General features: G+C 62.2%; 102 protein-coding genes and 12 pseudogenes. 67 read left to right on the forward strand and 47 right to left on the reverse strand.

The features are described 5' to 3' along the window. A partial coding sequence (locus NLM33_RS49465; RefSeq protein WP_256570639.1) for a helix-turn-helix domain-containing protein occupies positions 1 to 305 on the reverse strand: 305 nt, incomplete at its 3' end. A gap of 201 nt (positions 306 to 506) precedes the next feature. Between NLM33_RS49465 and NLM33_RS48370 the strand changes: the two genes are divergently transcribed. Both NLM33_RS48370 and NLM33_RS48375 read left to right on the forward strand, forming a co-directional pair. Continuing rightward, positions 507 to 959 (forward strand): acyl-homoserine-lactone synthase, encoded by a 453-nt coding sequence (locus NLM33_RS48370; protein ID WP_254106578.1) that lies wholly within the window; start codon positions 507 to 509, stop codon positions 957 to 959. A gap of 33 nt (positions 960 to 992) precedes the next feature. Next, positions 993 to 1238 carry a hypothetical protein gene (locus NLM33_RS48375; protein ID WP_254106579.1) on the forward strand — a complete coding sequence of 82 codons (246 nt, stop codon included), beginning with the start codon at positions 993 to 995 and terminating at the stop codon, positions 1236 to 1238. Between the two features lie 323 nt (positions 1239 to 1561). Here the strand turns inward: NLM33_RS48375 and NLM33_RS48380 are convergent, their stop codons facing one another. From NLM33_RS48380 to NLM33_RS48400, 5 genes are read right to left on the reverse strand one after another with little or no spacing between them, the layout of a single operon-like run. Further along, complete coding sequence (locus NLM33_RS48380) at positions 1562 to 1840, reverse strand: hypothetical protein (RefSeq protein ID WP_254106580.1); 279 nt, start codon at positions 1838 to 1840, stop codon at positions 1562 to 1564. Then, on the reverse strand, positions 1833 to 2387 hold the full coding sequence (locus NLM33_RS48385) for a hypothetical protein (RefSeq protein WP_254106581.1): 555 nt from the start codon (positions 2385 to 2387) through the stop codon (positions 1833 to 1835). Before NLM33_RS48385 ends, NLM33_RS48380 begins: the two co-directional genes overlap by 8 nt. After that, entirely contained in the window at positions 2384 to 2983 is a 600-nt protein-coding gene (locus tag NLM33_RS48390; RefSeq protein WP_254106582.1) for a thermonuclease family protein, read from the reverse strand. Before NLM33_RS48390 ends, NLM33_RS48385 begins: the two co-directional genes overlap by 4 nt. Beyond that, positions 2967 to 3305, reverse strand: a complete 339-nt coding sequence (locus NLM33_RS48395; protein ID WP_254106583.1) for a single-stranded DNA-binding protein — start codon at positions 3303 to 3305, stop codon at positions 2967 to 2969. The genes NLM33_RS48390 and NLM33_RS48395 overlap by 17 nt, the downstream gene beginning before the upstream one ends. A gap of 36 nt (positions 3306 to 3341) precedes the next feature. Further along, the gene (locus tag NLM33_RS48400; RefSeq protein ID WP_254106584.1) at positions 3342 to 3926 is read right to left on the reverse strand and encodes a thermonuclease family protein; all 585 of its coding nucleotides are present in this window, start codon (positions 3924 to 3926) and stop codon (positions 3342 to 3344) included. 472 nt (positions 3927 to 4398) lie between these two features. Here NLM33_RS48400 and NLM33_RS48405 point away from each other — a divergent pair, with 472 nt between their 5' ends. The 14 genes and pseudogenes from NLM33_RS48405 to NLM33_RS48470 form a co-directional block, all read left to right on the forward strand. Then, positions 4399 to 5130, forward strand: coding sequence for a lytic transglycosylase domain-containing protein (locus NLM33_RS48405; RefSeq protein ID WP_254106585.1), 732 nt, complete (start codon positions 4399 to 4401; stop codon positions 5128 to 5130). Positions 5131 to 5156: 26 nt separating this feature from the next. Then, positions 5157 to 5462, forward strand: coding sequence for a TrbC/VirB2 family protein (locus NLM33_RS48410; protein ID WP_256570637.1), 306 nt, complete (start codon positions 5157 to 5159; stop codon positions 5460 to 5462). Beyond that, entirely contained in the window at positions 5459 to 5755 is a 297-nt protein-coding gene (locus NLM33_RS48415) for a type IV secretion system protein VirB3 (RefSeq protein WP_254106586.1), read from the forward strand. Before NLM33_RS48410 ends, NLM33_RS48415 begins: the two co-directional genes overlap by 4 nt. Before the next feature lie 9 nt (positions 5756 to 5764). Next, positions 5765 to 8176 carry a VirB4 family type IV secretion system protein gene (locus NLM33_RS48420; RefSeq protein ID WP_254106587.1) on the forward strand — a complete coding sequence of 804 codons (2412 nt, stop codon included), beginning with the start codon at positions 5765 to 5767 and terminating at the stop codon, positions 8174 to 8176. Next, a complete protein-coding gene (locus tag NLM33_RS48425) occupies positions 8173 to 8967 on the forward strand; it encodes a hypothetical protein (protein ID WP_254106588.1) in 795 nt (264 codons plus the stop codon). The genes NLM33_RS48420 and NLM33_RS48425 overlap by 4 nt, the downstream gene beginning before the upstream one ends. Before the next feature lie 36 nt (positions 8968 to 9003). Continuing rightward, complete coding sequence (locus tag NLM33_RS48430; protein ID WP_371930208.1) at positions 9004 to 9699, forward strand: type IV secretion system protein; 696 nt, start codon at positions 9004 to 9006, stop codon at positions 9697 to 9699. Then, complete coding sequence (locus tag NLM33_RS48435; protein ID WP_254106590.1) at positions 9696 to 9935, forward strand: hypothetical protein; 240 nt, start codon at positions 9696 to 9698, stop codon at positions 9933 to 9935. Before NLM33_RS48430 ends, NLM33_RS48435 begins: the two co-directional genes overlap by 4 nt. A gap of 203 nt (positions 9936 to 10138) precedes the next feature. Next, positions 10139 to 11257 (forward strand): type IV secretion system protein, encoded by a 1119-nt coding sequence (locus NLM33_RS48440; protein ID WP_254106591.1) that lies wholly within the window; start codon positions 10139 to 10141, stop codon positions 11255 to 11257. 3 nt (positions 11258 to 11260) lie between these two features. Next, positions 11261 to 11977: a virB8 family protein gene (locus NLM33_RS48445; protein ID WP_254106592.1), complete on the forward strand. Its 717-nt coding sequence runs from the start codon at positions 11261 to 11263 to the stop codon at positions 11975 to 11977. Beyond that, entirely contained in the window at positions 11977 to 12798 is an 822-nt protein-coding gene (virB9, locus tag NLM33_RS48450) for a P-type conjugative transfer protein VirB9 (protein ID WP_254106593.1), read from the forward strand. The genes NLM33_RS48445 and virB9 overlap by 1 nt, the downstream gene beginning before the upstream one ends. 6 nt (positions 12799 to 12804) lie before the next feature. Then, positions 12805 to 14154: a type IV secretion system protein VirB10 gene (gene virB10 / locus NLM33_RS48455; RefSeq protein ID WP_254106594.1), complete on the forward strand. Its 1350-nt coding sequence runs from the start codon at positions 12805 to 12807 to the stop codon at positions 14152 to 14154. Beyond that, complete coding sequence (gene virB11, locus NLM33_RS48460; protein ID WP_254106595.1) at positions 14114 to 15163, forward strand: P-type DNA transfer ATPase VirB11; 1050 nt, start codon at positions 14114 to 14116, stop codon at positions 15161 to 15163. Before virB10 ends, virB11 begins: the two co-directional genes overlap by 41 nt. After that, on the forward strand, positions 15141 to 17306 hold the full coding sequence (locus tag NLM33_RS48465; RefSeq protein WP_254106596.1) for a type IV secretory system conjugative DNA transfer family protein: 2166 nt from the start codon (positions 15141 to 15143) through the stop codon (positions 17304 to 17306). Before virB11 ends, NLM33_RS48465 begins: the two co-directional genes overlap by 23 nt. Positions 17307 to 17423: 117 nt before the next feature. After that, positions 17424 to 18352: pseudogene (locus tag NLM33_RS48470) on the forward strand (IS701 family transposase); the annotation flags it as partial. A gap of 276 nt (positions 18353 to 18628) precedes the next feature. On the opposite strand, the gene NLM33_RS48475 reads toward NLM33_RS48470, so the two are convergent. The 3 genes from NLM33_RS48475 to NLM33_RS48485 are packed head-to-tail and all read right to left on the reverse strand — an operon-like array spanning position 18629 to position 20604. After that, positions 18629 to 19018 (reverse strand): DUF3363 domain-containing protein, encoded by a 390-nt coding sequence (locus tag NLM33_RS48475; protein ID WP_254106597.1) that lies wholly within the window; start codon positions 19016 to 19018, stop codon positions 18629 to 18631. Then, positions 19019 to 19942 (reverse strand): nucleotidyl transferase AbiEii/AbiGii toxin family protein, encoded by a 924-nt coding sequence (locus NLM33_RS48480; protein ID WP_254106598.1) that lies wholly within the window; start codon positions 19940 to 19942, stop codon positions 19019 to 19021. Beyond that, positions 19939 to 20604 (reverse strand): type IV toxin-antitoxin system AbiEi family antitoxin domain-containing protein, encoded by a 666-nt coding sequence (locus NLM33_RS48485; protein WP_254106599.1) that lies wholly within the window; start codon positions 20602 to 20604, stop codon positions 19939 to 19941. Before NLM33_RS48485 ends, NLM33_RS48480 begins: the two co-directional genes overlap by 4 nt. A gap of 38 nt (positions 20605 to 20642) precedes the next feature. On the opposite strand from NLM33_RS48485, the gene NLM33_RS48490 reads away from it, so the two are divergent. Together NLM33_RS48490 and NLM33_RS48495 are read left to right on the forward strand one after the other, a co-directional pair. Then, on the forward strand, positions 20643 to 24713 hold the full coding sequence (locus NLM33_RS48490; protein WP_254106600.1) for a helix-turn-helix transcriptional regulator: 4071 nt from the start codon (positions 20643 to 20645) through the stop codon (positions 24711 to 24713). A gap of 139 nt (positions 24714 to 24852) precedes the next feature. Beyond that, a pseudogene (locus NLM33_RS48495) lies at positions 24853 to 25485 on the forward strand (IS630 family transposase); the annotation flags it as partial. Between the two features lie 393 nt (positions 25486 to 25878). Here NLM33_RS48495 and NLM33_RS50175 read toward each other — a convergent pair. After that, entirely contained in the window at positions 25879 to 26196 is a 318-nt protein-coding gene (locus tag NLM33_RS50175; protein ID WP_371930209.1) for a site-specific integrase, read from the reverse strand. 23 nt (positions 26197 to 26219) lie between these two features. Between NLM33_RS50175 and NLM33_RS48505 the strand changes: the two are divergent. The 3 genes and pseudogenes from NLM33_RS48505 to NLM33_RS48515 form a co-directional block, all read left to right on the forward strand. Then, positions 26220 to 26378: pseudogene (locus NLM33_RS48505) on the forward strand (IS3 family transposase); the annotation flags it as partial. A 137-nt stretch (positions 26379 to 26515) separates the two neighbouring features. After that, positions 26516 to 26869, forward strand: a complete 354-nt coding sequence (locus tag NLM33_RS48510; RefSeq protein WP_254106601.1) for a hypothetical protein — start codon at positions 26516 to 26518, stop codon at positions 26867 to 26869. Continuing rightward, positions 26862 to 27590 (forward strand): LuxR family transcriptional regulator, encoded by a 729-nt coding sequence (locus NLM33_RS48515; RefSeq protein ID WP_254106602.1) that lies wholly within the window; start codon positions 26862 to 26864, stop codon positions 27588 to 27590. Before NLM33_RS48510 ends, NLM33_RS48515 begins: the two co-directional genes overlap by 8 nt. A 32-nt stretch (positions 27591 to 27622) precedes the next feature. Here the strand turns inward: NLM33_RS48515 and NLM33_RS48520 are convergent, their stop codons facing one another. Together NLM33_RS48520 and NLM33_RS48525 are read right to left on the reverse strand one after the other, a co-directional pair. Continuing rightward, a complete protein-coding gene (locus tag NLM33_RS48520) occupies positions 27623 to 29911 on the reverse strand; it encodes a relaxase/mobilization nuclease domain-containing protein (protein ID WP_254106603.1) in 2289 nt (762 codons plus the stop codon). After that, on the reverse strand, positions 29908 to 30318 hold the full coding sequence (locus NLM33_RS48525) for a hypothetical protein (protein WP_254106604.1): 411 nt from the start codon (positions 30316 to 30318) through the stop codon (positions 29908 to 29910). The genes NLM33_RS48520 and NLM33_RS48525 overlap by 4 nt, the downstream gene beginning before the upstream one ends. Positions 30319 to 30912: 594 nt before the next feature. On the opposite strand from NLM33_RS48525, the gene NLM33_RS48530 reads away from it, so the two are divergent. The 5 genes from NLM33_RS48530 (at position 30913) to NLM33_RS48555 (ending at position 38295) form a co-directional block, all read left to right on the forward strand. Beyond that, positions 30913 to 31614 (forward strand): ParA family protein, encoded by a 702-nt coding sequence (locus NLM33_RS48530; RefSeq protein ID WP_254106605.1) that lies wholly within the window; start codon positions 30913 to 30915, stop codon positions 31612 to 31614. Continuing rightward, entirely contained in the window at positions 31611 to 32018 is a 408-nt protein-coding gene (locus NLM33_RS48535; protein ID WP_254106606.1) for a hypothetical protein, read from the forward strand. The genes NLM33_RS48530 and NLM33_RS48535 overlap by 4 nt, the downstream gene beginning before the upstream one ends. 298 nt (positions 32019 to 32316) lie before the next feature. After that, on the forward strand, positions 32317 to 32688 hold the full coding sequence (locus NLM33_RS48540; RefSeq protein WP_254106607.1) for a helix-turn-helix domain-containing protein: 372 nt from the start codon (positions 32317 to 32319) through the stop codon (positions 32686 to 32688). Positions 32689 to 33059: 371 nt separating this feature from the next. Next, positions 33060 to 35495 (forward strand): type IA DNA topoisomerase, encoded by a 2436-nt coding sequence (locus tag NLM33_RS48545; RefSeq protein WP_254106608.1) that lies wholly within the window; start codon positions 33060 to 33062, stop codon positions 35493 to 35495. An 829-nt stretch (positions 35496 to 36324) separates the two neighbouring features. After that, positions 36325 to 38295, forward strand: a complete 1971-nt coding sequence (locus tag NLM33_RS48555; RefSeq protein WP_254106609.1) for a methyl-accepting chemotaxis protein — start codon at positions 36325 to 36327, stop codon at positions 38293 to 38295. A gap of 173 nt (positions 38296 to 38468) precedes the next feature. Here the strand turns inward: NLM33_RS48555 and NLM33_RS48560 are convergent, their stop codons facing one another. Further along, complete coding sequence (locus tag NLM33_RS48560) at positions 38469 to 39812, reverse strand: IS1380 family transposase (RefSeq protein ID WP_254106610.1); 1344 nt, start codon at positions 39810 to 39812, stop codon at positions 38469 to 38471. A gap of 416 nt (positions 39813 to 40228) precedes the next feature. Here NLM33_RS48560 and NLM33_RS48565 point away from each other — a divergent pair, with 416 nt between their 5' ends. From NLM33_RS48565 to NLM33_RS50180, 8 genes are all read left to right on the forward strand, one after another. Beyond that, complete coding sequence (locus tag NLM33_RS48565) at positions 40229 to 41071, forward strand: IS5 family transposase (protein WP_254099474.1); 843 nt, start codon at positions 40229 to 40231, stop codon at positions 41069 to 41071. A gap of 73 nt (positions 41072 to 41144) precedes the next feature. Further along, positions 41145 to 42188: a hypothetical protein gene (locus NLM33_RS48570; protein ID WP_254106611.1), complete on the forward strand. Its 1044-nt coding sequence runs from the start codon at positions 41145 to 41147 to the stop codon at positions 42186 to 42188. Between the two features lie 58 nt (positions 42189 to 42246). Then, on the forward strand, positions 42247 to 43515 hold the full coding sequence (locus tag NLM33_RS48575) for an IS256 family transposase (protein WP_254094380.1): 1269 nt from the start codon (positions 42247 to 42249) through the stop codon (positions 43513 to 43515). Between the two features lie 88 nt (positions 43516 to 43603). Beyond that, positions 43604 to 44242: a hypothetical protein gene (locus NLM33_RS48580; RefSeq protein WP_254106612.1), complete on the forward strand. Its 639-nt coding sequence runs from the start codon at positions 43604 to 43606 to the stop codon at positions 44240 to 44242. Between the two features lie 21 nt (positions 44243 to 44263). Then, on the forward strand, positions 44264 to 44962 hold the full coding sequence (locus NLM33_RS48585; RefSeq protein ID WP_254106613.1) for a DCL family protein: 699 nt from the start codon (positions 44264 to 44266) through the stop codon (positions 44960 to 44962). Between the two features lie 206 nt (positions 44963 to 45168). After that, positions 45169 to 45789, forward strand: a complete 621-nt coding sequence (locus NLM33_RS48590) for a type IV toxin-antitoxin system AbiEi family antitoxin domain-containing protein (protein ID WP_254106614.1) — start codon at positions 45169 to 45171, stop codon at positions 45787 to 45789. Beyond that, complete coding sequence (locus NLM33_RS48595) at positions 45779 to 46708, forward strand: nucleotidyl transferase AbiEii/AbiGii toxin family protein (RefSeq protein WP_254106615.1); 930 nt, start codon at positions 45779 to 45781, stop codon at positions 46706 to 46708. The genes NLM33_RS48590 and NLM33_RS48595 overlap by 11 nt, the downstream gene beginning before the upstream one ends. Positions 46709 to 46953: 245 nt before the next feature. Then, positions 46954 to 47379, forward strand: coding sequence for an exonuclease SbcCD subunit D (locus NLM33_RS50180; protein WP_371930203.1), 426 nt, complete (start codon positions 46954 to 46956; stop codon positions 47377 to 47379). Here the strand turns inward: NLM33_RS50180 and NLM33_RS48605 are convergent. The 4 genes and pseudogenes from NLM33_RS48605 to NLM33_RS48620 all read right to left on the reverse strand — a co-directional run bounded on the left by NLM33_RS48605 (position 47321) and on the right by NLM33_RS48620 (position 54573). Then, the gene (locus NLM33_RS48605) at positions 47321 to 47983 is read right to left on the reverse strand and encodes a DUF6361 family protein (RefSeq protein WP_254106616.1); all 663 of its coding nucleotides are present in this window, start codon (positions 47981 to 47983) and stop codon (positions 47321 to 47323) included. The genes NLM33_RS50180 and NLM33_RS48605 overlap by 59 nt on opposite strands. Before the next feature lie 133 nt (positions 47984 to 48116). Next, positions 48117 to 48491: pseudogene (locus NLM33_RS48610) on the reverse strand (DUF6361 family protein); the annotation flags it as partial. A gap of 14 nt (positions 48492 to 48505) precedes the next feature. After that, a complete protein-coding gene (locus tag NLM33_RS48615) occupies positions 48506 to 51913 on the reverse strand; it encodes an exodeoxyribonuclease V subunit beta (protein WP_254106617.1) in 3408 nt (1135 codons plus the stop codon). Beyond that, positions 51913 to 54573 (reverse strand): PD-(D/E)XK nuclease family protein, encoded by a 2661-nt coding sequence (locus tag NLM33_RS48620; protein WP_254106746.1) that lies wholly within the window; start codon positions 54571 to 54573, stop codon positions 51913 to 51915. The genes NLM33_RS48615 and NLM33_RS48620 overlap by 1 nt, the downstream gene beginning before the upstream one ends. Positions 54574 to 54746: 173 nt before the next feature. Between NLM33_RS48620 and NLM33_RS48625 the strand changes: the two genes are divergently transcribed. Both NLM33_RS48625 and NLM33_RS48630 read left to right on the forward strand, forming a co-directional pair. Continuing rightward, the gene (locus tag NLM33_RS48625; protein WP_254106618.1) at positions 54747 to 55628 is read left to right on the forward strand and encodes a WYL domain-containing protein; all 882 of its coding nucleotides are present in this window, start codon (positions 54747 to 54749) and stop codon (positions 55626 to 55628) included. A gap of 137 nt (positions 55629 to 55765) precedes the next feature. Next, complete coding sequence (locus NLM33_RS48630; protein WP_254106619.1) at positions 55766 to 56182, forward strand: hypothetical protein; 417 nt, start codon at positions 55766 to 55768, stop codon at positions 56180 to 56182. Positions 56183 to 56361: 179 nt separating this feature from the next. On the opposite strand, the pseudogene NLM33_RS48635 reads toward NLM33_RS48630, so the two are convergent. After that, positions 56362 to 57464: pseudogene (locus tag NLM33_RS48635) on the reverse strand (transposase). Between the two features lie 270 nt (positions 57465 to 57734). Here NLM33_RS48635 and NLM33_RS48640 point away from each other — a divergent pair. Beyond that, a complete protein-coding gene (locus NLM33_RS48640; RefSeq protein ID WP_254106620.1) occupies positions 57735 to 58532 on the forward strand; it encodes a type IV toxin-antitoxin system AbiEi family antitoxin in 798 nt (265 codons plus the stop codon). Positions 58533 to 58541: 9 nt separating this feature from the next. Here NLM33_RS48640 and NLM33_RS48645 read toward each other — a convergent pair whose 3' ends face one another. The 3 genes from NLM33_RS48645 to NLM33_RS48655 form a co-directional block, all read right to left on the reverse strand. After that, positions 58542 to 59384: an IS5 family transposase gene (locus NLM33_RS48645; protein ID WP_254099474.1), complete on the reverse strand. Its 843-nt coding sequence runs from the start codon at positions 59382 to 59384 to the stop codon at positions 58542 to 58544. Between the two features lie 61 nt (positions 59385 to 59445). After that, complete coding sequence (locus NLM33_RS48650) at positions 59446 to 60195, reverse strand: AAA family ATPase (RefSeq protein ID WP_254106621.1); 750 nt, start codon at positions 60193 to 60195, stop codon at positions 59446 to 59448. After that, positions 60188 to 60415, reverse strand: a complete 228-nt coding sequence (locus NLM33_RS48655) for a hypothetical protein (RefSeq protein WP_254106622.1) — start codon at positions 60413 to 60415, stop codon at positions 60188 to 60190. Before NLM33_RS48655 ends, NLM33_RS48650 begins: the two co-directional genes overlap by 8 nt. 577 nt (positions 60416 to 60992) lie before the next feature. On the opposite strand from NLM33_RS48655, the gene NLM33_RS48660 reads away from it, so the two are divergent. Beyond that, the gene (locus NLM33_RS48660; protein WP_254106623.1) at positions 60993 to 64562 is read left to right on the forward strand and encodes an AAA domain-containing protein; all 3570 of its coding nucleotides are present in this window, start codon (positions 60993 to 60995) and stop codon (positions 64560 to 64562) included. Next, positions 64559 to 66298, forward strand: a complete 1740-nt coding sequence (locus NLM33_RS48665) for a phospholipase D-like domain-containing protein (RefSeq protein ID WP_254106624.1) — start codon at positions 64559 to 64561, stop codon at positions 66296 to 66298. Before NLM33_RS48660 ends, NLM33_RS48665 begins: the two co-directional genes overlap by 4 nt. 105 nt (positions 66299 to 66403) lie before the next feature. Here the strand turns inward: NLM33_RS48665 and NLM33_RS48670 are convergent, their stop codons facing one another. From NLM33_RS48670 to NLM33_RS50185, 3 genes are read right to left on the reverse strand one after another with little or no spacing between them, the layout of a single operon-like run. Then, entirely contained in the window at positions 66404 to 66703 is a 300-nt protein-coding gene (locus NLM33_RS48670; RefSeq protein WP_254106625.1) for a hypothetical protein, read from the reverse strand. Between the two features lie 16 nt (positions 66704 to 66719). Continuing rightward, on the reverse strand, positions 66720 to 67478 hold the full coding sequence (locus NLM33_RS48675) for a relaxase/mobilization nuclease domain-containing protein (RefSeq protein WP_254106626.1): 759 nt from the start codon (positions 67476 to 67478) through the stop codon (positions 66720 to 66722). Beyond that, positions 67475 to 67993, reverse strand: coding sequence for a MobC family plasmid mobilization relaxosome protein (locus NLM33_RS50185; RefSeq protein WP_371930204.1), 519 nt, complete (start codon positions 67991 to 67993; stop codon positions 67475 to 67477). The genes NLM33_RS48675 and NLM33_RS50185 overlap by 4 nt, the downstream gene beginning before the upstream one ends. A 153-nt stretch (positions 67994 to 68146) precedes the next feature. On the opposite strand from NLM33_RS50185, the gene NLM33_RS48685 reads away from it, so the two are divergent. Continuing rightward, positions 68147 to 68335: a hypothetical protein gene (locus NLM33_RS48685; protein ID WP_254106628.1), complete on the forward strand. Its 189-nt coding sequence runs from the start codon at positions 68147 to 68149 to the stop codon at positions 68333 to 68335. Between the two features lie 83 nt (positions 68336 to 68418). Here NLM33_RS48685 and NLM33_RS48690 read toward each other — a convergent pair whose 3' ends face one another. The 9 genes from NLM33_RS48690 to NLM33_RS48730 form a co-directional block, all read right to left on the reverse strand. Next, the gene (locus NLM33_RS48690; RefSeq protein WP_254106629.1) at positions 68419 to 69399 is read right to left on the reverse strand and encodes a ParB/RepB/Spo0J family partition protein; all 981 of its coding nucleotides are present in this window, start codon (positions 69397 to 69399) and stop codon (positions 68419 to 68421) included. Further along, the gene (locus NLM33_RS48695; protein ID WP_254106630.1) at positions 69389 to 70150 is read right to left on the reverse strand and encodes a ParA family protein; all 762 of its coding nucleotides are present in this window, start codon (positions 70148 to 70150) and stop codon (positions 69389 to 69391) included. The genes NLM33_RS48690 and NLM33_RS48695 overlap by 11 nt, the downstream gene beginning before the upstream one ends. Before the next feature lie 691 nt (positions 70151 to 70841). Beyond that, a complete protein-coding gene (gene repC / locus NLM33_RS48700; RefSeq protein WP_254106631.1) occupies positions 70842 to 72074 on the reverse strand; it encodes a plasmid replication protein RepC in 1233 nt (410 codons plus the stop codon). 194 nt (positions 72075 to 72268) lie between these two features. Beyond that, positions 72269 to 73255, reverse strand: coding sequence for a plasmid partitioning protein RepB (gene repB / locus NLM33_RS48705; protein ID WP_254106632.1), 987 nt, complete (start codon positions 73253 to 73255; stop codon positions 72269 to 72271). Beyond that, positions 73252 to 74475, reverse strand: coding sequence for a plasmid partitioning protein RepA (gene repA, locus NLM33_RS48710; protein ID WP_254106633.1), 1224 nt, complete (start codon positions 74473 to 74475; stop codon positions 73252 to 73254). Before repA ends, repB begins: the two co-directional genes overlap by 4 nt. A 270-nt stretch (positions 74476 to 74745) precedes the next feature. Continuing rightward, positions 74746 to 74898, reverse strand: a complete 153-nt coding sequence (locus tag NLM33_RS50190; RefSeq protein ID WP_371930205.1) for a hypothetical protein — start codon at positions 74896 to 74898, stop codon at positions 74746 to 74748. Positions 74899 to 75280: 382 nt separating this feature from the next. Next, positions 75281 to 76375, reverse strand: coding sequence for a site-specific integrase (locus NLM33_RS48720; protein WP_254106634.1), 1095 nt, complete (start codon positions 76373 to 76375; stop codon positions 75281 to 75283). Beyond that, positions 76372 to 76779, reverse strand: coding sequence for a type II toxin-antitoxin system VapC family toxin (locus NLM33_RS48725; protein WP_254106532.1), 408 nt, complete (start codon positions 76777 to 76779; stop codon positions 76372 to 76374). The genes NLM33_RS48720 and NLM33_RS48725 overlap by 4 nt, the downstream gene beginning before the upstream one ends. Continuing rightward, entirely contained in the window at positions 76779 to 77033 is a 255-nt protein-coding gene (locus NLM33_RS48730; RefSeq protein WP_254106533.1) for a type II toxin-antitoxin system Phd/YefM family antitoxin, read from the reverse strand. The genes NLM33_RS48725 and NLM33_RS48730 overlap by 1 nt, the downstream gene beginning before the upstream one ends. A gap of 298 nt (positions 77034 to 77331) precedes the next feature. On the opposite strand from NLM33_RS48730, the gene NLM33_RS48735 reads away from it, so the two are divergent. From NLM33_RS48735 to NLM33_RS48765, 8 genes are all read left to right on the forward strand, one after another. Then, positions 77332 to 77610, forward strand: a complete 279-nt coding sequence (locus NLM33_RS48735; RefSeq protein WP_254106534.1) for a DUF1778 domain-containing protein — start codon at positions 77332 to 77334, stop codon at positions 77608 to 77610. Continuing rightward, positions 77607 to 78134, forward strand: coding sequence for a GNAT family N-acetyltransferase (locus NLM33_RS48740; protein WP_254106536.1), 528 nt, complete (start codon positions 77607 to 77609; stop codon positions 78132 to 78134). The genes NLM33_RS48735 and NLM33_RS48740 overlap by 4 nt, the downstream gene beginning before the upstream one ends. Positions 78135 to 78391: 257 nt before the next feature. Then, on the forward strand, positions 78392 to 80047 hold the full coding sequence (locus NLM33_RS48745; RefSeq protein WP_254106538.1) for a Mu transposase C-terminal domain-containing protein: 1656 nt from the start codon (positions 78392 to 78394) through the stop codon (positions 80045 to 80047). Continuing rightward, positions 80044 to 80979: a TniB family NTP-binding protein gene (locus NLM33_RS48750; RefSeq protein WP_254106543.1), complete on the forward strand. Its 936-nt coding sequence runs from the start codon at positions 80044 to 80046 to the stop codon at positions 80977 to 80979. The genes NLM33_RS48745 and NLM33_RS48750 overlap by 4 nt, the downstream gene beginning before the upstream one ends. Further along, a complete protein-coding gene (locus NLM33_RS50195) occupies positions 80979 to 82124 on the forward strand; it encodes a TniQ family protein (RefSeq protein ID WP_371930201.1) in 1146 nt (381 codons plus the stop codon). The genes NLM33_RS48750 and NLM33_RS50195 overlap by 1 nt, the downstream gene beginning before the upstream one ends. Before the next feature lie 275 nt (positions 82125 to 82399). Continuing rightward, positions 82400 to 83341: a DUF1403 family protein gene (locus NLM33_RS48755; RefSeq protein ID WP_254106748.1), complete on the forward strand. Its 942-nt coding sequence runs from the start codon at positions 82400 to 82402 to the stop codon at positions 83339 to 83341. A 1-nt stretch (position 83342) separates the two neighbouring features. Next, the gene (locus NLM33_RS48760; RefSeq protein ID WP_254106635.1) at positions 83343 to 84044 is read left to right on the forward strand and encodes an SMC-Scp complex subunit ScpB; all 702 of its coding nucleotides are present in this window, start codon (positions 83343 to 83345) and stop codon (positions 84042 to 84044) included. A 148-nt stretch (positions 84045 to 84192) separates the two neighbouring features. Beyond that, the gene (locus tag NLM33_RS48765) at positions 84193 to 84600 is read left to right on the forward strand and encodes a hypothetical protein (RefSeq protein ID WP_254106636.1); all 408 of its coding nucleotides are present in this window, start codon (positions 84193 to 84195) and stop codon (positions 84598 to 84600) included. Positions 84601 to 85062: 462 nt separating this feature from the next. Here NLM33_RS48765 and NLM33_RS48770 read toward each other — a convergent pair. After that, a pseudogene (locus NLM33_RS48770) lies at positions 85063 to 85309 on the reverse strand (transposase); the annotation flags it as partial. Between the two features lie 828 nt (positions 85310 to 86137). Here NLM33_RS48770 and NLM33_RS48775 point away from each other — a divergent pair. Together NLM33_RS48775 and NLM33_RS48780 are read left to right on the forward strand one after the other, a co-directional pair. Then, complete coding sequence (locus NLM33_RS48775; RefSeq protein ID WP_254106637.1) at positions 86138 to 87091, forward strand: class I SAM-dependent methyltransferase; 954 nt, start codon at positions 86138 to 86140, stop codon at positions 87089 to 87091. A 170-nt stretch (positions 87092 to 87261) separates the two neighbouring features. Further along, positions 87262 to 87501 carry an ATP-binding cassette domain-containing protein gene (locus NLM33_RS48780; protein WP_254106638.1) on the forward strand — a complete coding sequence of 80 codons (240 nt, stop codon included), beginning with the start codon at positions 87262 to 87264 and terminating at the stop codon, positions 87499 to 87501. A gap of 100 nt (positions 87502 to 87601) precedes the next feature. On the opposite strand, the gene NLM33_RS48785 is transcribed toward NLM33_RS48780, so the two are convergent. The 5 genes from NLM33_RS48785 to NLM33_RS48805 are packed head-to-tail and all read right to left on the reverse strand — an operon-like array spanning position 87602 to position 91573. Next, a complete protein-coding gene (locus NLM33_RS48785) occupies positions 87602 to 88225 on the reverse strand; it encodes a group II intron maturase-specific domain-containing protein (RefSeq protein ID WP_254106639.1) in 624 nt (207 codons plus the stop codon). 44 nt (positions 88226 to 88269) lie between these two features. Beyond that, the gene (locus NLM33_RS48790) at positions 88270 to 89838 is read right to left on the reverse strand and encodes an IS66 family transposase (protein ID WP_254106368.1); all 1569 of its coding nucleotides are present in this window, start codon (positions 89836 to 89838) and stop codon (positions 88270 to 88272) included. Between the two features lie 53 nt (positions 89839 to 89891). Beyond that, positions 89892 to 90245, reverse strand: coding sequence for an IS66 family insertion sequence element accessory protein TnpB (gene tnpB, locus NLM33_RS48795; protein ID WP_254106366.1), 354 nt, complete (start codon positions 90243 to 90245; stop codon positions 89892 to 89894). Beyond that, positions 90226 to 90699: a transposase gene (locus NLM33_RS48800; RefSeq protein WP_254106365.1), complete on the reverse strand. Its 474-nt coding sequence runs from the start codon at positions 90697 to 90699 to the stop codon at positions 90226 to 90228. The genes tnpB and NLM33_RS48800 overlap by 20 nt, the downstream gene beginning before the upstream one ends. Before the next feature lie 31 nt (positions 90700 to 90730). After that, positions 90731 to 91573, reverse strand: coding sequence for a reverse transcriptase domain-containing protein (locus NLM33_RS48805; protein ID WP_371930206.1), 843 nt, complete (start codon positions 91571 to 91573; stop codon positions 90731 to 90733). A gap of 575 nt (positions 91574 to 92148) precedes the next feature. Here NLM33_RS48805 and NLM33_RS48810 point away from each other — a divergent pair. The 8 genes and pseudogenes from NLM33_RS48810 to NLM33_RS48840 all read left to right on the forward strand — a co-directional run bounded on the left by NLM33_RS48810 (position 92149) and on the right by NLM33_RS48840 (position 98505). Continuing rightward, positions 92149 to 93009 (forward strand): tyrosine-type recombinase/integrase, encoded by an 861-nt coding sequence (locus NLM33_RS48810; protein ID WP_254106640.1) that lies wholly within the window; start codon positions 92149 to 92151, stop codon positions 93007 to 93009. Between the two features lie 20 nt (positions 93010 to 93029). Then, positions 93030 to 93248 (forward strand): annotated as a pseudogene (locus NLM33_RS48815) (transposase zinc-binding domain-containing protein); the annotation flags it as partial. 146 nt (positions 93249 to 93394) lie between these two features. Then, positions 93395 to 94630 carry a tyrosine-type recombinase/integrase gene (locus tag NLM33_RS48820; protein ID WP_254106641.1) on the forward strand — a complete coding sequence of 412 codons (1236 nt, stop codon included), beginning with the start codon at positions 93395 to 93397 and terminating at the stop codon, positions 94628 to 94630. Further along, entirely contained in the window at positions 94630 to 95535 is a 906-nt protein-coding gene (locus NLM33_RS48825; protein WP_254106642.1) for a tyrosine-type recombinase/integrase, read from the forward strand. The genes NLM33_RS48820 and NLM33_RS48825 overlap by 1 nt, the downstream gene beginning before the upstream one ends. Next, positions 95532 to 96521: a tyrosine-type recombinase/integrase gene (locus NLM33_RS48830; protein WP_254106643.1), complete on the forward strand. Its 990-nt coding sequence runs from the start codon at positions 95532 to 95534 to the stop codon at positions 96519 to 96521. Before NLM33_RS48825 ends, NLM33_RS48830 begins: the two co-directional genes overlap by 4 nt. Positions 96522 to 96625: 104 nt before the next feature. Continuing rightward, positions 96626 to 96742: pseudogene (locus NLM33_RS50200) on the forward strand (transposase zinc-binding domain-containing protein); the annotation flags it as partial. An 18-nt stretch (positions 96743 to 96760) separates the two neighbouring features. Further along, positions 96761 to 97138 (forward strand): annotated as a pseudogene (locus tag NLM33_RS48835) (transposase); the annotation flags it as partial. Positions 97139 to 97557: 419 nt separating this feature from the next. Further along, positions 97558 to 98505: pseudogene (locus NLM33_RS48840) on the forward strand (IS630 family transposase). Positions 98506 to 98839: 334 nt separating this feature from the next. Here NLM33_RS48840 and NLM33_RS48845 read toward each other — a convergent pair. Continuing rightward, positions 98840 to 99013, reverse strand: coding sequence for a hypothetical protein (locus NLM33_RS48845; protein WP_254106644.1), 174 nt, complete (start codon positions 99011 to 99013; stop codon positions 98840 to 98842). Between the two features lie 388 nt (positions 99014 to 99401). Between NLM33_RS48845 and NLM33_RS48850 the strand changes: the two genes are divergently transcribed. Beyond that, the gene (locus tag NLM33_RS48850) at positions 99402 to 100865 is read left to right on the forward strand and encodes a DUF4041 domain-containing protein (RefSeq protein ID WP_254106645.1); all 1464 of its coding nucleotides are present in this window, start codon (positions 99402 to 99404) and stop codon (positions 100863 to 100865) included. A gap of 282 nt (positions 100866 to 101147) precedes the next feature. On the opposite strand, the gene NLM33_RS48855 is transcribed toward NLM33_RS48850, so the two are convergent. Next, entirely contained in the window at positions 101148 to 101471 is a 324-nt protein-coding gene (locus NLM33_RS48855; RefSeq protein WP_256570640.1) for a DUF1842 domain-containing protein, read from the reverse strand. Positions 101472 to 101653: 182 nt separating this feature from the next. Here NLM33_RS48855 and NLM33_RS48860 point away from each other — a divergent pair, with 182 nt between their 5' ends. Further along, the gene (locus NLM33_RS48860; RefSeq protein WP_254106646.1) at positions 101654 to 101860 is read left to right on the forward strand and encodes a cold-shock protein; all 207 of its coding nucleotides are present in this window, start codon (positions 101654 to 101656) and stop codon (positions 101858 to 101860) included. Positions 101861 to 102710: 850 nt separating this feature from the next. Further along, positions 102711 to 102860 (forward strand): annotated as a pseudogene (locus NLM33_RS48865) (hypothetical protein); the annotation flags it as partial. Positions 102861 to 103620: 760 nt separating this feature from the next. Here the strand turns inward: NLM33_RS48865 and NLM33_RS48870 are convergent. Further along, positions 103621 to 104076: a hypothetical protein gene (locus NLM33_RS48870; RefSeq protein ID WP_254106647.1), complete on the reverse strand. Its 456-nt coding sequence runs from the start codon at positions 104074 to 104076 to the stop codon at positions 103621 to 103623. 60 nt (positions 104077 to 104136) lie between these two features. Here NLM33_RS48870 and NLM33_RS48875 point away from each other — a divergent pair, with 60 nt between their 5' ends. From NLM33_RS48875 to NLM33_RS48900, 6 genes are all read left to right on the forward strand, one after another. After that, positions 104137 to 104310: a hypothetical protein gene (locus NLM33_RS48875; protein ID WP_254106648.1), complete on the forward strand. Its 174-nt coding sequence runs from the start codon at positions 104137 to 104139 to the stop codon at positions 104308 to 104310. Beyond that, on the forward strand, positions 104307 to 104675 hold the full coding sequence (locus NLM33_RS48880; protein WP_254106649.1) for a hypothetical protein: 369 nt from the start codon (positions 104307 to 104309) through the stop codon (positions 104673 to 104675). Before NLM33_RS48875 ends, NLM33_RS48880 begins: the two co-directional genes overlap by 4 nt. A gap of 259 nt (positions 104676 to 104934) precedes the next feature. Continuing rightward, positions 104935 to 105411 (forward strand): hypothetical protein, encoded by a 477-nt coding sequence (locus tag NLM33_RS48885; protein WP_254106650.1) that lies wholly within the window; start codon positions 104935 to 104937, stop codon positions 105409 to 105411. Between the two features lie 577 nt (positions 105412 to 105988). Beyond that, the gene (locus NLM33_RS48890; RefSeq protein ID WP_254106651.1) at positions 105989 to 106372 is read left to right on the forward strand and encodes a DUF6788 family protein; all 384 of its coding nucleotides are present in this window, start codon (positions 105989 to 105991) and stop codon (positions 106370 to 106372) included. Between the two features lie 211 nt (positions 106373 to 106583). Further along, positions 106584 to 107189, forward strand: coding sequence for a recombinase family protein (locus NLM33_RS48895; protein ID WP_254106652.1), 606 nt, complete (start codon positions 106584 to 106586; stop codon positions 107187 to 107189). A gap of 15 nt (positions 107190 to 107204) precedes the next feature. Then, entirely contained in the window at positions 107205 to 110174 is a 2970-nt protein-coding gene (locus NLM33_RS48900) for a Tn3 family transposase (RefSeq protein WP_254106653.1), read from the forward strand. Positions 110175 to 110182: 8 nt separating this feature from the next. Here NLM33_RS48900 and NLM33_RS48905 read toward each other — a convergent pair whose 3' ends face one another. The 5 genes and pseudogenes from NLM33_RS48905 to NLM33_RS48925 all read right to left on the reverse strand — a co-directional run bounded on the left by NLM33_RS48905 (position 110183) and on the right by NLM33_RS48925 (position 114126). Then, entirely contained in the window at positions 110183 to 111025 is an 843-nt protein-coding gene (locus tag NLM33_RS48905; protein WP_254099474.1) for an IS5 family transposase, read from the reverse strand. A 172-nt stretch (positions 111026 to 111197) separates the two neighbouring features. Then, positions 111198 to 111796: pseudogene (locus NLM33_RS48910) on the reverse strand (SOS response-associated peptidase family protein). Further along, positions 111789 to 112139, reverse strand: coding sequence for a hypothetical protein (locus NLM33_RS48915; RefSeq protein WP_254106654.1), 351 nt, complete (start codon positions 112137 to 112139; stop codon positions 111789 to 111791). The pseudogene NLM33_RS48910 and the gene NLM33_RS48915 overlap by 8 nt, the downstream one beginning before the upstream one ends. Further along, positions 112136 to 113265, reverse strand: a protein-coding gene (locus tag NLM33_RS48920; RefSeq protein WP_254095161.1) for an IS3 family transposase whose coding sequence is annotated in 2 segments (ribosomal slippage) — positions 112136 to 113013 and positions 113013 to 113265 — 1131 coding nt in all. Because the reading frame shifts where the segments join, the coding sequence is not laid out codon by codon here. The genes NLM33_RS48915 and NLM33_RS48920 overlap by 4 nt, the downstream gene beginning before the upstream one ends. A gap of 87 nt (positions 113266 to 113352) precedes the next feature. Then, positions 113353 to 114126: a hypothetical protein gene (locus NLM33_RS48925; RefSeq protein WP_254106655.1), complete on the reverse strand. Its 774-nt coding sequence runs from the start codon at positions 114124 to 114126 to the stop codon at positions 113353 to 113355. Positions 114127 to 115061: the final 935 nt, after the last annotated feature.

The raw sequence follows: 115061 nt of genomic DNA on the forward strand, positions 1-115061 counted from the left end.
TCCTGGCGTACGTCTGGTCGCGTGAGGTCAGATTGTTTGATGATCCATGTCGAGCCCTTGCATAAGTGCTGCGCAGGCAATCGTCCCTCAGTGATCATGCGACGTATGGTTGATGGACTGACGTCGAGCATCTCCGCTGCTTGGATTAACGAGAGTTCACCTCGCTCCTGGCGTTCCCCCTCACGATAACGAGCGATCTCGCAGGCTCTGTGCAACGAACATACGCTGGTTCTCGTCCAGGATGCCCCGTGTGGGGTTGTTTTTCCGGAGCGATTAAGCAAGGCGGCGATCGAGTTGTCAGGCATTCGACGCGCGAGCAAGCGCACAAGATCCACTACTTCGGTGTCGGTCGTCCAACGCGTCACGCCGACACGGTTCTTCTTGAGCCCTGCGCCGATTCACACGCAGAACACTGACCAGCGCGGCAATGGTCATTTGTTTCCATAGGCAAGCCGCGCGATTTCCCCGAATTCCTCCGCACCATTTCGCAACCGCAGGAGACCGACATGCTCATTGTCGTCGACAAGGAGAATTTCGATCAGCACCGCGATCTGCCGGATCGCGCCTTTCGCTCGCGCCACGACGTATTTGTCGAAGAGAAGGGCCGGGAGGACTTTCGCCGAGCAGACATGCGCGAGCGCGATCAGTTCGATGATGATGAAGATGCTGTCCACCTCATCCTGCTGCGCGACGACCAGATTATCGGCTACTACCAGCGCCTGCTTCCGACGACGCGCCCGCATCTCCTCAGCAGCGACCTCTGCCATACCATACCGCCGCGCGGCTCGCGCGTCGCCGAATGGACACGGTTCTGCGTCGCGCTGGGTTTTCGCGAGACTCGGCCGATCGTCGCGCTCCGAATGTCCTTCAACCACGAGACGCTCGCCGCCATCCACGAAGTGCGCGGATCGGCTGACCCGGTCCTGAATCTCCCGTCCGCACTCTCGTCGGCCACTTGACTGGGGTTGAGACAAAAGGAAAGGAGCATCCCAATGATTAGGAAGGCCGATACGAAGCGACTGGCGGGCGAGTTGCACTCGCGCTACGAACCGATGCGGGCCGTGGTATTGATGAGCCGCCTTTTGCAAAAGGCGCTGTTTGCCGGGCGCTCCGACGAGGTGATCTTCTGGGCGCTGGTCCACGCGCATTACCGCGGCGGCGATCTCAGCGACGCGTCCCACCGCCATCTCGCGGCGTTCTCGGATTATATTCTGCCAGATCCGTCGGAATTTCACTGAACCCGCCTCGACGTCCTGGGCAGCGTCGGGATGCGCGGGATTTGGCGAGTGCTTCATGGTCGAACGAGCGGAATGTCTTGCGAGCAACCGTCAATCGCTTGATGGTCAATGACCAGCCCAGTCCTGACTGGTCTCGATCCGACGTCGTACGCAGCATAGGCGACCGCCCGGTTCGGATCGATGGGTTCGCCCGCCGCCGGCGCGGCGAGGTCGAGAAAGCAGGCGCGACCGCCGTCGAGCGTGCGGACCTGCACGCCTTCGTAGATCGCGAAGCGGAGCGGGCACGATTTTACCGTCGCGCGGGCAGCGGCACGGACTTCCTTCTACGTACACGCGAGCGCCGTATCGAGAACGCTGAGGACGACGGATTTTTTCGGGCTCCAGATCACGAAATGCGCCTCGATCGCGTCGCGCCAGACGTCGGCGTAGGTGGCCGTTGCTGGCGTAGTACGTTGCAGATCGGCGTATGAGAGCGGCCGCCAGGCGCCAGGATTGGGAGTCGGCGTTTGCGCGCCCGTCGGCGATCCTTGCGCGAGGAGAAAGACGGCCGCGCAAAGCGCGCCGCCGTGCCGCTTGGCGGAGGCGCCGGGCGCTTCACTCATAGCGATTTCGCCCCGGAACCCAGCGCCACGGACCATTGGGCGAGGCCTCGCGGTCACGCCAGGGAACCAAGGACAGCGGCGGATCGACAGGCTGCATGCGCCAGAGCGATCGCGAGTAGTAGAAATTCACCGTTCGACGCCCGCTCTGCCGGCCGGTCTCGTCAAGAAAGTCGGTCGCGCAATGGACGACGGGGCCAGGTAAACGGGCGACCCGCGCCGTCTGGGGATCGAGCGCGCCCGGTTTGCAGCCGAAAAGCCGAACTGATGATGGCGCGTCTTCGGGGCGACGGTCGGCTAGGAGCCGCCGATAGGCGTCATTGGCCTGGGCCTGCGTCGGATAGGCGACGCGTTCGGTGAGTATCGGCGCGAAGGTGTCGCGATTCGGCGCATATTCGAGCCGTCCAGGCTCGACGCGCCGCGGGCGGTAGAGCGCGTCTTTCGCCGGAGCGGAAACCGGATCGGGGGACGGCGGCGGAGCCGCCGTGGCCACGCAACCGCTCAAGGCGAGCGTAGAAGCAAGCACGAGGCTAAAGACGGGACGGCTCATGGCGTCGCCTCCGCGCAAGACACATTGGAAGTACGGGCGGCGACCCTGGCGCGGTACTCCCACGGCATCTCAAAGCTTGAGGCCCAGAGGCCGTGATAGGCCTTGCGCGCCTCAAGTTCGGCGGCGACATAGGCGCGGATGGTGGGATTCCCGTCAGTTGGCGGCGGCGTGACGGCGACGCCCTCCCGGATCATGTCGGCGCCGAGATCGGCGTGATCCGCCGAGGCGCAGCGCGCGAGGCGCTCGCCATTTTCTTCATGCAACGTATTGCAGGCAACCCATTTGTTGAGCGTCGCCGAAACGAGCCAGGCAACGGCGATTGCGCCGCAAGGCCAGGGCTGCCGACCGAGGCGAGCGATCTGGCCGGACGCGCAGGTCTCAACCCCGTAGAGGCGATAGATCGTTCCCGTCTCAATGTCGCGAAACCGCGCGCGGTCGAGAACTTCGACACGCATTGGCGCAGACTGCGGCGCGCCGCGCGGCGAATAATGGCCGACTTTCGAGGTGACATCGGCTCCTTGAGCCAATGCGGCAAGCGGCGCGATCGAGGCCACGACAACTACGCCGGCGCCCAGCGCCTTACAGGCTCGCGTCATTCTTCGCCCCTAGATCGAGTTTATGAAACACATTGGCGACAATGTCCGTCGTGTAGACGGTTTCGCCGTCGCGCTTGTAGGAGCCCTCAGCGATCCGGCACTCGGCGTAGACCGCGTCGCCTTTTCCGATATGAGCGAGCACCCATTCCGCGACTTTTTCGTTGAGCAGGGTGACAGTCACCCAGTCGGTTTCTTCGCGCCGCTCGCCTTTTCCATCGGTCCAGGCTCGATCGGTGGCGACGCTGAGTTTCGCGGTCTTGCCGAAGGCTTTTGGCGCCTGGCCGACGCGGCCGCGCAGGATGAAGAGGTTGGTCGTTCTCACGTTATGGTCTCCATGGTTACAATCAGAATTGGCGTCTCATCGAGGGCACTCGCCAGTCGCGGCCGCGGCGCTTACTCCGGCGCGCAGTGCGCCAAAGATGATGGCGTTCGGCTCGGGCAGGTCCGAAAAAGCCCAAAGGCCGGCGCGGCTCTTTTCGGCGACCTGTTGCGCAACGAGATATGGCGGGTGGACCGGCCTGCAGTCGGGGGTGAGCGCGGCGAACGCGTAGCCCATCGCGATCAGCGCCGTGCCGAGATCGACGCGCGCGCTTATCCCGGTGCCGTTCGGTCGCTGCGCCATGCAGAACACGAAGACCGTGCGCGCCTGGGGCGTTTTCGCCGCCTCGTAGCATTGCGGGCGAAGATCGCGCGTCAACGCGATCAGCATGGCGAGCGACGCCTCGCCGCAGTCGCGCTTCACGCCACGGGCGTTGATGAAACTCGTGCCCCGGATGCAGGACTGGACGCCATAGAGGCGGTAGGTGACGCCGTTATCAATCCAGGAATCGCCAGTGAGATAGACGGCGCTCGCCGGGACCGGAAACCATGGCGACGCCTGATCGGCACAGACAGGCGACGAAACCGCCAGAAACGCGGTCGCTAATGCGAGGGCCTTGCTCATCGTGAATAGCCCCGCAACGAAAAATAGAACCGCTGCGCGCCGTTCGCGGTCGACAGGTCGACGTAATTCGGCTCCGACCACAATGGCCGCGGTATCGTCGAAGCGCCCGCCGAACACGACGCGCTGAGACCGGAGCCTGGACAATCGCGTTGCGCGGAGGCGTCGAGGCAAAGGCCGCCATTCGCGGAAGCGACGAAGCCGGCCGAATCGCCGCCTTTCACTTCCACCGGAATCATTCCAGCGGGGCAGGGGGAGTATGGCTCGTAGCCCAAACCGCTCGCGCTTCCCTCGGCGCATATCGGCCAGGCTGCGCCGAACGGCGCGCTCGCCAGAACCAGCGCGACCAGGCCGCGTGCAACAGGCTTCATTAGCATTTTGGTCGAACCTCTGTGGACATTTCGTTCGAAGCGGGTTGCATGTTAACTAACATTCAATATATTGTCTATTGTACACACCGAGATTAGGGGACTACATGAGGTTGGGCGCGGTTGTTATCGCGGGAACATTGCTGACGGGCTGGGCGGCGGCCGGTGCTCAGACTCTCGCACCCGTGGACGCGCGCCCGAAATTCGCGGCGGTCGACGCCGCTGGTCGCACCATGCCAAGCGCTGCTCCCGCGACGGAGCGAATCAAACATCCCGACGCCGGTGCGTGCGGCGCAGCGGACGCGCTGACGGTAGAAGCGGCCCGGGCCCTCGTCCAGCGCGTTGCGACGGAAGAACATTTCTATCCGGAATTCGTGCTGTCGGTCGCCAAGATCGAGAGCCGCTACGATTCCAAAGCGCTGTCCGACAAGAACGCCTTCGGCTTGATGCAATTGACCGCCGAGACCGCCGCCCGTTTCAATGTTGATCGCTGCAACCCCGAACCAAACGTGCGCGGCGGCGTCCGTTATTTGCGCTTTCTGCACGAACGCTACCGGAATCCGCTGTTCATCCTCGCCGCTTACAACGCCGGCGAAGACGCCGTCCTGAAGAGCCGTGGTGTGCCGCCATTCCCCGAGACCGTTCGCTTCGTCGCCGACGTCCTTAACGATTTCTACAGCTGGCCGGATTCTGCGCCGAGGGCGAGGCTCGCGACGAAGAGTCTCGTCGCGCCTGTCATTATCGAACCCAACGGCGACTCTGCGCCCGCGCAAATGGCGGCGGGCGACAAGCCCGCGCGCGAAAACTGGGGCGGCGCTTTCGTCCTGCACGTCCAGTAAACCAATCCAAACAACAGGAGATTGAAATGCTCGCCTTGCCGAAACGCGCGCCTCTTGCCGCCGGACTCGCGCTGCTGTCGATGATCGGAGACGCCGCGGCGCAAACGAACGGTACGCTGCAGCCGGTGCAGTCGACGTTGACCCAGCTCGTCTCGGCGCTGACCGGACCGATCTCAACGGCCCTGGCGACGCTCGCCGTCATCGCCTGCGGCTTCTTCGCCTGGTCGGGGCGGCTCACCTGGGGCATCGCCGGCAGCGTCATTTTCGGCATTGTTCTTGTCTTCGGCTCCGCCCAGATCGTACAGTTCTTCCAGTCGGCGGTCGGGCAATGAATGCGTCCGATCTCGAGGAGCCGCTGATCACCCCGCTCGTCAAGGCTTTGACCCGCGCCCCGACGCTGATGGGCGTGCCTTATCTCTATTTCATGTTCAACGGGGTGGTCTCCTCCGTCTGCTTTCTCGTCTCCCACAACCTCCTGATGCTGCTGGTCGCGGTTCCGCTCCATCTTTTCGGCTATGTGATGACGCTGAAGGACGACCGGATTTTCGAAATCCTGTTCGTCCGCTCGACCCAATGTCCTCCCCGTTCGCGCGCGCTCTGGGCCGCCGACAGCTATTGCGCCTGAAGCGGGCCGATGGTCGCGAAGTCTCTCTTCAACGAGCTGAGTTTTGGCGCTCTCGCGCGAGGCGAGCGCCCGGTCGCGTCGCATATCCCCTATACGCGCCATGTCGACGACCATATCGTCAAGACCGGCGACGGCCTGGTCATGACCTTCCTCAAGCTCGAAGGGTATTCCTTCGAGACCGCTGATATGAGCGAGGTCAATTCGCGGCTGCTCGCCCGCAATGACATCGTCCGCACGCTCGCCAATTCCCGCTTCGCCCTCGTCAGCCACATCATCCGGCGCGAGGTGCAGCCGCGCATCGACTCGACCTTCGACAATGCGCTCTGTCGAAAGATAGACGAGCGCTACGACGCGGCGCTGTCGAAACGGCGGATGTTCGTCAACGATATTTACCTCACCATAGTCCGCCGCCCCTTGCAGGGCCAGGCGGGAACCTTCGACACCCTGCTGACCGCGCTCCTCGGCCGCCAGGACGCGGCCGGCGATTCGGTCGCCAAACAGACCGCGCTCAACGAGCTCAGGGACGCCGTCACCGCCGTTCGGGAAAATCTCGCCGCCTATGGCGCGCGCCAGCTCGGCGTCGTGCGCCGCGACGGCGTCTGGTTCTCCGAGCCTTTGGAATTCCTGGTCCAGCTCGTCAACGGGGGCCTGCCGCGGCCGATGCACCTGCCGCGCATGGCGCTTTGCGACGCCCTATCGATGAAGCGCCTCTTCTTCGGCAAGAACGCGATCGAAATCCGCGGCGCGGGCGAATCTGACTCGCGGTTCGGCGCGATCATTTCGATCCGCGAATATCCGGCCCAGACTGGGCCCGGCTCCTTCGACAATTTGCTGCGTGTCCCGCACGAATTCATCGCGACGCAGAGTTTTGCGATCATCGACCGGCCGGAGGCGGCGAAACAGATCGACCGCGTCGCGCGCCAGGTCGACATGTCGGACGAGGCTGGCTCGATCGTCGCCGAACATCTGGACGAGGCCCGCGACGAACTCCTCGCCTCCGAAGCCATCTATGGCGAGCATCATATGACGGTGCTGTGCCTTGGCCAGACCATGACCGAGGTCGGCGCGGCCGTCACCGCCGTCGGCGCGGCGCTGACCGACCGCTCGGTGATCTGGACGCGCGAGGATTTGAACTGCGAACCGGCCTTCTGGGCGCAACTGCCCGGCAATTTCGCCTACATCGCGCGAAAATCGGTGATCTCGTCGAAGAATTTCGCCGGCTTCGTCTCGCTGCACAATTATCCGAGCGGGAGGCCGGACGGCAATCATTGGGGGCCGGCGATCTCGATCTTCGAAACGACGTCGCAGACCGCCTATTACTACAACCATCACATCCGCGATCTCGGTAATTTCACCGTGGTCGGCCCATCTGGCTCCGGCAAGACCGTGTTCCTATCCTTCATCTCGGCCCAATCGCAACGGGTGACGCCGCGGCCAAAACTTCTGTTCGTCGACAAGGACCGCGGCGCCGAAATCTTCATTCGCGCCATCGGCGGGCAATACGAAGTTCTGACGCCGGGCGAGCCGACCGGCTTCAACCCCTTGTCGCTGCCGGACACGGCGCCGAATCGCGAATTCTTGTTCCACCTCTTCGGCTTCATGCTGCGGCCGGCAAACGGCGGCGAGCTCACGGCGAGCGAAGAACAGGTAATCCGCAACGCGATCGGCGCGGCGCTCGGCGGCGGCCCCGAGGGGCGCACGCTTCAAGCGTTCTCGACCCTGCTGCGCGGGCGCATCCGCGCAGGCGAAGGCGATCTTCTCGCCCGGCTCGAGAGCTGGATGCGCCACGATCAGCGCGGCTGGCTGTTCAACAACGAGCAGGACCAGTTCTCGCTGAAAAACGTTTTCGGCTTTGACATGACCCGCGTCCTCGACGATCCGACGATCAGGACCGCGGCGCTGATGTATATTTTCCATCGCACGGAAGAACTCCTCACAGGCGAGCCGGTGATGATCTTCCTCGACGAGGGCTGGCTGCTTCTCGACGACCCGGTCTTCGCCCTGTTCATCAAGGACAAGCTCAAGACCATCCGCAAACAGAACGGGATCATCGGCTTCGGCACGCAATCGGCCGCCGACATCGTGCGCTCGAGCTCGGCCAACACGTTGATCGAGCAAACCGCGACCAATGTGTTCTTTCCCAATCCCAAAGCCGACGACGAGAGCTACCGCAAGGCGTTCCGGCTGTCGGAGCGGGAGGTCGCCTGGATAAGGAGCACAGCCCCGGAAAGCCGATCATTTCTGATCAAGCATGGCCGCGACAGCGTGGTCGCCAGGCTCAATCTTTCCGGCATGCCCGACCTTATCAAGGTTCTGTCTGGCCGCACCGAGACGGTCGCGGAGCTCGAACAATTGCGTAGCTGCGTCGGCGACGACCCGAACGTCTGGCTGCCGATTTTCATGGGGGGCGGCGAGCCATGAGAGCCCTGCTTGGTCCCACCCTTTTCGTCACGCTCTGCAGCGCCCTGTCGCCGGCGCGCGCCGACATTCCGACGATCGACGCGGCGCAACTGACGCAGCATTCCGAAACGGCGAGCGTGAAGGTCAAACTCGTGCCGCTCAGCAATCAGCGGCAGGACGCCGAGCGCGGCGTCCATTGCGCGGTCACCACCGGCAAGAAAGCCAATGTCGCCGATCCGACCGTGCAGCCGCAGGCGGGCGCGGGCGCCAAGGCGATCCAACCTTATGTGCCCGACATGCCGGCCGCGCCGGAAGCCGGCGCGCAGGACGCTAGGCTCAATAGTCAGACCTTGTTCAAATCGACAAGCGACGTCGTCGCCGGCATCAATGCCAGCCGTTCGACGCTTCAAGCAGCGCAAGCGGCGTTTCAGGCGGTGGGAGCGCAAGTGGGGTCGGCCCCGACCGTCATGGGCGCCTACGACATGAACAGCGCGACACAGCTTCAGAACAATCTCGCCTGGAACGGCGCGATCGGTTCGGCGAATTTTTGGGTCACGGCGCTCAACGCGTGCGAACTGGCGCTCGTGAGCGATCAAAGCCGCGCCGCGATCGCCATGCGCGCGACGCCACCACAGGTCTCGACCGGCAGCGCGCCGCTCTGCCCGGTCGGAATGATCGGATCCAGGACGCCCGCCGATCCCGCCTGCGTCGCCGTCCGCATCTTCGGCGGCAATGGCGACATCCTGCTCTTTCTCGCCGGCGTCCAGGACGCGGCGAGGGCGGCGGCCACCGCCCAATCCGGCGCACGCTAAGAGGTCCTCATGCCGATCATTCGACCATTCGCCGCGATGCTGGCGCTCGCCTGCAGCGCCTTCGCGTTCGAGGCAAAGGCGCAAGTCCCGGTGATCGACAGCCCCAATCTCACCAAGGCGCAGGAGATCGCGACCAGCACCCAGCAGATTCTGACCGCCGATCAGCAGATCCTCCAATACACTCAGAAGACGCTGCAGGCGGTCACCGGCGACCGGGCGTCGGTCGCTCAGGGTAGCCTCGCCCAGATGGCGCTCGGCGGAGGTTTTTCCATGGCGCAGGCGCCTTCGCTCGGCTCGGTGATCTCCGGCGGAACCCTGTCGTTTGCCGGCATGGGCGCAAATTCGCAGAACATCGTCTCGACGCTGATCAACGGGTTGCAGCTCGTCCAGACCATCACCGGCCTGAGCCAGGGCGGGCAGACCCACCCGGTCGACGCGGCGTACAAGAATTCGGTCAATGTGGCGGCGACCCTTTCGGGGCTGATCAATTCGACCCAAGGGGCGGTGCAGAGCCGCTCCGCCGCCTTCACTCAAGGCGGCCAGCAGATCGGCCAAGCGCCGGACCTCAAGGGCAGCATCGACCAGAACACGCAGGTCCAGATCCAGACCGGCCAGACCATCAACGAATTGAACGGCGTCGTGAACAATGCCGCCGCCGCCGCCAACCAGGCCAATCTCGACCGCATCGCGGCGGAATCGGCCGCCGCCCGCGCGATGAAATTCACCCAATGAGCCATTCAGCCGAAAACGACGACCGCGCCATGAAGATTGAAATAAAACTTTTGCGACGAACTATCATTGCCGCAGCCGCAGCCCTCAGCGCGCTGTTCGGCGCGCTTGCGCTTGCCGAAAATCCGCATTCGTGGTGGCAGCAGATGGGCTCTTCGACGGCCCCGGCCAAAGAGGATGCCGCCAAAGCCGCAACACGGGCGATGACCTTCACCCAACGGCCGGAGGTGGCGAAATGAGGACCCGCCCGGCGCTCGCCGCAACCCTTCTCGCCGCCCTGGCCTTGTCAGGCTGCGCCTACCGGCCGCTTAAGGCGCCGTGTTCGCCTGACGAAGGCGGGGCGCCGTTAGCCTATGCCTATCCGCCGCCTGCGCTTCCCCTTCCGGAGCCGCTACAAGCGATCGATTCCTGCGGCCCGATGCGGCCGATCGGAGCGGAGTAAATGGCGACGTTTAACATCACTTCGCTCCTCTCGTCCGTCGACCAGATCGGTCAGAACTATGTCTCGACGGCCTATCAGGCGCTCGCCAACGCCGCGACCTCCGGCGGCGGGACCGGCGTTGCCGGCCTGCTGCTCACGCTCTACGTGATCTTCTGGGGCGTCGGCGTCTGGCACGGCACGGCGACCGGCGGGCCCGCCGACCACGCCTTCCGGCTGCTGCGCGCTTTTCTCATTTACGCCATGGCGACGAAATGGAGCGACTTCCAGGCACTTGTCTACAATTTCATGAACCAGGGCCCCTCGGCGATCGGCAACGCGCTGCTAAACGCCGTGACTTCGGCCAACGGCACTGGGACCTCGGCGAATCTCAATTCCGTCAACGGCGTGCAGAGCGCGCTGCAGAACATCTGGGACACCACAAACAGCGCAACCGAGGCCTTCCTGCAGAACGCCGGCATCACCAATTGGGGCCCCTATATTTTCGCCGCGGTCTTCTATCTCGTCATGGCGCTGCTGATCGGCTTCGCTTTGTTCCTGATCGTTCTCTCAAAACTGTTCATGTGGCTGCTGCTGGCGCTCGCGCCGGTATTCATCCTGCTGTTGCTCTTCGGGGTGACGAGCCGGTTTTTCGCCAGCTGGCTCGGCGCGCTCGTGCAGTATTTCTTCGTCCAGGTGCTGGTCTACGCCTTCCTCGCCTTCTATGTCTCGCTGATCCAGCAGTCGATCGACGCCTTGAACGGCGTCGCGAGCAGCAAATCCGCGACCTGGGCGACGATCGGGCCGGTCGTCCTGCTCGCGATCATCGGAGTCCTGCTGCTCGCCCAGATCAACCATGTCGCCGCCTCGATCGCCGGCGGCGTGCCGATCCACAGCCCGCGCATCGGAGCGTTTCTCGCGACCGTCAGCGGCTACCGGCTCGGCATGACCGCGAACCGCGCCCGCCTCGCCTTCCGCAATCCGCTGAACCCCGCCTCGGTCTCCCACCGCGAGGAATTGGCCGCGCGGCAGCGGGCGCGGGTCGGATCGCGGGCGGCGTCCTGGGCGCAGACGCCGGAATTCCGGCGTCTCGCCGAGCAGATCAAGCATCCGGGCGTTCCCCCGGCGCAGAACGGGGGCTAAGGCATGAACTACAATGTGAAATTGGCCCCGGAAACGATAGACCCGCGTTATTACGTCGAGGGCGCGACCTGGGAGCACGACATCGCGCGCCGCAACCGCAACGCGCGCGCGCTCGCCTGGACGGTCGCTGCGGTCATGACGTTCGTCGCGCTCGGACTGCTCGCAATTCTGGCGCTGCTCGTACCGCTCAAGACCTATGAGCCTTACATGGTCGTCGTCGACAAGACGACGGGCTTCGTCGAGGTCAAGCGGCCGATGGCCGAAGGCCCGCTGACCCAGGACGAGGCGGTCACGACCTTCAATGTCGTGCGCTATGTCAAGGCGCGCGAGACCTATGATCCGAAGGCGCTCAAAGATAATTTCGACCTGGCGCAGCTGCTCGCGGCCAAAGAGGCGGCGCGCGATCTCACCGAGATCTATTCGCCGGCCAATCCGCAGAACCCAGTCAAAATCTATGGAACCAACACCGAGGTCGCCGTAGCGATTAAATCGGTGACCTTCCCCAACAGCCGGACGGCGCTGGTGCGCTTCTCGACCGACGAGAAGACGCCGACCAACGCCATTGCTCGGAACTGGGTCGCGCTGGTGCGGTTCCGCTACACCTCGGCGCCGATGCGCAACGAGTACCGTTTCGATAACCCGCTCGGCTTCCAGGTGCTCGAATATCGCCGAGATCAGGAAACCGCCCCCTCGCCGGGCGCGATCGGAGCACAGAAATAATGACCTTGTTCGTTTCGCGCGGCGGTCGCATCGCTTCCGTCGCCGCCCTGGCGCTCGCCGTCACGATCCCCGCCGCCCGCGCCGAGGCGATCCCGGCGCCCGGACGCACCGATCCGCGCATCCGCAATGTCGTCTACAACCGCGACAATGTCACCGCGATCGACGCGACCTACGGCACGTCGACGATGATCGAGCTGCAGCCCGACGAGAAGATCGAGACTTTGGCGCTCGGAGATTCGCTCGCCTGGAAGGTCGAGCCTAATCACAAGGGCAACATCATTTTCGTCAAGCCGGTCGACAAGAACGCCCAGTCGAATCTCAACGTCGTCACCGACCGACGAGTCTATAGCTTCATCCTGCGTTCGAACACCCAACCGCCGACGAGCCAGCTTTACGAAGTGCGCTTCCGCTTTCCGGACGACGACGCCGACGCGCGTCTTCTTGCCGCGGCCAAAGAGCGCGCGGCCTATCCGAGTCTGAAGGCGCTCAATATCGCCAACGCCAACAGCGACTATGGCTACAAGGGCTCATCCGCCAACAGGCCGGTTGCGGTGTTCGATGACGGAACGAAAACCTGGTTCCGTTTCGAGGGCGAGACGCCGGCGATCTATATCGTCGACGCCGAGCGCAATGAGAGCCTGATCAATTTCCGCACCGAGGGCCCCTATGTCGTCGTCGACAAGGTAAGCCCGCAATGGACCTTGCGCAACGGGCCGGAATCGACCTGCGTTTTCAACAGGCGGCTGACCAACCTGCATGAGCCGAATGGGCTCGAGCCCTATGCGCCACAGCGCGTGGGCGCCGTGAGAACGGGAGGCTGACGCGCCATGCCGACCCCGCAAGACTATCGCGCGCTCGAACTCGAGGCGGCGGCCGCCACCGCCGTCGCCCGCGGCTCAACCGCCTTCGGCAATCTGATGAAATTCGGCGTGCCGCTCGGTGCGCTCGCGGTCGCCGGCTGGATGATCCACGGCTCGCTTCAGCGCCCGCGCGCGACCATGACCGCGCCGGATAAGGAAGAGTTCACCACCACCCAGTTTCCGGCGCCCTCTCTGCAGGCGGCGAGGCTTGAGGCCGGCCCGCCGACGATTCAGCTTCCGCAGGCACCGGCCGTCCCAGCGGATCCCGCTCTCCCGCCGCCGCCCGCCGCGCCCCCGATGGCGCTGCCAGCGCCGCCGCCACCCGAGCCGCCTTTGGCGCTTGTCGCGCCGAACGACGACGAGGCGCGCCGCCTCGCCGAGCTCGAGCGCTTGCGGCTCGAGGAAGAACGCCGCAAATGGGAGCGTTTGCGCAGCTCCCAGGTGATTTCTGACAACGCCGTCCCTAACAGCGACGGGGCGCTGGCCGCAGACGCCGGACGCGGCGCGGGCCCTGACGACGATCCGAACCGTCGCTTCCTCGCTTCGGTCGGCGGCGCCGGCGTCGAGGTCGCGCGCGCAATCCAAAACCGCCGGATTGACGCCCTCGTCGCGCAGGGGACGATAATTCGCGGCGTGCTGGAGACTGCGGTGCAAAGCGATCTGCCGGGCATGCTACGTGCGGTCGTGACCGAGAACGTCTGGTCGTTCGACGGACGCCGCATTCTCATTCCGGCCGGCAGCCGTCTCGTCGGCGAATACAAGTCGGGCATCGCTCAAGGGCAAACCCGCGTCTTTGTCGTCTGGACGAGGATGCTGCGCTCCGACGGCGTGTCGGTGCAGCTCGGCTCGAACGGCGCCGACGATCTCGGCCGCACCGGCAACGCTGGCTTTGTCGATGATCATTACCTCGAGCGCTTCGGCTCGGCGATCATGCTGTCGATCGTTGGCGGCGTCTCGCAATTCCTGAGCGGCTACGGACAGACTTTCGCCAATGGTGGGACGACGATCACCACGACCGATCCGGCGACCGGGCTCGTCACGACGACGCAAACCGGGGTCCAGAACGGCCTGAACCTGAAGGCGCGCGAGATCGCCGCCCAGAACGTCTCGCAGACCCTGACCTATATGGCCCAGGACGCGCTCAAGAACTCGATCAACATTCCGCCGACCATCTATCTCGACCAAGGCACGCACATCGTCGTGTTCGTGCGGCGGGACCTCGATTTTTCTTCCTTTTATCCCGATCCGGTGAAGGAGGCTCTCCGAGAGATCAAACGTGAACGCTCAAGCAGCAAACCCGACCGTCTTTCTCGATAGGGCGCTCGAGCCGCTGCGGCCCTGGCTCGAGGACAATCAGGTCGTCGAGATTTGCGCCAATGGCCCCGGCGAGGTCTGGATCGAGCGGTTCGGGCGATCGGCGATGGAGCGCTATGCGGTTCCGGAATTGACGGAAGCGGCGATCCGGCATGTGACCGAGCGAATCGCCGGCCATTCCGGCCAAAGCGTCAACGAGGAGCATCCGCTGCTCTCGGCGGCGCTGCCAAGCGGCGAGCGCTTTCAGGGCGTGCTGCCGCCGGCGACGACCGGCGGCGCCTTCGCCATCCGCAAGCAGGTGATCAAGGAGATGGGCCTCGACGATTACCGAAAACTCGGCTCCTTCGATCATGTCACGGCGGTGACGGAAGGCGCGCTCTCGGAAATCGACCGGCGGCTTTGCGAAAATCTCGACGCCGGCCGCATCGAGGACTTCATTCGCCTCGCCGTCGTCAATCGCTATTCGATCCTACTCTCGGGTGGCACTTCGTCGGGCAAGACCACTTTTCTGAACGCGATCCTGAAGGAAGTGCCGAGCGACGAGCGCATCATCACCATCGAAGACACGCGCGAGGTCAAGCCGGTACAGCAGAACTATCTGCCGCTCGTCGCCTCGAAAGGCGACCAGGGCGAGGCGCGCGTCACTGTGGAATCGCTGCTGCAAGCCTCGATGCGCCTGCGCCCCGACCGCATCTTTCTCGGCGAAATCCGCGGCGCCGAGGCCTATTCCTACCTCCGTGCGATTAATACCGGCCATCCCGGCAGCATCACCACCGTTCACGCCGACAGTCCCCTCGGCGCCTTCGAGCAGCTCGCTTTGATGGTCATGCAGGCGGGGCTCGGGCTCAGGCGCGACGAGATCGTCGACTACATCAAGTCCGTGCTGCCGATCGTCATCCAGCAGACCAAAATCGGCGGCTGGCGCGGGACGTCGGCGGTTTATTTCTCAAAGCTCGCCGAATGGCGGGCCGAGGGCAGGGGAGGCGGCCATGGCCCGGGTCGCGGCCAATAGGATCGGCGTCGCGATCCTCTGTGTCGTCGCTTTCTTCCTGCTGTGGAGCCTCGCCTACGAAATCGTCGTCGGCCTGCGCTGGGCACCGTCTCGCTTTCCCGGCGAGGGCGCGGCGCGCTGGGTGTTGCTACGAGCACAGAACGCCGACCATAGCGTCGCAACCTTGTTCATCGCCTGGCGCCATTTTCAGGCGCGCCTCGCTTATCCGCCCACGCAGGGGGAGGCGCTGATACGCGCGGGATTCGCCGCCGGCGGCGTCATTGTGCTCGGCCTCGCCGGCTGGCTTTTCGCCTTCGTCAATCGAAAGCAAATGCCCTACGGCGAGGCCCGCTTTGGCACGCTGATCGAGGCGGCGCGGCAAGGCCTCATGGCCAAACAGGGCATCGTGCTCGGCCTCCTCGGCGGCGCGACCATCCGTTCGGACGAGCCGGCGCATATTCTCGTCGTCGGCCCCTCGCGCTCCGGCAAAGGCACCGGCTTCGTGCTGCCGAATGGCTATCTCTGGCAGGGCTCGGCCGTGTTCTTCGACCCCAAGCGCGAAAATTTTGCGGCGCTCGCCAACCATCGCAAGGCCATGGGCAATCAGGTCTTCATGTTTTCGCCGGGCTCGAACGACACCCACCGCTACAACCCGCTCGACTTCGTGCGCCGCGACGAGCGCATGGCAACCGATTGCCTCGTCGTCGCTTCCTTCATCATGCCTGAAAAGGCCGACGACACCTGGGCCGGCGCCGGCCGCCTTCTGCTCTCGGCGCTGATCGGTTACGTGCTTTCCTCGCCCTTGCTGGCCGGCGCGCAGCACATGCGCTCGGTCGCGCGCATGACGACGACGGGCAAGGACATTTCTTCGGTGCTGCGGGCGATCGTCAAGACCGAGCGCCCGCACCTGCCGGCCTGGGTCGTCGACAATTTCAACCAGTACATCGCGCTCGAGCCCGAGACGCGCAATTCCGCGGTGTTCAACGTCAATATGGCGATGGGCTTGTGGAACAACGGGCTGATCTCGGCCGCGACCGAGACCTCCGACTTCGACATTGGCGAGTTGCGCCGCCGGCCGATGACGATCTTTATCGGCTGCACGATCGCGGAACTTGCCATCTTCCGGCCGCTGATCCGCATCTTGTTCCAGCAGATCCACGATCTGATGATGGTGAGGCTGCCAGACGCCGACGAGCCGCATCAGGTGCTGCTCATGCTCGACGAATTCTACCACGTCGGGCGCTTGGATTCGCTGATCTCCAAGATCACGATCTCGGCCGGCTACGGCTTCCGCATGTGCATCGTCATGCAGGACATTTCCCAGCTCGACGAGCTCTATGGCAGGAGCACGCGGATTACGACCGTCTCCGGCTCACAAATCAAACTCTTCGTCCAGATCAATGATCTCGAGACCTCGGAATTCGTCTCCGAAATGCTCGGCGAGACGACGGTTGTCTACAAGACGCCAGTGACCCGGCCGGGGCAGGGGATCTTCGCGCCCACCGCCTGGGCGCCGCATTTCACCGCGCGGCCTTTGCGCAGCCCGGTGGAGCTGCGCGAAATGTCGGCGAAAAAGTCGATCCTGATGGTGAAGAATTCGCGGTCGTTCGAGCTTACCAAGATCCGACATTACACGGACAAGCCCTATCGCCGCTTCTACGAACTTGCGAAAGGCGCGCCCCCGGCATTGCCGGTGTTGCGGGAATGGAAGGACGAGCCGCTCGGCGGTGCGTTCGACCTGGCGACGGCGACTGAAGAGGCGACCGAGGCCGTGCCTGCCGCTCCGGCGCCTGCGCGGCCCCGGAAAAGTCCGCCCAGAAAGACGCCGGCGAAGAAGGCGCCGGCCGGGAAGAACGCGGGGCCCGAGGCTGTTCCCCTTCCAGCGCCCTTGCCGATTGCAAGAGGGCGCGTGAACCACGCCACGAGCGCGAAAACGGCCGCCAAACGTCTCTCGCTCGAACAGGAGCCCTCCGCGCCATCCGGCGAAAGTTGTGATCTCCGCGACCTGCTGGCGGCTACAGAAGGCGAGCAATGTGACGGCTTCAACACAATGATTGCCTCGGTAGCTGGGTCGGCCACCGAGGATCCCGGCAAGCTGACGGAACTGACGACCACACTGATCCGGCTGGAGGAGTCGTTCGGCGACGACGACAAGCGGTCCTAAAATGAGGGCGCTGATCGCTGTCACTCGGCGGGAATAGGCTGCGGCGACGGAATTGGCATCCGACGGCCGAAGCATTACAATTGTCTTTTCGGAACGCTTCTGAATCCATGGGCAACCATGATTCGGAGATCGTGGACGCGGGCAGCGTCGATAGAGGAAACGCTTGCGTTGTGGGCGGCGTCGCTTCGGGAGATCAAGAAGCGGATTCGTCCGTTGTTCACGCAAGAGCGTGTTGCGACGAATGCCGGCCTGTTCCTGGAAGGCTTGCTTGGAGATGAACAACGCAAGACCGGTTGGATGCGCGCGGAAGCGGCTGGCGATCCCGGCCCATGGCGCCAGCAGGCGATCCTGGGTCGCGGGGGTTGGGACGCCGATGCCCTGCGCGACATCGTGCGTGACTATGTCATCGAGCATTTGGCGGATGACGATGCGGTGCTGGTGATCGACGAGACCGGCTTTCTCAAGCAGGGCAAGGCGTCATGCGGGGTGGTGCGGCAATACACTGGTTCGGCGGGCAAGATCACGAACTCTGCCAGATCGGAGTCTTCGCTTCCTACGTTTCGCGCCACGGTCATGGGTTCATCGATCGCGCGCTGTATCTTCCGAAGGAATGGACCGATGATCCGGATCGCCTGGAAGCTGCATACGTGCCCCCTGATGCCGGCTTTGCCACCAAACCAAAGCTTGCCGCGAGAATGATCGCCCGCGCGATAGCCGCGTCTGTACCATTTAAGTGGGTTGCCGGTGATACGGTCTACGGTGTTGGCGACATCGAACAGCAACTACGTCGGGCAGGCAAAGGCTACGTGCTCGGGATCAGCAGTGCTCATGTGTTTCGATCCTGGGGCAAGCGACCGCCGGTCGCTGGTACGGCTGCAGACATAGCCCGGACGCGGCGCTCATCTGACTGGAAGCGTCTGTCGGCGGGAGCCGGAACCAAAGGGCCGCGATTACACGATTGGTGTTATCTCGAGTTGGCCGATCTCGAGGCCGAGCAGTCCAACAGTGCAAATGACGGCTTGTGGACACGCGGTCTACTGATCCGTCTGAATGGAGTCGGTGTTTCTGTCGTCGCACATGCAGTGACACCTTTGGTCCGTCGCGGTCCGCGCGCGTCATCAGACACCGTCAGAGCGTGACCGAGAGAACTGAAGCGCGATGCTTCCATCACCCTTACCTGCACGGCGAGCCCAGGCCGGGCCGCCGACGGCCTGTCAAGGCCGCCAGCCGCGAAGCGAGGGCGCGGCACGCGCCAGCCTTGATAGGGCCGGCGGTGGTCCGGCCCAATTGCTGGGAGCAGGCCCGCCTTCATCAGGACTGCGTTACAGCCGCAGCCCCCGGTTTCTTCCAAATGTCCACTCGATGCCACCGTCGTCGCGCTGGAGGCCGCTGATGTGCTGGCCGATGCGCTTCTCGAGGAGGGGGTTGCCAGGGCCCAAGCTGAAAGGCCAGCCGTTGTCAATCATGGCGAAGCATCCGCTGACGAGACTGGCGACGGCAGCGAGGCGGCCGCTGACATACTCGCCGGCATTTGCTGGAAAGCACGACAGGCCGCGCTCTCTCGCCATCTGTTGGCCCACACGATGGGCCTCCTGTCGCTCAAGAGTCGCCACAGTGCCGATAGAACATTCTTGAGTTCGCCAAGTGGGCGTTGCAAGGATCTGCGTGCGAACAATGCCATGACGTCGGTCTAGGCTCGCTTCCGTTTGCATTTACTCCCAGGCGCTGCGGTCGGGGTTCCAGCGACCGCTCGCGCTCTCTGGCAAACCGAGAGCAGTGAGTACCGGCTCGAAGAATCGACGCAACTCCGTCAATAGCTCACCGAATGGCGGCGGCTGCAGTGTCGGCGGGTTGCGGCGCAAAAACCCTGCCCAGAGCGCTTGTTTGTCTGCCATCTCAGCAAACTGCGGCGTCAACGCCACCGGCATCTGCGTCGGTGCAGTGGTCTCCCGCCTTTGCAGGGTGCCGGCGATGGCCTCAACCAAAGTAGAGAGGTCGAAAGGGAAGGTGCGCGCCGTGACCCAGATGTCATGGAAATCTTTGATCCGGCCATTCGTTTCGCCGAAGCGAAGCATCGCTTCGAATTTCTCTGCCACGACGGTCTCGGGCGGGTACATTAGAACGTCGGCCGCAGGCAGATCGGAAAGCAGGCTCGGGAAATTCTTGCGGCTGGGCGCGGGATAGACGCGGTCCCCAAAGCCGATATCCACCTGGACAGGAATAACCGCCGTACCCAAGCGGCCACTCAGGGTCAATCGAACGCCTTGGTATTTTTCCTCCTCGCGGACTTCCTCCACCCGCAAGGTGGACGGGTCAAAGATGATGCCGTCGGCCGGCATCTCGACCTGACAGATGCGGGTGAACAGTTCGGTGATGGCGCCAGAGTCGGGATCTCCATGTCCGAGAAGGTCGAGATCACCGGTAGGCCGGAAGACTTGTTCTGGCCAGGTCACGAAGAGCATAGCGCCCTTGAGGATATATCCCTCTCGCGCTTCCGTCTGGCTCAATCGGAAAAGTAACCGCTCGATCGCGTAGCGCGTGAGGATTCGCTGATAGTCGTCACCATGCGCTTTAGCATGATTGAGGAGGCGCTGGCGGATCGAGGCCCTGATGTTTTTAAGAGGTTTGGGTGTCATTGCAGCGCTTTGAGATAGGGACGGATACGCTCGGCCACGCGATCGATCTCGGCGTATCGCAGAATCTCGGCCACCGTCGTCTTCCGCATGCGAAGCGCATCACGCAGCGCCTCGATGGCGACATCCTCGCCAATATGGCGTCGATGCTTGAAGCAATCGGCGATGGTCTTCGCCACGCCGTAGATCGGAACGTCGACACCTTCAACCTGCACATGCTCGACACCGGCCGTGAGCGCCTCACCGGTCGCCCGGACGATCTCGAGCGGCAGGCCATCGGCCTTCGGGGTCCTGGCTTTGTGCGGGATGGTCAGCCAGACGGCGTGCGGCAGTTGGGTGGTCAGCCCATGGTGTCGTAGCGCGCTTGCAAGACTGACGACGCCATTGGGAACCGCCCGTGCGGCTTCGGCAAGATTATGGGCGATGTCTTCTCCTACCCGTTCCGGATCCTGGTAGAGTCCCCTTCCGAGTCGAACGAGTTCCCCGCTGTCCGTCAGGCGCTTCAGGTAGATTAGCGGAATACCGGCTGCCTTGAAGTCGCGCGCGCGGGCGATGCCTCGATCCTGGACCAGGCTGAGGGCACGCTCGCGATGATTTATATGACGTTTCGCCATCTTGTTATCTTTTGTTGGCAAGTAATACATCTTGCCGACGATAAAGAACATTTGGGAAATCGTAACTGACGTCATATATTTCGTATGACATGCCGCCGTCCAGTCCCAATATCAAACTGACCCCAAAGCACGTACGCGCCGCGCGCGCGCTCTTGGCCTGGTCCCAGCGGGACCTCGCCAAGAACGCGGGCGTGGCGACCTCGACAATAGCCGACTTTGAACGAGGTCGACGCGCGCCAGTGGCAAATAATGCCCAGGCTATCCGCGACGCACTGGAAGCCGCTGGCATCAACTTCTTGACGACCGGCGCGGTGATCGGCCCTCCGATCCCCCAAATCGCCAAGTCCGAGCGTCCAGGCGCACCGATCCGCTGGGTGGATGCCGAAGATCTAGCTATCTGGGCAGACCGCCTGGATGGCGCGGCGAGCCTCCCCACTCTGCTGGCATATCTCATCCGTGCCACCTCCGGGCCCTCGGTCGAGCTACGCTTCCCATCGGACGAAGGCATCCGATATTCGGGCTGGGACGGTCGTACCTTCGCCGCCGAAGGAGGCGCTTACGTCCCGCAAGGCGAGGCCGGCTGGGAAATTGGCAGTCAGCGCGGAGGGATCGCGCAAAAGGCGACTGAAGACTACAAGAAAAGGACAGCCAAACCCTCGCCGCTGAAGCCTGCGACCTCCACCTACATCTTTGTTACCCCCCGTCATTGGCCGAAGAAGAGTGAATGGGCCGAGGCCCGAGAGATCGAGGGTCCTTGGCGCGCCGTCCGGGTCTATGACGCCGATGACCTCGTCCACTGGATCGAACAGACGCCCGCCGTCGGATTGTGGCTGGCCACACGCCTCAATAAACGGCCACCCGGCACGCGTCAGCTCGAAGAGGTCTGGGAAGAGTGGTCGCTCGCCACCAAGTGGCCGCTGACCGAGGATCTGGTTCTGAGTGACCGGGACGAGGACGCTGCCGAAATTCTGCGCTGGCTCCGCGGTGAGCCATCGGTTCTCTCTATCGAGGCGACCACGACCGAGGAAGCCGCCGCCTTCTTCTACGCCACATTGAATACGCTGCCGGACGAGGCGGCCGCCCACTACCGCGCGCGGTGCCTCGTCGTAACTGACGCCGCGGCCGCTCGCGCACTTGCGAATGCGCCTGCGCCGCTGATCCTCGTGCTCACTGAACCGAACCCCGGGCTCGCGCGCAGTCTGGCGGACCGCGGACATTTTGTGTTGCAGACGTACGATGATCGCCCCGTGTCACCTGGCGAGGTCCGGAAGCTGGCGCGCCCCTCCCGTGAAGGCATCGCCAGCGCGCTGATCGACGCCGGTGTCGCCGAGGCGCGGGCGCACGCGCTTGCGCGCGATAGCGCGAGAAATCTTGCCGTTCTTCGACGGCTGATTCCGACAGCGCCGGGTCGGCTTCCGGACTGGGCGCAAGAGGCGCCACCGCGCGCCTTGCTAGCGGCGCTGCTCGCTGGGGGATGGGATGACGAGTCCGAGGCGGACAAGGTCAAGCTTTCCCAATTGGCGGCTGAACCCTATGACGACGTCGCCGGCGAACTCGCCCGATATGTCGGCGAGCTCGACAGCCCGCTGCGCAAGGTTGGCTCGACCTGGCGGGTCGCCTCGCCTCCCGACGCATGGCTGCTGCTGGCACCATACCTGACCGCGGCCGACATCGGCCGTTTCGAGGCGGCGGCACAGGAAATTCTCGGCTCGGTCGATCCCCGCTACGACATAGACCCGGATGATCGCTGGATGGCTTCAGTCCGAGGGGTTCGCCCTGACTATTCTGGACTGCTGCGCCATGGTGTCGGCGAAGTGCTGATCCTGCTCGCCCTGTGGGGCGACAAGATTCAAACAATGCCGAACGCTCATCGGCGCGCGGACGCCATCGTCCGCAAGCTTTTGAAGGATGCCGACAAACGACGCTGGTGGTCGCTCTCGCGCGCCTTCCGACTGCTCGCGGAAGCCTCCCCAAGCGCCTTCCTCACGGCCATCGAGGACAGCCTTAATCAAAATGATCCGCCGATTCGCGCGTTGTTTGGCACGGACGAGGGAGGCCTGGCCGGAACGGAACACCTGTCTGACCTGCTTTGGGCTCTCGAATCGCTGGCTTGGTCGCCGGAGCTTCTGCCACAAGTGACGCTGGTGCTGGCGAGGCTGGATGCCATCGATAACCCGCCCGGTCGCTACATGAATCGTCCGGCTAACAGCCTTCGCCAAATACACTTGCTCTGGTCGCCGCAAACTTATGCGACCCTCGATCAGCGCCTGCGCGCTCTGGACCTGACCCGCAAACGCGAGAGCGATGCGGCCTGGAAGCTGATGCTGAACGTGCTGATGCTGAACGTGCTGCCCCGGGGACATGATACATCCAGTCCTTCGCCGGACCCACGTTGGCGCGACTTTACGGTCGACAAGATAGAGGCGGTGACCTGGCCGCTCATCGCGCGCGGCGCCACCGCCATCAGCGAACGCATCCTGGCTGACGTTAGTCTGCACGTTCCGCGCTGGCTGAATCTGCTCGACCGGTTCGCCGATATAGCGCCGAATCGCGATGCAGCCATCGACCTCCTCGACAAGGCTGAGCCGCGGATCAAGACCCAATCAGATCGGTCAGAGCTATGGACCGGCCTGCGCAAGTTGCTCCACCATCATCGGCAGTTTGCCGATGCCGATTGGTCGCTACCCGCAGCGGAGCTTGATCGTCTCGCGGCCATCCATGACCGGTTGGCTCCCTCCGATGTGCTTGAACAAGTGGCGTGGCTGTTCGAACCATCAGTGAGCCTGCCAAACCCGTCGCATCAGGGCTGGCAGGCCAACGAGCGCCAAGTCGACGAAGCGCGACGGCAGGCAGCAAGGAACATCTTCTCCACACAGGGCATCGACGGAATCCTCCGGCTAGCTCGTCTTGTATCGACTGCCGGTTTCATCGGCAAGGCGCTTTTCGAAGTCGGTCTTGATGAGCCGGACATCAATAAACTTCTGGAAGCGTGCTTGCGCAGCGACGATCCGCGCGAGCGCGACGTTGCTCACGGCCTGATCATCTCCGTGTTCCGAGATCGAAAGGAGCCGTGGGCCGCGGCACTTATCGCCAAAGCGCGCAAGAAGAAGTGGGGGGATACAGCGCTACTTGCTATCCTGCGCGCGCTGCCCCAGCAGCGTTGGACCTGGGATCAGGTAACGCAGGCCGGCGAGGCGATCGCGCGGGTGTATTGGCAACGTGCGCCAATCCTCTGGATAGAAGAGGACAATGATGCCGCTGCCTTTGCGGTGCGCAAGCTGATCGCGGTCGGTCGTGCGCGGCACGCCGTGCACCTTGCGGGCCGCGACCAGCAACGTCGACTGCCAACCGATCTCGTGATGACGATGCTGACGGAGGCGGTGAAACAGCCTTTTGGGGAGGACAGCGACGGCAACGAAGTGACGATGTTCCAGCACCATGTCATCGAAATCCTCAATCGGCTAGAAGCAGAGGTTGCGACGGATACCCTCGCTCGATTGGAATGGGCTTATCTGCCGCTGCTACAGCATTCTCGCAGGCAACCAAAGGCTTTGCTAACGGCGCTCTCCGAACAACCGTCACTCTTCATCGAAATGCTCCGCGCAGTCTATAGGCCTAGCGAGGACAGCGGTGTTGTCGAGCCCGAGCAAACCGACCCGGAACGGGCGCAAACGGTCGCCACGCAGGCTTTCCGGCTGCTTGAACTTTGGAACCGAATTCCAGGGACCCGCGAAGATGGCACGATCGACTCCGCCGTACTGAAGGCTTGGATCAAAGAGGCGCGTTCACTTGCCAAAACCGCTGGACGCGGCGACATCGCCGACAGCCGTATCGGCGCTATGCTCTCTGCGTCGCCGAATGGCACTGACGCCGTTTGGCCTGCCGAGGCGGTGCGCGAGGTCATCGACGACTTTGACAGCAAGCCGATGTTCGACGGCTTTTGGATCGGGAGACGAAATCGGCGTGGTATCACTTCGCGATTGCCGCGGGATGGTGGCAATCTGGAGCGAGACGAGGCAGCAAAGTACCGCAAATTCGCCGCGGAGCTCGCCTATGAACATCCTCGCACCGCGAAGGCTCTCGATAGCCTTGCGGATAGTTACGAGGAAGAGGCGCGCCGCCACGATGAGGACGCCGAGCGGCTCGATTGGGAGCCCTAAGCTCCCTCGGTCAAGGCGAGCCAAGTTCGCACGGTGTGAATGCTGATCGAAAAATGACCCCCATCGGCGTCGTCGGGATCCCTTCAGGCCATTGATTTCAATGAATTGAAATGATGGGACCCCCACGCCGAAACACACGTTTGTGCACGCTGAAGGGCTGAGCTTCAAAAAAACGATGCTGCCGGCCGAGCAAGATCGTCCCGACGTCGCCCGTAAACGGACGCGCTGGAAGACCCATCAGGGCAGGATCGACGCTTCGCGCCTGGTCTTTATCGACGAGACCTGGATCAAGACCAATATGGCACCGCTGCGCGGCTGGGGACCGAGTGGGCAGCGTCTCCAGGCATCTGCGCCCTTCGGGCACTGGAAGACCATGACCTTCATCGCAGCATTGCGCCACGACCGGATCAGCGCGCCCTGGGTGATCGACGGCCCGATCAATGGTGAGCTCTTCACCCTCTATGCCGAACAGGTGTTGGCGCCAACTCTGACAAGGGGCGAGGTCGTGATCCTCGACAACCTCGGTAGTCACAAGGGAAAGCAGGCGCGCAACGCCGTCCGCGCCACGGGAGCCCATCTGCTCTTCCTGCCGCCCTACAGTCCCGATCTCAATCCGATCGAGCAGGTCTTCGCCAAACTCAAACACCTGATCCGAGCCGCAGAGCCACGCGACGTCGAGGCAACCTGGCGAAAGGTCGGCGAACTCCTCGATCTCTTCTCCAACGAGGAGTGCGCCAACTATCTCAAAAATTCAGGATATGTTTCCGTATAAATGCGTCATGCTCTAGCAGGCACTGCGACGTGAGCTTCCATCGTAACGAATGTAACTAGCCTATGGAGGCACGCCCTTCAGAGCCATCGTCAAGTCGATCGACCGCTGAGCCGAAAAGGCAAATCTCTGAGATCCAGATTCGGCAACACGGCTTGTCGTGGAGAGTTCGTCCCAAGTCGCACTCGCGCGACGCAGCCTGGCGATGCGGGATAGTGGATGTGAAGAGAAAGAAGCCGCTGAGCATGAGGACACGATTTCATTCCGCCCGCGTCGTCGCCTAGACCTGCCGACGTTCGAGCTGAAAGCCCATTTTCACCCTCGACGAGCGGTACGACCGGAGCTTGTTCGTGATCAACACGCACGGCGGCGTGCCGGCCGATTTCAAGAGCTTCTTCATGGAACGCAATCCGCCAAGGGGCGCGAGTTCAGCCCCCGATGGTGGAGGTAACGGAGAAAGGCACGCAACGACCAGCACGTCGCCTTGCCCGTTCCCGGGCTCCAATCCTGGGCGTGGCGCTCAATGTAGCGGATCACGTCCTCTTGGTTGATCTTGCACAGGGCGGCGACGCTGCCGGAGCACACCTCGTGCAAAAACCTACGGATGACCGGGAGATGGCGGACGATGGACTTCGGGGCCAAGCCGCGCTCTGATCGCAGATAGGCATCGAACTCCTTGAAGATCCGTTCGTGCGGGATGAGAGGCGGTAGCACCAACGGCGTGATCGCGCCTTCCTGAACACTACAATCACGTTCGCTACCACGAGAGCATCGACAACCTCACACCAGCCGACGTCTACTTCGGCAGGGCCGAGGCGATCCTTGCAGAACGCAACCGCATCAAGCGCGACACCATCGCAAACCGACGCTTGCAGCATCGGCTGCAGGCCGCTTAAACTCTAATCCGCGTGAACCAGAGCCTCCCTTCTCAAACCGCCTGATCAGTCTCAAATTATCTGACGACGGACAGTCCACTGCCCGTCAGTACGAGTTAGCCGAACGCGCCGCGCGGCTTGGTTGGCGACGCGATCAGGTGGGGGTCATCGATGAGGACCTCGGTACTTCCGGTTCCGGCCATTCCGAGATCGGCTTCAGGCATTCCACCTCGATGACGCCGCGCAGCTCGACGAGCGCCTGTCAGGTTTCGGCGCGCGTCAACTTGCTTGTTCCGTCCAGTAGAGACGAAAATCCAGCCACACAACGATCCCGTTTGGCGCAGTGGGCCTGTCCTCCTCCAGAAAAACTCGGGTTGCCGCCATTCCGAATTGCAACAACAGGCAAAACCCATTTCCGCCTCTATCCAATGGCAGCACTGCGCTGGCTTAAGCGTGGCCGATGGCCAAAAAGCCACTTCAAGGCAAATCAGCGGATGAAACTTTTTGACTGACACTCTCAACCAAACGTGGCGGTTCATCGAAAGCATTGAGCGCTCCAAGGACGCAGCTGCGGTGGAACGATGCTTGCTGAATATTGCGGCACCCCATGGTTTCAGCGCTCTTTTTGCCGGGTTTGTTCCAACAGAGCCCGCCCCGCCAAGGGAAATCAAGTCGCGCATCTTGTTTCAGCGGCTCCCGTCCGAATGGACTTCTCGATACCTCGACCAGGGTTATGTCTTTCGCGATCCGATCGTTCATCGCCTTCAGCGCGACCGGACACCCTTCGATTGGGACGACGCCTACGAGTCCTGCCCGTCCAAGGACGATGTCGAGCTAATCCAAGGCGAAGCGTCGGAATTCGGCCTGCGCGCCGGGCACGTCGTTCCCGTTTCGATGCTCGACGGCCGCTTCGCCGCCGTGTCGTTCGGCGGCTCCGGTGCGAGCATCAATCCAGAAGGCCGCGCGATCTTAAGCTTTGCTGCGAGCTACGCAGTCGGCAACTTTCTTCATTATCGAGATACGCGACGCCGGCTACTCGGACAGGTGACACCGCGCGAATTCGATTGCCTGCTCTGGGCGGCTGAGGGCAAGACGGACTGGGAGATTTCCCTCATTCTGGGCATCTCGAAATCCACCGTCGTCAAACATCTCCTCTCAGCACGCGAAAAACTCGGCGCCGTGACCAAAGGTCATGCAATCGCCATCGCCTTGCGATCCAAACTGATTCGCTGATTGTCGCGAGGTCCCCGAGCAGAGCACGTCTGTCATTTCATCCGTTCGCTCTTGATCGACTTCGCCTCCTCGCGCTCGCCTTCGATTTCCTGCAGGACTTTCCCCTGCTCGGCACGCAGCTTCGCCAAGGCGTCGGTTTCCGCCAACGTCTGCGGCAAGGGTCGCGCCGGATGGTCGGCGAGCAGCTTCGCCGCTTCGACTGCCGCAGCAGCTTCCCTTGCCTCGCGCGCGGCGGATTGCTGCGACGAGGCGACGACGGCGCGTTCGGCAACGATCTCCCGTTGCGATTCCGGATCGAGGGCGCCTCCAATCTCCTTGCGGCGCTCGGCCTCGATCGCCCGATCGGCCAAGCGCTGCGCCGAGGCCGCCTCGCGTTGTTCCTGCGAGCCGATCGCCTCGGCCCGCGCGATCAGACGATCGGCATTGGCGCCGACGATCTTCTCGACCTCTGCCCGGAACAGCGTCTCGACGCCCCCTTCCTGAGCCCGCTGCAGATCGATCCGATTGGCGAGGGTTTCGAGATAGCGCGCGGACATCTCGCGAAACTGCTCCTTGGTCGCGCCCTCGAGGAGATCGGTCGTGCGCGCGACCGCCTCATTCATGAGACGCAGATCCTTCGCCATCCGCTCCGACGTGACCGCCATCGCATCCTCCTTGCTCAAATTCTGAACCCGGTTCTCGATCGCATGCAGGATCGCGCCGATCGTCTGCGCCATCGTCAGCCGCTCGAGCATTTCCTTGGCGGCCACGTTCTCGGGATTTTCCCGAACGACGGCGCTCCAGGCCGAAACGCTCTCAGAGACAACGCCGCGCGCTTGCTCAGACGCCGGCAGGCGGATCGGATTGGATCGGGCGGTGCGGATACGCTGGCGGGCGTTGGCGATGAGCCTTTGGTTGGCCGGATCGGCGGCATAGGCGCGGTCGCGCGCCTCACGCCCTGGCCGCGGCCGTTCGGCCGCCGCGACGATCGCTTTGTCCTTCGGGCCGTAGCTCTGTGAGGACGCCCGCTCCCGCGCCGACGTCGCGACGATTTTCAGCCCCTGCGCCTGCGCATGTTGCGCAAAAGCCTCGCGCCAGTCGCGGAAGGTCGCGCGGCTCGGATGGATTTTCTGACCGGCCTCGTTCCGCACAGTGACAATCGCATGGGCGTGGATATGCCCGTCGGCCTCCTTGTCGGTATGGACGCCGAAGATGAATTTGTGCTCGCCGAAGCGACCGTGAAGAAAGGCGCGGGCGGCGTTGGTCAGGGCCGCGACATCCGTTCCGGCCTTCGCCGAAATAATCAGATGCATCGTATCGCGCGATGACTGCGAGCGCAGCGACGGGCCCCATTCCCGCGCTGCGGCCCGAATTTCTGAAGCCTCCGAGATCGGCCTGCCGCGATTGTCGACCGCCGCGCCCTCTTGGCCGAGCCTGGTCAACTGATGAATGACCCCGTCCCGGCCATGACTGCTCGCCAGTGGGACGATGCTTATCACATGTGCAGAATGGGACATCGCAGCTTCGATCCGCGTCTTGACAGCCTCTTCAGAGCGCGCGTCGAGGCGGCGGCTGAGCCTCTCGCCCTCAGGGCCTATCCGATCTTGTCGGATGCGGAACCGCTCTTTTTGCGCACCGGCCATCGCCACGACCACGCGCGCTTCGAGTTCACCGGCGCGCCTCGCATCGAGACGCCACGCGTGACGATGTCCGTCAAAGCCCGCAGCGATAGCTTTCTCGTAAACTTGGCGTCCTTCGATCGTGTCACGCACGCCGTCGAGTCTCAGCCGGATCGTGGCGACGTCCTGGCTCTCCGCCCGCTTCGAGAAGTGAGCCGACCAGGCCTTGATTTCCTCCGCAACCGCCTCGCGATCGGCGAGCAGGCGGGCGTCGTGGGTTTCAAGCGCAACCTCCTCACGCTGCACATATTGTCCGGTCGCAGTCGCCCGCGCGGCGCCGCGCGCATACGAGACGACCTTGACGACCGCGGGCTGATAGCCCGCCGCGAGTTTTCTGGCGCGTCCGAGCGCACCTCCTGTCGCGCCGCCGGAAGGGCCGCCCTCAACCGGCGAGTCCGGCGCGCTCTTCGGCCCCGCGCCCGCCGGCGCGCTTCCGCCGCCGCCTGACAAGAATGGCAAGCCGCGCCGGCGCTCTTCATCGATTCCGCCGGCGATCGTGCGCCCCTGCAGAATCTCTTGGGCCGCCGGCGCCCGCCCCGTGCGCGGCTCATCGATGAGGCCATCAGCTCCGAGCCGTCGGCGCGCCTCGCTGCCGCTCGCGACGGCGCGCCGCATCGCCTCAGCCTGCTGCGCCCACCATTCGATCTGTGCCGCCCGGCTCATTGCTCCTCCGGCGGCGCCAATCCGGCCGTCCGGCGCAGCTTCGAGCCATAGGCGACCGTCATTTCGGTGAGCTCATCGTTGATCGCCACGACCGCGTCATGCAGTCCGCGCCATACAGCTTCGGTGTCCTCGATGCGCACGGCGTGTCCGCGATGGATCGCCTTGAGTACCTGGGCAAGATTGCGGCCAACCATCCGCACCTGCCCGGCCAATTCGACCACGGCCCGCGTGTTCTCGGCCGAGAGCGCTGGCCCGGCCTGCACGGACGCCCGGATCAGACGCCTCACCACTTCGGCCTTCGGCAGCCCGAACAACGCAACCGCCTCTCGCAGGCGCCGCTCGTCGGATTCGGAAAGCTCGGTCCGCAGCCGCGGCTTGCGGCGAGGTTTTGCAGACGAACGCGTCAAACCGCCCCTCCTCTTTCCGGCCGATCCCTGGCACCGGCACCCACCACGGAAATCCCGTCTGCCGATCGGCACGAGATCCCCCTGCGCGCTAGCGCCAGGGCTGCGTCAGCAGCCTCCTCGGTTGTGGCCCACAAACCGGTATCTTGTCAATCAAGATACAATATACTGACTATTAAAACGCCAGGAAGGGCGGCCACGGCCCGTAAGGCCAGTCCGTAGGAAATACATGGGCGTCCGGCGCGAAGCGCCTCATGACCAATCACAGAAAGCGACAGACGACCGTTCGGAGATAGCGACGATAGCGTTCGGTATTGCAGAATTACCGCATTTCGCTGATGCCGGGTTGCGTTAAAGCGGCGATGCTGGAATGCCGCACGACCGCAACGCGACAACCCCGCAATACAACAAGTCCGGAATGCGGCAAGTCCGCGACAACGCCTTGTCTCAGTTGGTTTAGACCGCATCACTGGATTCCAGCATGCCGGCATTGCCGAAAAGCCGCAACGCCGCAACCCTCTATTGCGCTACATTCATTTTATTGTATGTTGCGTTCGCACCATTGCGGCAATGCCGCCCTGCCTCACGAGGTTTCCCATGCCGAGCATCTTCGCCGTCGCCAATCCGAAGGGCGGCAGCGGCAAAACCACCGTCGCCATCATCCTCGCCGGCGAATTTGCGCGGCACGGCTATTCCGCGGCAATCATCGACGCCGACCCACAGGGCTCGTCCTATCAGTGGCACGCCTCTTCGGTGGCGCGCGGGGTCAGCCCCGACGGAATCGATCTTGTGCGCGCCCCGGACGCCAACGCCCTCGCCCAGGCGATCGAGCGGCTCGACGCCTATGACGTCGTCGTCATCGACACGCCCGGTTATTACGGAGAGGCGCTGATTCAGTCGGCGCTGCGCGCCGACCTCGTCGTCCTGCCCTGCAAGGCGCACACCTTCGACGCCTCGCAGGTCGTGCGCACCATTCGCAACCTCGAGCGCCACGCCGCGGAATCGAACCTTCCGATAAGCCAGCATCGCGTGCTGCTCAATGAATACGACAGCCTCGACCGCAACACCCGGCCGCTGCGCGAGGTTCTTGCCTATTTCAACGCCGAGGGCGTGCCGGTCTGCGCCAACACGCTCTATCGACGCGTCACCTACCGCAGCATGACCAGCGGCTATGGCACGCTCTACCAAATGAACGACAAGGACGAATCGATCCGCAAGGCCCGCTACAACGCCGACCAGGTCGTGCGCGAACTCCTCGCCGCGAGCCAGGGCGCAAAAACGGACGGCGCCGCCGCATGAGCGATTCCGCACAAGGCTCCAAGCCTGAGCGCCCCGCCCTCCCCCGCGACACATTTCGTTCGCAGCGCACGGCCGCGCCGCCTGCAACGCCCGTCATTGTCACGCCGGATTATGACGATCGGCCAGCCGCGCCCGCACCCCAACGAGACGAGAGCCCGGCCCGCGGGGGCGAGCCTGCCCTCAGGGCCGCTCGAGGTAAGGCCGAGGCGAAGCGCAATCCATTTGACGCCTATGGCGAACGATCGTCCTCGCGGCCCTATGCCCTACGGTTGCCTGACCCGATCGATCTGGTCCTACGCCAGATGGCGGCCGAAGAACGGACGCATCCGCTGCGCGTCATCGATCGGATTCTTCATGAGCACCTGAAGAAAGCGGGGCGATTGCCGCCCACGCGCGGCACCTGACCACAGGCCCTCCGCCGTCCCTACGGCGCTTTTGGGGAGCGCGGGCCGGCTCCCGGCCTGCTCCGCTGCGCTCCGGTCACTGGCGCGACTGGGCAGCCGCCGCCGAACGGGCCGCTCCCGCGTGGGGATAAGCGCGGCACGAAGATCGCGGCCGATCTCAGCGCCCGCCCGTCCGGACCGAGCCAATCGATTCTTTTCGGGCAGCCGCAGCCCATCTTGAAACATTCAATATACTGGCTAATGTCTCTCGCGCCCGCATCGTGCGGCCTAACCCTGCTCCCGGTCCACATCTGTTCCCATGGCGCGCGTTCGAAAGCCCCTGCCCCCCGATCACTCGATCCTCAACGAAATGCTGGCCATCCGGCTGCAGCAGCTCGAAATCGAGAACGGCGGCATGGAGGCGTTCCAGCCGAAGACAGGCATAGCGCGCGGAACCTATTACACGATCGTGCGCGGCCTCGGTAATCCAACGTTCAAGACCATGGAGCGGATCGCATCGAGCCTCAACATGAGCGTCCTCGAATTGCTCGGCTTCGACGTCGACGACGCGCGCCGGGCGCTGAAGAAAAGCGGCGTCGACTATGACGAACTCACCTCCGCGATCAGCAAGAAGAACCAGGCCGATCGGCGCGTAGCGCGGCAGGCGCGCTCGCGCAAGGTCGGGGGATAGCGGCAAGTCATAGCCCGACCGGAAAGCATCGGCGGGGGAACGGGTGAAGGATTTTAAGGGGCGATGAGGCTTGCGAGGAAGTCGTCGTTCCCAGGCGGCGGTCATGCGTTTGAGGCGTTGAGAGTCTTTTCCGGGCACCCTGCGGATCAGATTGTTGGCCATGTGCTTGAGGGTGACGAAGCTTTCGGGGGCGTTTTCAGTCCGCACCCGGCATTCGTCGTCGCGAAAGACCATGTCCACGTAATAGGTGACCTCGGCCACGGTCCGACTCCAACGACTTGACCCGGCAGTTAAATTGTGTTCTCTATATGTTCCATTGTCAATCGGAGCATCGGCCCTTTCGACCCGGCCATCCTCCCGAGTGGGTCGACATGGCAGATCAGTTCGTCATCACGGAGAAAACCAGCCAGGCCAAAGATGTCCGCGCTGCAATTGGTTCGCACTACGGCGATGTTCTTCCAGCAGAGGGCCATTTGTTCGATCTCCTCGAACCGGAGGACGTTGTTCCGGCCTGGAAGCGATGGTCGCCGATACTTCTACGGCCTGAAGGTCTTTACGGAACGCGCCCGGCAGAGGGTGGCAACAAGGCCGCTAAGCTCAAGGCCATTCGCGAGGCGTTGCGCACTGCCAGGCGAGTTTGGCTTGCAACCGATTGCGACCGCGAGGGTCAACTGATCGGTCAGGAAATTCTTGAACATTACGGGTATCGCGGTCAGGTGATGCGGGTGCTGTTCACCGCTCAGGATTCGCAGACCATCCGCGAGGCATTCGGTAGGGCAAAGCCAAATGCCGAATATGCTCGCCTTTACGCTGCTGCCGTAGCCCGCCGCCAGGCCGATCAGATTTACAACCTGTCACTCACTCGCACCGCAACTGTCATCTTGGGACAAGGCGCGCGAAGAGTGATCGGGGTTGGTCGTGTAAAGACGCCGACGTTAGCAATTGTGTGCAAGCGTGAGTTGGAAATCCGGAACTTCGTGCCGCTTGCCTATTTCGAAATTATCGCCACTGCGAAAGTTGCGGGCGGGCAATTCCAGATGCGGCACGCGCCGCCGGAACGAATTGTTAAACGCGAGATCGCCCAGGACGTAGTCAAAGCGGCTGACGGCTTCGAGGGCGCGCTTACCGTGCGCGTCGAGGATAAGCGGCAAGCGCCACCCAAGCTGCATGATTTGCCGTCGTTGCAGAAGCTCTGCGGCTCGCGCTTCGGCTGGTCAGCCAGCAAAACGCTCGAAGTGGCGCAGGAGTTGTATGACGGCCAAGGTAAGAAGATCATCACTTATCCCCGTGCCGAAGTGCGCTACCTGCCGCAGAGCTTGATATCGGATGTGCCGCGAATCATAGCCGGACTGCGGGTGGGTCAATCGTTCAGTGCGATCCCGGTACCCGAGCCGCCGGTGACTCGTAGAGGCGCGAGCGGCATCTTCTACGACCAGGGGCTGGAGGGAGCGAGCCACCACGCGGTCATTCCCAACGTCAACACCATCGACAAATTGCCGGATGTATGGCCTCGCCTGTCGTCTGACGAGAAGAAACTCTTTGACGTCATCGCGCGAGCATATATGGCCGCCCTGATGCCCGACTTCCGTTACCGCCAGACAACCGCAACGCTCGATGTGCGCGGCGTCGAATTCCGCGCTACCGGTCGCCAGCCTATCAATCTCGGCTGGCGAGCCGCATTCCCGGAGTGGCAACCCGCCGACGAAAAGGGCGATGAGGCGCAATTGCTGCCGCCACTGCGCAACGGCGAGACCGCGCGACTGCAAGATCCAAAAATTGAGAACAAGGAGACCCGGCCGCCGCCGCGTTACAACGAAGGCACTCTGATCGAGGCTATGCAGAATGCCTGGCGTTTTGTTGATGACGAGGTTCTGCGGAATCGCTTGAAGGAAGCTAAGGGTATTGGCACGCCTGCGACCCGAGCCGAGATCATTGGCGGGCTGAAGAAGCAGGGTTTCCTGATTGCCCAGGGAAAGAATATTGTGCCGACCGAGACCGGCCTGTCATTGTTCGGCGTTCTCAAACAAGCCGATCCAGCGCTAGTCGATCCGGGCGTGACGGCGCAACTTGAATGCCTGCTCGACGATGTCGTGGTGGGCAAACAGGAGATGGTCGGCGCGATTGACGCCGTATGCGATGTCGCCGAGCGCATTATCAGCAAGCTGAAGGAGGGTGCTACAGCGGGAGGACCTTCTTTGCTTGGCAGCTCAGGGGGCAACGGCACAGCAACATATCCACCGACGCCTGCGATGAAACGCTTTGCTGACAGCCTCGTCCGGCAGAAGAGAATAAAACCACCGCCCGGCTATAAGACCTCGATATCGATCTGTCGCAAATTCCTTAGCGAACATGCGCCTAAAAAGTCTGACGGTGAAACGGCCGGTAAGCTCGGCCTCAAATCGGTAAGTGCAGCACAGTTGCTGTACGCCAAGAAGCTGGCGCAGGGGAAAGGTCTCATCATCCCCGATGATGCGCGGACCAACTCGGCCGCGATGTCCGCGTGGATTGATACGAATCGAAGCAAAAGACCCCGCAAGCTTAAATCCAAAAACTCCAACAGGCCGGTAGGGTCGAGTGCACGTCAGGCTGCGCCGCCCAATTATAAGAGGTCTCGAAAACAAAAAGTTGGCACCGATGCCGCTTCAATGGCTCCCGTGCCAGCAACCTCAATCAGGACCCCGCTGCGGATTCCTTATGGCAACAAGGAGGTCGCGCTGAAACTCGGTGCCCGTTATGGCTCGGAGGGGTGGTATGCTCCTCATGGAATTGATCTTTCTGCGTTTGGCGAACGGGGGTGGCTGCTTTAAGTGTGAATGCTGATCGAACATTGACCCCCATCGGCGTCGTCGAGACCCCATATGTGGACGGCCCTCTCCTCGCAAGGGTCTTTTTGCAGTGTTTTGATCAGATCGCTTGCGTCCATATGTCCGTGTGTGGATGCCCCGGGAATGCAAGAAGTTTTTATCGACGAACTTGAGAACATGCGATCAGGTGCGGTCGTGTGTCCGGGCCTCATAAGTTGCGGCATTCGCACGCCGCGGGCCTGTATGGCGATACGCGGATTAGGTCCAAATCGGCCTGGCGAGCTCAAAGCTCCTGGACATATTCTGGTTATCCAAATCCCGTCTCTAAGACCGTGTTCCCTCACCCGTCCTTCTGCCCTTCTCACATTCCGACGCTATCGGCGGATGGCGCGTCTCAAGCCACCGCTGCTGCCGGATCGCAGTCCTTCGATGCGGCGTCGTAACGGCGTCAGCCGTGGGGCACTCCGCAGCGCGCGCGGGTCCCTCCTATTGACTACGGGAGCCGACCCCTCGCATGCTTCGCCGGCATGTGCACCAATCCAACCTCGATCCGAAAGGTCAAGGAAGGCAGGATGCCGGTGAGTTCTGACGGCGCCCGACGAAGTCGAGAACTGGGTGATGGCACCGTCGAAGAAACCGATACGTGCGGCCATCATACGCAGCGAAAATTGCGACCTCAGTCGAGGTACGCCCACGCTTGACAACACCCTCCCCCCGGACTCAGCAAAAATACCGCATCCTCTTTTCGCTGGGATAATTTACGTTCCGTTTGCCGGAATGCTCTAATTTTCTGCGGCAGACCAGATACTTACCGCTACTTCAGGATGCAATCATGACGTCGTTCTCGCTGCGACTGAGCCACAAAATACTCCTCATCGGAATTGTGAATATTCTCGGCCTTATCGCGTTCGGCACCATCTATTTGTGGGGCAACGCTTATCAGGAAGCGTCGCAAATTATTGCGGAAGAGGCTCGCAAGGTGTCCGTCATGAATGACAAGCTTGGACGCGATTTATTGGACGCGCGGCGAGCCGAGAAGGACTTCATCCTGCGGCGCGACGAGGACTCTTCCAAGCGCCACCGCTTGCTCTCCGCGAACATCAACGACGACATCGATCGCCTCGACGCATCCATCAAGGCGGCCAGTTTTACGTCTCTCTCCGACAAGATTGCGCCCCTTGCGCAAGGCTTCGGCGACTATCGCAAGCAGTTCTCTTTCCTTGAGCAGAATGAGGTAAGGCTTGGCTTGAACGAGAAGCTGGGTGTGAGCGGTGCACTGCGCGCCTCCGTGCACGACATCGAGGCGAAGCTGACACAGGTCGATAATTCGAAGCTCGCCGCCAGCATGCTGATGATGCGCCGACACGAGAAGGATTTCATGCTTCGTCGCGACCGTGCCTATCTTGATCAATTCGAGAAGAGCGCAACCGAATTTGCGAAGGCCGTACAGGCCTCCGACCTCGCGTCGGCCATGAAGGCGGACATCGACAGCAAGCTGCAAAAATATCGGGCTGACTTTGTTGCATGGGTCGATGGCGCCCAGCAGTCTGCCGCCAGTGCGTCGGCCATGTCGAAGGCCTATGCGCAGATGGAGCCCCACATCGAGGACATCGCGAAGGACATCGAGCGGCGGTATATCGCCGCGCAGGCCCAGGAGGCCGACACGATCGCGAGCGTCAAGCGTTGGATGCTGATCACCCTGGCGCTCACCATCCTGGTCGTCGCAGGCCTTTCACTGACGATCTCACCGGCCGTCACCAAGGCAATCGCGTCCATGGTTCAGGCCATGGTACGGCTGGCGAAGGGGGATATGACCGTGGAAATCCCCGGCGTCGGCCGCCAGGATGAAATCGGCGAAATGGCTGGTGCCGTCGATGTCTTCAAGACCAACATGATCGAAGCCGAGTGCCTGCGTGGCGAGCAGGCCGATAACGAGCGGCGGCAGGCCGGGCAGCGCAAGGCGGACATGAACCGCCTGGCCAGTGAATTCGAGGCAGCTGTCGGTGAAATCGTCGAAACCGTGTCGTCGGCTTCGACCGAGCTGGAAGCATCCGCTGCGACCCTGACAACGACGGCGGGGCACGCACAAAACCTTGCAAACAACGTCGCGTCCGCTTCGGAGGAAGCGTCAACCAATGTGCAGTCAGTGGCCTCCGCGACGGAAGAGCTGACCTCCTCGGTTAGCGAGATCAGCCGGCAGGTTCAGTCCTCCGCGCGCATGGCATCGGCGGCCGTCGACCAGGCGAGGCACACCACGGCGAAGGTCAGCGAGCTCTCCAAGGCCGCTGCTAAGATCGGAGACGTGGTCGAGCTGATCAACACCATCGCCGGGCAGACCAATCTGCTGGCGCTCAACGCGACCATCGAGGCTGCGCGTGCCGGCGAGGCCGGCCGCGGCTTCGCCGTCGTCGCCTCCGAGGTCAAGGCACTCGCCGAGCAGACCGCCAAGGCGACCGGCGAGATTGGCCAGCAGATCGGCAGCATCCAGTTGGCGACCGACGAATCCGTACAGGCCATCAAGGACATCTCGGGCACCATCGAACAATTGTCGGAAGTGTCATCCACCATCGCCGCCGCGGTGGAGGAGCAGGGCGCCGCGACGCAGGAGATCTCGCGCAACATCCAGCAGGCCGCGCAGGGGACGCAGCTGGTCTCGTCCAACATCACCGAAGTGCAGCACGGCGCGACCGAGACCGGTTCTGCATCCACCCAGGTGCTTTCGGCAGCACAGTCCCTGTCGACGGAGAGCAACCGGCTCAGGCGCGAAGTCGACCGCTTCCTTGTCACCGTGCGAGCGGCTTAACGGACCCGGGCTCTAGCCCGATCTATTCACGAGAGCACGGTCGTTCTTGACGTCTGACGGGGGCTGGCGGCTGGCGTGGGTGAGCGTCCGGCCTTTTGTCACCGGGTTCTACATCAAGCTGTTTTGTACGCGTTGGAGGAGTGGGGCGGGTGAGCGGGCGCAGGCCCGGTCGGTTACGGGCCGAGCGGGAGCAGCGCGCCGGGCAAGCTGCGGAAGAGGTCGGCTTCGGGGCATGCCGCGGCGAACGCAAGGCGAATGCGGCTCGCGGTTTCGACGACCCGGGCTGCGATTTTCAAGAGACGAAGACGCAGCGTCGCGAACTCGGCAGTGGCCAATTCCCGGACTTTGGGAATGGCGCCGCGCACGGTAAGCATCAACCAATAAGCGGCGGTGTGGAGAACGAGACGGACCTGGTTGGCGAGCGCCGAACGGCAACTGGTGCGATCGGAGGCGAGCTGCGTCTTATGCAGCTTGATCAGATTTTCGGCTTGGCCGCGCGCGCAATACAGGCTGTCGTAGATCCACTCGGCCGAGCCGACATCGAGGCTGGTGACGACGAAGCGGATGTCGAGGCCGAGCATCGTCGCCTCAATACGGGCGACAGTGCGCCGTTCGTGATCCCAGGACTTTGCCTTGTGGCGCGTCTCGGTATAGCCGCGCAGAACAGGCAGGTTCTCGATGGCGCGTCGCGTGCGAACGTCGTCGGCGACCTCGTCGACTTTTCTGGCGAGAGGCTTGGTACCGGACAGACCGAAGATGTAGTCGATGCCGTTGTTCTCGCACCACGTCATGGCCTCCGGCCGAGCATAGTGCCCGTCGCCACGGAACGTAATTCGCGTCTTGTGCCACCGCGTCCGGATATGCCGTATCAGGCGGCGCAGATGGGCACGCACCTCGACGCCGCCCGGCGTCTTGCCGGGCCGCAGCACGACCGCCACGGGCCGGCTCTTCTCCGTGTCGTAGACGTGGATCGGCAGGAAGCAGCGTTCGTCATAATGAGCGTTGAACAGCGAGAGCTGCTGATGGCCGTGGACGACATCGCAGGTATCATCGATGTCGAGCGTGACGGATGCCGGCTCGCGCGGGTAGCTATCCATCCATGCGTCGACCAAAGTGTAGGTCAGTCGGATCACGTCGCGCAGGCGCGGAGCATTCTCCAGGCGCGACAGCGTCGGTTGGGAACACAGATCGCGACCGCTGTCCGGCAGCCGTCCGCAGGCCAGCTTGAATGCGGGATCGGACCGCAGATGATCGAGGTCGTCGGCGTCCTCGTAGCCGCAGCAGATCGCGAACATGCGCGCGCGGAACATATCGACAAGGCTGTGCACGACCCGCGTCGGATCGCGCCGATCCGGGAACACCCGGGCCAAATTGTCGGCCAAACCGAGACGCCGCTCGGCCATCGCCAGAAGCATCACGCCCCCATTCGAGGTTAGGCGTCCACCATCGAAGGCAGCTGTGACTTTCTTGGCGTGAACGGCTGGAAACGAGAAGGGCAGAATCGTATCATCGGTCATGGCGGGCGTGGCGTTCGCGGTTGAGGTGATGGGGTTGGCTTCGCAACCGAATCCTACGCCGCATCAGCGCTTTACACCACGCTCGCCAGCCTCTCAGGCGCCCTCTCGCGAATAAGACGGGCTAGGGACTGTCGGCAATTTATTGAGGCCCGCGTAATATTGATTATGAATATTGCGTGGAGTGCTTACAAATTGCGCCTTGAAAACTTGAGTTGATGACAATTGAGTTCGCAGCCATTATTGGGCTTTCAAGATTCTCCGGCGGCAACCATGGAAAAGAAGCGCGGGTTAACGCCAGGCGATCCTCATCGAACTCCAATTCTGCCAAGCGACTTAGTGTCCGACCGAAAAATAAGTTGAGTGATATCAGCGAGTTCTGATTCCATTGGTGTTGCGAAGCATCAAAGGGATCGAGAATGTGGACTGATATCACTCGGGCACAGTTTGCCCGAGAGGAGCTGCGTTTGCCAAGCGACTTGACGGATGCGGAATGGGTCGTGCTGGAGAGGTTGCTTCCTGTGCGGGCCAAGCGCGGGCGGCGCCCGAAATGGAGCTATCGGGACATCGTCGAGGCAGTGCTCTATCTGCTGCGCGGCGGGTTGCCGTGGCGCATGCTGCCGCCCACTCTGTTTCCACCAATGACCACGGTGCAGTACTATTTCTACCAATGGCGGGACAGCGGATTGTGGCAATCGATCAACCACGCACTCCTGATGCTGGCGCGCGAGGCGATCGGCCGGGAGGCCTCGCCGACGGCTGGTGTGATCGACAGCCAATCGGTCAAGACCACCGAAGGTGGCGGCCCTCGCGGCTACGACGCGGGGAAGAAGATCAAGGGTCGAAAGCGCCACATCGTCACCGACACCCAAGGGCTCCTGGTCGGCGCGATCGTTCACGCTGCCGACGTCCAGGATCGCGATGGCGCGCCAGATGTCCTGTGCAGCATTCGCTACCGCTTCCCCTGGCTGCGCCATATCTTCGCCGATGGCGGCTATGCCGGCGGAAAGCTCAAGGCGGTGCTGGGAAAGATCGGCCGGTGGACTGTCGAGATCATCAAGCGCTCCGATGCCGCACAGGGCTTCGAGGTGCTTCCGCGCCGCTGGGTGGTCGAACGAACCTTCGCCTGGCTCGGCCGCAACCGCAGATTGGCCAAGGACTTCGAGCGAACCATCGAAAGCGCAACTGCCTGGCTCTTCCTCGCCTCCGTCCAACTCATGACAAGGCGCATCGCAGCCATAAAAACAGCAATGCAATTTTGAGTCAGACTCTAAGGCCGAAGAGAACAAGATCGGGCTTGCAGGCCTGCGTCAGATCCGCAATGCGGCGGCCGCCTTGTGGACGGAGGTAACGGACGCGGAGAGCGGCGAGACCGTTGCCAGCGGCGCGATTCCGACCTTTGATGCGGCCGTGGGGGCGCTGTCGGCCGCGGTCGCGGAGGAAGCGGAAGAGCGCGGCAAGGCGGCGAGCACCATGTTTCAGGCTTTGTGGAAAGCCGCAGAGCCGCTTTTCGCCGAAGGTGCACCGGCCCCTGCTGTATGCCCGGTCTGTGAAACGCCCGTAGCTGACACGGCGGCGGGCAGCGCCGAGGCGATCCGGGGGCATATCGCCAAGCATCTGGAAGAGCTGGCCGATTATGCCGCCGCCAAGAAGGTGCTCGACGCGGCCAAGACTGCGGCGACCAAAGCTCATACCCAATTGGTGGCGGCGTTGCCGGGGCTTATTGGCCTCGTCGGCGACGATGAAGCGGAACTGAAAGCCGATCTCATCGCGTATCAAGCCGGCATAGCCGGCTGGCCTCAGGCTGGCGTGCCGGCCTCGGCCGATATCGTTGCGTCGATCGCCAAGCTGCTCGCTGCGCTCGATCAGGCCATCGTCGACATCGAGTCGAAGCAAGGCGACCACACCTATATCAAGGCTAAGACGAAGATCGATCGGTTGCTGGAGCTACAGAGCGAGCGGGACCTCGCCCTGCGGACGCGAGCTCAGCTGGGGAAACTCTCCGACGCCTTGACGGCGCAGGCGACGATAATCTCGGCCGAGATCCGCAAGAAGGTGCAGGCCCTGCTCGACAAGCTTCAGACGCCGATGAACGACATCTACGAGCTGATCCAGGGCGCTGGCGCCGCGCCAATCCGGTTGGAGCTGCCGGCGGAAGACGACACGAACCAGCAGCGGCTCAACCTCCTGATCGATTTCGCCAAGAATCGCACTGGCGTGCAACCGGGCGGCTATTTGAGCGACTCACAGATCCATTCGGTGGCGCTGGCGTTGCGGATGGCGGCGATCCAGCAGTTTAACGTCGGCGCGCCCATCATTGCGCTGGATGACATCGTTACCGAGCTATGCGGGAAACTGGGTGATGACGGACTGAGATAGGCGGCGTATCGAGGCGGGTGTCGAGCCTGCCAGAACCTCTCAAGGAGAGCGATACGCCATGAACGAGACTAGCAATATTGTTGCCCTTCGTCAGCCCGACGATATCGACGATCCACTGACCAATATTCTGCGAGCTGGTGCTCGGCAACTTCTGGCGCAGGCCGTGGAGGTCGAAGTCGAGACGTTTCTTGCCACGGTGAAGGATTTGAAGCTGGCCGACGGGCGCGCCCGTGTCGTGCGACATGGTTACGGCCCGGCGCGGACGATTGCGACCGGCATCGGCCCGGTCGAAGTGGCGCGGGCAAAGATTCGCGACCGTGGAGCGGCCAGCGATGGCGAGCGGATCCGGTTCAGCTCGGCGATCCTGCCGCTGTGGGCGCGGCGCACCCGGAGCCTGGATGCGCTGTTGCCGGTGCTGTATCTGCGCGGCATCTCGACCGGCGATTTCCGGGAGGCACTGACGGCCCTGCTGGGCAAGGACGCGCCAAACCTGTCGCCTGCGGTGGTTTCTCGGCTGACGGCCGAGTGGCAGGGCGAGTACGAGCGCTGGCAGAAGCGCGATCTGTCGGCGCGACGCTACGTGTATGTGTGGGCCGATGGCGTCTTCCTGCAGGCGCGCATGGAAGACCACGGCGAATGCATGCTGGTGCTGATCGGCGCGACGCCGGAAGGCAAGAAGGAGCTGATCGGCTTTCAGGTCGGCGTCCGCGAGAGCGCGCAGAGCTGGCGTGAGCTCCTGATCGACGTGAAGCAGCGCGGGTTGCAAATCGCCCCTGAAATTGCCGTTGGTGACGGCGCGCTCGGCTTCTGGAAGGCGCTTGACGAGATCTGTCCCGGCACGCGGCACCAGCGCTGCTGGGTGCACAAGACCGTCAACGTCCTGGACAAGGTCCCGCTCTCGGTGCAGGCCAACATGAAGAAGGACCTGCGCGAGGTCTATTGGGCGCCGAACCGGGCGGCCGCCGAAGCGGCGATCGACATCTTCGCCCAGAAATATCGCGCCAAGTACGGCCGGGCGGTCGAATGCCTCGCCAAGGACCGCGACGCACTGCTGGCCTTCTACGACTTCCCTGCCGAGCATTGGGATCACTTGCGCACGACCAACCCCATCGAAAGCGTGTTCGCGACCGTGCGGCACAGAACCGTGCGGACGAAAGGATCGCTGTCGGCAACGACCGCCAGGCTGATGGTGTTCAAGCTGGTTATCGCCGCATCAAAAACCTGGCGGCGGCTCAAAGGCACAAATCAGTTGCCGAAGATCATCGCAGGTGTCAGATTCAACGACGGCATCGAGGTCATCCAAATGCCGGCAACCCACGCCGCCTGATCACCTCGTCACCCAAAATTCTGCATAGCTCATCGTTACCTCCTACGATGCCGATCATCGGCGCACCATTGCAGGGCTCATCGCCACCATGTTCGGTGGCAGCCAAATCCTGATTGCCACCCACGACGAGCGGTTCTTCAACTATTTGAAGGACCAGCTCGAGGCAAAGGTGTGGCACTTCACCCGGATCATTGGCCTCGATCCGGCCTACGGGCCGCGTTTCGCTGACCACAAGGTCAGCGACGAGATGATCGAGGCGCGTTGGGCTGCGGGCCAGTCGGCGGCCAACGAGATGCGCCAAGCCGAGGAAGAATGGCTTCTCGGCGTCTGTCGGGATTTCGGGGTCAGCGTGCGGATCCGGCCGCTGGAGAGGGCCTATTCTTACGAACGCAGCGAGTTGGCCTCTGCGCTTGCCGGCCTGCTCAAGGATGCCAAGCTCGCGCCTGCGCTGGTGCCGGGGGTCAACAACCGCTTCCTCGACAGCTTGGTGAAGGGCGAGATTGAGAATTTTGGCAGTCACTTCCAGGACGGGCTTTATGGCGACGGCTCGATAGGCGACGAGAAGGCGCGCTGGGAGGAGTTCAAGGCTTTCCGCAGCCAATTCGCCTGCAAGAAGTGCAGCCGGAGAAAGTTCCAGAGGCCTTTTACTCTCAAAAAGCCAGTATGCGCGCATGATGGTTGCGAGGCGCAGTTCGAGTTTGCGGTAGCACCGGCAGGGGTAGCTTGAATGGGAGGGCGTTCAAAACCCGTGGAGCTGGCGACGCGCAGCTTCGAAAAGCAAGGCGACGCCACAGCTTTCTTCAAGGCCATGCTTAACCGCTACCGGCCCGGTGAGCGGGTGAGTGGCGAGGATGCCCTCGACGTTGCGGCCCTTCTCGAACGCCACACTGAATATGTCGCCAAGGTGGGCTGTGGCGTTAGCCATTTTCAGGTCATGATGACCGAGCATGGGACGCAATGCTTCCGGATCATCCGCACGGATGGCAGCGGCACGGATTTCTCCTATCCACACTGCATCTCGCAGCGACCACCCAGCCGTAAGCAGGAGGTCGCCCAAGCCTTTCGACGTGTGGTGCGCTTCGATCTCTACAAGGCCCGCGATAATTTCTTTGCTACCCACAGCGGGGCTGACGGTCTGGTTTCCTGTGCCGTTACGGGCGAACGTGTCGCGCGGGACGAGGCGCATATGGATCACCGTCCGCCAATGACCTTCGAGGTCATCGTGACGACGTTTCTCTGCGGGCGCGGCCTTTCGCTCGACGATGTGCCGCTCACGACAGGCAAGGATGATCAAGTTTCGCCCGAGGTGACGGATGACGCCTTGAGCGAGGCGTTCCGAGCCTACCACGCTGGGATCGCGCGGCTCGATTTTGTGCGGAATACGGTCAATCTGGCCCAAGCCAGTCGGCATCGGCTGAAGGACGGTCGGATCACGCTGACAGGATAGCCACTGCCGGCCACGAGAGTTTCGCCGCGCTTTCTCGTCTCACCGGAGCACAGAGAAAATACGGGCGACGACGCTGTCGTCGTCCGAGCCTCTCGGCCAAGCCTCAAAAAGGATGACGGGGGCGAAAACTCGAGGATTCCCAAGCCGGCGATCTTGTGATAAAACCTCTGCTATATCTTTCTTGTTCAGAGGAAACGTCACCGTCCATGCCGTCCACTAGCGCCCAGCGGCTTCGTGCACTCGACCTCCTGAAGGCCCGGGGAATGCTCCGGCTGAAGGACTTCGTCGCCGAAGGCATTGGCCCGGAGACACTGGCCCGTCTTGTCCGGGAGGAGGTGGTCGTCCGCCCGGCACGTGGCCTCTATCAGCTCCCAGACGCCCATGTCGAGGCTGCCCATACACTGGCCGAGGCGGCGGTTCTGGTTCCAAAGGGTGTAGTCTGCCTGACCTCAGCCCTCCAATACCACGAACTGACACTGCAGATGCCATCGGCTGTATGGATGGCGATCGACCGTGTCGCCTGGCGGCCCAAGATCGATTATCCGCCTATTCGGTTCGTGCGCTTCACTGGATCGGCTCTGACCGAAGGAGTTGAGCGTCATCGCATCGAGAATGTCGACGTTCCCATCACGAATCCGGCGAAGACAATCGTCGATTGTTTTCGCTATCGGACCAAGATTGGCCTCGACGTCGCGATGGAGGGGCTGCGCGAGGGTCTCCGCAGTCGCCGATGCAAGCCGGATCAGCTCTGGCGCTACGCGCGCGAGGCGCGGGTCTGGTCGGTCATGCGTCCTTACGTCGAAGCAATGGTGTCCGATGCCGCGTGAGCCACGCAACATCGGCGCATCGGTACGAGCGCGACTTCTCGATCGGGCACGCGCCGAACGATCGGATTTCCAGATTCTCCTGACGCGATATGCGCTCGAGCGCTTGCTCTACCGGCTGAGCGCGTCGCCGCACCGCGACCGCTTCATCCTCAAAGGTGCGATGCTTTTCGTGACCTGGGTCACCGATCCGTTTCGGCCTACGCGCGATCTGGACCTACTTGGCCATGGCGATGGCGACGCCGAAGCAATTGCCGAAACCTTCCGGGCCATTTGTGCGCAACCGGTCGCCGATGACGGGGTGACGTTCGATGTCGCCGCGCTGACGGCGGCCGCGATCCGTGAGGAGGTGGAATATGGTGGCGTGCGGGTCCGCACAACAGCAACCATCGCCGGGGCGCGTATTCCGATCCAAGTCGACATTGGTTTCGGCGATGCCATTACACCCGCGGCCGTCGAGATCGACTATCCCACCCTGCTGGACGCCCCAACGCCGCACCTTCGCGCATATCCGGTCGAAACGGTGGTGGCCGAGAAATTCGAAGCACTTGTAACGCTCGGTGTGGCCAATAGCCGGCTCAAGGATTTCTATGATCTTTGGGTGATTTCCCGAACATTCGAGCTTCGCCGGGCCGCCCTTGTCGAGGCAGTTCAGCGGACTTTCGAACGACGCGGAACGGTCCTCCCATCAGTTGTTCCGGTTGGTCTGACCGATGAATTTGCAGAAGCATGGGCCGCTCAATGGCGCGCCTTCCTAGGTCGCGACCGTATGGCAGCCGCACCAGATGCTTTCGCCGTTGCCGTCGCCGATCTTCGCCTCTTCTTGATGCCGCTGGTCGTCGGCTTGGAGGAAGAACGAATTTGGCCGCCGAGCGGGCCGTGGTCGCCGGGAGTAGCAATCGATGAGGTAGCGGGGCGATAGAATTACTCCGTTCCGTATGGCGCGATCGACGAAGAAAAGAGCGTGATCGCGGTGGGGGGGGGACGTATGGATAAGAAGCACTTTTATCGCATGCAGGCGGACGAATTGCCTGATGCGCAGCGGCCATAGTCGGCAGATCCAGATTTCTGGAACGTTTGGACGTTGGCCGAAGAGCGGAGCGTCGATTGGGATGCAGTTTCGAAAGCATGGTCGGGTGCTGCTCCGGCGCGATTGCCGGAGGAAGAATGATCCGTATTCTGCACACGGCTGATTGGCATATCGGTCAGACTTTACGCGGGTTCTTTCGGGAGCATGAGCACCGCAAAGTGTTTGAGCGGCTCGAAGAGATCGTCGTGGAACGGGATGTCGATGCTCTCGTCATTGCCGGCGACGTGTTTGATAGCCAAAATCCCTCCGGGGAAGCGCAGCAGCTCTTCTACAATACGCTCGTGCGGTTGAGCCGCGCGCATCCGCGCATGGCTAACCGGCACGGCGAGCGCCGTCTCGAAGTCAAGCGAGAAGGTGGTAGCGACGGCAGTGTCGAAGACGTAGCCAGCCGGCGGCTGCAGGTTGGCGCCGTAGAGGGTGCGCTGTTCGGGATCGAGGCTGCGCCTATTCAGCATCGGCCAGATCCTGCAGATGCGATCTCGCTTGGCTCCAGCGAAAGTTGAGACGGTTGACGCCGGAGGCGCCAGTCCAGCGATCGCGCACAGCGTGATTGGCGTAGCGCGATTGGCTGGTCTTCAATCGACGTTCGCGCTCTTCTACGAGCTGCCGCGCTGCGGGCGCCGAAGCAATCTGGGTTGAGTTCTCCACAACCAGTTCGAGCCACTGCATCACGAAGCGCTTGGCTGCAGGCCGGATGCTATGGCCGGGATGCTCGACGGCGTCCCAGAAATCGTCGAGCGACCAGTTGCGCACGAGGGAAAGATCCAGCTCGGCGGTCCACGTCGCGATGCGTTCGCGATAATCCTCGGCCCAATCATCCCGACTACGCAGTTCGCTTAGCACGAGGTTGTAGAGGAGCGCCGCCCCATGCATCACATGCGAGAAAATCTCGCCGCGGTGGATCAGGCGGCGCGCGGGCGCCGGAAACGACGCAAGATGCGGGTGAGTCCAGATATGGTCGCAGTCTGCATTGATACCTTCGCGTGCCAGCAGGGTCAGCAGCGCCGCTGGTTGGGTAGCGACCAGGCGATCGATGATGAACTGCGCTTCGTCCGCCGCCAGGCGAAAGACGGCGCGGTCGAGCAGGTCCTTGGGCGCCTGTGGCAAGGATTGGTTCCATATAGCTGCCGCGCGCGAACCTGTAGCGGCGTCCTCGCTGTCTGACGATACGCGCAGCCGCTTCAGGCTGCGCAGAAAGGCTATCGGTGGAGCCCGGAAAGAGGCGAATGCCCCAGGCGCCGAGGCCCACCCAATAAACCGAGCTGGGGAGCCGCTGCAGCCGCGGACCGGCGTCGCGGCCGATGATGCCATTCGACTCTCCGCCAGCCTTGAGCGCGTCGGCGAACCGAATTTCCAAAGCGCGGGCCTCGGTGCGAAGCTGGCTTTCCGGAATGTCCCGGGCTTCCAGCATACGGAATAGCCAGGGAATGAAGAGCATGTATCGCAAACGGGTCTGGATCGTGCTCGTCCCCGGAAAGAGATGATCCGCGATCGAATCACGAATGGCGCCCAAGCCCAGTTCGTCGCGGCCCTCGCGCTCCTGAAAGAGCGCCATGATCCGCTGCGCGCGCTGGCGCTCGGCTTCGTCGAAATCGATCCAGGCAAGAGATGACATGCGCGCGTTCGTTCTCAGGATATCGGGACGGCCAGGTTCGTTCGCGCGACGGGGATGATCACCCCTGACGTCGCCAGCACGATCAATCCGCGTTCGGCTCGGGTCGTATCCAGATAGGCGCGGACCTGCGCGCGATAGTGTTCGAGCGTCTCGGGGGCGGGCGCGATGTCGCTCTTCCAATCGACAACCACTTGAGGCGCGCCATCGGCGCCAAAGGCAATCGCATCAGCAATGCCGGCTGTCGCTTCTTCCTGTTCCTTGGTCAAGGTTGAGGCGTAGACCGGGAATTCCGGCAACAGGCCCGGTCTGAGGGCGACAATCTCGGGGAGAGCCAGAGCACGAAGGACGCAGGAAGCGAGTTCGGCGGGCATCAGCCCCTGCGCTGGATCGGGGGCCACAGGCCGGCCAATGGCGCGGGTCAGGGCTTCCGCGCGGGCGATAAGGGCGGCTTCCGCCTCTACCGTTTCGCCAGTGAGGACCTCTTCGATGAGCTTGTGCAGGATGACGCCGCGCTCGCGGCCCCCTTGGATCGTCGGGGTAACGCCGTCCTCGACAGGCGCGCCATCGACATTCGTCACCAGGATCTCCGGCAGCTCGGCGTGCAACGCCGGTCCGGTCACGCTTTCGTCGCGGCTCGGGGCGAGCCAGACAATGCGCTGGCGGTGCTCGGCGATGATCGCCGCTTCCGCAGCGAAGCTTTCGCGGGTCTGCGCGTTCTCCATGCCAGCCGTACCAAGCCCGATTTCGGGCGGCAGGTGACTAAGATCGAGCGGCGGCAGTTCCGCGAGCGACAGATCGAGAAGCGAAATCCAGGCCGATGCCTTGGCCGTGACGTCAAGTCTCGGCAGGACCAACAGCTCGCGCGCCCGTGTGGCGGCGACATACCAGAGACGGATGCGTTCGCGGTCGAGCTCCGCTTTCTCTGCGTCGCGTGCCGCCTCGTAACCCGTCGGCTTCACGCCGAACACCGGACAATAAAACCGGCCGCTACCACGGTCGGTGACGGCGCTCTCTGGCGCCATGATCTGCGTCATCGTGTTGACCGGCACGACGATCGGCCATTCCAGACCTTTGGCGGCGTGCATGGTGTAGAGTGCAACCGCCTCCTCCTGGGCATCGGGACGACCTTCAACGGCGCGAGCCTCGTCGGTCCAGGCGGCGGTCATCGCTTCTGCGAAAGCGCGCAGGCCGCGGACAGCATATGCGCGACTGAGGCTCAGATAGAGATCGACATTGGCGAGTGCGCGCTCGGCCTGGTCGCGATGCCGCTGAAGGAGGATCGGCCGCACGCGCAGCACGTCTATTGCTTGCGACAACAGATCGTGCGGCGTGGTGGCGTTGATCTTCAGGCGCAGCGCGTGCAGCTTCTCGATGATGTCGCGCGCATGCGGATGGGTGACGGTTTCCAGAGCCACGCCGAGGTCCAGCAGCGGCAGGGCATCCGGCGCATCCTCCGAGCGCGGGAGCGCCCATACAATGTCCAGCAGTTCTTCCTCGGTCAGGCCGACCAATGGACCGCGCAGCAGCGCGCCGAGCGCGAGCGTGTCGCGGCGATCGGCGAGGACCCGCGTGAGGGCGATGAGGTCTTGAATCTCCTGGCGACGGAATAGTCCTTTGCCGGCCTGGGTCGCGACCGGAATGCCGCGCCGCTCCAGCGCTTCCTCATAGCGCCATAGGTCGCTTCCCGTTGGCGCCAAGAGGGCGATGTCGCCGGGCCTGCAGGCGCGGCGCTCGCCAGTCTTGCGATCGAGTATAGCCTCGCTGCCGATAAGCCGTGCGCACATCTCGGCAACGGCTTCTGCCTCACCGTCGCGCTGGCGTTCGGCCGAGGCCTTGCCGTCAACATCGGCCACGGCGATGTCGAGGGCCGCGATGCATAGCCCCTCGTTCCGTTCGGGGTGAAACGCATCCAGCGCGGTGAACCCCGGCTGGCCGTTTTCGGTTGACAGCAGAAGCTCAAAGCGATCGTTCACATAGCGCAGGATCGGTTCGCAGGATCGAAAATTGGTCGAGATCGGCAACACGCTGTCCGGCGCTTGCGCAAGGAACGCTTCTCGCGCTTGGATGTAGGCCGCGACGTCGGCGCCGCGAAAGCGATAGATCGCTTGCTTCGGGTCGCCGACGAGGAACAGTGCGCCGGGGCGGATTTGGAACGTGGTCCAGTCGTCGTTGTCTGTGTCTTCCTGGGGTTCGCCACATAGGCGCCAGAAGATTTCGGTCTGCAAGGGATCCGTGTCTTGGAATTCGTCGACCAGGACGTGTGCGAAGCGAGCTGCCAGCGCGTGGCGCACGGCTTCGTGGTCGCGCAATAGCGCGCGTGCGGAGAAGATGAGATCGTCGAAATCGAGAAGCGCAGCCGAACGCTTGTATTCGCGGAAACGATCCATCACCGGCTGCACAAGGCGAACGAGCTCGGCGAGGGCGCGCGCGGCGGCCGCCTGCGACAGTGCGGTCCATGCTTCGCAACAGGCGCTGTAGTGGCCTTCTGCGGCAGCGTTCAAGCGATCGCCATCGGCTTTGGCGAGGCCCGCGCGCTTAGCCGCTTCGCCCCATTTGCCTTTCTTCTTGTAAGCTCGAAACCCTCCTGCGGCCGTACAGAGGTCGGGATGGGGACGTGCGAGCAACAGCCGCACGAGATCGGCAGGCTGCGCCGCCGGCGAGATGGCCACAACGATCTCGGCCGTTTCGCAAAAGCGCGCGGCGACGTCGGCGGTCTCCATCTCGTCGACCCCGGAGGCGCGCACTAAAGACGCGAACTCGCCTGCCGCCTGGCGGAGGGCATGGATGAGCGAGACCAGCGCTTCCGGTGCATCGACGATCAGAGTGCGGCGATCGCGGAGATGGCTAAGAATCTTGTGAATCAGTCCGACGGTCTCGCTCGGGTCCTGCAAGACCAGTTCGGCGAGCAACCCGCCAGCATCCCCGGCGAGTTCCTCCCGAAGCCAGGTTTCAATGATCTCAGTGAACGCGAGGTCCGCTTGGTTTCGGTCCATCACTGCCGCGCCAGGATCGATATCTGCCTCAACGGGATAAGGTTTGATGAGGCGCTGACAGAAGCCGTGGATGGTGGAGCAGGTGATTTCGTCGATGGCCGTGCTGGCGGCTAAGAGATGGCGCCGGTGGACTTCGGACAGTCCATGAGGCAAGGCGACACGAAGTTCGGCGGGAATGCGACCCGCCGCCAACTCGGCAACGAAATCGCGTACACGGATGAGAAGCTCGCTGGCCGCGAGCTCGGTGAACGTCACCGCGGCGACCGTCTTGGGCGCGATGCCTTCGGCCAGCATCAGAGCGATACGGCCGGCCATGACGGCAGTCTTGCCGGAACCTGCACCTGCCTCGACCAGAAATGAGCGATCGTGAACCGCGATCGCTGTCCGCCGTGCCACATCATCGGCGAGCGATTTCAACGGCGCAGTCATCACGGAGCCTCCCAGACCTGCGCAGCGGCCCCTAGACGCTCGGTGGCGGCGGCGATCTTGCGTTTGCAGTAGGCCGCGCCGGCATTGGCCGGCAGTGCGAAGGCGAGGTCGTCATACGTCCCGCCCGTGTCGGCCCCGAGCACAGCGCCACCGGCGAGGAGATTTGCGTGTGCGGCGCGCAGGTAGCCAGCGACGTCGACCAGGATGTTCTCGGGATCTTCGAGCCGCAGATCGACCTCATCGCGGGGATAGAGGAGCGATGCGCTAATGGTGAGATCTTCGCCGAGCATCGCCTTGACCGCGAAGGCGTAGAGGCAGCGCTGCAGCTCCTTGCCGCCGTCGAGGATGATGCTGTCCTTAGGCTTTCGGCCGGTCTTGTAGTCTCGCACCAGAGCGCGGCGGCCATCGCCGGATACATCAAGCCGATCAATGTAGCCGGCGATCCGGAAGCCAGTGCCGGGAATTTCAACGCTGGCCGCCAGGTCCCAGGGCGGCGCTACGTCGGTCTTGGGTTGGGCGCCGCCGAACGGGACCTCGCCGAAAGCACGGGTGCCAGGCAGGTGCTCGTCGCCAAATGCCAGTGCGCGCCGGCTCAGTTCGCGAGCTTCATCGAGGGTGCGCCGCCAGACCACGCGCGGCGGCACGGGGCGTTCCGTTTCCCAGAATTCGGCAACCTCGCCGGCAGCGCCATCAACGGCGCTGGCGATCTGTTGCGCCGTCGCGGCAGCCAGTCCGCCGCTCGCCTCGAGCGCGCGTAGCGCTCGATCCAGAGTCAGGTGAACAAGATCGCCCATAGCAAGCGCATCAAGGACGAGGGGGTCGTCACCGCTTTCGGGCGCTCGCCAGCGCAAGCCATAGTGCCAGACGAAGCCAAGTGGATTGCGCAGAAGCTGGCGAAGAGAGCTTGCGGATTGCGTGCGCGCCAGGATTGCCCGCACTACCGGATGGTCGGCACGAATGAGCCCGTCATGGGGGGTGATCTCCTCCCGTAACCAATTGCGCCAGCAGGTGGCCGCTGCAATGGCTTGCGGCAGGGCGCGGAATTCCTCCGGTCGGGCAGTCAGTCGGTCGGTCTCGCTAAGAGCATGACCCGGCACCCGGTTGCGCCGTAGATAGATCTCATGGGGATGACCCTGCAGCAAACTGCTGCGACCGAGGAGCCTACCGTCGCTGTCCCGCCGCGCGCGCGATAGGACAACCTGGCGCTCGCTGGTAGCGAGGATGGTCACGAAGTCCCGCCGGTCGGCTGCGCTGACCGGGAGAGGGTCGAGCTCGTCGGTGGAGATGATGTGATCTGAGAGGAGCCGATCTTCCGAAATGCCGCGCGGCCAACGCGAAGAATTGAGGCCGAGCAAGCGAACGAAACGGCGCGGCGATGCCGCCAAGGCGCTCGCTGGCATCCAGGCGACCGAGACGCAGGCGTCCAAGCCATCATCCTGTTTCAAAGTCTCCAATGTCAGATCGAGCGAGGCGGCCGGGCCGGCAAGGAGCGCCTTGCGCCAAATAGCCAAGGTCCTGCCATGTAGCAGCACTTCGCCAATCGCTTCGGCCGCGGCGATGCCCTGCGATAATAGAGAGATGATTTCGCGCAGCGCCGGACCATGATCGATTTCGTCGGGCCAATCGGCGGCCGTCAGACGGTCGAGCAAGTGGACCCACGCTTGGGGCGACGCCAGCGGAGCATCTGCTGGCAGGACGCGTGTCCAGCCCTCCGGTAGAGCCTGAAACGGGCCGGGATAGGCGGTCAGCAGAGACCCCAAGCGCCGCATACGGGTCTGAGAAAGGCCGCGCATGAGGATGTCCGCCAGGGCGGCAGCCACCTGACCTTCCCTGCAGGCCGTGATTTTGACGCCATGCACGAAGTGAAGGTCGAGATTGGCGTCGGCTCGCAAAGCCAGGAAATGATCGTCGTAGTCGGCCGGCGTGACGGAGGCGATGGCGATCTCGGCGGGTTTGGCTGTGCCGGACGCGATGAGCTGCCGCGCCCATCGAAGGGCCTCGATGGCTTCGTGATAGGCGGTCGAGGCGCTGACGGTCGCGATCTCTGGCGCGTGTGGTTCACTCCGCGCTACATCGATGGCACCGCTATCGAGCCAGGTGGGCGTCGACCGCGGGCCGGCGGTCCAGCGAACCGGCACCCGCGCAGCGATCGCATGCAGTAGAGGCCGCCAGCATGGCGACAGCTCCGTGATGCCGACTATCTCAATCGGCCCGAACAGGGGGCCAACATGATCTAACCGTTGCAACGCTGTAGCCACCAGATCGGTGGGACGCATCATGGCCGGTGGCAGGGCAGCAAGGACTGCGTCCTCGATGCTGGCGATCGAGGCAATGCGCGGGTGCTCGCCGGCCCGCGCCTGCAAATCGACGCCAGCGCGCCACGCCTTACGAAGGGTGTCGGTGGCGGCCCCGACCATGCCTGGCAGCGATTTCAGGCTGTCAAGCTCGCCCAGCACGATGCTCGGCAGAATCGCCTGAACGGTGGAACGCAGGGTCTCGTCATCGACGGGACGCGCCAGACCGCCCGCGAGGCGTGCGGCGACCTGTTCGAAGGTCATGATCTGGAGGCCGTGATGGCGCTCGCGTGCGGCGGCGAGTCGAAGCTCTCTCATCGCCAGCCGCCCGTGGGCGATAATGGTCCGCCTTCCTGATACTTCCATCGGTCCCCAGCCCCCGTGCGCGCAAATCGCCAACTTTCTTAGAAGGAAGCCGCGCATCCTCCCTGGCGCCGCTTTACGCGCTTGACCCAAACGCCCCTCACGAATAGAAAATATATGGGTCGTAATGATATGTCCAGATAGTTTCTATCTGCATCGTCTTGGAGGCGAGCTTGATGGCGCAGGCCGGCGCGGGACTGAAGTGGGGAGTGGAGCGACGGCTCGAATTCATCGAATTTCGGCTGTTCTGGGAAGGCGGCGTCAATCGCGCCGACATCATCGACATGTTCGATGTGTCGGTGCCGCAGGCCTCGAAGGACCTAACCCTTTATCAGGAGCGCGCGCCCCGTAACGCAATCTATGACAAGAGCGCCAAGCGCTATGTCGCCAGCGACAACTTCACGCCCTGTTTCCTCAAGCCCGATCCTGACGGGTATCTAAGCCAGCTTCGCTCGGTCGCCGACGGCATCGTTGACCGCGCCCATGCATGGATTGGTCACTTCCCATCGTTTGGAGTGACACCCAGTCCAGCGCGGGGGATTAGGGCAGAGGTGCTTCGGTCGGTGCTGTCTGCCATCCGCCAGTGCGAAGCCGTGGAGATACGCTATCAATCTCTGTCCAGCTCCGAGCCGAGATTGCGCTGGATCACGCCGCACGCGCTCGGCTTTGACGGATTTCGTTGGCACGCACGGGCGTTCTGCGGTGCTGATCGGACATTCAAAGACTGTTTACTTTCTCGCATATTGGAGACTAGAGCGACGAAGCCCAGCGAAATCGAGGCAAGCGCCGACATTGATTGGCAGGATGAGGTCACGCTTGAAATTGGTCCGCATCCGGGCCTTTCCGACGCTCAGAAGAAGGTCATCGCGCTGGATTACGGCATGCGCAACGGAAAGGTGCGGGTGAAGGTACGCAAGGCCCTTCTTTACTACACACTCAAGCGACTGGGATTGGATATCGATCCGAACTCACGCGCTCCACAAGATCAGCAAATCGTCCTTCTGGGACCGCTGGCTGCTCACAGCGGGGGCCATGCTAACGGGCTGACGGGGCAGTGAATGCTTGGGTTTAATCTCAGACAGGAATTTAGGGCAACGAAAACCAGCGGATGAATGTCGTGAGTCGACAGAGGTTCACGGATGGTTCTAAGCTGTCGAGGAAGTAAGTTCGCGGAGCCGGGTACGGGTGTGGGGCGGTGAACTTCCAGGTGACGGTTCTCAAGGTGCTGGTCAGCTATCCAGACGGGTTCGCCGCCATGGCGGACCTCAAGCGCGATATGGCGTTTCTGGCGACCAGCGGACGGGACTGGGCCGAACGCACGAAGCGATTGGCAGCTCGCGTGCCCGACCTGGATATCTTCTCCCAAGGTCTCATCGAGCGGATGAACGGCGGCTGGCGTGTCACTGATAAGGGACGCGCGGTTCTCGAGATCATGGAGGCGCGGCCCGCACCCGCCCAAGCAACGGAGCCGCCTGATGTCCGCGCGATCGAAGAGCCGATCCCAGCCACGACTCTGTCACCAATGCCTTCGATAGCGCCAGTTCGACGCATGCGGGAACGCAGGCGACGCCAACGCGACGCTGTCCGGCGAAGACAAGCGAGTGCGTCGTAACAATGCTCGATTAGGGGCTAGCCCGTCTTATTCATGATTGCCGGGCGGGCAGCTGGAACATTTCCGGTCGGGGTTGAAGGCGCGCGCGAACGCTACGGCTTTTTCGCCGCTTTTCGACCGGACTTCGTGAACGCGTTAGAGGACGGCGACGGGGATGACCGGGGCTCATGCCCCGCGCGTCAGGGTGCTTGCGGGACCAGAGCGTTTGCCAAGCCGCGGAACAGGTCGGCGTCGGGGCAAGCTGCAGCGAAGGCCAGACGGACGCGGGTGGCGGTCTCGATGACACGGGCTGCGATCTTGAGAAGTCTGAGCCTGATGGTGTTGAATTCGGCGGTTGCCAGATCACGCGGCTTCGGGATGGCGTCGCGCACGGCGAGGATGAGCCAATAGGCGGCGGTGTGGAAGACGAGGCGGACTTGGTTGGCGAGCGCCGAGCGGCAGCTGGTGCGATCAGAGGCGAGCTGGGTCTTGTGCAGCTTGATCAGGTTCTCGGCCTGTCCGCGTGCGCAGTAGAGGCTATCATAGATCCACTCGGCCGAGCCGATATTCAGGCTGGTGACGACGTAGCGGTTGTCGAGCCCTTGTTGGGTTGCCTCGATGCGGGCGATGACGCGGCGCTCACGATGCCAGGAACCTGCCGCGTGGCGGGTCTCGGTGTAGCCGCGAACCACGATCTTGTTCGCGACCGCACGTTTGGTTCGAACAGCATCCTGTGCGCAGTGTCGTAGACGTGGATCGGCAGGAAGCAGTGTTCGTCATAATGGGCGTTGAACAGCGAGAGTTGCTGACGGCCATGCACCACGTCGACCGTGTCGTCGATGTCGAGCGTGATTGCGCTCGGCGCTCGCGCGTAGCTGTCCATCCATAGGTCAACCAGCGCATAGCTCAGCCGGATCACCTCACGCAGGTGCGGTGCATTCTCCAGGCGCGATAGCGTCGGCTGCGAACACAGATCACGGCCAGTGTCCGGCAGCCGGCCGCAGGCCAGCTTGAACGCCGGATCCCCGCGTAACCGATCGAGATCATTGCCATCCTCGTAGCCGCACGCGATGGCGAAGATGCGGGCGCGGATCATATCCGCAAGGCCGTGCACGATGCGTCCCGGATCGCGCCGCTCGGGGAATACACAGGACAACTTCGCGGCCAGGCCGAGGCGCTGGTCCGCCATGGCCAGAAGCATGACGCCGCCATCCGACGTCAGCCTGCCGCCATCAAATGCGGCTGTGATCTTCTTGCGGGAAACGGCTGGAAATGAGAACGGTAGACTCGTATTGTCGGTCATGGCGAGTGTGGCGGCGGCCCGGATGCGCGGAGGGTGGGTGTTAGCAACCGAATCCTACGCCACCTCAGCGGCTTATGCCACGCTCGCCAGCCTCTCAACAATCCCCTGATGAATAAGACGGGCTAGCCAGCGAGTCTCGGCTTTCGGAAAGGCGGTCCCGAGGGCCCTCGGAACGGAGGTTTCCTGTGGGTTTATGTTGATCTAATTTTGCTTAGCTGGACTGTGCAAAATGGTTAGATCTCGGTTTGAAGAAATGCTAATTTACTTAGTATGGCTGAGCAAAGCTACAGAAAGCTAAACAAGCTCGAAAGAACCCTCCCGCAGGGGCTTCTGGTCGATGCTGCCTGGATGGAACGGCATGGATATTCCACCAGCCTGCGCAGCCAATACGTATCGGCCGACTGGCTCGTTCAGCCGGCGCGGGGAACCTTCAAGCGCCCGCTCGGCGAACTCTCCTGGCAGAGCGTCGTCGTTTCACTCCAGCGACTGCTCGGCTCCGACCTCGTCGTCGGCGGACGCTCCGCCATCGAAGCGCAGGGCCTCGGCCACTACTTGAGCCAGACGGGTCCTTCGACCGTACATCTATATGGAACGCGGTCTGCTCCCGGCTGGCTCGGCAAACTCCCGCTCAAACAGAAATTCCGCGTTCACCGCACGCAAACTCTATTCACAACACACGGGAGCCTGACCGGATCAAAGTCGGGAACGACGCGGGAAATACCGGGACCATTCGAATGGCCTCTCACGGTATCGACGCCCGAACGTGCGTTCCTCGAACTGCTCGACGAATTGCCCCGCCACGAAAGCTTCCATCAGGTCGATGCACTGGCGGAAGGCTTGAGGAGCCTAAGTCCCCGGCGGCTGCAAACGCTTCTGGACGACTGCAAAAGCGTCAAGGTCAAACGACTGTTCTTCTGGTTCGCGGAGCGACATCAGCACGCCTGGCTCAAACAGATCGACAAGTCGAAAGTCGATCTCGGCACGGGAAAGCGCATGCTCGTCAAGGGCGGCAAACTCGACACCAAATATCTCATAACCATCCCGAACGACCTCAATGCCCCTGTCTGAGAGTCTGACTCAAAATTGCATTGCTGTTTTTATGGCTGCGATGCGCCTTGTCATGAGTTGGACGGAGGCGAGGAAGAGCCAGGCAGTTGCGCTTTCGATGGTTCGCTCGAAGTCCTTGGCCAATCTGCGGTTGCGGCCGAGCCAGGCGAAGGTTCGTTCGACCACCCAGCGGCGCGGAAGCACCTCGAAGCCCTGTGCGGCATCGGAGCGCTTGATGATCTCGACAGTCCACCGGCCGATCTTTCCCAGCACCGCCTTGAGCTTTCCGCCGGCATAGCCGCCATCGGCGAAGATATGGCGCAGCCAGGGGAAGCGGTAGCGAATGCTGCACAGGACATCTGGCGCGCCATCGCGATCCTGGACGTCGGCAGCGTGAACGATCGCGCCGACCAGGAGCCCTTGGGTGTCGGTGACGATGTGGCGCTTTCGACCCTTGATCTTCTTCCCCGCGTCGTAGCCGCGAGGGCCGCCACCTTCGGTGGTCTTGACCGATTGGCTGTCGATCACACCAGCCGTCGGCGAGGCCTCCCGGCCGATCGCCTCGCGCGCCAGCATCAGGAGTGCGTGGTTGATCGATTGCCACAATCCGCTGTCCCGCCATTGGTAGAAATAGTACTGCACCGTGGTCATTGGTGGAAACAGAGTGGGCGGCAGCATGCGCCACGGCAACCCGCCGCGCAGCAGATAGAGCACTGCCTCGACGATGTCCCGATAGCTCCATTTCGGGCGCCGCCCGCGCTTGGCCCGCACAGGAAGCAACCTCTCCAGCACGACCCATTCCGCATCCGTCAAGTCGCTTGGCAAACGCAGCTCCTCTCGGGCAAACTGTGCCCGAGTGATATCAGTCCACATTCTCGATCCCTTTGATGCTTCGCAACACCAATGGAATCAGAACTCGCTGATATCACTCAACTTATTTTTCGGTCGGACACTTAGCGCGCGCTTCCAGCTCGAGATAGGCCGGATCGCCAGCCGTCAGCGCCGCCAGCACTAGCGCCGCGTCAAGTGGAGCCACGACCGACATGTTGGCGTAAGCAAGTATCGCCGCCGAATCCCAGGCTTTCACCACCTGGGCCGTCTCCCTAGCAAGCTGGGTGTCTACACGCTGCAGTGCCGTCCCGTCCTCCGAGGCCGCCTTCACCTGCGTGCGCAGCGCGCGAATATTCTTCTGCACCTCGACCAGCGGGCCGAGCTGCAGCCAATTGGCGACATCCGTGTAGCGCTGTTCGGGCGTATGGATTTCGACGAAGGTGCGCAGCGTGTGCCCGCGGATGATTGGTGGCACCGCGAAGCAGGCGTTCACAGTCGTGGCCACTGCCGGCATCGGCCGCTTCGCCCCTATCGCCGATCGGCTGCCGTTGGTGGCATCCTTGCCCGAGACGACGCCAATCGTGACTGCCGGAGCGATCTTCGCCTCCTCCGCCAGATTGTGCGCCAATGCGACGGGGCCGGCCTGGTTGTTGATAGTGCGCTGCCCGAGCCTTTCGAGTGTGCCATCCTTGGAGAACATGAATTCCAGCGCATCGATAACACTGGACTTGCCGCTTCCGTTCGGCGCGAAGATCGCCAGACAGCGCTTCTTGCTGAAATCGAACGTCTTCGGTTGGAGATACGCGCGGAACCCGGAAAGTCCCAAGGATTGAAGGAAGTAAGGGTCAGCCATTGGCCGCCTCCGGCTTCGGAGGATTGGCACGTTCGCCTGCGAGTTTCAGGACTGCGTCCTTGGCCTGAGCGACGGCGTTCTGCGCGGGCGTCGCTTTCAGGATGTGCGTCTTCAGGATATCCGCCAGGTCGGCATCGACACCTTCTCTCTGCTTCAGGCCTTCTCCCAATGCCGTAAGAAATGCCTCCGGCGACTCTGCCGGCTCTGCTTCACCTTCCACGCGCTTATCCCCCAGTTGTTTGCTCCTGACAATACAACGAGATTACCGATAGGAGAATGGCACTTCCTTTGAAAGTACTGCCTTAAGGGGAAAGCCCTGTATGGGAATTTCCGAGTCAAACTCCAAAACGCCAACGGGATGGTCGCCGAGTACACCATCGTTGGTGATGTTGGACCGTCCAGCGAGGATCTCGGTCTCCCGCGGCCGATCACAGCTCGGCGGTCTTCAGCCGCCTCAATGTCGCGACCATCCAGAGGTTAGGAACCGAGTTGCCCGTTCTATCGGAAAGTAGGACGACTCGCCTCGGCACAAACTTTCCCCTTGAGCATCGGCTCGCGTCAAAGGGGGCATTGCCGCGATTACAAAAAATGGATTCGGAAAAAACTGCTGAGTCCGATAAGTATGCCTATTCTTTCTCCAGTTGCAATACATCATCGAGACAATCCTGAACTTATTCGCCGGTCCGCAACGACGGAATGGTTATAATACTTGAGATGTGAGCCGCGCATCGGCGATATTCGCGGCCCTCGGGCCTATCCTTCTATTATGAATCCTCGTCGAACATCGGATCGACAAAATGGCTTCACCCAAGCGCAAGGCGTCGAAATCGTTTCTGTCCGACTATCGCATCGACAGCGATTCATTGCTCAATCCCAAGCCGGAGGTCGGCCGGCCAGGATTGCAGCCGGCGCTCGATCCGGACGGACGCAGCGTTCTTGTTAAATTCTGGGACAGGGCCGACCAGGGTCGCGACAACGACCTTGAGCAGATCTGGCGCAGTGAAATCCGTCAGCTGCAGCGACTAGCGGCGGTACCGCGCGCGGAAGAGCTCTTCGTTCCGATGGTGGCCAGCGGCGAAGACGACGAGGGTTTCTATCTCGTGCTGGACCCCGGTCAAGCGAGTCCGCTCGAAACCTTCAGAAGGGCGGCGACGCAGCCGCCAATCATGACCCAGTACCGCTTACCTCGTAACCGGCGGAGACTATGGGCGAACGCCAAACGCGCAGCCGAGGCCCTGGAGCTCCTCCACTCGCAAGGGGTAATCCACAGGAACGTCGATCCCTGGGCAATCTTGACGACCTTCGGGGATCAGCCCGATTTTCGTCTGACCGGCTTCGAGTGGTCGATGCGGTTGGCAGCCGCTGACTTGCCGCTTTCGGCGCGCGAACCAAGCGAAGGCAAGGATAGCGTGGCTTCGTTCGGACGGGATTGGACGAACCTCGGGATCGTCGTTGCCGAACTGGTAGGAGCCCCATTGGATCGGGTCTCGAACCTCAGATTGGTACCTTCCGACATCGCCGAGCATCTATCGGCCGCCGAGGGCAAGCTCCTCAGAAGCATGATGAGAATCGAGACAGCCGAGCGATTGGACGGTGAGGAAATCTGCCGACGCATGGAGGACGTGGTTCTGGCTATTACTGCGGAAGCGGCAGGAAGAGAAGCCAAGTCAGCCGTCGCCTTGAGGCTAGGGAGAGGATCCAAGCTGGCGGAAACCATTCGCGGTGTTTCGGACAACGAGATCGAGATGGCGGACGCACAGTCGCAGATGGACTTCATCGAAGCCGATCTCTCCGCGGAACCATACTTCGTTCGCGTTCGCCAGAGGTCCGAGGAAGAGCCTTCATTTGCTTTGCTCGGGCAATCGGTCACCTATTGGCTTGAACCTTTTCGCGTGTCGGAATCCTCCGAAGCAGCCGATTGGGAATTCGCGACCTGTGAACGCGCACAGCGCGGCAGGCTACCCTCGGATTGGATTGAGGGAAGCGTCGCGCTGGAATGGAACACATTAGACCTAGTTGACTCCAGGACTGCCCGCGACAGCTTTCCTCGTCGTAGGGGCAAAGTCGCGCGGTGGAGCGATTGCATCGCTCAGACCGAGCCGAAACAATTTAAGAAGACCGATTTGGATCGGATGCACGAGGCTTTCTCGCTCCTACTCGCACTCGAAATGGCCTACGCAGCCGCGGACGTGTTCCCGGTCGAAGTGCCGAGCAGGGCCGAGCGTTCGTCGAGCGGCGAGTCCTACGTGCTCACGCTTTCTTCCAGGTACGACCGTGCGCGCGCGGAGCTATCGACGGCTTTGGCGCTCGAGGCTCCTGCGGTCCGCCTGACCAAGATGCTTGAATCCGACGATCTGGTGCAGCAGGAGGGAAGCTGGATTCTGACCGAGACCGGAGAGTTGGGCGACCACACCGATGAGACGGAGTGGCGTTTCCTGGACCGCAGCGAAGCGGATGCGAGAGAGCGTCTACGGTTCGATGGCGCCGCGCCGGCCGAACCAACCTCCGTGGCCTACCTCTCTCCGCCGGGGATGGCGGGACAGCTCGCGCAGTTCAGGCGTCGAAGAAAGGCACTGAAGGTCCTGCGCGAACACACCGAGTTGCTCCGCATGCTGGCGGATCCCAGGTCTCGCATCGATGACAGCCACGATCCGCTGAACGAGAAGGAAACTCGCTTCAAGGAACTCGACGAATCCAAGAAGGGCGCGCTCCGCGAGATACTGTCGACGGTGCCGTTGTTTTTTCTGCAGGGTCCACCTGGCGTAGGTAAGACGTTCCTCGTCGGCGACATCGTGAAACGGCGATTCGAAGACGACCCAACTGCCCGCATGCTCCTCTCGGCTCAGAGCAACGCTGCAATCGACCATCTCATGAAGGAGATTCAGTCGAGCTTCGGAGAGGATTCGAGCACGACGCCGGTGATGGTGCGTGCGCGACCGGCCGACGACGATCCATCCGACACGGATCTGGAAATCGATCGCCAAGCCGACCGACACTTGCAGGCCCTCGCCAAGAGCCCATTGGTTGCCGAGGCGAGCAGCGGCTTGCAGCAAAAGGTGATTGCGCTCGCGCAAGCTCGGCAGGAGCTTCAGGGCGGTGGACGACGCTCGGCCCGCCGAAACCGAATGTCCGCCGAAGGACGAGCGTTCGAGGGAATGATACTACGATCGGCCAATCTGGTCTTTGCGACCACGAATTCCGCAGCGGTCGACCGCTTGATCGAGGAGCGTAGCCTCTTCGATTGGACCATCATCGAAGAGGCGGGAAAAGCCACCGGCGGCGAGCTACTCTCGCCGCTGTTACTTTCTCACCGCCGGCTCATGATCGGCGATCACAAGCAGCTCCCGCCCTACAACGTGGAGCGCATGACCCGTCTTCTTTCGGTCCCCGACAAGGTCAAGGCCGCGGTTGGATCGGCGCAAGAGCTGATCTCGCGCCATCTCAAGGATCCGGGGTTAGAGGATCTGTTCGATGAGATCGAATCCGAGAGCGACGATTTCGGCCGCCTCTGTTCGCAGACACTCTCGATACTCACCATGTTCGAATCGATGGTCGAGGCAGAATTTGCACGCAAGGCGAAGGCACGCCGTGAATTCCGCCCGATCGCCAGGCGTCTCGAAGAGCAGTACCGGATGCACCCGGCGATCGCCAAGATCGTGTCGAATTGCTTCTACGATGGCAAGCTTTCGACCAACGATAAGAAGGCGGATGAGTATCGCACGAAGAAACCGCCGCTAATGTTTGGGCCGGGCGCAACGGTGCCGGATGCGCCCATTGTCTTCGTTGACATGCCGTTCGTGAGGGCCGCCCGCGGCTATAGGGGAGGAGAGCGAGCACCACCGTGGTCCAATCCAGACGAAGTCAAGGCCGCACTGCATGTTCTTTCGCAGTTGCGTGCTCGGGAGGGAGAGAAGCCCTCGCTTGCCGTGCTTTCCCCCTACCGCGAACAGGTCCGGTCTTTGCGGAGTGCGATCAATGGAGAGGCGAAGACCTTGGGTCACCTGTCGTCGTTCAAGCCCGCCGTCGGAGACGGAGAATTTTTCGGCACCGTCGATTCCTTCCAAGGCGATCAAGCCGATCTGGTTCTGATCTCGCTGGTTCGGAATAACGGTCATGGCGCACCGGCGAAGGCACTTGGATTTCTTCGAGATAATCGGCGAATGAACGTCCTCCTGAGCCGAGCAAAATGGAGGCTCGTCATGGTCGGGAGCTTGGCATTCTATCGCAACGTGGTCGAGGTCGCTCAGGGCCTTCCGGAATCCGACATCGGATTCATGAAAAGGTTTCTGGCGGCATTTGACGAGGCAGATGCCGCTGGGGAGGCGAAGATCATTCCTTGGTCCGAGTTGACCGGAGCGGGATCATGACGGTCGTGCAAGTCGCCATTCCGGTGCTTCGTGGGCGGCGGCGGTTTCACGTCGAAAAAGGTAAGCGATGGAGCCTGATCGAGCATCTCATGCTCGAGGCGGTCACACGAGCCCCGGCGACCGCTGCCGACTTGGCGCAACGCTCGAACCTTCCCAGGCGGGTGGTTGTCGAAGCGTTCATCCGTCTCATGCGGGTGGGCTGGGTCGAGCTTTCCGCTGGCCGCGATGGGCTCTCGTTCGTCGCGACCGACGGCGGAAAGGCGCAGATTGACAGTGGGTCGCTGCAAGCTCCGACAGTGATAACGCCCCGTTGGATGGGGTTCCTGGTCGACCGGGTCGCCGGAAACGTGTTCAGGCGATCCGAAATCGCCGCGCGGCACCGGAACGAACTCGCAAAACTCGGCGACAAGCTTGTGTACCTTCAGAAGTCCCCGGATCACGACAAGGAGGACATGGCCGAATTGTTCGCGGCCCTGGAGGGCGAGGAAGAAGTCATCGTGCGGGTCGAACCCAGCCCCGATCGCTTTCTGGAGCGGTTTGCCGTCGTCAGCGTCGTCAACGACACGATCGAAGGCCTGCCTGGCCGAGCAAATACCGCCTTGCGCGAAGCCATCAGGGCGGCAGCAGCGCAAGCTGCGAAGACCAGCGTAGCGAAGGCTGGTATATCCAACTCTTCGGACGCTTCGCCCGAACCGGTAGTGACAGCGACAACGACCGCCCTTTTCGAGCAGAACGACCTTCTCATCGATGCTGCCGATCACGCTTCCGCCTTGGACAAGGCACTCGGGCAGGCCCGAGAGCAGGTCATCATCCATTCCACCTTCATTTCCGAAAAGGCCGTGCCGGAGATTTTACCGAAACTCATCAATGCGGCCGCGAAGGGCACCCTCCTACGCGTCATGTGGGGTCAGGATGACGACGGCACCAGCGTTTCAAGTTCGCGCCGCGCCATTTCCGTGCTTCAACAGGCCATCGAAGCGGAAGGCTGGAGCGATCAGATCAAAATCCATTCCTTCACAACGAGGTCGCATGCCAAGCTGTTGATCGCGGATGACGGCAAAGGACAATGGTCGGCAATCGTCGGATCGTGCAATTGGTTGTCGTCCGACTTCGACAGCTTCGAGACCTCGATTCGGGTTCGCGAGCCGGCCTTGGTCGGCCAACTAGTCCGCCATCTCTCGGCTATGTCGCTCGGAGCACCCGGCGTCTGGCATGACTTCGCCACCGACCTGACCATCCTCGGCCGACGCATAGAATTGGTTCGGCGCCCACCTGGTCGCACGGCACGCATGAGGATTCTGCTCGCGCCCGACCATAGCGCCCTCGTCCTGGAAGCACGCGATGCGGCGGTACGCCGAATCTTCGTCACAAGCCATCGTATCGGCATCGCGGGAAGGCCGATGGTCATCATCCCGGTCCTGGCTGCCGTAAAAGACAGCCAGATCGAGGTCGGTCTCTACTACGGCCGACCTACTGGAGCGCTGTCCGGTATCGACGCGGCCGGCCTGACGCGCGAACTCGCGAAACAAGGGATCGGCTTTCGTCCTATTCGCCAACCGCGGCTTCATGCGAAGGTTCTTGCTTGGGACGACGATAACCTGGCCGTAACGAGCCAGAACTGGCTGTCCGCGGATCCCTCCGACGTCGCACGTCGTAGTGAAATCGGAGTATTCGTCGAATCGAACCGCGTCGCCGACTATCTTATTCGGCGGTTCGAACACGCCCGATCGGGTTGACCGCAGCGGCTCCTGGAGGCGGCCCGTCCGTGTCCCGGACGTCGACGGGAATGTCTTTTCTGAGTTGGTCGCCGTTGAGACCACTTCGAATGCCTGCAAGTCGGCCTATCTGGTCCGCTCATTGTCTTGTGTTTTCTCGCGCCCTTCTGCATCGACGCCCTGCTCCGCTCCGCGCCGCCGGGTATTGGCAAGCTCAGAAAGCTCGTTCTTCAGCGCATGCCGGCGGGTCTCAACAGCAGGCATGTCTTCGACGAATCGCAGAATCTGCCACGCTAGCTCGTGATCGGCAGTTGCTCGAGAGCGCTGCAGCTCGGCGGCATAGTCGAGATATCCCCGCCTGATCGCGTCCTGACGCGACTTAATCTGTTCGTCCCAAGGGTTTTTGGCGGTCCTGCCACCCTTCACCTCCGAAAGCACCTCCTTATGGGCGAGCCGATCGACATCGGGCGATCTTTCGCTTGCGTAAGGCGAGCACCGGTCCGCGATCGGCCTTTCGAACCCGTCCTCGGGTCCGCCGCGGCGTTGCCTCCGCTGCGATACCGCGAAGTCGGAGTTCACCAGCAACCCGTTCCCTCCAGACCTGAAGATCCGCCTTGCGGGGGTTAAGGCGCCTGCCGTCATGGCCGAGGGACCGAACCGTCAAGTGCACGTGGGGATGCTTATCATCGAGGTGCTGGACAAAGACGTAGTCGTGATTGTGCCCGAACGTCTCGATGGCAAACGCCCGGGCTGAATCCTTGACAGCGGCGGCATCGGTGCCAGCAGGCATCGACAGAATGATGTTGATCGAAAGCGATGCATCACGGCGGCGCTTTTCGTCGAGACCGGCATCATCCTCCCAGCGCTGCTGCAGGTCTTTCAATCCGGCACGACCCGTCAGCGCCGCGCCCTGCTCCGTTTCCGCATCGAGCTCGCCGTTTCGCGTGATGTATGCAAGGTGTGACTTGAGATGCGCCACGTCCTTGGTGCGACCGGTGATCTTGACCATCACCTCTGGTGCTCGGCGTACGATACGTTCGAGCTTTGCACGCATCGCCGGCGTAAGGCGGCCCGGAGCGGCCGGGTCGGGGATATCCCACTCGGCCCGCCGCGGGCGTCGATTAGCCGTTTCCCAGACATACGAGATCGGCGGAAGTTCTGAGGCCAGGTCGGTAGGCCGCGGCGAATTGCGCCGACTCATCGCCGCCCGTCCCAGTAATCGGCGTTGCCGTGCAGCGCACTACGCAATTGCGCGAGCTCTCTTTCGATGACCCGCTTGGCCTCTTGAATGGCGGACAGATCGGGCTCAACCGCCCTGCCCAGCAGCACACTGGCGTTCGCGGCACGCGCAATCTGGTTGATGTTACCACCGATCCGGTTGAGCTCGCAAACGATCGCGCGAAGCGCCTCGTGCTCGCTCGGAGAATACTGCACCGGTGACGCCAGTCGCGAGCGCACCAAGGCGACGATCCAGCCGGTTCGGGTCATGCCACGCTGATGTGAGACCTCTGCAAGCTGGCGCATCTCGCTCTCACGAAATCGCACCGTCACCTTCTCCGGTCGTCCGACAGGCAGCGTCAAGATGCGTGGCGCTGGTGCAGCCGGTGCCTCAGCAATGAGGCGCCGCAGCAGTGCGGATTTGCCGCCCTGGGTAGCTGCAAAAGCTGAGAACTCCGCCGCGAGTTCGTCGGAGACACGAAGAGAGATCAGAGCCATGCACGCCAATCCCAATCGCGATGTAATACATCGCTGGCGCGAAGCCTATCCTGCACTAGAAAGTACGAAGCTCTCCACCCCCTCCATGTTGGTTCAAACCAACATGCTCGGCATTCAAAGCTCGGCAGTTGCTGCAGGTGAGATCCAACCCAGGTGGCGATCGATGCGCAGAATTCCTCCGGGAGTGGCGCAGCCATCACCCCTAACCTTTGCATTGCTCGAACGCTGCGCGTGCGGATCGGCAAAATTGGCACCGAGCATGTGGACCGCGGCTTTCCAGCAGCCTCCGGCCTCTCTACAGCGCTGTGGGGGGGCGCGTTCGGCCTCCGGCTGCTGCGCTGACGCGCCATCCTTCGGATGGGAAATCCGCTCCGCCTGCATGCCAAGCGCAGCAGTCTTTCTGAGGGGACAGTCCAAGGCCGGCCTCATGCGGAAATGATCTCTTCGATCGTGATGGTCGATGCCGGCACCTCTTCCGCTTCTACTGCGCCATCGACCAATAACACGGCATGGCGTGAGCCTTGAGACGCGAGCTGATCGACGAGAAGACAGCCGGCGCGATCTTGGTGGCGTACTCTGATCGTCACTGATGAACTTATTCGCTCATTTCGATGGACCGAAGACTTGGAGTTCTTCTCCGCGGCCGCCGTTGCACGGTCTCTCTCTATGGGTCGCGATGCCACTTGCACCGCGATCGGGCTTCGTACTGGTTGAGCTCCAGGAGGACCTTCGCCATCAGCATGGGAGCCGCCAACTTCGCTGCGAATTTTGCGAGCCAGCTGGCGGGCGTTGGCGTCGGTGAAGCTCTCCTGTGCTGCACATATGGTCTCGACGGCGTTGGGCTGCTCGCGCCAAGCCTGGTAGAGTTCATACACAGCACGGATTGACGAGCCGGCAAGCTTCGACCGGAGAAATTCCGGCATACTTTGGACCGACGCGTAGCGAGACACCCAGTCCCTGGGCTTACCGAGCTTGCGCGAGATGTCAGCCTGATTATCGCCCTGCTCCAAGCGGTCCGCGACGAATGCCGCAATTTCGGGGGCATTGAGGTCGTCCCGCTGGATGTTCTCAATCATCTGAACATAGCGATCCGCAGAACCAGCGGCATGAACGAAAGCCGGGATGTCGCTGAGCCCGGCGCGCTTGGCAGCACGATACCGCCGCGCGCCCATGACGATTACGTAGCGGCCTTCCTCGGTCGCCTGCCGCAGCACAATCGGTTGCAACACGCCGTGCTGACGGACCGATTCCGCAAGCTCATCGAGCTTCTGTTCATCGAAGCTGCGACGGGGCTGGCCTGGATCTTCGTCAATGCGATCGATGGAGATGGAAGTCGGTCGCCCGGTTGCGACGACACCATCTTCCGCGGCGTCGATGAGCTGCTTAAAGCTGAGATCAAGCGCCATGTGCCGTCTCGTTCATCTGCGCGACGATCTTGGCGAGAACATCACGGATTTCGCGACCAGCCTCCTGCGCAGAGCGGCGCTTGAGCTTCCGGACCGGCAGGCGTTCCGCAACGGCCTCAGCGTAGCCATCCCTTGCAACGATCTGCCCAGGGAACACATATTTGCCGGCTTCGCGCAGCAGTTGCTCAAGGTGCGTTCTTTGACGAGGCGATTTCGTATTGAAGTTCGAAGGCAGCAACCCGAGGAACTTCGTATCCTGGCGACCATAACGCCTTTGGACGCCGATCACGGTTTGCATCAGACCTTTGACGCCCTTGATCGAATAGTCCTCCAGATAAATGGGGGCCAGCACATGCGACGCCGCGACCAAACAACCAACACTGCGCAGTCCAAGTGATGGCGGCGTATCGATGACGCAGGCATCGAACTGGTCCGACGCAATAGCGAGGTTCTCTTGCAGTGTCGTTATGGCGGCTGCAGTGCTGCGATCGAGATCAGTTAGCGAGCTATCGACCGGTGCGAGCGTTAGGCCTTCGTCTTCGCGAGGCACGATTCGTATCCCCGGCTTGAACAAATCCGCGGCTAACGTTGAACCGGCGTAGTGCATCAACGTATCCGATGCATTGCTCTGCGCATCAACGTCGATCACGAGAACGCGGAAATTCGCTTCCGCCATGAACCAAGCCAAATGCACAGCAAGCGTCGTCTTCCCGACCCCGCCCTTTTGATTGTTGATGACAATGGTCTTCATCTCAAAATCCCGAATGGGGCTGGCGGCGCTGGGGTCATGTCCTCGTCCATCGTTTCGTGGAGGTGTTGGTTTGAACCAACAGCGATTGCGAATCCGATCAACGGAACGATCCCGAAATTCACCCGGCGAATCCCCTGCCAGAAGAGTCAGGTCAGTACATCGCCAACGTAAGGAACAAATTCCGGCAAGCGCGGCTGGGATCGTGCTCGTTGCTGGACCACTGCTGTCGACACCATCGCGAGCAGAGCTGTCCCCGGACGAGCTCGCCCAAACGATTAACACAGTATCACCCGTAGGCTGACCTTATTGGCCGGGAGCCCACTCGCCTTCTTAAGCATTGGCGCCTATTCAATTCGGCCAATTCGAGGGTTTCGCATGTATTGGATGAAAGTCGGTCTTGGGGCTTAACCGAGCTCGCATCCTCGGCCCCTCCGGTCGAGGCACGGCGCGCTCGCCCTCGCTCGTGCTCTCGCGCCATGCCCGCCCCCTTCACCCGTGACGCCTCCTCCTGTTGCGCCGCCTCCCGCCAGCGGACAACGCCCGGGTACGCAATCGCCGCACGAACGACCTTGAGGGCGCCAGCGTCAGCGAGGCACCCTCCCCGCTGACGCCGCAGCCGAAGTCCCTCACCGCAGCTCAGATCACGACGCGGCGGCACGAGCGGTGGCCCAAAGCGACGCTTACCCATCCGTCAGGCCGTTCGTTTTTCCTGGAGCCGGGAGTTGATCTGCGCCATCAGGATGGGCCCGAGCGAGAATTCGCCTACCTCAGCTTTTCGCGTCAGGCCGCGCAAATATCCGCCGGCAGAACGGATGGCGTTACCTCGCTGCAGGATGCAGCCGACCACGATGGCAGCTTGGGTTTCGCCCATGACGGTCTGCGCCTCCTCCCAGGCACTAGGACTAATTCCGAGCATGGATCGAACGACCGCCGCGGTCGCAAGAAAATCGCGCCAGTTCGAAATTCCGCCCTTCGCGTAGTCGATGATGTCTGGGCATGCGCTCAAGACCATCCCCAAGGGATAGGATCCTTCCGCAAACCGCGTCGGTTGAGGTTTTGGCTCAGCACCCGCCGCCCTGCCTTCTCGAAGGCTAGGTTCAAGATCAATGAGGGAGTTTGGTTTTGAATTCTGTATGTGGCGCTCAGTCTGGGACTCATTGGCGCTCAAATGTTCGGATTTGATGTGAGTTTTCAGAATATTGAGCACGTCATCCGCAAGCTGTGAAAGCTCTTCCGCAATCGGCTCGAGCTCTTGCTTCGTCGCGGTGCGCGGAATCTGGTCGACGATCGAGCGGAAGGCGGCGTGGACTTTCTGCCAATCCGCGGGGCCCTGCCCTCCCCTCCGCGTCGGCACGCCCTCTTCGATGCCTGTGGCGATCATCTTGGAGATGTCGCGTCGGCAAAGGGTGATCCGCTCGCGGACAAGCTTGAGCGCCCGAGCCTCTGCCTCAATGTCTGCCGCCAGGCTCTCAAACTCCTCCGATCGCACAACCAGCTGCGACAGGTCGAAGCCGAAGGCCAGCTCGATCTCGCCGGCGCTGTCCTTGCGTGCGTAGCGCTTGCCGTTTGGACTGTCGCGCCGGATGAGGAGCCCAGCATCCACGAGCACGGCCAGGTGCCGGCGAAGGGTCGATGCCGGCATACCATGCGCCCGCAGCGACAGCTGGTGGTTCGACGGAAAGACGACCAGGTCGTCTTCGCCGGTGAGCGCCGTCTCCGGGTGGAACGTCAGGAGCGCGTTCAAAACTGAAAGCGAGCGCTCGGAGACGCCCAGGCGCGACCGCGCCGTGCAGATGGCGTGAAAAATCTTCCATTTGTGCACGACCTTTTCGGGTGCTCGTGATGAGGCGACGATCTGCGTTGCCACATGGGCAAGCGTCAGCGATCGCTGCCCAAAGGGCGTCGTTGATTGATACGGTTCCATGTCTTTGCCTCAGCTGGGCAAAGAAAAATCAGCTCGCCAAAATGACGCCGGCTCGCACGAGACACTTGACTGCGATTCGCGGAAGTGATTCTCTATCTGTTGCCATACAAGATGAGGGCTTCCGGGACGGAGACGTTTCGGGGGCCTTTTTCTTTTGCCGCTACAGTTCCTTTCGTGTGTTCAGGGTACGCGGTTCACGCATCTCCACGACGTCTGAACGCCGCGTAGATCTCGGGCAACTGGTCGACAAGGTAAGCTCCGAAATCGGGAGCGTGCCGATTATCGATGGTGAGCCGGAATTGATCCTTCGCGCGCTCAACACGCGCGACCTGCTTGCCATCGTCGGCTTTGACGACCTGCGTCGTGGGCTTCTTCGGGCGGCGAACGAGGGCTTTGAGGACGCGCTCAAAGCGAGCGTCGCTCGGCACGGTCGGGAAGCTCGGCTCCGTGATCACATCGCGCCATTTCGCATCGCCTTGGTTTGCGAGCGATGCCAACTGCTCCCATCTCGGCCGTCCAATTTTCGGTGCCGCGCCGATCGCGACAATGAGCTCTTCGGGAAGGTCCCGTGCAAGCGATATCATCGTCGACAGATTTCCCTTTTGCACCGAGAGCGCGGACATTAACGCCGCCCGCGTAAAGCCGCGGCCCTCAAGACGGGCTGCGAAGAGTGCGCGTTCAATGAACGAGAGGTCCTTGCGGTCGGTGTTTTCCTTGCCCTGCGCGACGATGAGCTCCTCGTCGGTGAGCTCCCGCACGATTGCTCTGACCGGACGGCCGAGGGCGCGTAACGCTGCGACACGGCGATGCCCATACGCAGCCTGGTAGCGCCCCGGCGCGTCAGCGCGCGGCCGGACAAGAATAGGAACCTGCTGGCCAACCTCCGAGAGACCAGCCTTGAATGTCTCGAAGTCATCACCTTCGACGGCGTCGAGGCGATCCCGAATGAACGAAGGATCGACTAGGTTCGGATCAAGCTCGACGACTTGCGCGCCCGACGCCAGTTGCGCCCTGAGCGCCTGAGCCTCATCGGCATCGTCCGACAAGCTCTTGAGCGAAAGTCCCATTGCTTTGAGGGAGCCGGACGACACGTTCGGACGGGACGATCGTTCCTCGCTCGGCGCGGGCGGCGCTGTGATCGGCGCCATCATCGCCTTGAGTTGATCGCGGCGCTTATTCATGTCGCCCTCCCCCACGCCTCGAGGACAAGCGTCTCGATTTCAGCGTGGACCGTGTCCAGCGCCTCGATTGCGCGGTCGTAGGTGCTGCGGGTAAAATTCTCGCGGCCGATCTCGTAGAGCGTTTGCTTGGTCAGGCCAGCATCGGCAATCGCGGTCGACTTGAGAATCGGTGTCGTAAGAACGCGCTCTCCGAACAAGCTGCGCATGAGCCCGACGATTTGCCCTTGTGGCCCATCGGAGGATTCATACCGGGTGATTGCGTAGCGGAAGAAATCGTAGTCAGCGTCGCCCCCCGCCTGCTCCACGACGTCCAGAAGGCTGGAGGTCATGTGTAGGAACTGCGACATGGACGCGACGTCCAGCATTTGCGGATGAATGGTCACAAGGACACTCCTGGCCGCGCATAGCGCAGAGAGTGTCAGGAAGCCGAGCGACGGAGGGCAATCGAGAACGACGATGTCATATCGGTCCTCCACCGAGGCCAGGGCCGTCGCGATCCGAGAAAAGAACATCCGATCCGAGCTTCGGCGCCCCTCCGCGAGCACACGCGGCGTGTCGTGCTCGAACTCCTGGAGTTCGAGATTGCCCGGAACGATGTCGAGGCCGGCGAAATAAGTCGTGCGAATGACCTCGCTCAACCGCCTCTGTTGGTCGTCGTATCGGATCGCGCCGTAGAGCGTATCATTCTCATGCAAGTCGAATTCGGGCTGCAGTCCGAATAGCGCTGACAGCGACGCTTGTGGGTCGAGGTCGATTGCGAGCGTTCGAAACCCGCGCATCGCGAAATATTGCGCGACGTGCGCGGCGGTCGTCGTTTTGCCCGATCCGCCCTTGAAATTCGTGACGGCGATTACCTGGAGATGATCGCCTGCGCGCCGGGTCGGCAGATAGTTCGGCTTCGTTCGCGCAAGCGTTCGGCGCACTTCATGGATTTGTTCAAGTGAAAATAGACGCCTGCCGCGGGCGTTTTTTTCGGTCTCGGGCACATCGCCGGCGATCGACAATTGGCGAATATAGGCGTCGGTGACGCCAATCAGCTTCGCAGCCTCGCCGGAGGTAAACTTGCGGAGCTCCTTCTGCGCCGCTGGAGGAAACGCGCGAGTACGGAGTTCTTTCAGCTGCGCGCTGAGCAGGTCCGCATCCGACTCGATCAAACGGGTCAGGGAGCGCACCTTCTTTCCGGTACGACGACTCGGGTCGACTTGTGTTAGCTCTGCCATCTACGCTCAATGCCGCTATTTTTCATATTGAGCGTAAGTTCTCCTGTTCGTCCGAGTCGGTCAAGCGATTTCGAGTTAACGGCCATTAACTATTGCGGCGCGACCCTACAAGCTCCCTTGTATGCAAGGAGCGACTGCGCGCTGCCCCGTCGCAGCACGCTCGGTCCGCCAGAGGTGCGCGGATCGAGCATACGCGATTCGGGCCTCGCCGTTTTCGGCGCGCTCGCTTGGCACAATGCCTTGGACGCTTCCACTTAATCGCGAAAGTTCTCAGCTGAGAACCTCCGCTCCGAATCGCCGCGTCGCGCCTGCTCCGCTCGACATCGTGCAGATCGACCACACCAGGGGCCACGTCACGGTGGTCGATCCAGTGACGCGGCTGCCGATCGGCCGGCCGACGCTGACCGTGGCGATCGACGTCAATACGCGGATCGTAATGGGTTTCTACCTGTCGTTGGAAGCACCTTCGCTGACGGCTGTGGCGTTGTGCCTGACCCATTCATCGTTGGGTTTGGGCGATGAGGTCGGGCTGCTGCCTCCAAGATGGGGAGGGGGCGCCCTCCTTGTGAAGTGTTCGCGCCGTATCCGCGCTCCCGCGACCAGCATCCCCGACCACCTGCTTCAGTCTAAAGCATACAGGCAACAGACCAACCTATGGGGCAATATTGCAGACAGAAATGTCGAAACGGCCAATCCGAGGCATAGCTCGGCTTACTTGGTGGCGTCCGACCGACGGCCACGCGCGTCTGCGACAGGTACCGCGCGCGACATGAGCGCCGAGGGCAGGTGGACCTCTTTTCCCCAGCTATAGGCCTGCGGCCTTGGTGAGATTGACCCGGAAGCGGTCGCGCCGCCGCTGATACCGGCGGGTCATCTCGGCGCTGGCGTGGCCGAGCTGCTTCTGGACGTAGCGCTCGTCGACCTCGGCCGAGGAGGCGAGGCCGGCGCGCAGCGAATGCCCGGCGAATTTTTCCTCCCGCTCGCCTTCGGGCAGGTCGGCGCGCACCCCGGCGGCGAGCGCGGCGCGTTTGACCAGCCGGGCGACCTGCTGGTCGTTCAGGCGATCGGGCCCGACGTCCTTGCCTTGATCGCGCACCCGGCGGAACAGCGGGCCGTGGCCGATCCGGGCCAGTTTCAGCCAGATCTGCAGGGCGACGATTGGGCAGGTCGCATCCGACGAGCCGCGGCCGATCTCGATCTCGCGCCAGCCGGTCTTGCCGCGCAGGGTGACGATCAGGCCCTTGTCGAGGATCTCGACCCAGCCTTGGCCGTCCTCCGTCTGGTCGCGCTGGACGTCGAGGCCGACGATCTCGGAGCGGCGCAGGCCCCCGGCAAAGCCGATCAGCAGCATGGCGCGATCGCGCAAGCCCCGCAGCGTGCCGCGGTCGAGGGTCTCGAGCATGCCGATGACGTCCTCCGGCAGCACGGCTTCCTTCTGCCGGGGCGGGGCGGCGTGGGTGTTGCGGATGCCGGCGAGCACGGTCGCGATATGCCGATCCGTGCGGTCGAGCGGTGTGCCGCGCTGCGCATAATTCCAAGCGAGCGCCGAGAGCCGGCGCTCGATCGTCGCGACCGCATTCGGCTGGCGATCGGCGGTCGCCGCGCCCGAGGCGCAGGCGGTGATGTAGAGGCCGACGGTCTGCGGGGAGGGTGGCAGGACCTCGAGGCCCTGGCGCCGGCACCAGGCGGCAAAGTGCTTCCAGTCAGCCGCGTAAGCGCGGCGGGTATTGGCCGAGCTCGCCGCCGCGACATAGCCGCGGGCGCGCTCGGCGAGGCGCGCAAGATGCGTCGGCAGGGCAGGGGAGGGGGGCTCGCCGGTCGGTTCGGGCGTCGATGCCGCCGCAGCCAATGTGGTCGGCAAGGTTTCAGTGACGCCGTCAGTGCTGTCAGGCGGCGTCATGTGCCGACCTCCCAGGGATTGATGAGGGACGCCCCTATATCGTCGAAATCCCGCTCGTTGCGGGTGACGAGGATGAGGTCGTGCACGATCGCCGTGGCCGCGATCAGGCCGCCGATATCGCCGCGCGGCCGAATCGCGGCGATCCGGCCCCACTCGACCGATATCTGGTCGGTCACGGGAAGAATCCGATCGGCGTGGTCGTGGCGCAGTTTACGGAGCCACTCGGCCAAGTGTCCTGCCGCCTTCGGATCGGACCTTTGCCGGAAGGCGATGCCGCGCATGATCTCGCCCAGCGTCAGCGTGCTGAGATGAACGCTGCTAGGATCGACCGAGCGCAGCCACGAGGTCGCCTGCGGCGAGCCGCGGCGCGCTTCGGAAATCACATTGGTGTCGACGAGGTACATCAGAGTGCGAGGTCGCGGCTCGGCGTCGTCGCCCGGGCGCCAGCGGCCTCCGCGAAGTCGTCGTCCCAGGCCGGGCCGGCCAGCAGGTCGTCGACCAGGCTCGGCCGACCGGCGCGCAAGGCGTCGTAGTCGGCGGCCGACAGCACCACGGCGGCCCGCATCCCGCGCAGGGTGACGACCTGCGGCCCCTCGAGCCGGGCCTTCTGGACGAGCTTGGAGAATTGGTTCTTGGCGTCCTGTAGCTGCCATTCCATGAGCGCGCGTTCCTAGCTGGACTGTCTAGCTATATAGAGGCCTGGGGGTGGGTCCGTCAATCGGGTCACCCGAACTCGCCGCCGTCTCCGGGGCGCGATCGGCGAGGCCCGCAAGATAGGCCAGCAGGGGAGGAGGCCTCGACAATGTCCCGAGCGGCGGCGACGACTTCGGGAAGATCCTCGTTTTCGGCGCCGGTCAGAATCGTACTGCCCTCCGTACATATTGTGTGCGTACGAAATTGACTTGGTCTGCAATCTCGCGTACATATTGTGGCTGCACAAGGAGTAGATTTGAGCCATGGCGCGCGTTGCCGTCGATGACACCAACCGCATGAATCTGCGGATCAAGCCGGAGGTGAAAGCCCGGCTGATGCGTGCGGCTGCGCTACGCCATACCGATCTGACCAGTTTTGTGACGCAGTCGGCGCTGCGTGAAGCGGACGCCGTCATTGCCGAAGCCGATGCGATCAATGTGTCGGAGCGCGATTTTGCGCGCATTCTCGACCTCCTGGACAATCCGCCCAAGGCGAATGCCAAGCTGCACGCGGCCGCAGCCGGTCTGCCCAAAGACCTGTGACGCTTCCCGCCTGGCACGAGGAGCCGGTCGCCAAGGGCCATGACCGCAAAGCCTTCGACTGCGGCGATGGCGCGCTGAACACCTTCCTGCTGCGCTATGCCCGCCAGGGGCATGAGCAGAACGCGGTCAAGACCTATTGCGCGCTCGCCAACGCCACGCCGAACCGGGCCCTCGGCTTCTACAGCCTGGCGCTGGCGTCGATCGCGCACGACGCCGTGCCGGCCGCCATGACCAAAGGCCTGGCGCGCCACAAGGTGCCCGGATTCCTGCTGGCGCGGCTCGCGGTCGACAAGACGGTCGCGGGCAGGGGGCTGGGTGGCCAGCTGCTGCTGGCGGCGGCTTTGCGCTGCCTGCGGGTGACGGAAGAGGTCGGCGGCGTGCTGATGGTCATCGAGGCCAAGACCGCGCGGGCGGCACAGTGGTATCGCAGTCTTGGCGCCGAGCCGCTGGCCGATCAACCGCTTGCCTTGGTCACCCCGCTTGCGACCTTCGCCGACGCGTTGCGGGCGGCCGGACGTCTCTAGCCTGCCTCCAGCGCCCTTTGCCGACACCTGCACAACGTTACCGGCAATTTCGGAAGCCCAGCCAAGAGGCGGCCGGGAGCCCGATTGCGGGCGATTTTCGATCGTCTGGGCGCTGAAAACGGGTGTCGCTCGCGATTCATTGGCGGACGGTAAATCATTGATCTGGCGCGAATCATCTTCGGAGTTCAAGGGCGGATTCTAGCCGAATCACCGGAATATTCGTAACCATTGAGCGGACGAACTTTCAGCGAGGCGCTGTGGTTCATAGGCCCGACAGGGACACGGTCGATGATCCTGCCTGGAATGAGGCGGTTGCAAGGGAGATCGTGATCCGGCGGCTGGTGGCGCTCGACTGCCCTGGCCGGTCAGACTTCTTCCGGGCTTGCCGTGAACTCGGCCTTAGGCGAACCCGCCTTTATGAGCTGATCAGGGCGTACCGGGAGCATCCGGTCACGAGTTCGCTGTTGCCGCGTCCGGCGGGCACGCGACGAGGCAGCCGCCGATTGCCGGACGAGACCGAAGCGGTGATCGCCGAAGCGTTGCGGGAGTTTTACAAGACGCGCCAGAAGCCGAGCATCAATCGGCTGCACAAGGAGATCCGCAGGCTCTGCCGCTCGCGCGGCCTGCGAGCACCGTCCTGGTATGCCGTGAAGACGCGGATCGCTGCGATGGATCCCGCCGAGCTCTCTGTGGCACGGGAAGGCCCGAAGGCAGCACGCGACCGCTTTCGGTGCGTTCCCGGACAATATGCCGCCGAGCACGCCTTCGACGTTGTCCAGATCGACCACACGCTGGTCGATGTGATTGTCGTCGATCGCCAGTATCGACGACCACTCCAGAGGCCGTGGCTGACGCTCGCCATCGATGTCGCGAGCCGTATGGTCGCGGGCTTTTATCTGACGCTCGAGGCGCCGTCGGTGGTTTCGGTTGCACTCGTCATCCAACACCTCGTGCAGCCGAAAGGGGCATGGCTTGCCGGGCTGGGGATCGATGGGGAGTGGCCAACCTCCGGCTTCCCCAATTCGATCCATGTTGACAACGCCAAGGAGTTCCGGTCGCGCGCCTTGCAGCGTGGCGCTGAGGAATATGGCATTAAGCTCATCCACCGCCCGGTCGCCACGCCCCACTATGGCGGCCATATCGAACGGCTGATCGGCACCATGATGGGCGCGGTTCACCTTCTGCCGGGCACGACATTCAGCGATATCGACGAGCGCGGCGGCTATGATTCAGCCGCCAATGCGACGATGACACTCGACGAGCTGGAGCGGTGGCTGGCGCTCGAGATCGTGCGCTACCACGCCGATCGCCATGGCGCGCTGGGGATTCCGCCGCTGGCGGGCTGGCACGAGGCCGCGGCCCGCCGTGTCAGGCCTGTGCGCCAGCCCCATGACCTCGCCGGCTTCATGATCGATTTCCTGCCCAGCCTCGACCGACTGGTGCGGCGTGACGGCATTCATCTGTTCGGTTTGCGCTACTGGGATGACGTGCTCAGCATCTGGGCCGGCCGGCTCGACCGGCCGCTGCGCGTTTCCTACGATCCACGCGATCTTTCGAGGGTTTTCGTGCGCGCTCCAGACGGGACGCGCTGGCCCATCCGTTTTGCTGATCTACGTCGCCCGCCAATCACGCTCGGTGAGCACCGCCGCGCCCGGACCGCCCTGCGGGAGCGTGGTCTGACGCTGGTCGACGAGCAACTGATCTTCGAGACCATCGAGGCCCAGCGCGCACTGGTCGATGAGGCCACGAGGCGCACCAAGGCAGCGCGCCAGTTGGCGGAGAAGCGCGACCGGGCGCTCGGCGCTGCCGCGCCAAACAAGTCGTCGGCGCCGGCCGAGCCTCCGCAGATTGAGGACGACCGGCCGATCGATTGGAGCAAGGTGCCCGTTTTCTCCGTCGAGGAGTGGTCGTGAGAGGCGAGGGGACATACGAGCACCTCGACGAGCGCTACCGCCGCTATGCGGCGCTGCCCGACGACGAGCGCATTGCCTGGATCAAGGCCGACCGCTGGATCGGCTTCGACCAGGCAGAAGCAGCACTTGTCCGTCTGAATGCCTTGCTGGCCTATCCGCCGCGCGACCGCATGCCCTGCCTGCTGATCTATGGCGACACCGGCATGGGCAAGACCAAGATCGTGCGCAAGTTCGAGCGTGCGCACCCGGCCACATTCTGCCAATCGACCGGCGTGACCAACAGGCCCGTTGTCGTGGCGCAAGTGCCCTCGGAGCCGATCGAGCGCGACCTCTATCGCGAACTGCTGACCAGCCTGCAGGCTCCCGCCCTGGTCGGCGGCACGCTTGCCCGCGAGAAAGACATCTGCCGCTCGCTGCTGCGCACCGTCGGCGCCAGGATGATCGTGCTCGACGAGGTCAATGGCATGCTGGCCGGCACCTATCGGCAGCAGAGGATATTTCTGAATGCGCTGCGGTTTCTCGCAAATGACCTGAGAGTGCCGCTTGTCTGCGCCGGCACCGACCTGGCGCGCCAGGCCCTGCTCACCGACGCGCAGCTCGCCGAGCGCTTCGAGGCATTTCATCTCAAGCCCTGGAAGAACAATCACGCCTTTGCGCGGCTCTTGAAGAGCCTGGCTGGCATCCTGCCGCTGCGTGCCGCGTCCGATCTCGAAAGCGACGTCGTCCGTGGGCGGGTCCACATGCTCACCAGCGGCGTCACGGCCCGGACTTTCCGGCTGATCGAAACGGCCGCCGAGGAGGCGATCCGGTCGGGACGGGAACGGCTCGATCGGATGAGCTTCGGCGACGATCTCGTCCTGCCGCTTGTGTCGATGACCCGATCTGTGCGCGGACGGGCGGCTCCGGGGATGACCCAGATGGCGGGGGAATGATGCAAGGGCGTCTGCCTGTGGCGCCACGGCCCTATCGCGACGAATTGCTGTCGTCGTGGCTGGCACGGGTGGCATGCCGCTATGGCCTGACGGCGCGCGAACTGGCAGGCCATTTCGCCGCCGGCGGCAATGGCCTGTCCTCGTTCCAGCCGATCGACGACAGGGCGCCGCTGGCGGGGCAGACGAGGGTGTGGGCGCAGGCTTGCGGTGTCGACCCCGAGCGACTGGAGCGCCTGTCCTTGAGCAGGCGTTATCCGCGGCGTCCCCGGTCATGGTACGCGCGCCGGGGACCGGAATGGGCGCCATCGGCAATGACCGGGTCATGCCCGGTCTGTTTCGCCTGCTTCGCAGCCGATCGTGACGCAGGTCGCGATGCCTATCTACGAGCCGGCTGGATGCTTGCCGAGCGCTGCATCTGCCCGATCCACGACCGGCTGCTTTACGATCGCTGCGTGTCGTGCCACCGGCGTCTTTCCGTGGCTTTCCGCTTGCTTGACGGGGGCGCGCGCCCCGTCTGCAGCTCTTGCGGCCTGATTCTGATCGATAGGGGAGGGGAGGGCGGCCGCCCGCAGGACCGTGCCTTGTTGGGAAGGGCGCTTGCGGTCCAGCAGCGGATCTCAGTGACCGTCAAACAAGCTCCCGAAGAGCAGCAGCTTGAAAAGGCGCTTGCGACCCTCTGGGCGCCGCTTGACCATGCTGCAGCGGCGCGACCCGTGCTGGCGCTCTGGATCAATGAACCCGGCTGGCGCTGTCCCACGAAGCCAGGCATGCCGTCGGCGCCGAAGCGCCGCTCGGACAGCTGCCGGTGCGCTGGCGCTTTTTCACCCTGCTTGCCCTGGACGATGTTTTCGGCGCCGAACTGCGCCTGGACCGTGAGATGGGGGCCGCCGCGGCTCACCTGGTCCGGCGTGCCGCAGCACCCAAAATTCGCACCGGAGCCCGGCCGCCGCGACCGCCGGCCAGGCGATTCAGTAATGCTGAGACTACGTGCTTTGGCACGCAGTCTCACGAATTCCGATTCAGCCAGTCCACAATGGCGCTCCGGGAATCTCATAATGGTGCGCGAGATTTCCGCCCAAGCCCTTGAGATTCATCTGGCCGCACAAGGACGCGCGAGATGTCGTCCGCGCGCCCGATTGGCGTGAATTTCCGCATTCTGCGCGACGAGAGAGGCCATCCTGGAGGCCGCTGTCCGGGGATTAAGCGCAAAGGCGGTCCGCTCAATGACTGCGAATTTTCGTCGATTTGATGCCAAAACGGGGCTGTCCGGCGGTGAAACGCCAGCGACAACGGGCATCCTCTCTATAAAGGGCAAAACGACTGATAAGGCAACATTATCACGCGTTGTTATCCCCCGACAGGTGCGGCGGTTTTGGCGATTTTTGATGCCATAAGCGCCGCAATCGGCATAAGCTTCGCCATGCCCCCGCGCGCGCGAACTCTCCCGGAAGCCCCGCCGACCGTCCCGCCCGCACCGAGCTGGGCGCGCCAGGTCGCGTCCGCACAAGCCGCTGATGATGCGATGTTTTTGGCCGGTGGCGCGCTCGCCGCACTCCACCCCATCGCGCGCAGCGAACACCCGCTCGGCCAGCTCTGGCGATATCGATTAGCGCTCGCCAGCGCCGCTGTGCTCGCCCGGAACAGTGGGCGCCGCGAGGACGAGGCTTCCCTGCGCGACGCCTGGTATCTGCGCCGCACGACCGATGATCCCGGCCCGGGCGGGCGCATCCTCGCGGCCTGGCGCCAGCTCGGCGCGCGCGCCGCCATGGCGCCGGACGACTGGCTGATGACGCTGTCCGTTCGGTTCGAGCTGCGCGTCGACGCTGCGCTCACGGATGTCGTCACAGCCGCGACACAACTCGCGGCCGGACAGGGCAGCGCCGTCGCGGCCGCCGCCGAAATCGCGGCGCTGAGCCTGCGCCTCGTGCCGGCAAGCGAGCCGCTGGCCCTGTGGCTGGCCGACGTCGTGCTCGCTCACCGCCTGAACTGGCCGATCGCCGTGCCGCTGATCGCGAGCCAGGTCCGCCGCGCCGATCTGCGTGCCGCCGGCAAGGCGGGCGGCGTTGACGACGCCTGGCTTTCGGCCTGCGCCCTGGCCTATGCGCGCGCCGCCGCGGCCGCATCGGAGCTCTACGCCGACCTCGTGCGCCGGGCCAACCGGCTGCTGGCGGCGGCGCCAAAACTGCGCGGCCGCGACGCCGACAGGATGGTGGGGATCCTGCTGATGGAGGACGCGCAAGCCGCCGGCGCCGGCCAGTCCGCGAGCGACCGCTCGACGCGGCGGCTGTTCGAGCGGCTGGTGTCGCTTGGTGCGGTGCGCGAGCTCACGGGACGGCCGACCTTCCGATTGTACGGGCTCTGAGATGGGGCGGCGCGCGCGAGCCAAAGCGGATCTCGACACGGAGCTCGCCGAGCTGCCGCCGGAGCTGCGCTGGCGCGAATGGATGGGCCGGGTCGAGGCCGTGATCTTCGCCGCACCCGCGCCGGTGACCCGCGAGACCCTGGCGCGCGTCGTCGGCCGCGACTGCAGCCTCGATCTGATCATCGACGACATCCGCGCCGAGCTGCGCGGCCGGCCCTACGAGCTCGTCTCAGTGGCCGGCGGCTGGCAGCACCGCACCCGGAAAAACTTTGGCGATGCGATCCGCGCGGCGATCGGCGGCGCGAGCGATGGCAAGGCGCTGTCGCAGTCCGAGACGCTGATCCTCGCCTGCATCGCCTATTACCAGCCGATCACCCGCAGCGAGCTGTCCGCCTTCTTCGGCAAGGAGGTCAGCCGCGATACCATCGCCCGTCTGCGCGGATTAGACTTCATCGCGAGCGGCCCGCGGAGCCCGCAACCCGGCGCGCCTTACACCTATGTGACCACCAAGGGGTTTTTGGTGCAGTTCGGCCTGGAGACGTTGCGCGATCTTCCGGATATGGAAGCACTCGAGGACGCCGGCCTGCTCAGCAAGGATAAGATGTTGGCTGGAGAGTTTCCGATGGCTGGCGGTGCTGAAGACGATGCGGATGGCAGCGCCATCGGCGATGCACTGCGCGACGAAGGGGATCCATCGCGATGAGCGGCACCAACGAAATGGTCGTCAAAGTCCCCGCTGTCGAGAGTCCCGGACGATCATCTCGTCGAGATCGCCCATATGCGCGATGGTCGGGGGAGCGTGCAGACAAAAGCCTTGCTGGCGCAACGACGAGGCTCGATCTCAACAGCGGTTGGGCATCGACTGGGACGGCATGGAGTTGCCCGTCGCAAGGCTCTCGCCTTCGTTTGGGCGCGCGCTCATCGAGATTCGCCCGCTCTCCAATGACAGCGCCGGTCAATCGCCCAAGCCAAAGCGCAGACCGAAGGTGCGGCCGCCAACGGACAGTGAATTCGCCGCCGTGGATGCCGCACAGCAGATCCAGATTGCTTGTGTCCATGCTGTGGGCGATCGAAACGGGGAGATCTGCAGAATATCGAACCACGGCCTTTGGGCCACGCGAATCGATCGAGCCGTCGATTGTCTTCCGGACGACGAAGAAAGTCTGGCTCAACGCCGCATTGCATGGATTCCTCAAGCGGCGGTCGCACTACAGCGTCAGCGGCGCGACCGTCCTGCAATTCGGGAAGCCGTGCCCTGACAGCGGAAAATCGGCACGCGGTGCGTCGGCGTGGAGCATGCACCGCGTGCCACCGAAGCTCGTGCCAGTGCGCGGGCAACCCACACGCCGATCTGGGCCGCCTCTTCCACGAGCATCAGTCAGCCGAGCATGACGCGTGCACCTGACGACAAGCTGACGGAGCGGCCGTTCCGCCCCTTTGAGCGGAGGTGAGCCATGAGCACCGTCATTCTGGAGCTGTACGAGAATTATTGCGCGCTGGAGGTGCAGATTGCGCGCCTCAGAACGATACCGATGCGACCCGCCTTCGGCTGCGGCGCGCCGAGCTGGAGGAGTCGATTTGCACGCGGATCAACGGTGAGACCTGCATCGAGGATCTCGTTTTCCGCGTGTTCGAAGTCTCGATCGGGAGCCGGCGGCTATCTTACTTCCGTGTGACTCGGCATCTGCCTCCTCCTCCGAGGCGCGAGGGTTTGGCTTGCTGCGGTTCTCCCGTTCCAGCGCCTTCAGCTTCTCGGCCATGTCGGTCGGAAGACCGGCCCGCTGCCCGGTATCGATCTCGGTTTTCTTGACCCAGTCATGCCGCGCCTGCGGCGTGCAGCCGATCTTGGCCGCAATCGAGGTCACCGCCGCCCAGCGTGAGGGGTGCTCGCTGGCGTGATCCAGAACCATCCGAACCGCGCGGGCCCCGGACCTCGGGTGAAAACTTGTTCGTCGTCTTGCTTGTCATGGCTCCATCCTTTCAGGAGTTGGAGCCTCCGGCAAACCCGGCGCGGTTCATTATCCAACTCGCGCTCAGTCCGCTCGAGTTCGCGCTTTTGCGCCTCGATAAGGCTCCGCGCTCGATCCTCAGCCGATTCACCTCCCGGGTAAACTCTTGGCAGAATTCCTTGAACAGCTCGATCCTAGGCCACAGATAGCAATACGCAATTCGAACCGCGATCCTGTAAATCGCGATCGCTCTGCCGTAACCGTGCTCACGCTCAAAACGATCAATCCTGCCCGAGAAGAGTGCTCGGCGTGGCCAGCATATCCTGCGCGACTATGGTGTGACCCGTTCGAGCGGCGGCGCGTCCGTGAGGTCATGGTGCGCGAGGTCGATAGTCTGCCGGCGGCGGCGAGTCGCTGTTATCGACGGGCGGGCTCGGACTCGCAAGCAGCACGATCAGCGCGGCGTCGAGCTGGGCGGCTTCCTATCAGGATTATCTCAGCATTGTCGCGTCCAACGATGGAGCCGATGATGATCGGCAGGATCGAGCGATGCAGCGCATAGCTCTATGCTCGCTCCACTCATAGTCGTGCCATCAACGTGTGGTCATTGCGATCGCTGCCATTCGGCACTCAAGAAGCCTCAACGTCACAACTTAAATGCCGGAGAATCTCGTGGCCGCTTTTGTAGCGACTTTATCTTCTCATACGTGCTCTGCAATAAGAGGCGGGCCCTCTGCTTCACGAAGCGAGACTGAAAAAAGCGCGCGATGGGGTTTATGCGTCGGCCGATCTCTGCGATAAGGCATCAAGTGCCTGAAGGCAGCATTCGAGTGTCCTGCAAAACGAAATGGGGAACATTGAGTTGCGAACAGATTTTTCGCGTATCAATCAGTCTAAAGCTATCTTCGATGATATTTATGCTTTGGAGGATCCGAGAGCATATTTCTCTGTCCTGGGAGACTTGGATTATATGATCCCGGACGTGGCTGAGCCGGTTGTGCGCCAGATTCTGGCAGCGAAAGTTTCGGCAACCGGCCTTAAGCCGGTCGTGCTTGATGTTGGCTGTTCATACGGCATCAACGCAGCGGTGCATCGATTTCCACTGACCTTCGGGGGCTTGCGTCATCGCTACGCCCGGCGCGAGATGAGGGCGACTATTTCTGATACACTGGTGCGGCTCGATCGCAATTTTTATGCAGCCTGGCCTGATGTCGGTCTGGCGCGATTTATCGGTCTCGATGTATCGGCACCGGCGATCAGCTATGCAACGGCTGTTGGTCTCCTTGAGCAGGGCATTGTCGCTGATCTTGAAAAGGAGACGCTATCGGAGGACAGCGCGCGTATTATCCGCTCCACTGATGTTATCATGTCGACGGGTTGTATCGGCTACGTTACCGAGAAGACGTTCAGTAAACTTCTCGATGCGACGGAGAAGCGTCCATGGATCATCTCCTTCGTGCTACGGATGTTCCCGTTTGACTCCTTGGCTGCGACGTTCGCGAAGCGTGGCCTTGTGACAGAACGTCTTACCGGCGCGACATTTATTCAGCGTCGCTTTCGCGATGCTGAAGAGTTTGAAAGTTGTTTGGCCACCTTAGCGGCGCTTGGCGTCGATGCTACCGGTCTTGAATCGGAAGGGCTATTTCACGCCGATCTGATCTTGTCCCGCCCTGAGGAGGATGCGCGTGCGAGCCCCCTGGAAGACATTGTCACCGTCGCCAGCGGCAGGGGGCGGCCGATCGGGCCCCGTTATGTTCATGTTGAAGGCAACGAGGGCTTGCAGGTCGCGTTGGAGCCGTGACGGGTTCGTTTTCCGATGATAGCCGTGGGTGTGACCCAGGGAACTGTGCACCTAAGTGGATCATGGCCTGACTCCCCGCATAGCTACTTCTGTCAGGTCGATAGTCGCCTTGCTCATGGCAGCTTTGCCGATTTCGAATCCATCTGTTTCCGTGCCGTACATCGAGATCGATGCTGTGTCAAAATCCTTATGAAGGGCGGAGTGTTGCCGCTTCCAACGTATCGCTCGACGTGCAGCAAGGTTCACTGGTCGCGCGCGTAGGTGGCTCGGGATCTGGCAAGACCACGCTATTGAAGACCATCAATCGCCTCGTCGATCCTGACTTGGAGAAGTCAGGATCGACGGAATGCCTGCGAAGTGTGAATCGGCGCCGACCTGAGGCCCTTGAACTAGAGCATTCGCCGAGCTGAGTGAATCGAAAGGGATTGATCGGGATAGGGGGGTGCCTCACGACACCGCCCCTCCCACACCACCAGGCATACGGGTCCGTACCATGGCGGTTCGACCGAGTTATGCTTCGGCGGGCACGTAGAGTCGGGGAAGCCCGAGTTGATCGAACGCGTGGTTGCGCAGGGCTTTCTGGATCACCGGATGTCCTGACATGCGCCAGGGCCCCGTCGATGCTGAACTGGCGGTAGTCGCTGCTTGGATCTTTGAGACGCCACGACGGCGCAGTTCCTTAAAGCGATTGTGCCCGTTCCGCCACTGCCGCCAAAGATACATGCGTAATCTTCGGCGGATCCATGCTTCCAGGTTCGTGAGCACCACGGGGGTCTGGCAGAAGCCGAAGTATCCGCGCCAGCCGATGAGGTATGGCTTTAGATCTTCGACCAACCGCGACAGACTGACCCCGCGCGTCCGGCGGGTCATGTCCCGAATCCGCGCCTTGAACACATCGAGGGCCTTTGGCGCGATGCGCCTCTCGCCTCCGTCGTTCGAGACGCTGAATCCCAGGAACTTGCGCTCCTCCGGGCGTGCCACCGCGCTTTTCGCCTCGTTGACCCTCAGCCGCAGCTTGTGGGTCAGGAACCGGCTCACTGAAGTCATGACCCGTTCACCGGCGCGGTAGCTGCGAACATAGATGTTGCAGTCATCGGCGTAACGGCAGAAACGTAAGCGCGGATTTCGATGCACGTCGTAGAGCGGCGTAATGCGGCGGCGGCAGTGGTGGTGGCGGCTCAGGCTGGCAACTTTTTGAAGTTGAAGGGCAGAAGATCCTGGACATCGGCTTCATCGGGGCGTGTCGGCAACTGGGCGAGGACGTGCTTCAGCCATGCGAAGGGCTCGATGCGACAGGCCCGACAGGTCAGCATCAGACTATAGATGACGGCACTGGCCCTGGCTCCCTCCACGGTAGCGCTGAAGAGCCAGTTTTTCCTGCCGCAGGCAAAAATCCTGATATCGCGTTCCAGAAGGTTGTTGTCGATCGGCATGCTGCCGTCCTTGGCGTAGCGCGTCAGATATTCCCATTGGTTGAGCGTATAGGAGACCGCATCCTCAAGCTTGGTGTCGGGCACAACCTTGGGAGCGATTGCATCGAGCCACGCCTTGAGGGCGTCCAGGACCGGGAGGCTGTGTTTCTGGCGCAAGCGGCGTATGTAATCGACCTGCGTTTCGCCGTCGCCGGGCTTTTCGTCCCGCACCTGTCTTTCAATCCGGTAGAGCTGGTCGAAGAACTTGAGGGCTTGGGCCGGTGGCCCACCCGGTTTCTTCCTGGCCTTGAGGGCGTCGACAAACTTCCGTCTGGCGTGGGCCATGCATCCGACGTGCGTGGCGCCTTTCAATGTGCGCCAGGCCGCGTAGCCATCGCTCATCAGGATGCCACGATAGTCGCCAAGGAAGGCCTGCGGGTGTTCCTGTCCGCGACCAGGCTGATAATCGAACAGCACGATCGGCTGCTCGCTATCCTCGCCGCTGCGATAAGCCCACATATACGAGGTGCTGGTGGGGTCCTTGCCCGCTTCTTTCAGCACCTGAACGGTGGTCTCGTCGCCATGGATGACGGTCTGCGACCGCAACCGTAGCTTTAGCGCGTCGTAGATACGAACGAGGTGCTTCTCGCTCGAACCGATCACCCAGTGGCCCAGAGCGCCGCGGCTGACGGGAACACCAGCGCGCTCGAAGGCCTTCGCCAGACGATAGAGCGGCGTGCCATCGACATATTTATGGACGAGTGCGAAGGCCAGCGTCGAGGCCGTAGCAATGCTGCCCGGCAAGGGTTGTGCAGGCATCGGCGCGGTCACGACCGGCGTGTTGATGTCGGTACGGTCACAATGGCGGCAAGCATATTTGAACCGCACATTCTGCAAAACCTTCGCCTTCACCTCGATATGAAGTTGCTCGCTAACGGTCTCGCCCATGCGATGCATCTGGTGACGGCAGCAAGGACAAGCCTTCTGGTCGTCGGGAAGGTCATACTCGACGCGTTCGCGCGGCAGGTTCTCTGGCAAGGCCTTGCGGCCGCGCTTCCTTCCCGTCGCCCCCTCGGTCGCCGGCAAGCCCGTGTCCGGCAGAGCAACGACATCGTCATCTTCGTTGTCGGCGGGGTCCTCATCCGCAGCCTGTTCGGCTTCATTGAAGAGGCGGTCAATGTGCTTTTCACTGCGCGGCGCAAAACGATGCAGTCGTGCAAGCGCCAGCTCTTCCTCGAGTCTGACGACGCGTTCGGTGAGTTGACGGTTCTCTGCCTGCAGCGCAGCAATGCGCGCCATCAACTCTTCAACAGCCGGTTCGCCGGGTCGATTCATCAGATTCTTGAATCGAAAGCATGCCGCCGCGTCAACCGCTCAATTCGAGGCCCTCAACCAGCAACCTGATATTGCCGCACCGGATGGCGGACCATCGCATCGATATCGATCCCGTCGAGGATCCAGTGCAATTGCTCGGTCGTAAGCGTGATCACCGCTGCCTCGCGGCCCGGCCACCGGAACTTGTCCTCGGTCAGCCGTTTCAGGATCAGCACAAAGCCGGACCGATCGAAGAACAGGAGCTTCATCCGGTCGCGACGGCGATTGCAGAACGCAAAAACCGCCGGAGCAAACGGATCGAGCGCCATCGTTTCCTGGACCAGAACCGCAAGGCTGTTGATGCCGGCCCGGAAGTCGATCGACTCACGGTGCAGATAGACTTTCAGGTCAGCGCCCAGTCTGAACATGTCCCAGTGCTCCGATGATCGCCGTCAATACATTCACATCACCGCATTCCAGCGTCAGCTTCACGCCGTTCGACAGTGACGCGCTCACCTTGGCTGGAGAGGAAAACGTCGCAGCCCTTTCCGGTGCCGATCCACGCACCCCATCACAAGTCGCCGGCAAATCCACCGCATCCATGCGGCTCTGTCCCGACAGTGCCCGATCAGCAGTCCCTTCAATCTGAACCGGGATGAACGCCGCTGGTGAGGACGGCCGGACAGACAGCGTCTCCGTGCGCTTCTTTACCCATTTCCGAAGAAGGTTCGCATTGACCCCATGTTCGAGCGCAAGTCTCGATACCGACACGCCAGGCGCAAGGCAGGCCGCGACAAGGCGGTCCTTCGATGCGGCGTCGTAACGGCGTCGACCGTTCCGACCAACAAGCCTTACCCGCAGTTTCTGATCATCGTCTGACATCACAAGGTGTCCACCTATTTTGGTGGACACCTCATGCATCAGAGTACTCAACAGCAAAAGGTGCGGGGAAATTCGCGCTTACGCAGAAACGGAGACCGCGTCGGGCCATCTCCTTGTCGAGGTCGTCGAGCACGAGGTTGCTTAAGAGGGGCGAGAGCGGGCCCCCTTGCGGGGTCCCTTCCTCCACCGGTCGGACCAAACCATCCTCCATCACCCCGGCCTTGAGAAAGGCCCGGATGAGTTTGAGCACGCGTTTGTCGGTCACCCGTTTGGCGACGCGCCCCATCACGCTGTCATGATTGACACGGTCGAAAAACTTTTCGAGATCGAGATCAACCACGATGTTGTAGCCCTCGGCGATGTAATGCTGCGCCTGGGCCACCGCTTGATGAGCGGAGCGTTCCGGTCGGAAGCCGTAACTGTACTCAGAGAACGTCGGGTCCCATCGCTCTTGGAGAACTTGCAGCAAGGCTTGCTGGATCAGTCTGTCGACGACGCATGGCACGCCGAGCTTTCTGACCCCGCCGTCCGGCTTGGGTATTTCGACCCTCTTGACCGGTTGCGGCTGGTAGGTCCCCTCGAGCAGCTGGGATCGAATGTTTGGCCAGTGCTGACGCAGGTAGCCTTTGGCGTCTTCGATGGTCATCCCATCAACGCCGGGGCCGCCCTTGTTTCCTTGCACACGTTTCCACGCTATTTCGAGATTTCCTCGGGCGCACACCTCCTCCATCAATGGTTTCGCAAAAGCCGGGCTTTCGGGGTTTGGCTTCGCCACGAGTGGTTCGGTCCCTTCGCATCCGCGGCCACGGGTTTCACCCCTGTCCTCGGTTGCCAAGGCCAGCTCGTACTGGGTCTTCTGCCGCTTTCCACTCATGAGTTGCCAATCCTATTTGCCACTCTCAATCGTTCGGGCCTTCGGCCATCGTTTCCGGCTCAGCCTATCCGTTGCTCCGCCTTTCGGCCTTGGAGTGCCTCAATAGCCTTGCCGACTGCTTGACCTGATATGCCCTCTGCTGACTTCTGCCTCGCGGTCAGATGGTCTTTCGGCCACCTCAGTCGCCAGAGGCGACACGCGGCAGATCTCCCGGGGTAAGCTCAGTCGCCTTCGGCGCACAACCGCCGGATCTACGCTTCGCGTCGTTGATGGATATGGACTTCGCGATTCGTTGCCCGCTCGTCCGACGCTTGCGCCTCGTATCCGGTTTTTGTTCATCGGCTCGCGCCTTTGTTTCGCGCTTCCTTCAGACTCCGCCTCGCGGCGACAGCCCTTGCGCATCACTACCCTTCACCTCCATCAGGTTGGTGGAGGACTTTCACCTCCGAGCTACTGAACATGCCCGGCACACAACGAAGCCGCTGCCGCGGCGTGAGGGGCAAGGTGGCGTAGATCGCCTCCTGGCTGAGAGGATGTGGGTGTTGGAGCCACCCCCCTCAGACAGGAGTATCGAGATGGCCGATTTGAGCCCTCTTCGCCGCCGCATGATCGAAGACATGACCGTCCGCAATCTGTCGCCAGCGACGCAACGATCCTACATCAGCGCGGTTTCGAAGTTCAGCCGCTATTTTGGCCGATCGCCCGACCGGTTAGAGCTGGAAGACGTCCGCGCCTTCCAGGTGCATCTGGTCTCGACCGGCATCTCATGGCCGGCGCTGAACCAGATCGTCTGTGCGCTACGGTTTTTCTACGGCGTCACGCTCGGCGAGGCGCTGATCCCGGAGCGCATTCCCTATGCGCGAGAACCGCGCAAGCTGCCGGTCGTGCTCAGCGCCGACGAAGTGGTTCAGTTCCTCGAGGCCGTGTCCAGCCTGAAGAGCCGCGCCGCGCTCACCACGGCCTATGCGGCCGGACTCAGGGCCTCCGAAGTCGCGGGACTGCGGATCGAAGACATCGACAGCGCCCGCGGCGTCATCCAGGTGCGCCACGGCAAGGGGGCGAAGGATCGCAACGTGATGCTGTCGCCCCAGCTGCTGGGCATCCTGCGCACCTACTGGCGGCTTGCCCGGCCGCGGCTTTATCTGTTCCCCGGTCGTGACCAAGATCATCCGATCGATCAGACCGTGTTGCACGCCGCCTGTCGGTCGGCGGTGAAGGCTGCGGGCCTGACTAAGCGCGTCACGCTGCACACGCTGCGCCACAGCTTCGCGACGCATCTTCTCGAGAACGGAACCGATATCCGGATCATTCAGGTCTTGCTCGGGCACAATAATTTGTCGTCGACAGCGCGCTACACGCAGGTCGCCACCGATACGATCCGGGCGACACAGAGCCCGCTCGATCGCCTGTCGCTGGAGGTGACGCCACCTAGATGATCCGCGGCGGGATGCGGGTGATGATCCGCCCCGATAGCCGCTCCAACAGGCCCGCCATCGAGATTGCCGATATTCTGCGCCGGCATGGCGACACCTATCGCCGTGTACATGCCGGTCATCTCGGTCGGGTCGAGCGGCGCGTGATGAGCGCGATCGTGGCGTGCCGGACCGATGCGCTCGGTGGCCACATGGAGGCTTGCGACGACTGCGGCACGACACGCGTCGCCTATAATTCTTGCCTTATGGGCAAAGCCGGTAATGGGGAGCTGGCAATCGCGATCACCGTATTTTCCTGTGTATTGCCGCTCTCGAGCTCTCCATTACAAGTCGCCCGTGCGGTCCCGTTGGGTCGGCCACTGATGGCCGGTCACATACGGAGACGGACATGTTGGAGACGTACTTCTCGGCAGCGAAGATGCTGGGGCATCTGCGCAGTGGGCCGAGCGGGCCTTACCTTGACGGGTTTGCAGCGGCGCTGGAGCAGCAGGGCTATGGCCCCGAGACAGCGGTACGCTATTTGCGAGCGGCGGCTCACATCGGCCATGTCATGGCCGAGCAAGGCGCGGGCCTGACGGACGTTGATCTCGCCGCGTTCGGCGAGCACCTGCGCACTTGCCGGTGTCCACGCGCCAAAGGCGGCCGGCGCAACCACCACACCATCTACGGTGCCAGGCTCTTTCGTCGGCACCTCGTCGAGCTCGGCCTTTGCCGGTCCGCGGCCGTGGGCGCAGCACCCGCCGAGCCGCAGCTGCTGGTCGCGGACTTCAAGACGTGGCTGCGCAAGCATCGCAGCGCATCCGATGCCACCGTCAGGCTCTACGCCCGCGACGCCGCGGGCCTGATGATGGAGCTTCGATCTGACCCGGCCGGCTGGAGGCCGAACGATGTCCGCAGTTACTTCCTGGAGCGGGCGAGCAATAGCGGGAGTGGCACGATCGAGAAGATGACGACGAGCCTGCGGGCTTTCCTGCGGTATCTCGAAGTCGCAGGCCGTTGTCAGGCAGGTCTCGACGGCGCCGTTCCGGCCTACGCTCATTGGCAGCTTGCCGACATGCCCCGGTATCTATCGACCGAGCAGGTCGACCGGCTGATCGCTGCCTGTGACGGCGATGCCGGTGCGCGCCGGCGTGATCGTGCGATCGTACTTTTGTTGGTGCGCCTCGGCCTGCGGGCCGGTGACGTGGCGCAACTGCGTCTCACCGATATCGAGTGGCAAACGGGATCGCTGCGGGTCTGCGGCAAGTCGCGCTACGAGGTCCGGCTGCCGCTACCGCAAGACGTCGGGGATGCGATCGCCGCCTACCTCGAATGCCGGCCGTCTACCCGCCGGAACGATGTCTTGTTCCTGCGCACGATCGCGCCGTGCCGGCCATTCCGACGAGGCGACGGCATCTCGTCGGTGGTGAAGCGCATCATGAAGCGGGCCGACATCGTGCCGCCGGTCAAAGGGGCCCACGCTCTGCGGCACACCGCGGCGACCGAGATGCTGCGCCACGGCGTGCCGCTCGACAAGATCGGCCTCGTCCTTCGGCATCGCGGCATCGACACGACGGCCTATTACGCAAAGGCCGACGTCGCGCTGCTGAAGCAGGTTGCTCAGCCCTGGCCGGAGGCGCTCTGATGCTCGACGCCATCGAGACCTATCTCGCGCTCCGCCGCACCACGGGCTTCGCGATGTCGACCGCGGAGTACCTGCTGAAGAGCTTTGCCGCCTTCGCGGCCGAGCGCGGACAAACGTACGTCAAGACAAAAACAGCGATCGACTGGGCCGCGCTCGGACCATCCGTCGCGCAACGCGATGCACGGCTAAGAGCCGTCTGTCGCTTCGTACGCCATGTCCGGGTGGAGGACGTCGGGCACGAGCTGCCGCCGGCAAATCACTTCGGCGCCCGTAAGAAGCGTCGCACGCCGCACATCTACACGACCGACGAGATCAGTCGGCTGGTCGAAGCTGCGCTGCGGCTTCGGCCAATGCGCGGCTTGCGCCCGCACACGCAAGCGACCTTGATCGCGCTGCTCTCATCCACCGGGCTCAGGATCTCCGAAGCCCTGAAGCTGACGATCGCGGACGTGACCCGCGACGGTCTGCTGATCCGCGAGACCAAGTTCCGCAAGACGCGACTGGTGCCGCTGCACGACACGGCGGCCGCCGGCTTGCAGCGATACCTGGCACGTCGCGGGCGCGGCTCAGACAATGATCCGGTGTTCATCGACAAGCGCAATCGGCCGCTACGCTACATTGCCGTCAAGGAGACCTTCGACAGGCTGGTCGACAAGGCTGTCATCAGATCGACGTCGGCTCGCCGTCCTCGCCTGCACGATCTGCGGCACACGTTTGCGGTGCGCGCGCTGCAAGGCAGCCCTACCGGCCGAGGCCGGTGCGGGGCACACATGGCGGCACTCGCGACCTACATGGGTCACATCAACATCTACGCGACCTACTGGTACCTCGAGGCCACGCCCGACCTCTTGCGCGATGTCGCCACGGCCGGCGAAGCGTTTATGTCCGAAGGGAGGTCATCATGACGCCGATCGCTCCCCTCATCGAGACGTTCCTGCGCGACACACTCGCTTGCCAGCGGGGCGCCAGCCGGCACACGAGGGACTCCTATGCCTCGAGCTTCCAGCTGCTGTTCGTGTTCGCCGCCGACCGGCTCAAGGTCAAACCATCGGCGCTGATGCTCGAGCAGATCGATGCCGGGCTCGTCAGCGCCTTCCTCGAGCATCTTGAGGACGAGCGCAAAAACGCGGCCGTAACGCGCAACGTTCGCCTGGCGGCGATCAAGTCGTTCTTTCGCTTCCTCGAGTACCGGCAGCCGGCAGCGCTCGAGCAGATCCGCCGTGTACTGGCGATCCCGTTCAAGAAAACTGACACGCGCCTGGTGCCCTACCTTCTGCGCGAAGAGCTCCAAGCCGTGCTCGACGCTCCCGATCCGGCGACACGCGATGGCATCCGCGATCGCGCAATGCTGCACGTGGCCGTCTGCGCAGGGCTGCGCGTCTCCGAGCTGACGGGCCTCAAGGTCGGTGACATCGACCTGCCTTCGATGAGCATCCGCGTGCTCGGCAAGGGACGCCGGGAGCGGACGCTGCCGTTGTGGAAGCCGGCGGCCGCTGCACTGCGTGCCTGGCTGGCCATCCGCGGGCAGGTCGCGACACCCGAGGTGTTCGTCAACGCCCGCGGTGAGCCGCTGAGCCGATGGGGCTTTGCCTATCTGCTCAGGCAGCACGTCGCGACTGCGGCTCGCAAGCAGCCCGGTCTCGCCAGGAAACGCGTCTCGCCCCACGTGCTCAGGCACACCTGCGCGATGGTCGTTCTGCAAGCGACCGGGGACATCCGGAAGGTGTCGCTGTGGCTGGGCCACGCTACGCTGACGACCACCGAGGTCTACACGCGCGGCGATCCGACCGAGAAGCTCGATGCGATGGAGGCGATCGTGCCGCCCCACCTGCGGCGCGGCGTCTTCCAGCCCACCGACCAGCTGATCGAACTCCTCAGGCGTACCTCGTAATGGAGAGCGGGGTTGGCGGTGATTGGTGCAGGAGCGCGATCAAATTGCCGCCAGCTCCCCATTCCCGGCTTTGCCCATAAGACAGGTAATGGGCGACGCCCATTAGCTGCCGCAACCGGCACTGTCCGAAGTGTCAGGGGCCAGCCCGGGCCGCGTGGCTCGCCGCGCGAGAAGCCGACCTGCTGCCGGTTCCCTATTTCCACGTCGTCTTCACACTGCCAGCTCCGATCGCCCTCGACGAGGATCACGTCGCCTTTACCTGGAAGGACTACCGCCAGAACGGCGCGACAAAGATCATGAAGCTCAAGCCCGACGAGTTCATCCGCCGCTTCCTTCTTCACACGCTGCCCGATGGCTTCCATCGCATCCGCCATTTCGGCTTCATGGCCAACGGCCATCGCGCTGCCAAACTCGCCCTTTGCCGCAAACTTCTCGATCGTGAGCGGACAGCGCCAAACGATGGCGAGCCGTCGCCTGTGGATTCGGACGCTCTGACGTCGGCCAAGGTTCCCGCCTGTCCTGATTGTGGTGGCGTCATGCGCATCATCGAGCGCTTTCGATACAGCTGCAGCCGCTCCAGCCCTCCAACCCCACCGTTCCGATGCGACACATCGTGAGCCAACTCATGCCGCGCACGAAGATCGTCATTCGTCATTTCGCTCCCAGCGTCTCGATCATCGCGGACGCTGTCGAATCCGTGCGACCACACCGCGCGACGACAACCATTCAATGCAGTGGGCCATCGATCGCGACCGCCTGCAAAACGCTCCCGGCCTCAAATTGCCGCCGACGCGCAACCAAAACGTCGCCGCTTCAGATACACAGTCTGCCGATAGCTACTTGCGATCTCGAACAACCCCCATAGCCTCACCACCGTGCCCAGCCTCCCGCACCTTCGTTCAATCCCGCTTCAATGAGGTCGCGTCATAGGCGCCTGCCGCGCCCTCGCGTGAGCGCGACCTCACAGAACCCTCCAGATTCCCAAATCAGCCGCGAGCTGATTCAAACTGTCTGCCGGAGGCGGAGGCCGGCAGGCATGTCAAAGGCTCTTTCGCTGGATCTTCGCGTTCGAGTTCTGGCCGCCGTGACGGCGGGCGCATCGCACCGAGAGGCAGGCGAGCGGTTTGGGGTGAGTGCGGGCAAGTGTGAGCCGGTGGCGAACACGGGAACGTCAACAGGGCGACGCGCGCCCGAAGGCCCTTGGCGGAGACCGTCGGTCCGGCCGCATCGAGGCGCATAAGGAGACGATCCTTGCGATGCTGAAGGAAACGCCGGATGCCACGATCGAGGAGTTGCGCCGGAGCCTGGCCCAAAAAGGGCGGGTGTTCGGCGAAGGCACGATCCGCCGGTTCCTGGTCCGGCACGGCATCACGCGTAAAAAAAGACCGCGCACGCCAGCGAGCAGGACCGGCCGGACGTCGTAAAACGGCGGCAGGACTGGGTCGACGGCCAGCCCGCGCTTGATCCGGGACGCCTTGTCTTCATCGATGAGACTTGGGCTTCGACCAACATGGCTCGTCGCTATGGCCGCTGTCCGCGCAGTGAGCGTTTGAAGGTCGGCATTCCTCATGGCCATTGGAAGACGACGACCTTTGTCGCTGGGATCACCTCAGCCGGCATCATCGCTCCCTGGGTTCTCGATGGGCCGATCAACCGCGACGCCTTCGAAGTCTACGTCGAGAAGGTTCTGATCCCCGAGCTCAGCCCGGGCGCCATCGTCGTCATGGACAACCTGTCCAGCCACAAGGGACCAAAGGTCCGCCAGATGATCGAAGCTGCAGGCGCAAGCTTGTTGTACTTGCCACCCTACAGCCCCGACTTCAATCCGATCGAGAACGCCTTCGCCAAGCTCAAGGCACTCCTGCGTAAAGCAGCACAACGCACCCTCGACGGTCTCTGGAGCACTATCGGAAGCAGTATCGACCGCTTCACGCCTACCGAATGCTGCAACTACTTCATTGCTGCCGGATACGCTGCAACATGATCGGCGGATGCTCTAACGCCAGCAATTCCTTGTGGCGAATAAGGAATCTGCGCCGGGATGGCGTCCCAGTCGGCGGCGATGGTGACCCCATCTCAACTGGCGTTTCTCAATTGCCCTCAGAGCGTTGCCGCCGATACTGGCAACAGCCTGACCCCTGCGCCGATTCACAGATAAGGCAGCGATCCACTGAGTGGTCGCAAGCTTGCCGATCGCCGTTTAACAACCCGCGAACCAATTCCGGCAAGCTCCGGGCTTGATCGAACCCTAGAAATCGGTGGTCTTGCATTATTGAGCAAGCCCCCCCGTTAGTCGGCGTTCAGCGTCGCAGCTGCTTCTATGGCTTTTGCTTATTCGCTGTTTCTCGCGCGGCCAAGCTAAGCTCCAATACTCTGAGCTGCTCGATCAGCAGGTCCACGATCTCTTCGTAGTCAGCTGGCTTTAGTGAATTCACGCCGCGTAACGCCATTTGGTTCTGCAGGATCGTCGCCATCATGGCTTTGACGTTCATGGGGCCTCGTCTGGAAATAAGAGCGCGTCAAATTCAATTTGAAGTAGATGCCAAACATCCCCGATGTGCAACGCCCGTAGAATTACGGGCGGCTGTAGGGCCGCGAGATGTTCGCAGCGCACACATAGGATGTGCTCGGCGGCCCTCCTTTCCACCACTGCTTGGTTTCTACTTTCACAGTACGCCACCCCGATCTGCGCCAGCTAAGAGTCGGCAAAATGATCAGCACGTGGGAGCGTTTCGGGCCTCTCAGGCGGCTTCTCCGCTACGCCCAAGGTAGCAAGTCGCAAACACACAACTCTGCTTGAAAGCGGAATGTTGCTCTGGAATTATCGATCAACCTGAGGTCGCATTGGTGCGGCCAGGTTTTGATTCTTTGGGTATTTCGATGCAGGAAGTTGCGTACAAGCCAATCCGGACCGTGCCAATGTTCGGTGCTCGCGCCTTTGCCCGCAAACTGCTGGCGGAGGTGGATCAGCTCAACTCACACCTTCTATCAGCCGAGCGGGAGCGGGAGGAAATTCTGTCGAAAAACGCTGACCTCGGCGCGACTGTCGAACAACTGAGGACCCAGATAGAGCAAGTTCGAGCGGAACGCGATCTCGGGAGGCGGCAGCTTGAGTCAATCGGAGCCGCTCCGCTCCTCGACATCGACGCGCGGCGACGGGAATTACAGGTGCAGGTGGATGCACTGAACAAACAGCTTGCACAGACTCGCGCAGACATTGCTGCTGAACAAGCCGCCTTGCGGAAAGAGGTCGAAGAAGCTCGCCAAACTATCGTCGAAACGAGGGAGACTGCCCTGCTTCAAGAAATTGGAATCTATGATTATCGGCACCCTCTCACAGATACGCTGGCTTACAAGAAAGCGTTGGATCGGCTCCAAGATGCCACCAAGGCAACGGCAAAAAAGGATGGCAGCGCGGTACTCGCTGCCACTAGCTGGACGGTCGGCGGCTCCGAAGCTGAAGGCCGCAAGATGACGCGAGAAGTTTCCAAGCTCATGTTGCGCGCCTTCAACGCCGAAGCTGACAACCTTGTGCGGGGCCTGAAACCATACAAGCTGCAAAGTGCAATCGAGCGGTTGAAGAAGGTGGAGGAGACCGTGAGAAAGCTGGGTGGCACGTTGCAGGTGAGCATCTCGCCCGCGTACGTTCAACTGCGAATCGACGAACTCGAACTCACTGCCGATTTTCTCCAGAAGCAAGCTGAAGAAAAAGAGGATGAACGGCAGGAACGCGAGCGGATGCGAGATGAGCGGAGAGCTCAGCAAGAGATCGAGCGCGAGCGCGCAAAACTGGCTAAGGAGAAGCAGCACTACCAGAATGCGCTGGAAGCAGTCACCATAAATGGCGACCAGCACGGCATGGAGCGGCTTCGGGAGCAAATCGCCGACGTGAATAAGGCAATCGAGAGCGTAGAAGCTCGCGCAGCCAATACGCGCGCGGGCTATGTATACGTGATCTCCAACATTGGGTCATTCGGCGAGAGGATGGTAAAGATTGGAATGACGAGACGGCTCGATCCAATGGAGCGCATTCGGGAACTAAGCGACGCATCGGTGCCGTTCAATTTTGATGTTCATGCACTCTTCTTCTCTGATGATGCTATAGGAATCGAAACTTTGATGCATGATCGGCTGTCGGACTGCCGCGTGAACGAGGTGAACCGAAGGCGAGAGTTCTTTCGGGCGACGCCCTCAGAGGTGAAGACCCAACTCGGTCAGTTAACCGGGCAATTGTTGGAGTTTCGCGAAGTAGCTGAGGCTATCGAATATAGACAGAGCTTGCGAATGCGAAGTGGTACGAGCGGATCAGCTCCGAGCCAGACGGATGAGCGACCTGCCGATTGACAGGCAACGTCTGGATATGACATCTGCGTCCTCTTGCGGTTGCGGTAATGCTGCCACTTGGCAGGCAACCCCGCAAATCTGGTGGCGTATGAGCCGAGACTGACGGACCTCGTCCTCGACGAGAACTGAGGCAAATTCTTCTACCGCCGTCGACTCGCCTTGTCTCCTTGGCAACAGCAGCGTGATCAGGGAGCTCGGGCCTTCCACGAAGACCACTATTCGCCGTGTCTGAAACGATCAGCACGATCTCGATAGGGCCTTGCCGGCCCGGCCTAGATCCGTTCATGCGATGGCTGGAGACACCAGCTTGACCGGCGCGGCCTCGATCTCCTGCCAATCGCCGTGGCCGCTGCGATAGCGGTAGGAGGCGATTCCCGATTGCCAGTTCGGGATCAGGGTCATGCGCAGATCGACGTTGGGCAGAATCACCGGTCCAAGCCCGCCATGCGTCGGCCAGTGGATCGGCGGGTAGCCCGTAAGGAGCACTAGAAGTAGTGCCGGCGCCGGCGGGAGCGTCGGCAGCTGGCTGTAATTGCCTTGCAGGGAGGTGGCGACATCGAGCGGTACGGATCTCGCCGTGTGATGCCTTCGAGTATTGAAACTGATTGAGCTAGCCTGAAAATGTTAGCAGTCGCACACGGTTGTCAGCTTTGCGTCCATTGACGTCGCCCCGATGCTCACCATCACTGTGGGATCAGAATTTTCGGTCCGGCACGCGGGTTGCTCTGTTTCTCGGCACCATTACCCACCCGCGCTCGGACTGCCGCGGCGGCAAAGGAAATGATCGTATGGCAACAGGCACTGTGAAGTGGTTCAATGATCAAAAGGGGTACGGATTTATCGCTCCAGACGACGGCGGAAACGACATTTTTGTCCACATTAGCGCCGTAGAACGCGCTGCACTCTCTGGTTTGGCAGAAGGCCAAAAGATTTCTTACGAAGTCAAAGTCGACCCCAAGCGTGGCAAGGGCAGCGCTGAAAACCTGCGGGTCTGAGCGCGCCCGTCGGTGATAGGTCTCTGGCAAAAATTGCCAAGACGAACAGGCTGCGTTCTTTTCAGAGATGACGTAGCGAATTAGGAGTCCGGCACGTCTTTGGACGGACCATGTTCACCGTCTTTTGCGTCTATGTCCGTGTCGGGCTTTTCATCGTAAGTGCAGTAGAGCCACGGCAGCACGGTTTGCAGGTTCGTTGTCCGCGCTTTCGGGAGGAGCTTGAGCAATTCGGGTTTGTAAGACCGAGCGCAGCCCTGGGCACGAAAACCCAAGGGATCACCAACCATTCCTCATCGACCAACGTGTCTTCCGTCTGCGTCCAGCCTTGCAACCGTTTACGAGAGCGCGCGGTTTCGTCGCGCTTCGAGTAGAAAATGGCTGTTGCAAACGTCTAGGTTGTATGCCACCTTAGGCTTGGGCCTCAGAAACCCAAGATAGTATCCGTGGCCAATCAATGGGCCAGCGTTGTAACAGCCCCGTTCGGCGGGGGCGGTGCGCCCATGTCCAAGGGGCACCCCAAAAGCACATTGGCCGTTCACGATTACGGTTTCTGAACCCCGGCAGCCAGTCCGCTACCGGCATCAGAGCTAAAAGCAAAATCCATGAACCATCAGCGAATCTCGCGCCGCGCCGTGGCGATCGCTCGCGTCTGCAGCCTCGAGGTGTTGCACGACAACGAAACATCTCAGCAGAGAGCCGACCGGTTGCTGGCGCCGCACAAGCGGCGTAACCGTTCTCCGTCGTCAAATGATTTGAGGATAATTAGGCGGCCCGCGAAGGGAGGGGCTGGCTCCTCAGGGGTTAGAGTTTAAGCGGCCAGCACTCGTTGCTGCGAGCGAACGTTTGCATTTCATCGGCGCCTTTCGCCACGCTCTACACCCACATCGACGATCTCGTGGAAAGCTTGAGGACGGTATCGCCGGCAGGCGTGATCGAGAGCCGGCGCCTGCCGGGTTCTGGCGCAGGCCCGTGCCCCGACCGATTAATGATCGGCTCGGAACCCGACCCAGCTCCAACGGAGCAATCGCTACCGGCCTGCCACTGAAGAGAAAGAATGGCAGCTTGCAACAACCCGCAATTAAAGGGCCGATTGACAGCCTCAGCCTCAGCCTCAGCCGTCGCCTAATCGCCGCAACCCGCTCGCTCGCTACAACGCTATGGAAGGCGCGCTCCGCGAGCAGCTTGCTCGGGCGCGCGGCAAGCCGGATCCGGGTAGAAACGGTAATTCGCTTCGGTAATGTTCTCATCTGAGGCAATATGAGGGGCAACTCCGAATGGCGTTTGACAGTGGTTGCTACGGCGAGGGCCGATGGTTTAAAAACACTGCTGGCGCATCCTTCGACGCTAAAACGTCGAACACGTTCAGCGCTTTGCGCACTGGAAGGCCTACATCAGCGAGGCGGACGGCAAGCACCGCATTGCGGTGCGCGCCCGCATTCGCCAGCGCGCGAACGGCGAATGTAGCCGCTGGAAGCTATCACGACTGCTGCTGTTGAACCTGCAGCAATACAAAACCAATAATGCCCGAACCGATAGCTACCCAGCTCGAAACCGCCATTGCAAGGACGAGCCTGGCGAGATCATCATTGAACCTCGCTGTCACAAACCAAGCGGCGCAGAAAGCGAGGCTCGCGAGGAGCGCGCTCGGCTGGCATAAGTCTCGGATTGGATGTTGCACTGCGTCGTCCCCTTAGGGTTGTTGGGGCGCAATGCGAGCACGATGCCGAAGTTCCAAGAAGGCGGCTTGCTGCGGCGGATAGTTAACAGTTGCTGAACCGTATCCGTACCACATAACGCCGCAGCTGCTCGCCTTCGCGCACGCCCCCGCACGAAGCGATTGGCTGTGGATCGAGGATCGCCAGCAGACTGCGGCTTGGCAGCATTTCGCAATGGATCTCCGATGGCAAGATCGACGGTGATGCGCTCGACGGACAAGGGCCGAGGGCCAAGATCCGCGTAGCGGTTGCCGACGAGCACTGCGGCAGCGGTTCGATCTGGTCCAGCGTATCGGCAATGGCCTCGCGACCAGGCTGGACGCGTCGGCGGCGCAGGCGGCCGAGCAAATCGCGCCAGCCGCGGCAGTCGCCGCGCCGGCGAGCTCCTCGACGGCGCTCAAGGAGGCGTTCAAGCGCGGGCGCCTCGAGGCGCTGGAGCGTGAGAACCGGCGGCGCGCAGAGGAGGAAGCGGCGCGTGCCGGTCGGTTCGTTGACAGCCAAACGGCGCGTGCCGAGTTGGCAAAAATCGCCGGCCGCGCCGTATCGATCGTCGACGGCGCGTTGCCCGAGATCGCCGCGAGGTTCGCGCTGCCACAGCGTGACATCCTGCATGTCCTGCGCGCCGAATTCCGCGGTGTGCGCTCGCGCGCGGCGCGCAAATTGCGCGACGATGCCGCCGCCCTGCCCGAGCTGATCGAAGCGGAATTCGATCCGGATCGCGGATCGTCGGTGTGAGCACTTTCGCGGACGAGCTGAAGCAAATCGTCGAGGCGCTCGGCGCCGGCGCGAAGCTGAGTGCCGAACAACGGCTCGCCGTCGCTGATGCACTGCGCCAACTGACGTTGCAATCGGGGGGCGCCGAGTATGAGGCGCTGATTGTCGAGTGTCGGCGAAATTTCTTCGCTGACCTGACCGAATGGACCGTGCTCAACGCGGAGGCCGTTGGGCGGTCGATGAGATCACAGCAACGTCGGCGGTCTTGCTCGCCGATCTCGCATTGCAGGCGCGCGTATGCGCTTTGGAGAACTTCACAGACTGGACCAATCCGGGTGAGTGTGACCTTGACGCGCGTGCGTACAGGCGGCTGGTTGACAACATAATGGCCATGGTTGGGTCGGAGGCCTTGCCTGGCGTGGACAGGATTGGGGGCGGTAACTTCCGCGCCGGCAGTGGAGAATGATCATGCATGATCCGGTTAGCGAGGCAATCGAGAGGGTCCGGCGACGCGTGACGAGAGGACGGGCCGCTAGTCACGGCATTTTCTCTCGCAATGGTTGCGCTTGCGGCGGGCGGTGCTTATCTGTTGTCAAGATCGGGGAGTAACCGTCCAACATTCTGCGAAGCGAAAGGGAATTCCCAATGAAAGTTGATTTCAACGGAGTGACTACAAACTTTGATAGCATCCCGCTTGGGGGCTTCTTCATGTTCGATCTATCGCGCGGCGGATCCTTCGGCATTTGCGTTGCTGTCGCTGACAACAAAAGAGCGGCTATTTCGCTCCCGACATCAACGTCGCGAGAGAAACGGCTCGGCTGGCTCCAGGTCGGCGGGCTAAATCAGACGTTCATCCACTTTCCGGGTGCAGTTTTGAGGCCGGTGCTGACGAGCGTTGCCGAAGCTGGATCTTCAGCCGGTTCGGTTCTCATCTGTGCGGGTCAAAAACGATTCATAAGAGGGTATGAAAACAACCACTCTCGAACATTCAATGTCGAAACAGGTCTGGTTGAAGAATTGTCACCCCATGACGTCGTCTACTTCACGCAATGGAACGTCGGGCTTCTCGTCGATCAAAGTTTCGAGGAAATCTATCGCTTCCCACCTGATACCGAAGATTAGAATTTTGTTTTATCCTTGGTCCAAGCGAGCGAGGTTACAGTTTTCATGCAGATCACGGTCTGATATCGGAAAATCAGAGACGCCCGGCGAATTTCAAACTCGTTTTGGTCTGGTGTTCGTCAGAGCCAATAACATCGCGGTTTGGAAGGAAAATCCGACTGCACTTTTTACGTTAATACCTTACTCGACTATCACCCCACCCAAGCGCGGATTTCATCTCGGCACGTATTCGGTCCCTGGTGAATGAAGGTTTGCGGCCCTTCACGGGAAGGACGATTCTGGCGGTGCCGTCTTGGAACGGCCAGAAGATCATCGTCCGCGTCTTTCCGACCTCGCCGATGAACGTAACGTAGCAGCAGCCCGCCACAGGTGAGCCGTCGGCGCAAACGCCACCGGATATTAAAGCAACCCTGGGACTTGATGATGCCGCCAAGCCCTGACGTTCGCGCTCTGACTCCTTCGGCTATGAGCCCTTCCGGTTAGCTACTCTCCGGCGCAAAATTTGGTCTGGTTAGCCTTTGAATAGAATCGGCCGGTGGGCTGAAAACTGCAAGGTCGGACGGAATTGCAGTTGACGTTGGTCGCTGCCGCTGATTCATTCTTGCGGATGAAACGCGCGCAAGCTCTCCGGGCCCGCCAGAAGCTGGCCAGCAAATTGCCGGTCACCGGCGAGATTCTGCGTGGCTCGCTGCTGGAGCGTACTGTCCGACATACCAAAGATTGCCCGAAATGCGCGCGCGGCGAAGGGCACCAGGTCTTCGTGCTGACGGTGAGCTACGCCGGTGGACGAAGCCGGCAAATCAGTGTGCGCCGCGAACGGGTTGGCGAGGTTCGCCGCTGGCTCGACAATTATCAGAAGCTGAAGGAGGCGATCGAGACGATCTGCGAGCTCAATCACGATTTGCTGCGACCGGAGAGAGCCGCGACAAAGCGCCGAGCACGCGGGGGGCAAGAGCTGTGATTAAGATGCGGCGGGCGCAGCTGAGCTTCGGCGACGGATTGATCACTGAGGAAGTGAGCGATCTTGGGGCTCCGTGGGAATCTCTGCAATAATACCCGCTAGGAGATTTTTGCGCGTCGAAATCGACGGGGTGACCGGGCAATTATTTACGCGACAAACCCTGTCGGAATGTAAGACTGTGCGGCAACTCGGAATTTGAGGTTTGTCGTGCATGTTGATTGGTTACATGCGGGTATCGAGCAGTGATGAGCGGCAGTCGGTTGCCTTGCAGCGCGACGCCCTGCTCGCGGCCGGGGTCGATCAGCGTCACCTGCATCAGGATCGCGCTTCGGGCGCGCGCGACGATCGGCCGGGGCTGAAGGCTTGCCTTGCAGAATTGTGCGAAGGTGACGTGCTGGTCGTTTGGAAGCTCGACCGTCTGGGCCAGTCACTCTCCCACCTGATCCGGATCGTTGAGGATCTGAAGATACGCGGGGTCGCCTTCCGCTCGTTGACGGAAGCGATCGACACGACGAATTCGCACGGCGCATTCCTGTTCAACCTGTTTGGCACGCTTGCCGAATACGAGAGAGTGCTGATCACGGAGCGGGTCAACGCTGGTCTGGCGGCGGCAGGCCGGCGCGGTCGCAAGGGCGGCAGGCCACCGACGATCGACACCGAAAAGGTCGAGCAGATTCTGGCGGCGCTGGAAGCCGGCGCCAGCAAGGCGTCGGTGTGTCGGACATTCAAGGTGCCGCGCTCGACGCTCATCGACACATTGCGGCGAACCGGATGGACCGGACCGGGCAAAGAAGATGAGCCTGCTCCCCCAGTTTGAGAGCGGGTGTGACCGATGGCCTTCCTCGACGCGCAGTCGCGTACCGTTCTGTTCGACCCACCCGACGTTTATGAAGAGGCGCTTGCGCGCTATGCGCTGTCCGCTGAGGACATCGCTTTCGCCAGGGCGCATCGCCGATCGCATAATCGTCTGGGTTTTGCCATCCAACTCGCCCTGGTGCGTGATCTCGGTCGTCCGCTCCGCGCTGGGGAAGTTCCGCCTCAGGCGGTCGTCTCCGTTGTCGCCGACCAGCTGGGCATCGACGCTGCGGTGTTCGCACTCTATGCCCAGCGGGAGGAAACCCGTCGAGAACATACGCGGGAGATTGTCGTCGCACTGGATCTCCAGCCCGTCCGGGCGAGCGATTATCGATCCCTGATCACCGCGGCGGCACGCGATGCCGCCGCGACCGAACAAGGCGAGCCGATCACCAAGGCCGTGATCGAAGCCCTGAAGGACAGGAAGCTGCTCGTTCCTGTGCCGGAACTGCTGATACGTCTGGCGATGGCGGGCCGGGCGGCAGCGCGACGACAGGCTTATCGCGGCTTGATCCGGGGCATGGAGCAACCGTCCATCGAGGCGCTTGATCAGCTTCTCATCGATCGGTCCGGCGATCGGAACCATCTCGGCTGGATTGCGGAAGCGCCGGAGGGGACGAAACTGAAAAACCTCAAGGGCCTGATTGCCCGGCTTGAGGTTCTGCGTTCGGCGGCGATTTCCGATGAGCGGCGTAAAACGATCCATGCCAACCGCTATGGCATCATCGCCCGGGACGCCCGCATTCTGCATGCCCGTGAGATACGACGCCTGACATCCGAGCGCCGCTACGCCACGCTGACGGCGTTCGTCATCGAGAGGCAGGCGGCAATCACCGACCTTGCGATCGACATGTTCTGCAAACTGATCGGCAGCACCCGTCGCAAGGCTGAACTGAGCCGCACAGAACGCCGGCTGAAAGAAGCCGAGATTCTTGATGGGGTGGCGCTCGATCATCTCAAGCTCGGCGAGGCGCTTCTGGCCGCCCGTGAGAGCAACACCGATCTCGCATCCGCAATTGCAGTCTCACTCGGCTGGGACGGATTGACCGCCAGCATGGCGGCAGCCAGGTCCGTTGTGCGCCCCGATCGCAGCGACGAATTCGATGAGCTCATAGAGCGGCACAAATCGCTGCGAAAGCTGGGCAGGCTCATGTTCGGCGCGTTCTCTTTCCGGTCGTTTCGTCCCGATGATCCGGTTTTGAGGGCAGTGGATCATCTGCGTGCGCTCTACAGTGGCAGGAAACTACCCGCGCAGGTGCCGTTCGCGTTCATGACCCGCAAGTGGCGGCGACGTGTGCGCTCGGACGGTGTCACCATCGACCTGCGGGCCTGGGAAGTGGCGGTGCTCGTTCACCTGCGGGAGCGCCTGCGGGCCGGCGACATATGGGTTGATGGCAGCCGAGCATGGCGCAGTTTCGAGGATTATCTTCTGCCTCGACCGATCTTCGCCCTGATGCGCGCCGAAGGGCGGCTCGGGCTTGCCATCCCTGACAGCTTTGCCGAATGGCGAGCTGAACGAACCGCCACACTCGACGCGAAACTCAAAGAGCTGGCAAGGGCGGCGGCCGCCAACGCCATTCCAGATGCGGCTATTTCCGACAAGGGTTTGTCGGTCTCCCCGATCCGCGAGGAGGAGCGTGACAGGATCGTCGCGCTCAGCCGGCGTCTTTATATCCTCGTGCCCCGGATCAGGATCACCAGCCTGCTTGCTGAGGTCCACAGCTGGACCAGGTTCCTTGACAGCTTCACACACTATCGCACCGGCGAGACGGCGAACGATGAGGCAGCACTGATGGCCGCTATCCTTGCCGACGCCACCAATGCCGGTGCTGAACGCATGGCGGAAAGCTCACGCGGCGTCACAATCCACCAGATGATGCTAATGGTGGATCGGCATCTACGATCAGAAACCTACGCCACGGCGACTGCCGTGCTGGTCGATGCGCAGCAAGCCCATCCGTTCGCCGAGGTCTGGGGCGACGGTCATATCTCCTCCTCGGACGGGCAGTTCTTTCCGGCAGGCGGGCGCGGTGAAGCCAGTCTCGAATACAATGCAAAATACGGCAAAAGACCAGGTGCCTCGGTCTATGGCTTCCTGTCCAATCGTTTCGCCTCCTTTTTCTCCCGGATGATCCAGGCGTCCGAGAGCGAAGCGCCCTACGTGCTCGACGGCCTCCTTCACAACGAGAGCTCGGTCGAAATCCATGAGCATGCAACCGATACCGCCGGCGCGACCGAAACGACATTCGCTATGTTCCACGGCTTCGGCTATAGGCTCATTCCCCGTATCCGCAATCTCGGCAATCGCAGGCTCTTCGTCATCGATCCCGACCCGGCGTACGAGCCGCTCGGGGCGCTGATCGCGGGAACCGTCAACATGGATGTCATCGAGCAGCACTGGGATGAGGTCTTGCGGCTGAAGGCATCGATCGGCGCCGGCCTGGTGCCGCCGTCCGTCATCCTCAAGAAGCTTGCCGCATCGCCTCGGCAAAACCGGCTCAATCAGGCGCTGCGTGAAATGGGCCGGATTGAACGCTCGATCTTCATCTGCGACTGGTTGCTCGACACCAAGCTCCGGCGCAGATCGCATGCCATCCTCAACAAGGGTGAAAGCCGTCACGCCCTTGCCCGGGCGGTCTTCCTCCACCAGCTTGGCGAGCTGCGCAACCGCGTGGCGGAAACCATGGCCTATCGGGCGTCAGGTCTCAACCTCGTCGTCAACGCCATTATCCTGTGGAACACCGTCTATCTCAGCCGCGCTGTCGATTATGTCCGCACCCAGGGCATCGATATTCCCGCCGAGCTGCTCTCCCAGGTCGCACCGCTTCCCTGGGCTCATATCGCACTCACCGGCGACTATCTCTGGAACGAAATTGACCGACCCCTCGAACGCTTCAGGCCGATCCGCGCTAACCGTTTCAATCCAAACAACTTCGCTTTCCCTTAGAGTCTGACTCAAAATTGCATTGCTGTTTTTATGGCTGCGATGCGCCTTGTCATGAGTTGGACGGAGGCGAGGAAGAGCCAGGCAGTTGCGCTTTCGATGGTTCGCTCGAAGTCCTTGGCCAATCTGCGGTTGCGGCCGAGCCAGGCGAAGGTTCGTTCGACCACCCAGCGGCGCGGAAGCACCTCGAAGCCCTGTGCGGCATCGGAGCGCTTGATGATCTCGACAGTCCACCGGCCGATCTTTCCCAGCACCGCCTTGAGCTTTCCGCCGGCATAGCCGCCATCGGCGAAGATATGGCGCAGCCAGGGGAAGCGGTAGCGAATGCTGCACAGGACATCTGGCGCGCCATCGCGATCCTGGACGTCGGCAGCGTGAACGATCGCGCCGACCAGGAGCCCTTGGGTGTCGGTGACGATGTGGCGCTTTCGACCCTTGATCTTCTTCCCCGCGTCGTAGCCGCGAGGGCCGCCACCTTCGGTGGTCTTGACCGATTGGCTGTCGATCACACCAGCCGTCGGCGAGGCCTCCCGGCCGATCGCCTCGCGCGCCAGCATCAGGAGTGCGTGGTTGATCGATTGCCACAATCCGCTGTCCCGCCATTGGTAGAAATAGTACTGCACCGTGGTCATTGGTGGAAACAGAGTGGGCGGCAGCATGCGCCACGGCAACCCGCCGCGCAGCAGATAGAGCACTGCCTCGACGATGTCCCGATAGCTCCATTTCGGGCGCCGCCCGCGCTTGGCCCGCACAGGAAGCAACCTCTCCAGCACGACCCATTCCGCATCCGTCAAGTCGCTTGGCAAACGCAGCTCCTCTCGGGCAAACTGTGCCCGAGTGATATCAGTCCACATTCTCGATCCCTTTGATGCTTCGCAACACCAATGGAATCAGAACTCGCTGATATCACTCAACTTATTTTTCGGTCGGACACTTAGCGGGTATTATTGCAGAAATGCCCACGGAGCCCCAATATTCCCCTGAGCAGACAAGTAATATGTATTGGGCGTCGTCTGCTGCCTTCGATTAGGCCGCCGTACGATCTTCCTTATCCGCTCCGCGCATCACAATCCTGAGCACATCATCCGGCAACGGTCGTTGCGATGCCTTGTCCTCATCCCATGCCGCGCGCATCCACACGTCCCGCTCCTCGTCGGTCGTCAGGAAGCCATAGACAAGGTGCGGAGCAGGGATCGGCTTGGACTTGGTGCCACGCTCGCCTTTGAACTCAGTCCAGATGCCCGCAAACGCCGTGAGCGGACGGTCGTCATTCAGCGCAAACCAGACGACGTCCTTCTTTTTGGTCGCCGGGTTCGGCTCGGGCGCGTATTCGGCGAAGCTGTTGAACGGCACGAGACGACGGTTTTCGGGCTTAAGCCAGCCGCGCCAGTGCGGCGATGAAGTGTTGCGGATATTGGTGACCGGCGCGGCGCCTGTGCGCGGCGGCGATGGCATGCCCCCCCGCATCAGCGTCATTTCATTTCCGGCTTCTGTGTTGGATCACGGGCGCGGGATGGTCCGGGAAGACGCCGGGCATCGGCGTAAGTTGCCGACGTAGCGGTTGACGACGCGGAAGAGCGCGAGGATGGCGGCTGGTTAGTGGTGATCGAATAGAGATTACACATCGCGATTACCTTTAACCTCGTCTTGCGCTACGCCACCGACCTCGGTTGATCCTGCTGGTTCAACGCACCAGCGCACCGCAAACCGCGCCAGCACGGCAATCCGGCCCGGATCGGCGCACGTTTCATGGTCGGCGGCGAACGTGATGTTCGAACTCGAAGATTTCGTTGCTGACACGCACCAAGAGAGAATAGAGAGCTGGCCCCGGTTGTTTGGACAGCGCCCCGCGAAAATTAAGTGGATTCCTGCCGGGTTATGCTGAAGGCGGGGCTTTACGATTTTGCTGTGGCGTCGGGAGGGCGTAAGCCCGACCAGAGCCGCAGCAAAATCGTTGGCGACGATCATGCGGCCGTCACCATCGTTTGCGCGCCGAAGTAAGCCTCGTCGGGCGTGCGTTCGTCAAGGCTCGAGTGAGGACGTCCTCGGTTGTAGAACGCCAGATATTTGGAAATCGATGCTCGCGCCTCGAGCACGCTGTCGTAAGCACGCAGATAGACTTCCTCGTATTTGACAGTGCGCCACAGCCGCTCGACGAACACGTTGTCGCGCCAGGCACCCTTGCCGTCCATGCTGATGGCGATGTTCGCGTCCAGCAGCACGCCGGTGAAGTCGAGGCTGGTGAACTGGCTACCCTGATCCGTGTTGAAGATCTCGGGCCTGCCGTGCTTCGCCAACGCCTCCTGGAGCGCTTCGACGCAGAATATCGTCTCCATCGTGATCGATACGCGATGGACCAACACCCGTCGGCTGAACACATCGACGACCGCCGCGAGGTAGACGAATCCACGTCGCATCGGAATGTAGCTGATGTCCATTGCCCAGACCTGGTTCGGCCGCTCGATCTTCAATCCGCGCAATAGGTACGGGTAGATCTTGTGGCCCGGTGCGGGCTTGCTCGTGTTCGGACGGCGATAGATCGCCTCGATCCCCATGCGCTTCATCAGCGTCGCGACGTGGCGGCGGCCAATCTGCATGCCCTCACGCTGCAACAGCGATCGCAGCATGCGCGCCCCTGCGAAGGGATAATCGAGGTGCAGCTCATCGAGCCGGCGCATCAAGACAAGGTCCTCGGCCGAAACCGGCCGAGGTTCATAGTAAACCGTACTGCGGGCAAGGTTCAGGACCTTCGCCTGGCGCACGACAGACAGATCATGGTCGCGGTCGATCATCGCTTTGCGCTCAGCAGGCCCGCCTTGGTGAGCGCGCCGGACAAAAAATCGTTCTCCAACGCAAGCTCGCCGATCTTGGCATGTAACGCCTTCAAATCGACCGGCGCCTCGGCCGGTCCGTTGTCCTGCCCAAACACTCCGGCGGCGCCTTCCAGGAGTTGGGTCTTCCAGGTCGTGATCTGGTTCGGATGGACATCAAACAATTGCGCCAGCTCGGCCAACGTCTTCTCCCCCTTCACGGCCGCCAAAGCCACCTTTGCCTTGAATGCCGGAGAATGCGTCCGGCGACTCCTCTTCGTCATCTTCGCTCCTGATTCGCGGCAAGAAGCCTCGCCGCTCTCAGGCAGAAAATCCACTCAAGCTACTGTCCGAATTTGCGGAGCCAGCTCTTAGCGATCGGACAGATTTTTGATTACGGTTTCGCGTTCTCTAGCGAACCTCTCACGAAAGGAAGCTTGGATAGATTGAAGCTTTTGGAAGTTTTCGATAGTCGGCGCAGGTGGTCCACTTTGTTCCGCATGAGATTGGCGCTCACGTTGCGCGATCTCAGTAGCGATCTCATGGACCAAAGTATTCCTCTCGTCGCGCATCTCGACGATATCAGGAGCGAGAGCAATCAATTTCGACAGACATCCGTTGTTTGTGAATTTGTCGGCCGCCTCAATGAAGGGTGATGAAAACTTTCTGCGGGGCTCGCCGTGAACCGTGCCCTTGGATCTATTATAGTCCTCCTGTCCCCGCCTGAACGCGGCGGCAATGAACAATTCGCGTAGGCGCTCCGATGCGGTCGCGAGATAAATCAGCGCGCTCATGCGGTGAAGATCAAAAAAGGGGTCGTTGACAAAATGCCTCCCCCTCGCTGCATCGATTGACAGTAATAACAGCCCCATCGACATTCGCGCGGCTTCCATCAATCCCTCAAAGTCTGCGCCAGCGATAGCAATCGTCTTCAGCCATTCCGGCGGCTCGGGTTGCGCGGCTTTGTGCGTTCCGCGCGCATTGAAGATCATTGGATTGTCGATTGGAGGGTCTGTTTGCCATTGCGCATGTCCGAAGAGATCGGGATCGGCATCATATGCATTCAGCCATCCAAAGTTCCCGAGCTTCCAAATTTTCGCGGCCGTCAATAGACGCTCCGCCTCGGCATGGAGCGTATCGTTCAAGTGGTGTGTCGGCCCAGTTGTCACAATGGATGGCCTCTTGGGTTCGTTGTACTGCTGTAGCTGAGGCTACGGAGAAAATGATAAATCGCAAGGCCGCCCGGAGCCAAGGCGCGGCGAATTGATTCATCTCCAGCGCACAGCTAAGGGACACATTCATCTGAAATTTCGGAGCCTTGGCTTAACTCCGGACCTCGCATAGCATCGGCAAAGGTTTAACGTCGCACCGGCATCAAACAAATGAGCCGTTTCCTGCTGTGCAGCATAGCCGCTACCTGCTTCGCCGGGCCTTGGTACTTCATTCCTCCGAAGCGAATGCCGACTTCTTGGAGCGATGCTGCCACTTCGCCGAAAGTCACGGAAGCGGACAGCGCGTTCTAAAGCCCCGTCAGTCCACGGTTTACTGATATCTCTTGCAGCCTCTTCTCATCTGCATCTGGACGCAATATTATCTTCCATTCAATTGTGACCAGTGGCACTCCAGCCCATCTTTCGTAATCGCATTCGTAGTACACGCCGCGCCGCCCGACTCCCCTCGCGCATCTCGCGCCAGCGGAAACCAGCTCTTTCTGCAAAACTTGAAGATCTGAACCCGCAGGAAAGCGACTGTTCAGATACGTTTGCGCGGCGCTCACAATCTCCTTTCGCGGCAAGGACTCGAAATAGTTGAAATCGAAAGTCGTCGGATCTCCTCCCATCGCTTCTTCAGAACAAATGGATGGAAGTACGACGACTAATAGTGATACCCAACCCGCCAAGCCCAAGCGCATCTCCCATGTCCTTCAGTCTTGAGCGCCGCACCGCGACATGAACGAAGGTTAAGGCGGCATCCCGGCAGGTTCCACTCCCAATTCAGCCGAGAATGCCTATTTTTCCCGGATGCGTTCATTTGAGTTTTGCCTGCCGACCAAGGGCACACCTGTTCCGGACGGCCCCGA

This window comes from Bradyrhizobium sp. CCGUVB1N3, assembly GCF_024199925.1.
Classification (GTDB): Bacteria; Pseudomonadota; Alphaproteobacteria; order Rhizobiales; family Xanthobacteraceae; genus Bradyrhizobium.

Excerpts from the sequence above, each read along its gene's own strand:
- NLM33_RS48370 (WP_254106578.1), top strand. The coding sequence starts at position 507 with ATGCTCATTGTCGTCGACAAGGAGAATTTCGATCAGCACCGCGATCTG.
- NLM33_RS48375 (WP_254106579.1), top strand. The coding sequence starts at position 993 with ATGATTAGGAAGGCCGATACGAAGCGACTGGCGGGCGAGTTGCACTCG.
- NLM33_RS48380 (WP_254106580.1), bottom strand. The coding sequence starts at position 1,840 with ATGAGTGAAGCGCCCGGCGCCTCCGCCAAGCGGCACGGCGGCGCGCTT.
- NLM33_RS48385 (WP_254106581.1), bottom strand. The coding sequence starts at position 2,387 with ATGAGCCGTCCCGTCTTTAGCCTCGTGCTTGCTTCTACGCTCGCCTTG.
- NLM33_RS48390 (WP_254106582.1), bottom strand. The coding sequence starts at position 2,983 with ATGACGCGAGCCTGTAAGGCGCTGGGCGCCGGCGTAGTTGTCGTGGCC.
- NLM33_RS48400 (WP_254106584.1), bottom strand. The coding sequence starts at position 3,926 with ATGAGCAAGGCCCTCGCATTAGCGACCGCGTTTCTGGCGGTTTCGTCG.
- NLM33_RS48405 (WP_254106585.1), top strand. The coding sequence starts at position 4,399 with ATGAGGTTGGGCGCGGTTGTTATCGCGGGAACATTGCTGACGGGCTGG.
- NLM33_RS48410 (WP_256570637.1), top strand. The coding sequence starts at position 5,157 with ATGCTCGCCTTGCCGAAACGCGCGCCTCTTGCCGCCGGACTCGCGCTG.
- NLM33_RS48415 (WP_254106586.1), top strand. The coding sequence starts at position 5,459 with ATGAATGCGTCCGATCTCGAGGAGCCGCTGATCACCCCGCTCGTCAAG.
- NLM33_RS48420 (WP_254106587.1), top strand. The coding sequence starts at position 5,765 with ATGGTCGCGAAGTCTCTCTTCAACGAGCTGAGTTTTGGCGCTCTCGCG.
- NLM33_RS48425 (WP_254106588.1), top strand. The coding sequence starts at position 8,173 with ATGAGAGCCCTGCTTGGTCCCACCCTTTTCGTCACGCTCTGCAGCGCC.
- NLM33_RS48430 (WP_371930208.1), top strand. The coding sequence starts at position 9,004 with ATGCTGGCGCTCGCCTGCAGCGCCTTCGCGTTCGAGGCAAAGGCGCAA.
- NLM33_RS48435 (WP_254106590.1), top strand. The coding sequence starts at position 9,696 with ATGAGCCATTCAGCCGAAAACGACGACCGCGCCATGAAGATTGAAATA.
- NLM33_RS48440 (WP_254106591.1), top strand. The coding sequence starts at position 10,139 with ATGGCGACGTTTAACATCACTTCGCTCCTCTCGTCCGTCGACCAGATC.
- NLM33_RS48445 (WP_254106592.1), top strand. The coding sequence starts at position 11,261 with ATGAACTACAATGTGAAATTGGCCCCGGAAACGATAGACCCGCGTTAT.
- virB9 (WP_254106593.1), top strand. The coding sequence starts at position 11,977 with ATGACCTTGTTCGTTTCGCGCGGCGGTCGCATCGCTTCCGTCGCCGCC.
- virB10 (WP_254106594.1), top strand. The coding sequence starts at position 12,805 with ATGCCGACCCCGCAAGACTATCGCGCGCTCGAACTCGAGGCGGCGGCC.
- NLM33_RS48465 (WP_254106596.1), top strand. The coding sequence starts at position 15,141 with ATGGCCCGGGTCGCGGCCAATAGGATCGGCGTCGCGATCCTCTGTGTC.
- NLM33_RS48475 (WP_254106597.1), bottom strand. The coding sequence starts at position 19,018 with ATGCAAACGGAAGCGAGCCTAGACCGACGTCATGGCATTGTTCGCACG.
- NLM33_RS48480 (WP_254106598.1), bottom strand. The coding sequence starts at position 19,942 with ATGACACCCAAACCTCTTAAAAACATCAGGGCCTCGATCCGCCAGCGC.
- NLM33_RS48485 (WP_254106599.1), bottom strand. The coding sequence starts at position 20,604 with ATGTTCTTTATCGTCGGCAAGATGTATTACTTGCCAACAAAAGATAAC.
- NLM33_RS48490 (WP_254106600.1), top strand. The coding sequence starts at position 20,643 with ATGCCGCCGTCCAGTCCCAATATCAAACTGACCCCAAAGCACGTACGC.
- NLM33_RS48520 (WP_254106603.1), bottom strand. The coding sequence starts at position 29,911 with ATGAGCCGGGCGGCACAGATCGAATGGTGGGCGCAGCAGGCTGAGGCG.
- NLM33_RS48530 (WP_254106605.1), top strand. The coding sequence starts at position 30,913 with ATGCCGAGCATCTTCGCCGTCGCCAATCCGAAGGGCGGCAGCGGCAAA.
- NLM33_RS48535 (WP_254106606.1), top strand. The coding sequence starts at position 31,611 with ATGAGCGATTCCGCACAAGGCTCCAAGCCTGAGCGCCCCGCCCTCCCC.
- NLM33_RS48540 (WP_254106607.1), top strand. The coding sequence starts at position 32,317 with ATGGCGCGCGTTCGAAAGCCCCTGCCCCCCGATCACTCGATCCTCAAC.
- NLM33_RS48545 (WP_254106608.1), top strand. The coding sequence starts at position 33,060 with ATGGCAGATCAGTTCGTCATCACGGAGAAAACCAGCCAGGCCAAAGAT.
- NLM33_RS48555 (WP_254106609.1), top strand. The coding sequence starts at position 36,325 with ATGACGTCGTTCTCGCTGCGACTGAGCCACAAAATACTCCTCATCGGA.
- NLM33_RS48560 (WP_254106610.1), bottom strand. The coding sequence starts at position 39,812 with ATGACCGATGATACGATTCTGCCCTTCTCGTTTCCAGCCGTTCACGCC.
- NLM33_RS48565 (WP_254099474.1), top strand. The coding sequence starts at position 40,229 with ATGTGGACTGATATCACTCGGGCACAGTTTGCCCGAGAGGAGCTGCGT.
- NLM33_RS48575 (WP_254094380.1), top strand. The coding sequence starts at position 42,247 with ATGAACGAGACTAGCAATATTGTTGCCCTTCGTCAGCCCGACGATATC.
- NLM33_RS48580 (WP_254106612.1), top strand. The coding sequence starts at position 43,604 with ATGTTCGGTGGCAGCCAAATCCTGATTGCCACCCACGACGAGCGGTTC.
- NLM33_RS48590 (WP_254106614.1), top strand. The coding sequence starts at position 45,169 with ATGCCGTCCACTAGCGCCCAGCGGCTTCGTGCACTCGACCTCCTGAAG.
- NLM33_RS48595 (WP_254106615.1), top strand. The coding sequence starts at position 45,779 with ATGCCGCGTGAGCCACGCAACATCGGCGCATCGGTACGAGCGCGACTT.
- NLM33_RS50180 (WP_371930203.1), top strand. The coding sequence starts at position 46,954 with ATGATCCGTATTCTGCACACGGCTGATTGGCATATCGGTCAGACTTTA.
- NLM33_RS48615 (WP_254106617.1), bottom strand. The coding sequence starts at position 51,913 with ATGACTGCGCCGTTGAAATCGCTCGCCGATGATGTGGCACGGCGGACA.
- NLM33_RS48620 (WP_254106746.1), bottom strand. The coding sequence starts at position 54,573 with ATGGAAGTATCAGGAAGGCGGACCATTATCGCCCACGGGCGGCTGGCG.
- NLM33_RS48625 (WP_254106618.1), top strand. The coding sequence starts at position 54,747 with ATGGCGCAGGCCGGCGCGGGACTGAAGTGGGGAGTGGAGCGACGGCTC.
- NLM33_RS48640 (WP_254106620.1), top strand. The coding sequence starts at position 57,735 with ATGGCTGAGCAAAGCTACAGAAAGCTAAACAAGCTCGAAAGAACCCTC.
- NLM33_RS48645 (WP_254099474.1), bottom strand. The coding sequence starts at position 59,384 with ATGTGGACTGATATCACTCGGGCACAGTTTGCCCGAGAGGAGCTGCGT.
- NLM33_RS48650 (WP_254106621.1), bottom strand. The coding sequence starts at position 60,195 with ATGGCTGACCCTTACTTCCTTCAATCCTTGGGACTTTCCGGGTTCCGC.
- NLM33_RS48660 (WP_254106623.1), top strand. The coding sequence starts at position 60,993 with ATGGCTTCACCCAAGCGCAAGGCGTCGAAATCGTTTCTGTCCGACTAT.
- NLM33_RS48665 (WP_254106624.1), top strand. The coding sequence starts at position 64,559 with ATGACGGTCGTGCAAGTCGCCATTCCGGTGCTTCGTGGGCGGCGGCGG.
- NLM33_RS48675 (WP_254106626.1), bottom strand. The coding sequence starts at position 67,478 with ATGAGTCGGCGCAATTCGCCGCGGCCTACCGACCTGGCCTCAGAACTT.
- NLM33_RS50185 (WP_371930204.1), bottom strand. The coding sequence starts at position 67,993 with ATGGCTCTGATCTCTCTTCGTGTCTCCGACGAACTCGCGGCGGAGTTC.
- NLM33_RS48690 (WP_254106629.1), bottom strand. The coding sequence starts at position 69,399 with ATGGCGCTTGATCTCAGCTTTAAGCAGCTCATCGACGCCGCGGAAGAT.
- NLM33_RS48695 (WP_254106630.1), bottom strand. The coding sequence starts at position 70,150 with ATGAAGACCATTGTCATCAACAATCAAAAGGGCGGGGTCGGGAAGACG.
- repC (WP_254106631.1), bottom strand. The coding sequence starts at position 72,074 with ATGGAACCGTATCAATCAACGACGCCCTTTGGGCAGCGATCGCTGACG.
- repB (WP_254106632.1), bottom strand. The coding sequence starts at position 73,255 with ATGAATAAGCGCCGCGATCAACTCAAGGCGATGATGGCGCCGATCACA.
- repA (WP_254106633.1), bottom strand. The coding sequence starts at position 74,475 with ATGGCAGAGCTAACACAAGTCGACCCGAGTCGTCGTACCGGAAAGAAG.
- NLM33_RS48720 (WP_254106634.1), bottom strand. The coding sequence starts at position 76,375 with ATGACGCCGCCTGACAGCACTGACGGCGTCACTGAAACCTTGCCGACC.
- NLM33_RS48725 (WP_254106532.1), bottom strand. The coding sequence starts at position 76,779 with ATGTACCTCGTCGACACCAATGTGATTTCCGAAGCGCGCCGCGGCTCG.
- NLM33_RS48730 (WP_254106533.1), bottom strand. The coding sequence starts at position 77,033 with ATGGAATGGCAGCTACAGGACGCCAAGAACCAATTCTCCAAGCTCGTC.
- NLM33_RS48735 (WP_254106534.1), top strand. The coding sequence starts at position 77,332 with ATGGCGCGCGTTGCCGTCGATGACACCAACCGCATGAATCTGCGGATC.
- NLM33_RS50195 (WP_371930201.1), top strand. The coding sequence starts at position 80,979 with ATGCAAGGGCGTCTGCCTGTGGCGCCACGGCCCTATCGCGACGAATTG.
- NLM33_RS48755 (WP_254106748.1), top strand. The coding sequence starts at position 82,400 with ATGCCCCCGCGCGCGCGAACTCTCCCGGAAGCCCCGCCGACCGTCCCG.
- NLM33_RS48760 (WP_254106635.1), top strand. The coding sequence starts at position 83,343 with ATGGGGCGGCGCGCGCGAGCCAAAGCGGATCTCGACACGGAGCTCGCC.
- NLM33_RS48775 (WP_254106637.1), top strand. The coding sequence starts at position 86,138 with ATGGGGAACATTGAGTTGCGAACAGATTTTTCGCGTATCAATCAGTCT.
- NLM33_RS48780 (WP_254106638.1), top strand. The coding sequence starts at position 87,262 with ATGCTGTGTCAAAATCCTTATGAAGGGCGGAGTGTTGCCGCTTCCAAC.
- NLM33_RS48790 (WP_254106368.1), bottom strand. The coding sequence starts at position 89,838 with ATGAATCGACCCGGCGAACCGGCTGTTGAAGAGTTGATGGCGCGCATT.
- tnpB (WP_254106366.1), bottom strand. The coding sequence starts at position 90,245 with ATGTTCAGACTGGGCGCTGACCTGAAAGTCTATCTGCACCGTGAGTCG.
- NLM33_RS48800 (WP_254106365.1), bottom strand. The coding sequence starts at position 90,699 with ATGTCAGACGATGATCAGAAACTGCGGGTAAGGCTTGTTGGTCGGAAC.
- NLM33_RS48805 (WP_371930206.1), bottom strand. The coding sequence starts at position 91,573 with ATGAGTGGAAAGCGGCAGAAGACCCAGTACGAGCTGGCCTTGGCAACC.
- NLM33_RS48810 (WP_254106640.1), top strand. The coding sequence starts at position 92,149 with ATGGCCGATTTGAGCCCTCTTCGCCGCCGCATGATCGAAGACATGACC.
- NLM33_RS48820 (WP_254106641.1), top strand. The coding sequence starts at position 93,395 with ATGTTGGAGACGTACTTCTCGGCAGCGAAGATGCTGGGGCATCTGCGC.
- NLM33_RS48825 (WP_254106642.1), top strand. The coding sequence starts at position 94,630 with ATGCTCGACGCCATCGAGACCTATCTCGCGCTCCGCCGCACCACGGGC.
- NLM33_RS48830 (WP_254106643.1), top strand. The coding sequence starts at position 95,532 with ATGACGCCGATCGCTCCCCTCATCGAGACGTTCCTGCGCGACACACTC.
- NLM33_RS48845 (WP_254106644.1), bottom strand. The coding sequence starts at position 99,013 with ATGAACGTCAAAGCCATGATGGCGACGATCCTGCAGAACCAAATGGCG.
- NLM33_RS48850 (WP_254106645.1), top strand. The coding sequence starts at position 99,402 with ATGCAGGAAGTTGCGTACAAGCCAATCCGGACCGTGCCAATGTTCGGT.
- NLM33_RS48860 (WP_254106646.1), top strand. The coding sequence starts at position 101,654 with ATGGCAACAGGCACTGTGAAGTGGTTCAATGATCAAAAGGGGTACGGA.
- NLM33_RS48885 (WP_254106650.1), top strand. The coding sequence starts at position 104,935 with ATGAAAGTTGATTTCAACGGAGTGACTACAAACTTTGATAGCATCCCG.
- NLM33_RS48895 (WP_254106652.1), top strand. The coding sequence starts at position 106,584 with ATGTTGATTGGTTACATGCGGGTATCGAGCAGTGATGAGCGGCAGTCG.
- NLM33_RS48900 (WP_254106653.1), top strand. The coding sequence starts at position 107,205 with ATGGCCTTCCTCGACGCGCAGTCGCGTACCGTTCTGTTCGACCCACCC.
- NLM33_RS48905 (WP_254099474.1), bottom strand. The coding sequence starts at position 111,025 with ATGTGGACTGATATCACTCGGGCACAGTTTGCCCGAGAGGAGCTGCGT.
- NLM33_RS48915 (WP_254106654.1), bottom strand. The coding sequence starts at position 112,139 with ATGATCGTCGCCAACGATTTTGCTGCGGCTCTGGTCGGGCTTACGCCC.